Origin of the sequence: Oceanimonas pelagia (assembly GCF_030849025.1) — a bacterium.
Lineage (GTDB): Bacteria > Pseudomonadota > Gammaproteobacteria > Enterobacterales > Aeromonadaceae > Oceanimonas > Oceanimonas pelagia.
This window is the reverse complement of the sequence record NZ_CP118224.1, coordinates 3,055,001-3,162,218: the sequence shown is the minus strand read 5'-3', so window position 1 is coordinate 3,162,218 and position 107,218 is coordinate 3,055,001. Positions and strand designations below refer to the sequence as shown.

Here is a 107,218-nt window from a genome sequence, read left to right as displayed (position 1 = left end):
CCAATATGCAGGAGTCAACCATGAAGCAAACCACCTACAAACTGGCCGACATGAACGTATGGCAGGGCCGTGTTGATACCGAAGAAGGCCCCCTGGCCCGGCGCTGGCATCAGCAGGTGCAGTCGCTGGCCGGATCGTCTCCGGCCGGGGTGGCGCTGCTTGGCTTTTGCAGCGACGCCGGCGTGCGCCGCAACCAGGGCAATCCCGGCGCCGCCCAGGGCCCCAGGGCCCTGCGGGCCGCCGCCGCCAACCTGTCGTGGCACGGCGAGCAGCCGCTGTACGACGCCGGTGATGTGATTTGCCATGAAGACGAGCTGGAGCTGGCCCAGTCGCTCTATGCCGAACAGGTGGCCCGGCTGCTCGGTGCCGGCCACCGGGTAGTCGGCCTGGGCGGCGGCCATGAAATTGCCTATGGCAGCTTTACCGGTCTGATGCGGCACCTGCAGGATCAGCCGGCACTGCCCCGGGTGGGCATCATCAACTTCGACGCCCATCTGGATCTGCGCCGCTCCGCCCGGGCCAGCTCCGGCACGCCCTTTAACCAGTGCGCCCTGCTGTGCGAGCAGCTGGGCACGCCTTTTCACTACACCTGCATTGGTGTGAGCCGCTGCCACAATACGGCGGCGCTGTTTGAACGGGCCGGGCAGCTGAACACCCGCATTGTGCTGGATGAACAGCTGACCAGCTGGAACCCGGTGCCCATGTTCGACGCCCTGGACCAGGCCCTGGCCGAGGTAGACCTGATTTACCTGACCATTTGCCTGGATGTATTGCCCGCCAGCCTGGCCCCCGGCGTGAGTGCGCCGGCGGTGCGGGGCATGGACATGGGTCTGCTGGAAGCGGCGCTGGAGCGCATTCTTGCCAGCAACAAGGTGATGATGGCCGATATTGCCGAGCTCAATCCGGCCCGTGATCACCAGTCTCTCACGGCCCGCGTGGCCGCCCGTCTGTTGGCCCGGCTCACCGGCTGACAGACCCCTCAAGCTGTATCTATAGGGAAGTTTTATGAACGTGATTTCATTCGATGTGATGACCACCACCACCCTGGCGGCGCTGCTGCTGATGCTGGGCATGTATCTGCAACGGCGCATTCCGGTGCTGCACCAGCTGTGCGTGCCGGCCCCGGTGATCGGTGGCTTTGGCTTTGCCGTGTTCGCCTGGCTGGCCCGGGACTGGGCCCAGGTGGAGTTTCAGTTCGATCTGGCGCTGCAAAGCCCGCTGATGATCGCTTTTTTTGCCACCGTGGGCCTGGGCGGCAGCCTGGCGCTGCTGAAAAAGGGCGGCAAGGTGCTGGGGGTGTACCTGGTGGCCTGCTGGTTGCTGGCACTGATGCAGAATGGCATCGGCATCGGCATTGCCTCTGCGCTGGGTGAGCACCCGCTGCTGGGCCTGATGGCCGGTGCGGTGTCGCTGGAAGGTGGCTTTGGCGCCGCCGCCGCTTTTGGTCCCGAGGCCGAGGCGCTGGGGGTAACCGGTGCCACCACGGCGGCGCTGGCGGCGGCCACCTTTGGCATGGTGGCCGGCGGCCTGCTGGGTGCGCCCGTGGCCCGGCTGCTGATCAAGCGCCATGGCGTGGTCATTGAGGCCGAGCAGGTGCATGAGCTGGAAGCGCTGAAAGAGTCGGAAAAGCCGAGCCGCGAGCCGGTGACCGGCACCCTGCTGCTGAAGAGCGTGGCCCTGGTGCTGTGTACCATGGTGGTGGGCCTGTGGCTGAGCGGTAACCTGCGTGAGCAGTTCGACATTATTCTGCCGTCCTACGTGGGCGCCATGTTTGTGGCCATTCTGATCCGCAACCTGAATGAAGTGGTGCGGCTGCTGCCGCTGTCCGACAGCGCCAACAACGTGATCGGGGACTTCTGCCTGGGCATCTTCCTGACCATGGCGATGATGTCGCTGAAACTGTGGCAGCTGGCGGATCTGGGCGGCTCGCTGCTGATCATCCTGGTTATTCAGACCCTGGCGATTATCATGCTGGCCTACTTCCTGATGTTCCGGCTGATGGGTGGCAACTACGACGCCGCCGTGCTCTGTGCCGGTTTTGTGGGCCATGGTCTGGGCGCTACTCCCAATGCCGTGGCCAACATGGGGGCGGTGTGCGACCGTTACCGGGTGTTCTCCCACAAGGCTTTTATCGTGGCCCCCTTGTGCGGTGCCGTGCTGATCGACATTGTGGCCATTCCTGCCATTACCTGGTGCCTGAACGTGTTCGGTTGAGCCTGAATTTCCGCATAAAAAAGGCCGACGCTTGCGTCGGCCTTTTGCGTTTCTGTGCGCTGGCGTTTACTGCTGGCGCCGGCGCAGAAAGGCAGGAATATCGAGGCCCTCGGCGGCCGGTGCATCGCGCTCCTGCTTCAGGTCGGGCTGCGGCGGCTGCACCGGGGCTATGGTTTCCTTGGCCGGCTGAATACCGGTGGCGATCATGGTGACCTGAATGCTGTCGGTCAGCTCCGGATCCAGGGTGATGCCCGAGACCACGGTGGCGTCTTCGCCCACGCACTCGGCCACCCGGTCGCCGATTTTCTGAAAGTCGTCGAGGCCGATGTCCATGGAGGCCACCACGTTGAGCAGCACGCCCCGGGCCCGCTCCAGCTCCACCTTTTCCAGCAGCGGATTGTTCAGCGCCTGCAGGGTGGCTTCTTCCACCTTGTTGTCGCCGCTGGCCAGGCCGATGCCCATTACCGCCTTGCCCTGCTGGCTCATGATGGTGCGCACATCGGCAAAGTCGATGTTGATAAGCCCGGTCTGACCAATGATGTCGGCCAGTCCGCGCACCGCGTTCTGAATGACCTTGCTGCTTTCGGAAAAGGCCTTGAGCAGCGGCGTGCGTGCGCCCAGTACCCGCAGCAGGTAGTCGTTGGGCAGCACCAGCAGGGCGTCGGTGTGCTCGGCCAGGGTGTCGAGGCCCTGCTCGGCCATGCGGGCCCGCTTTTTGCCCTCAAAACCAAAGGGCCGGGTGACGATGGCCACCGTCATGATGTTCATCTCCCGGGCCAGGCGCGCCACCACGGGAGCCGCGCCGGTGCCGGTGCCGCCGCCCATGCCGGCGGTAATAAAGCACAGATCGGCGCCCTGCAGCCGGGCGCGAATGTCGGCCTCGCTTTCTTCGGCGGCCTTGCGGCCTACTTCCGCCTCGGCGCCGGCGCCCAGGCCACGGGTCAGCTCCCGGCCCAGTTGCAGGGTTTCTACCCGGCATTGTTGCAGGGCTTTGGCGTCGGTGTTCATGGCCATGGTACTGACGTGGGCCGGCAGTTTGTGTTCTGCCAGCAGGTTGACGGTGTTGCCGCCGCAACCGCCCACGCCCACCACACTGATGCGGATGGTGTCGCAGTCGGGCTCGGCGGGTTCAAAAAGGAACTGATCCATCCTGGTCTCCGTGGAAAAACAAAAGGGCTGAACCAGTCAGCCCTTGTCATCGGTGTTGAAGCCGTTACTTGGGGGTTTTCAGTGATTCCGGCGCCAGGATTTCTACCTTGCCGGCCATGTCGGTGAGCCAGCGACGAAATTCAGGCGAATCTTTCACGTCGGTTTCCACCATCATGCTTTGCTTGTCATAACGGGTCAATCGGGGATTGTGGCCCGGAATGGTTTCTTCCAGCAGCGGGCGTCCGGTGTTGGTCACGCGGCCGACAAAGTGGATGGTTTCCGCCTCTTCCTGATAGCCTTTTTCACGAATCAGCTTGTGCACGCTGAACTCCCGCGGCTGGGTCACCGGCCGGCTGGTGAGCTCCACGTCCTTGATGTGCTCAAAGGGAATGCCGTAGATCTTGGGATCCATGTCCGACACGGTGCACAGCAGCATGGGGCCGTCCTTGCGGGTGACGATGCCCAGCGGGTTGACCTGCTCGTAGCGCAGCCACACGGTGCGGCCCTTGATCAGCCGCTTGATCTCGGCGCTGAACTTGCGGCCCCGCCACAGGGCGTCGCGAATGGTAGTGGCGCGACGCATTTCCGGGCTGCCCGGGAACGGCCTGGGCAGCTGCACCACGTTTTCCATCCAGCGGCCGGCCAGTTCGCTCTGGCTGTCGTTAATGACCTGGGTGGCCTTGTCGATGATCGGGTTGAGTTCGGTGAGCACACTGGCCGGCAGCAGATCGGCGGCCTGGTCGTTCCAGGTTTTCAGCGCCATGGCCAGGCTCAGCGGCATAAAGTTAGCGAAGTCGTTCAAACCATTGCGTTCGAAACACCAGCCATGGGGTTTGCTGCGATCGTCCGAGGTCAGATCGAACAGGCCCATGCCCGACATTTCTTCCAGATCCCGCTGCACGGTCCGCAGGCTGACCTGAATTCCTTCTTCTTCCAGTTTCTCTTGCAGCTGGCGCGCGGTCAGCTTGTATGGACGATAGGGAACACAGCGCGCCAGGGTCAGTTGTCTCAGCAGTTTCTTACTCATGGTTATGCCCTCTTGCTTGGGATGATTGTATCCTAGGCAGGGGGTGTGACAAGTTTTGACGCAACCTTTTCGGGAGCGAGTGTCGCCATTTTTCTACAGATGGCCAGACCGGGACCATTTCTGACGCGGTGTGCGCTTGCCTGCAGCGCTGTAATACGGCTATAACTATCTGAAATAACTTACTCTTTTGGTGCCTGTCATGAGGTTGCTGGCGATACTGGCGCTGTGGTGCAGCAGCCTTGCCTGGGCTGCCGTTATTCCACCCACCCCTCTGGAAAAAGCACACTTTTTGGTGTTGCCCGACAGTCGCGACACCGGCCGTTACCTGGCGGAGCTTGATGACCGCCTGGAACAGGCCCGGCTGGTGTCGCTGGGCAATTCCGCCGGTGGCCGTTCCATTGACGCCCTGCTGGTGTCGTCATCGCCGGCCTTTCTGCGCAGCTACCGGCCCGAGCCGGACAAGGCCACCGTGCTGGTGCTGGCGGCCCAGCACGGCAATGAGCCGGCCGGCGCCGAGGCGGTGCTGCAGCTGGCGCGGGAGCTGGCTGCGGGTGAACACGCGGATCTGCTCAAGCGCCTCAACCTGGTGCTGGTGGCCCTGGCCAACCCGGACGGGCGGGATCTGTCCCGCCGGCATAATGCCAATAACGACAATACCAATATCGACTATGTGGCACTCAACGCCGGTGAAACCCGCCTGCTGGTGAACGCACTGCACAGCTTTGATCCGGATCTGGTATACGACGCCCACGAGTCCGGCATCTGGAAGCGGGTGCTTACCAAACAGCAGGGCTGGCTCACCGATGTGGAAGTGCAGTTCGAGGTGGGCAACAACCCCAATATCGATGCCCGCCTGCTGGACTACGGCGAACATTTTTTGCTGCCGGCGCTGCTGCGCCGGGTGAGCGGTGCCGGCGTGCGGGCCGAAGCCTACCGGGGTGAGGTTACGCGCCTCGGCCAGCTCGTGGCCCGGGGCGGGCTGGGCATTACTAACCTGCGCAACTACGCCGCCCTGCAGGGGCGGGTGTCGGTGCTGGTGGAAAGCCGGCTCGACAACAAGGCCGGAAGGTATGCCACGCCGCGCAACATTGCCGAGCGGGTGCGCAAACAGCATCTGGCGCTGCTCAGTCTGTTGCAGCTGGCCGCCGAAGACAGTGCCCGGCTGGTGTCGGTGTCGCGCCAGGCCCGCCACGGCTGGCGTTCAAGGGCCGGTGATGGCCGCACCCTGTGGATGGATGTGCAGTTTGGCCTGAATGCCGACCGGCCCGAGGTCTGGCTGCCCCTAGTGCGGCTGGTGGACGGACGGCGTGAATGGCACCCCTTTGCCAACCACAATACCATTCTCACCGGCGAGCCGGTGGCCCTGCCGCCGGCCTATGCGGTGACCCGGGAGCGGGAGCGCATGGCCCGCTGGCTGAGCCGGCATCATATTCGCTTTGACACGGTGCGGGCGCCGCGGATGCTGGCCGCCGAGCGGTTGCAGATTGAGACGGTGCTGCCACAACCCGCTTCACGGCCGGGGGTGCGGGAAAAATGGCGGGCCGAGGTGGCTTCACGGCCCGCTGTGGTCAGGCTGGGCCCGGGGGATTTGCTGGTGCCCACCGAGCAGCCGCTGGGGCCGCTGGCGGCGCTGATGCTGGATCCGCGCTCGAGCAACAGCCTGTATCAGGAGGCGGACTGGCGCTGGCTGGCGCCGGGGCGGTTTCCGGTATTCCCGGTGTGGCCGAGCGAGCCCGGCGCCGCAGGAGCCGCGCCGGATCGGCGGGATTAGAGTGCCAGCCAGGACAGCGGCGACTTGCTCACGGCGGCGCCGTAGATGTAGGCAAAGATGGCGATGGAGGCCAGGGCCGCGATCAGCCGTTGCCCCTGAGTCTTGCCGCGCTTGATGGCGATGGTGCCGACAATAATGTAAAGCACCAGGCCCACTACCTTGGCGGTGAGCCAGGGGCTGTTGCCAAAGGGGATCTGGTTAATGTTCACCGCCAGCCAGATGCCGCACAGCAGCAGCAGGGTATCGTTGACGTGCGGCAGAATTTTCAGCAGTTTGTTGCTGATCCGGGCGGGCGAGGGCACGGCCAGCCAGGCTCTCAGCATGAACAGCACTATGCTGATCATGGCGAACATCATGTGGGCGTGCTTGACGGCAAGATAAGACATGTTGACTCCGGACAAAGCGGTAGAATGAAAAATGAGTGACGCTAGCATAACCGTTTGGCGCCGCCCTGAATACCGGCGACGGCGGACCCGGAGCCGCCTGAACAAGAGAGGTAATTCCCAATGAAAAAGAGTTTATTGAGTCTGGCACTGCTGCTGGCGGGGCCGGTGCTGGCCGCACCGGCTCAGGTCACCGTCTATAAGTCACCCACCTGTGGTTGCTGCGAAGACTGGGTGGAGCACATGCGCGAGTCCGGCTTTGAGGTGAACAGCATCGACACCGAGCACATGGGCGCCATCAAGGTCCGGGCTGGGGTGAAACAGGGTCTGGCTTCCTGCCATACCGCCGAAGTGGGTGGCTATGTGATCGAGGGCCACGTGCCGGCGGCGGACGTGAAGCGGTTGCTGGAGCAGCGGCCCGAGGTGCGCGGCCTGACCATTCCCGGTATGCCGCAAAGTGCGCCGGGCATGGACATTCCCGGCACGCCCTATGAGGTACTGAGCTTTGACGAGCAGGGCACCACCACGGTGTTCAGTCGTTATCCAGGATAACCTCGTCCGGCTCAAAGGCGATAAAGCGCCGGCCCTTGATCACCAGGGTGCCGGTGGCATTGGGAACAAGTTGCTCGTAAAGGTGCTCACTGACCCGAAACTCCCGTTCCCGGCCGCCGCTGTGGGGCCGAAAACTGACATAGTAACTGACCCGGGGCGGGGGCAGGTCGGTTTCTTCCTGGCGGGTGCGGCCCATGAACTTGCGCACCCGCTTGCCGGTGATCACCACCCTGAGGCTGTGTTGAGGCTGAATATGGTCGTAAAACCGCCGGTACAGTTGCCGCCCGAGCACCACAAAGGCGATGATGACAATGGCCCAGAGCACAAACTTGTCCATACAGGCTCCTCCCTTGTTGCTGGCTTCAGCTTAAGACCTGTGCCAGACGACGCAAGTGGATTTTTACCATGAGCAGGCTGGTCTGCGGCCTGTTGCTGACGCTGCTCTGGCCCGGGCCGGCAGTGGCTCAGGGCTTGCCGGCCTGGCTGGAGCTGAACGCCAGCCTGGCGCGCGCTCAGGTGCCGGCCTGCCCCCGGGAGCGGGCGCAGGACTTTCGCCTGCACTGGCAAGACGGCCGGCTGACCGGCCGCCTGGCCTCCCTGAGTCTGGATCTCACCTGCTCCCGCAGCGGTAACCAGGGCGCGAAAGGTGAGGGCGATGCCCTGTCGTTGCTGCTGACCCTGCCACCGGTGGATTTTGCCATTGAACACCTCACCCTGTACCTGCCCGCCGACGCTGTGCTGAGCGGGCCGGCCCGGCTGCGCCGCGCTGACGGCGCCGTGATGATCGACTGGCACACCGACGGGGGCCTGCTCGCGCTGACCCTGACGCCCGAGCAGGACGGCTGGCGCTGGCAGGGCGAGCTGCCCGGGCGCTTGTTGGTGCCGTCGCTGCAGGGGCCGGTGCACCTGCAGGGGCACTGGTTTCCGGGGCAGGCGCTGCAACTGAATGCCAGCACTGCCCTGCCGGCGCCGCTGTCGGGCCGGCTGCGCCTGGACGGGCGGCTGAACACCACTCAGGCCGGCTGGCAATGGCGGCCCGGCACGCGCCTGACCATTGCCGAACTGGGCTGGCGGCAGTTGCGTTTGCGCGGGCTGACACTGCGCCCGGCGGGCCCGGTGCCGCTCAAGGGCACCGGCCGCTGGACGCTGGCCTGGCAGGGGGGGCGCTGGCAGCAACGGTCGCTGCCCGGGGCCGAGCTGGAACTGGTGCTGGCCGGACAGGCGCAGGGCGAGGCGCGGCTGCGGCTGAGCCCGGCAGTGCAAGTGGGCGCTCACTGGCACTGGCAACAGGGCCTGGCCCTGACCCTGCCCGAGCAGACACTACCATTGGCGGCGGTGGCCGCCTGGCTGAATGGCTGGCTGACCCTGCCCGCCCTTGAAGTAGAAGACGGCGAGCTGCGCCTGGCGGGGCGAGCCGGCAACCTGCTGAATGCCACCCAAGGGCTGACGCTGGAGCTGGCCCTGAGCGATGGCCGGCTGCGCCGGGGCGAGCTGCTTGCCCGGAAAGTGGCTGGGAAACTGGGGCTGGCCTGGCGGCAGGGGCAATTCAGCCTGGCGCCGGACAGCGGCCTGGCCATTGGTGAGCTGAATACCGGAGTGCCGATCACCAACATTCACGCCGCCCTCGACTGGCGCGGGAATGGTTTGTGGTTGTCCGGGCTCACCGGCCGGGTGCTGGAGGGCCGGCTGGCGCTGTCGCCCATGAAACTGAGTGCTCACACACAGGGCGAGCTGCACCTGCAGGACCTTTCCCTGGCGCGCCTGCTGAGCCTGGCGGCGCTGCCGGGGCTGACCGGTGACGGCCGCCTGCATGGCCGGTTGCCTTTTGTGCTGAATGGCCGCCTCAGCGTGCACAACGGCCGGTTGTGGGGGCGGGACGGTTGGGTGTCTTATCAGGCCGGTGACGCCCTGGCCGCCAGCGCCGAGGACAACCTGTCTCTGGGGCTGACCTTGGGCATGCTGGAGGATCTGCGTTACCAGAGCCTCGACGCCGCCGTGTCGATGACGCCGGACGGCGAGGCGGTGGTGCTGACCCGGCTGGAGGGCCAGGCACCGGTGATGGGAAAAATACACCCGGTGAACTTCAATTACCGGCATCAGGAAAACCTGTTACAGTTGCTGGCAAGCCTGCGCTTTGCCGGGCAGCTCGGTGACCGGCTGCCGGCGAGCCTGCAAGGGGAGAGCAATCAATGAAGCGAACAGCCGTGGTGCTGGCAGGCCTGTTGCTGGCCGCCTGCACTCCCAGAGTGGAAGTGGTGGTGCCCGACAAGCCCATTACGGTGAATCTGAACGTCAAGGTGGATCACGAGATTCGGGTGCGCGTGGACCGGGAGCTGGAAAAACTGTTTGAACAAGAGCAGGAACTGTTCTGAGGGGGAAATATGCGATGGTTGGCGATGTTTCTGGCGGCAACCCTGAGCCTGTCGGCCTGGGCGCTGGATTTGCAACAGGCCAAGCAGCAGGGGCTGGTTGGCGAACAACTCAACGGCCTGGTAGGAGCGGTGCAGGGCAATGCCCAGGTCAACGCCATTGTCAGTGACATTAACCGCAAGCGTCTCGACAGCTACCGGGATATTGCCCGGAAGACCGGTACCAGCCTGGCGGTGGTGCAAAGCCGGGCCGGTCAGCTCAATATCGAACGCACCCCGGCCGGGCAATTTGTGCAACGGGCCGATGGTCGCTGGCAACGTAAGTAATCACTTCTCTTTAAAAGGCCGCCGTGAGCGGCTTCATTTGGCATTTCTTTTCGTTTGATTCGGCATTTTTATGCTGTTTTTCTGGCTGGCGTCGTATTCTGTAGATAATATTCGTTTGTTTTTTCGACAAAGCGAAAAGGAGTGACGCGTGCGCAATAGGGTACGGCTTTGCCTGATGTTAGCATGGGTGGCGTGTGCCAAACCCTATGCCAAAGGAACCGACGTGGAAGTAAAACCGCCTGTCGCCAAGAAAATTCCCCACGTGCTGTTTAACCACGACGATTTTCGCGTGGACAACTATCACTGGATGCGCGACGACGAACGCGCGAACCCCGATGTGCTCAGTTATCTGGAGCAGGAAAACCGCTACAGCGAGCGGGTGATGACCCCCCTCGACGATCTGCAGCAGGAGCTGTTTCAGGAGATGGTGGCGCGCATTCGCCAGGACGACAACACGGTTCCCTATCTTAAGCAGGGCTGGTGGTATCGCACCCGTTATCAGCAGGGTCAGGAATACGGCATTGCCGAGCGCTATGCCGATGGTCAGCCGGAACAGGTGCAGGTGCTGCTCGACGGCAACCAGCGCGCCGAGGGTCAGTCCTATTACGAGCAGGGCCAGATGGCGGTGAGCCCGGATCAGCGTACCCTGGCGTTTTCCGAAGACTTTCTGTCCCGTCGTCAGTATCAGATCCGCTTCAAGTCGCTGGATACCGGCGAGCTCTACCCCGAGGTGCTGGAAAATACCTCCGGCAATCTGGTGTGGGCCAAAGACGGCAAGACCCTGTTTTACGTGAAACAGGACGCCGGCACCCTGCTGCCGTTCCAGGTGTATCGTCACACCCTTGGCACCGATCAGCGCGAAGACGTGCTGGTGCACGAGGAGCAGGACAGCAGTTTCTACACCAGCCTCTACAAGAGCCGCTCCGGCGACATGATTTTTATCGGCGCCTGGAACACCGATGCCAGTGAAGTCCGTATGATCCCCGCCGGTGATCCCACCGCCGAGCCTCAAGTGTTTCTGCCCCGCCGGCATGGCCATGAATATGACCTGGAGCATTTCGAGGGCCGTTTTTACGTGCGCTCCAACAAGGATGGCGCCAATTTCGGTCTCTATGTGACCGATAGCGCCGGCAACCCCGAACGGTGGCAGCCGGTGGTGCCCGCCCGGGACGAGGTGCTGCTGGAAGGTTTTGCCCTGTTCCGTGACTGGCTGGTGCTGGAGGAGCGCAGCGAGGGCCTGCTGCACCTGCGCCAGATAAACCGTCATGACGGTCGCGAACGCCAGATCCAGTTTGACGATCCCGCCTATGTGAGCTGGCTGGGCACCAACCCGGAAGCCGACACTCCCTGGCTGCGCTACGGCTATTCCTCCATGACCCGGCCGGTGACCATTTATGAAGTGAACATGGACACCCAGGAGCGGCGGGAGCTCAAGCAGCAATATGTAGGTGATAATTACAATCCCGACGATTACCGCAGCGAGCGGGTCTGGGTGACCGCCCGGGACGGCGCCCGGGTGCCGGTATCGCTGGTATACCGGGCCGACACATTCAGCCAGGATGGCGGTAACCCGCTGCTGGTCTATGCCTACGGCTCTTACGGCGCCAGCATGGATCCGGATTTCAGCAGCGCCCGGCTGAGCCTGCTCGACCGGGGCTTTGTCTATGCCATCGCCCATGTGCGCGGTGGCGAGGAGCTGGGCCGGGACTGGTATGAGCAGGGCCGGCTGATGAGCAAGCAAAACACCTTTAACGATTTTATCGATGTGACCAGACACCTGGTGCAGCAGGGCTACGGCGACAAGCACAATGTGTTTGCCTCGGGCGGCAGCGCCGGCGGCCTGCTGGTGGGGGCCGTGGTCAACATGGCGCCGGAGCTGTACAAGGGCGTGGTGGCGGCGGTGCCGTTCGTGGACGTGGTGACCACCATGCTGGACGAGTCGATTCCGCTCACCACCGGTGAATACGGCGAGTGGGGCAATCCCAACGACGCTGACTATTACCACTACATGAAGTCCTACAGCCCCTATGATCAGGTCAAGCCCCAGGCCTACCCCAACATGCTGGTTACCACCGGCCTGCACGACTCCCAGGTGCAGTACTGGGAGCCCGCCAAGTGGGTGGCCAAGCTGCGCGAGATGAAGACCGACGACAACCTGCTGCTGCTGCACTGCGACATGGACAGCGGCCACGGCGGCAAGTCAGGCCGGTTTGAGTCTTACCACGAGCTGGCCCGGGAATATGCCTTTCTGCTGGCCCTGGCCGACGAGGAGCAGGGCACCCGCCTGGCCGCCGGCCTGAGTGCCCCGGACGACGAAGTGACTCGCTAGGTTACTGGGGAAAAAGCAAAAGGGCCGCAATGCGGCCCCTGTTGTTGTCGATGTGAAAGTCGGGCTCAGCCGCCGATAGACTGAATGATTACCACCAGCACCAGCACCGGGCAGACAAAGCGCACATACCAGGGCCAGATCTTCCAGAACAGGTCCTGCTCTACCTCGGGGCAGCCGGCCTTGAGCTCGGCCAGCACCTTGTTGCGCTGCCATACCCAGCCGGCGTAAAGGGTGATGCACAGGCTGACCAGCGGCTGGGCATACTGGGTGGTGGCGGTGATCACCAGGCCAAACAGGCTGCCGAAATTGAACACGATGATCACGCTGACCAGGGTGCACAGGGCGGTCATCAGCCAGGTGGCCCTGATGCGCGACATGCCGGTGCTTTCCATGGCCAGCGACACCGGCGCCTCCAGCATGGAAATGGAAGACGTCAGCGCCGCCACTATCATCAGCACGAAAAAGGCAAAGGCGATCAGATACTGGGCCTGGCCCATGGTCTCAAACAGCGCCGGAAGCACCGAGAACACCAGGGTGTCTGAGCTCAGCAGGCTGCCGTCCTCGGCGAAAATGGCCACGCCGTTGTGCTGGGCCACGTACATGGCCGGCAAAATCAGCAGGCCGGCGAGGAAGGCCACGCTGGTGTCGAGCAGGGTGACCTGGGCCGCCAGCGCCGGAATGCTGGACTGGCGGCTGAGGTAGGAGCCATACAGCATCATTACCGCCGCGCCCAGCGACAGGGAGAAAAAGCTCTGGCCCAGGGCGCCGATCAGCACGTCCCGGTTCAGTACCCGGGAGAAGTCGGGCACCAGATAGGCCTTCAGGCCCTCGCCGGCGCCGGGCTGGGTGAGCATGTAGCCGGTGAGCACCACCAGCATCAGCAGCAGCAGCGGCATCAGCCGGCTCGACCACTTTTCAATGCCCTGTTCCAGGCCGCGGCTGACCACATACAGGCTCAGCAGGGCGAACATCAGGGTAAACACCAGGTTGCGCGAGGTGGAAAAGGCGGTCAGCCAGCCGGCCCCGGCGTTCAGCCCCAGCAATTGCGCCGCCGGCTCCAGGGCAAAGGCGATAAACCAGCCCGAGACGATGGCGTAAAAGGTGAAGATCAGACTGACGGTGACCACCGCCGCCAACCCCACCAGGCCGGCCAGGGCCCTGCCGCTGCGATTGCCGGTGAGTTTTTGCAGGGCGTGAAAGGGGCCGGCCTGGCCGTGTCGGCCAATGGTGATTTCGGCCACCAGCATGGGATAGCCCAGCAGCGCTATCATCAGCAGATACACCAGCAGAAAGGCACCACCGCCGTTGCTGGCCGCCTGCGTAGGAAAGCCCCATATGTTACCGACACCGATGGCCGAGCCGGCGGCGGCCATGACAAATCCCAGCTTGCTGCTGAACTGCGCCCTTGCATTCACGTTCGCGTGCTCCTGATGGATGTAAATTTAACTGTACAGTTTGCTTCAATAGAAAATGGCGAAGACTATGGAGTTTTGCAGAGTTTTTGTCAAAGGAAACCCGGGAGTGCAGATGGCAATAGGGATAACCGAGGACATTTAAGCGAAAGATAGGGCAAGTTCGGCGCCGATTGAGCGCCATTCAGCACAGGCATTTTCGGTTCGCTCGAGGCCGGTTCTGCGGGCAATCACAAATTGACCAATCGGGGCTGACCGGTTCGGCACAACAAGGTATGATTCGACCATTAAAGTTTTGAGCGTGGTGTGTCGTGGGCGTTCGCGCGCAACAAAAAGAAAAGACCCGGCGGTCTCTGGTGGAAGCCGCATTTCGTCAGCTCAGTGCCGAGCGCAGCTTTTCCAGTCTCAGCCTGCGCGAGGTGGCCCGGGAGGCCGGGCTGGCGCCAACGTCCTTCTACCGTCATTTCAAGGACATGGAAGAGCTGGGGCTGACCCTGGTCGATGAAGGTGGTCTGACCCTGCGCCAGCTGATGCGCCAGGCGCGCCAGCGCATTGCCGACGGCGGCAGTGTGATTCAGATTTCGGTAAAGACCTTTATGGAGTTTATCGACAGCAGTCCCGACGTGTTCCGCCTGTTGTTGCGGGAGCGGTCGGGCACCTCTGCGGCTTTTCGTCAGGCAGTGGCCCGGGAAATTCAGCATTTTACCGCCGAACTGACCGACTACCTGGAAGAGAAGCAGAAAACCAGCCGCGACTATGCCGAGGCCCAGGCCCAGGCCATGGTCACGCTGGTATTCAGTGCCGGCGCCGATGCGCTGGACATGAACGAGGAAGAGCGTGCCGTGCTGGCGGAGCGCATGATTCTGCAGCTGCGCATGATCGCCAAGGGCGCAGATGCATATAACAAGGCAAAACGGCTCTAGGCCTTAAATCAGGAAGGATCACTATGTCTGGAAACAAGAATATTCGCCGTAAACCCATTTTGCTGGCACTGCTGGTGGGTCTGTGTGGCAACGCCACCCTGGCCACCCTCAGTGTGAGCGAACTGGCGTTTTCCATTTTCCCCATTATCTCGCTGGTGCTGGCTGCCCACATGCTGTATCAGGAGTATCTGAGCTCGCCCATGGAAGGTGACACTCCGGTCTGCGCCCTGCTGAGTTTTCTGATCGGCGTATTTGGCTATTCCGCCTTTTTGCGCACCCAGTTTCCGGAAATGGGCACCAACTACCTGTCGGTGATGATTACCCTGGTGCTGGTGATCTGGCTGGCCATCAAGATGGGGGTGGCCGAACGCCCGGCGCCCAAGGCCGAAGCGCAGAAGTAAACGTCTGCCCGTGAAATGGAAAACCCGCCGACCGGCGGGTTTTTTGTTTACTGGTTCTGTTCCACCGGCAGGTGGGAAGCGCCGCCCCATTCGGCCCAGGAGCCGTCGTACACGGCAATCTGGTGATAGCCGGCCCGCTCGGCGGCCAGCGCCAGAATGGCGGCGGTGACGCCCGAGCCGCAGCTGCAAATCAGCTTTTGCTCAGGGCTGACCAGAGACGCAAAGGCGGTACTCAGTTGCTCAACGGGCAGCAGGTGGCCGTCTTTCAGCAACTCGTTAAAGGGCAGACAAACGGCGCCGGGCATATGGCCGGGGCGCACACCGGGGCGGGGGTCGGCGGTGGCCCCGCTGAAGCGCTCGCGGCTGCGGGCATCCAGCACCCGGTAATCGTTGTTCTGCAGGGCTTGCTCAACCATAGCGGCGTCGGCAATCCACCGGGGCTGACGGCGGGCGGTAAAGCGGCCGGGAACCACGGCGGCGGGCGGGCCCTGTTCCAGGGGCTGACCGGCACCCTGCCAGGCGGGCAGGCCACCGTTGAGCACGGCCACTCTGTCGTGGCCCATGGCGCGGAACATCCACCAGGCCCGGGGGGCGGCAAAGATGCCCAGGCTGTCGTAGATCACGATGTTATGGTGATTGCTGATGCCAAGGGCTGACACCTCGCGGGCAAACAGGTCTTCGTCCGGCAGCATATGGGGCAGGCTGGCGCGCTGATCCTTGATGCGGCCGTCAAAGTCAAAATAGCGGGCACTGGGAATGCGTTGCCGCTGCCATTCCTCAAAACCACTGCGACCGCTGGCGGGCATGTGCCAGCTGGCGTCCAGCACCACCAGTCCGGGATGGTTCAGGTGTTGAGCCAGCCAGTGGGATGTTACCAGTGGCGACGGTAATTCCAGTTTGTTCATAAAACCTCCCTTGATAGACAGGATTATCCTAAGTAAGCGCCGTCGGGCGCGCCAGCCTTTTTGTGGCTGTGGCGGGCCATGGCGACAACACCCTGCCCGCGTGTGCGAGATCTCTCACTTTGCCTGTGGGAAAAGGCGATTTTGGTTGCGGAATAATGGTGGGCGTTCTGTTGAATTTTCTTTATAAACAAATGGTTGTGTTTTTTGTGCGTCGGTATCCTCGGTGGTGGGCATGCGTTTTTTGCCGTTCGGTGACTTGAGGCAAAATCAAAGTCCTCTATAGTTAGTGGTGCAAGGAGCAAGGAAGTGGGTCAGGACAGACCGGCTGCCAGGTAAGGCAAAAGGAACCCCGCAGGACGCGGTAAGGGACACCTCCCAGGACGGAGACAGTCAAGCAGCTCAGGATGAACTGCGGTCAGGATGACCATAAGGACGCGCCGACGGAACGGTAAGAGGATCACCTTAAGGAAAAGGTATTGTCAGGGATTGCAGGGAGCAACTTGGTTTACGGACTAACCATACGACAACCCAAAAGGGGGTGACATGATGTCACCCCCTTTTTCTATTCGCGTGTTCGGAAGGCAGGCATGAACAACTGGATAGCGGTGTTTGAAGCAGCCAACAGCCTGGAGGCGCACACCCTCAAGGGCGCGCTGGAAAGCCGGGGCATGGCGGTGCAACTGCGAGGCGAAGCCTTGTCGGGTGCCCTGGGTGAGCTGCCCATGGATGTGGCTCAGGTGACCCTGCTGGTACAGGAAAAAGACTGGCAGCGGGCGCGGACGTTTTTACAGGGCTATCAGCGCAAGGAAAAGCGAAGCTGGCATTGCGGACAGTGCGGCGAGGAAAACGACGCCAGCTTTGAGATTTGCTGGCGGTGTGGCTCCGGACCCGCAGATCCGAAGCCATAGTTCAGCGCTTTTGCTGCTCGCTCAGCGCTTTCAGGCGGTTGCGGTGACGGTGCATGGCAAAGGAGCCGAACACCAGCACTTCCAGATAGTCCCCGACACTGGGGTTCAGCAGGCTCGCCACCTGTTTCAGCATCAGCATTTGCAGGCCGTGCATCACCAGCACCACGGCGCCCAGGATCATCGGCATGGATCCGGCTTCCTCAAAGCCGGGGCCGATCAGGGCGTAAATGATGCCGGCCCAGAATACCAGCATCACCAGCCGCATCAGCAGGTTGAGTACCTTCATGTTTTCACTTGCTCCCTTTGATAGAGTTGATAACTGACCTGGCCGGCCTGCTTGTCTTTGTGCAGAGACCAGTGGTCGGGCAGGGTGGGCAATGCCAGACCCTGTTCCCGCTCGATATAAATAAGGGCGTTCTCGGCAAGCCAGCCGTTTTGTTCCAGCCGCTCACAAACCTGGGGTAACAGTTCCTTGTGAAAGGGGGGATCGAGAAATACCACATCAAAGGGCGTGGCCGCTTGCTGTAAATATTGCACGGCGTCGGCCTGAATGACGGTACCCGGCGCCGCCGGCAGGGAAGCCAGGTTGCGCTTGAGCTGGGCGGCCACAGTGGTGTCTTTTTCCACCATTACCACCTCGGCGGCATGGCGGGACAGGGCTTCAAAGCCCAGGCTGCCGCTGCCGGCAAACAGATCCAGACAACGGCTGCCGCGAATCTCGAACATCAGCCAGTTGAACAGGGTTTCCTTGATTCTGTCGGTGGTGGGTCTGAGCCCTTCACTGTGTAATACCGGCAATTTTCGGCCACGCCACTGGCCGCCGATCAGCCGTATCTGCCCCGTGGCCGCAGTGGGTTTTTTTGCCGGTTTTGCTTTTGCCATCTCGTTTCGCCGTCTTTCAATAAAGTGCTAGTATAAGGCGGTTTTGCACCCATTAAGGGACGGATATTCTAAAGAAGCGGCCGAATGACGGCCAGTCCTAATCGTCCCGAACAACAGCGAGTAGTGGCAATAATGGCGAAAAAAGGTTTTTTCTCCTGGCTGGGCTTTGGCAAAAAGAAAGATGAGCAGCCGGAAGAGGTACAGGAACAGCAAGTCCCCCAGGATGCGGTGGAGTCGGAAGCGGAAGCCGGTCATGGTGCGGAAGTTGAAGCGCAATTAGCACAACAGGAAGCCGGGGCGCGGGCGGAAGAGGCTCGTCTGGCGGCCGAGGCGAAGGCGGCGGAAGAAGCCCGGCTGGCGGCCGAAGCGCAAGCGGCGGAAGAGGCTCGTCTGGCGGCCGAAGCGAAGGCGGTGGAAGAAGCCCGGCTGGCGGCCGAGGCGAAGGCGGCGGAAGAAGCCCGGCTGGCGGCCGAGGCGAAGGCGGCGGAAGAGGCCCGGCTGGCGGCCGAGGCGAAGGCGGTGGAAGAGGCCCGGCTGGCGGCCGAAGCGCAAGCGGCGGAAGAAGCCCGGCTGGCGGCCGAAGCGCAAGCGGCGGAAGAAGCGCGGCTGGCGGCCGAGGCCAAGGCGGCGGAAGAAGCGCGGCTGGCGGCCGAAGCGCAAGCGGCGGAAGAAGCCCGGCAGGCGGTAGAGGAAGAAGCACGACTGGCTGCGGAAGCGGAAGTCGCCGAGCAGGAACGCCTGGCCAGGGAGGCCGAAGAACAGGCGCGTCTGGCCGCTGAAGAGACCGCAAAATCTCCGAAAAAAGGCTTTTTTGCCCGGCTCAAGGCAGGTTTGCTGAAAACCCGGCAAAATCTGGGCTCGGGTTTCTTTGGTCTGTTCCGCGGCAAGAAGATTGACGACGACCTGTTCGAGGAGCTGGAAACCCAGCTGCTCACCGCCGATCTGGGGGTGGAAACCACCATGTCGATCATCGACAACCTCACCAGCCAGGCCAGCCGCAAGCAGCTCAAGGACGGCGAGGCCCTGTATGAGCTGCTGAAGGAAGAAATGGGCAGCATTCTCGCCAAGGTGGAACAGCCGCTGGTAATCGACAGCGAGCACAAGCCTTACGTCATTCTGATGGTGGGCGTCAACGGCGTGGGCAAGACCACCACCATCGGCAAGCTGGCCCGCCAGTTCCAGGCCGAGGGCAAGTCGGTGATGCTGGCCGCCGGCGATACCTTCCGCGCCGCGGCGGTGGAGCAACTGCAGGTGTGGGGCGAGCGCAACAACATTCCGGTGATCGCCCAGCACACCGGTGCCGATGCCGCCTCGGTGATTTATGACGCGGTGGAAGCCGCGAAAGCCCGTAAGGTGGATGTGCTGATCGCCGACACCGCCGGTCGCCTGCAGAACAAGGCGCACCTGATGGAAGAGCTGAAGAAAATCGTGCGGGTGATGCAGAAAATCGACCCGGCGGCGCCCCACGAAATCATGCTTACCCTGGACGCCGGTACCGGCCAGAACGCCCTCAGCCAGGCCAGGATCTTCAACGATGCCGTGCCCATTACCGGCATTACCCTGAGCAAGCTGGACGGCACCGCCAAGGGCGGAGTGATCTTCGCGGTGGCCGACAAGTTTGGCATTCCCATTCGCTATATTGGCGTGGGCGAAAAAATCGACGATCTGCGTCCCTTTAATGCCTCGGAATTTATCGAGGCGCTTTTCAGCCGGGAAGACTAAATGATCCGCTTTGAGCAGGTTAGCAAGGTATACAGCGGCGGCTTTCAGGCGCTGCAAAAAGTCAGCTTTCATTTGGAGAAGGGTGAAATGGCATACCTTACCGGCCACTCCGGGGCCGGTAAAAGCACCCTGCTCAAGCTGATCAGCGTGATGGAGCGGCCCAGCGACGGCCAGGTCTATTTCAACGGCCGCAATGTCAGCCGCATTGCCCGCAGGGACATTCCCTTTGTGCGCCGGCGTATCGGCATGATTTTTCAGGATCACCACCTGATCAACGGCCGTACCGTGTTCGACAACGTGGCGCTGCCGCTGGTGATTGAAGGCTACAGTCATCACGACATCCAGCGACGGGTGTCGGCGGCCCTCGACAAGGTGGGCCTGCACGGCAAGGATCGTTACTTTCCGCCCATGCTCTCCGGCGGCGAGCAGCAGCGGGTGGGCATCGCCCGGGCCATTGTCAACAAGCCGTTGCTGTTGCTGGCGGATGAGCCCACCGGCAACCTGGATCCCGAACTGTCGATGGACATTCTGCGGCTGTTCGAAGCCTTCAACCGGGTGGGGGTCAGCGTGCTGATCGCCACCCACGACACCGGCCTCATCAATGCCCAGCGCTACCGCACCCTGCGTCTGAACGCCGGGCGCATGCAGGAGGAAGAGCAAGCATGAGCGGAACCCACAAGCTGGCCTGGCACCAGCGTCTGGCCATGTACTGGGTGGATCACCTGCGCCAGTTGTTTGCCAGCCTGGGTGAGCTGTGGCGTACGCCGCTCAGCTCACTGATGACCATTGCCGTGCTGGGTGTGAGTCTGGCACTGCCGGCCAGTTTCTACGTGTTGCTGAAAAACGCCGAGTCGGTGAGCAGCTTCTGGCAGAGCCAGGCGCAGATCAGCCTCTATCTCAAGCAAAACAGCGGTGAAGATCAGATAAAGGCGTTGCAGACCCGGCTGGAAGGCATGAGTGAAATTGACAAGGTGACCTACATCAGCCCGGAGCAGGGGCTGGCGGACTTCAGCGGTGCCGCCGGTTTTGCCGAGGCGCTGGACCTGCTTGAGCAAAACCCGCTGCCGGCGGTGCTGATCCTGAACCTGTCGGAAAGCGGCCGTCAGCCCGACATGGCCGAGCTGCTGCTGGCCGATATGAACGCCGAGCCGCTGGTGGCCACGGCCCGTCTCGACATGGCCTGGCTGGCCCGGCTGTCGGGCATAGTGGAACTGCTGCGCCAGGCGGTGGTGGGCATGGCGGTGCTGTTGCTGGCCGGGGTGCTGCTGGTGGTAAGCAATACCCTGCGGCTGAATATTCTCAGCTGCCGTTACGAAATCGAGGTCATGAAGCTGGTGGGCGCCACCGACGGCTTTATTCACCGGCCCTTTCTCTACGTGGGGCTGTGGTACGGCATTATCGGCGGCCTGCTGGCCTGGTGGCTCACGCTGATCATGGTGTTTTGGCTCAGCCACAAGGTCAGTGCCCTAGCGGCCCTGTATCAGAGCGACTTTGAATTGCTGGGGCTGGGGCTGAACGAAAGCCTGCTGCTGGTGCTGACGGGGACCTTTTTAAGCCTGCTGGCATCCGGTTTTTCCGTGCGCCGTCACATAAGGGCCATAGAGCCGGCTTGAACCATGGCGCCGGACTGTGGTCTTATGGGTGCAGCAAAGCCCGGTGCCTGTCTTGACTTTTGGTGGTGGATCCATAAATTTTGCTCGCTGGCATGCGCCGGCCGAATCGACCCAGTCATTGCAGAGCAGGCAACCGAAGCCGTTTACACGGAGTCATGTAATGAACACGAGTTTGATGACGACAGATTTTCAGCGCCATTTTGCCCTGGTGCCTCAGGGCAGCCTGGAGGCCTATATCCAGGCGGTGAACACCATTCCCGTGCTCAGTGCGGAGGAAGAAAAGTCCCTGGCCGAACGCCTGCAGAATGAGGGCGATCTGGCCGCGGCGCGTCAGCTGGTGATGTCGCACCTGCGTTTTGTGGTGCACATTGCCAAGAGTTATGCCGGCTACGGCCTGCCCCAGGCGGATCTGATCCAGGAAGGCAACATCGGCCTGATGAAGGCGGTCAAGCGTTTCGACCCGGGCGTGGGTGTGCGGCTGGTGTCTTTTGCGGTGCACTGGATCAAGGCCGAAATTCACGAATACGTGCTGCGCAACTGGCGCGTGGTCAAGGTGGCCACCACCAAGGCCCAGCGCAAGCTGTTCTTCAACCTGCGCAAGTCCAAGAAACGCCTGGGCTGGTTTAACCAGCAGGAAGTGAACCGGGTGGCCGAGGATCTGGGCGTGTCGCCCTCGGAAGTGCTGGAGATGGAATCGCGCATGAGTGCCCAGGATCAGGCCTTTGACCTGGCCTCCGACGACGACGAGCGCGAAGGCAGCTTTGCCCCGGTGCACTACCTGGAAGACAAAAGCTCCGACGTGGCCACCCAGGTGGAAGAAGCCAACTGGGAGCAAACCGCCAACCGTCGCCTGCGCGCCGCCCTGAACGCCCTCGATGAGCGCAGCCAGCGCATTATTCAGGCGCGCTGGCTGGAGGAAGACGACAAGACCACGCTGCAGAGCCTGGCCGACGAATACGGCGTGTCCGCCGAGCGTATTCGCCAGCTGGAGAAAACCGCACTGAAAAAGCTCAAGGCCGCCATGGAGGCATAACCGCGGCGAATGTTCGCGGCATTCTTCGGTGTTTAAAAGGCCCCTCGCGGGGCCTTTTTTCCGCCTATTTTAAAAATACCGAATCACAACATGGCAGGTAGTACCATGAAAATATTGAAGCATTTGTTTGATAACAACCGGGAATGGTCCGAACGCATCAAGGCGGAAGATCCGGCGTTCTTTGAAAAGCTGTCGCTGCAGCAGGCGCCGGAATACCTGTGGATCGGCTGTTCCGACAGCCGGGTGCCCGCCAACCAGCTGACCGGCCTGCTGCCCGGCGATGTGTTCGTGCACCGCAATGTGGCCAACCTGGTGGTGCATACGGACTTCAACTGCCTGTCGGTGGTACAATATGCCGTTGAAGTGCTCAAGGTGAAGCACATCATTATCTGTGGCCACTATGGCTGTGGCGGTGTGTTGGCGGCCATGCAGAACAAGGAGCTGGGGCTCATCGACAACTGGCTGCGCAACATCAAGGACATCTGCCACAAGCACGAGGAAGCGCTGAACGCGATCGAGGATCAGCAGACGCGGGAAGATTACATGTGCGAGCTGAACGTGGTCGAACAGGTGGCCAATCTGTGCCACACCACCATAGTGCAGAATGCCTGGAAGCAGGGGCAACCCCTGTCGGTGCATGGCTGGGTATACGGCATCAAGGACGGCCGCCTGCACGATCTGGATGTATGCGTGACCGGCATGGATCAAATTCCCGACGTTTACCGCATTTTCCGCCAGCGCATTCTGGGCGAAAAATAACAAAATCAGTAGGAAACCTTTCATGAGACGTGAACTGGCCATCGAATTCTCCCGTGTGACCGAAGCCGCCGCACTGGCCGGCTACAAGTGGCTGGGCCGGGGCGACAAAAACATTGCCGACGGCGCCGCCGTGGCAGCCATGCGCCATGTGCTGAACGAAATCGAGATCAGCGGCGAAGTGGTGATCGGCGAGGGCGAGATTGACGAGGCGCCCATGCTCTACATCGGCGAAAAGGTCGGCCAGGGCGGCGATGAAGTGGACATTGCCGTGGACCCCATCGAAGGCACCCGCATGACCGCCATGGGCCAGTCCAACGCCCTGGCGGTGATGGCGGTGGGTGAAAAGGGCGCCTTTCTGCGCGCCCCCGACATGTACATGGAAAAGCTCATTGTCGGTGCCGGTGCCAAGGGTGCCATCGACCTCAACAAGTCCATCGAGCAGAACATCAAGGCGGTGGCCCGGGCGCTGAACAAGCCGCTGTCGCGTTTTACCGTGATCACCCTGGCCAAGCCGCGCCACGACAAGGCCATCAAGACCATGCAGGCCCTGGGCGTGCGGGTGTTCGCCATTCCCGACGGTGACGTGGCCGCCTCCATTCTGGCCTGTATTCCCGAGAGCGAAGTGGACATGCTCTACGGTGTGGGCGGCGCTCCCGAAGGGGTCATCTCCGCCGCCGTGGTGCGCTCCCTGGACGGCGACATGCAGGCGCGCCTGTTGCCCCGTTACGAGGTGAAGGGACCGAGCGAGGAAAACCTGGCCGCCGGCCAGGCCGAGATCGAGCGCTGCAAGCAGATGGGCATCGAGGTGGGTGCCGTGCTCAAACTGGAAGACATGGCCCGCACCGACAACGTCATCTTCTCCGCCACCGGCATTACCAAGGGGGACCTGCTGGAAGGCATCAGCAGCGACGGCAACTATGCTCATACCGAGACCCTGGTGATCCGCGGCAAGTCGCGCACCGTGCGCCGCATTCGCTCCACCCATATTCTGTCGCGCAAGGATCCCAGGCTGCAGGAAATCATTCTGTAACGCCTTGTTTTGAATGACTCTCTGCTCGAACCCGGTCTGCGTACCGGGTTCTTTTTTGTGAGGAGCAAGCCATGCGGCTGCTGTGGCTGCGCAACGATCTGCGCCTGGAGGATAATGCCGGCTGGCAGCACCTGGCGGATTACCGGGGCCAGACGGCGGCGGTGTTTATACTGCCGGCGCACTGGCGGACAACCGATGAGTACGGGCTGCACCGGCTGGGCGCGGCCAGGTCGGCCTATTTGCAGCAGGCGCTGACCGACTTGAGCGCGCGGCTGGCGCCGTTTGCGCTTACCCTGCTGCAAGGTGACCCGGCTGAGCTGCTGCTGGCCTGGCACGAACGCCAGCCCTTTGAGCTGGTGACCCACGCCGCTCAGGCGCCGGAAGAGGCCGGCTGGCTGACCCGGCTGCATGACGCCGGTGTGCTCCTGCATACCTTTGAGGCCCAGCCATTGTTTGCGCCCCAGCAGGTGGCGCCGTTATGTGAGAGGTTTCCCGCCAGCTTTACCGGCTTTCGTCAACAGGTGGAGAAAAAACCGGCCTGGCCGGTGCCGGCACCACAACCGGCCGTGGATCTCGGCCGGCTGCGCGCGGCGACCTGTCCGTTAACCTCCGGCATTGGCTGGCCGAAGTGGCCCGGTGAGCCGGTCCATCCCGCCTGGCACGGAGGCGAAACGGCGGCACAAGGCTGGCTTACGCATTACCTGTTTGAACGACGGGCCCTGAGCCATTACAAGGCCAGCCGCAACGAGCTGACTGGCCGCTATTTCTCCAGCCATCTCAGCGCCGCCCTGGCCTGGGGCTGCCTCTCACCCCGCACCGTGTGGCACCAAATTCTGGCGTACGAGCAGCACTGGGGCAGTGACGAGCACAGCTACTGGCTGCGCTTTGAGTTGCTGTGGCGGGAGTATTTTCACTGGTCGCTGCGGGTACACGACAGACAGTTGTTTGCCGCTGGCGGTCTTACCGGCCGAGCGGTGACTGGCGAGTTTAATGCCGCATACTGGCAGGCCTGGTGTAATGCCCGTACCGGCTGGCCGATGATCGACGCCGGCCTGAAGGAGCTGATGGCCACCGGGTTTTGCTCCAACCGTCTGCGGCAGAACCTGGCCAGCTGCCTCATTCACGAGTTGGGGCTGGACTGGCGGCTGGGCGCGCGTTTTTTTGAGCGGTATCTGGTGGACTTTGACGTGGCCAGCAACTGGGGCAACTGGGCCTATATCGCCGGCACCGGCCACGATCCGTGCCAGGGGCGCCGGTTCAACCCGCACCGGCAATGGCGCCAGTATGATCCCGGGCTTATCCACCTGCACCAGTGGCTGCCCGAGCTGGGCCCGGTCACCCTGGAGCAGGTAGAAAGCCACCAGCGCGGTGAGCAATTGCTGGATTACCCGGCGCCGCTGGTGCCGCTGGCCTAGCTCTGCTGGCTGCCCCGGGTCAGAGCGGCCGGGTCCAGCAGTTCGCGCAGTTCTTCTTCCGACAGCTCGGTTTCTTCCAGGGCCACCTCCAGAATGGGGCGGCATTCGGCATAGGCCTTTTTGGCGATGTCCGCCGCTTTTGCATAGCCGATCACCGGGTTCAGCGCCGTCACCAGTATGGGGTTGCGGGCCAGATTTTCATTGAGGTGCGCCTCGTTGAGGGTGAAGCCGTCGATGGCTTTGGCCAGCAAGGGAGCGCTGTTGGCCAGCAGTGTGATCATGGTGAGCAGGTTGCTGGCCACCAGCGGCAGCATGACGTTGAGCTGAAAATTGCCCGATTGCCCCGCCACCGTGTTGGCCGCATCCAGGCCGATCACCTGGGCCGCCACCATGGCCACCGCCTCGGGCACCACCGGATTAACCTTGCCGGGCATGATGGAGGAGCCTGGCTGCAACGCCGGCAGCTGAATTTCCGCCAGGCCGGTGAGCGGCCCCGAGTTCATCCAGCGCAGATCGTTGGCAATTTTCATCAGTGCCACCGCCAGGGTCCTGAGCTGGCCCGACAGCTCCACCGCCGTGTCCTGACAGCTCAGGGCGTAGAAGTAGTCGTCCGCCGGGCAGAAATCGAGCCCGGTGTGGCGGTTGAGGTAGTCACAGGCCAGTCCGGCCTGACGCGGATCGGCGTTGATGCCGGTGCCGATGGCGGTGCCACCCAGGGCCAGCTGTTGCAGCCGGCTCTGCATGCCCTGCAACCGGTCGCGGCCATACTGCACCTGAGTGGCCCAGCCGCCCAGCTCCTGATCAAGGCGCAGAGGCATGGCGTCCATCAAATGCGTGCGGCCGGTTTTTACCTTGTGCCGCAATTGCTCGCCCTTGCCGAGCAGGGTCTGCTCCAGCTGATACAGGGCCGGCAACAGCTCGCGGCTGCAGGCGAGGGCGGCGCTGACATGTATGGCCGACGGGATCACGTCGTTGGAGCTCTGTCCCATGTTGACGTCGTCGTTGGGGTGTACCGGCTGGCCCAGATGCCGGCTGGCCAGCCGCGCCAGCACCTCGTTGACGTTCATGTTGGTGCTGGTGCCCGAGCCGGTCTGAAACACGTCTACCGGAAAGGCATCGTCGTGCTCGCCGGCCATCACGCTGCGGGCGGCCTGCACAATGGCATCGGCCTTGTCCTGTCCCAGCCGGCCCAGCTCGGCATTGGCATGGGCACAGCCGGCCTTGATGGCCGCCACTGCATGAATAAAGGCCGGCGGCAGGGGTTGGCCCGAAATGGGGAAGTTGTTGATGGCGCGCTGGGTCTGGGCGCCATAGAGTGCCTGCTCCGGCACCGCGATCTCGCCCATGGAGTCCCGTTCGATACGTGTTTTCATTACCGTTCCCCCTGTTTTTAACCGTCAGGTTACAGGGAACAGCTTAGCACTCCGTCCTTCTGCTCAAAGCCGCGGGCGGTGAAAAAGGCGGCCAGTCCGGCCGCTTCGCCGGCAGGGGCCCGGGCCAGATCCAGCTCAAGCCGGGTCAGGCCCGCGGCCACGGCGTCCTCTTTCAGCCGGCGCAGCAGCTCGCTGCCCACGCCCCGGCGGCGGGTGAGGTCGCGCACCGCGAAAAAGCCGATGTGTTCTCCCTGGCGCCAGGCCAGGGCCACGGCGCGGTCGTTGAAGGTGGCCAGCAGAAAGGGCTGGCCCTCGGGCAGGAGGTGGTCCTGCAGAATGAGCTCCGCGTGGGCTCTGTGGCGCTCGGGCAGTTCAGTGAGGTGATGTACGGTGAGGCGCATGATGCCGCTCCTTAGCCATAAAAACGGCCATTCTAACACGCTCACGGTTCGACAAACGGGTCGTCCGGCGGCATTATGGCGCCGTGTTTTTCACCGTGATCACCTTCATGAGCTTTGACACCCGGGCGCAGAACCGCGCCATGACCCACTTTGACGAGCACGACAGCTTCTGGCTGTTCGGCTATGGCTCCCTTATCTGGAAGGCGGACTTTGCCTTTATTGAACGTCGTCCGGCCTGCATTCACGGCTGGGCGCGCCGTTTCTGGCAGGGCTCCCACGATCACCGCGGCACGCCGGCGGCGCCGGGCCGGGTGGCCACCCTGGTGCGTCAGCCGGGGGCCCTGTGCCACGGCATGGCCTACCGCATCGAGCCCGCCGTGCTGGCCCAGCTCGATCTGCGGGAAAAGAACGGCTATCTGCGGGCGCGGGTGGCGGTGCGGTTTGACGATGGCGGTGCCGAAGACGGACTGATTTACCTCGCCACCGAGCACAATGCCGCCTTTCTGGGGGAAGCGCCCCTGGCGGAAATGGCGGCGCAGATAGCCGGCGCCCATGGCCCCAGCGGCAGCAACCGGGAATACCTGCTCAACCTGGCCGAGGCGCTGGCGCGCCAGGGCGTGTACGACGAGCATGTGGCCGGGCTGGCGGCGCTGCTGCCGCCCGTTGAAGGAGAGTGCTGATGGATTGCCGGACGAACTGCGGTGCCTGCTGTATTGCCCCCAGCATCAGTGCGCCGCTGCCGGGCATGCCAAATGGCAAGCCGGCGGGGGTGCCCTGTGCTCATCTGCTGGAAGACATGCGTTGCGCGCTGTTCGGCCAGCCCGAGCGGCCGGCGCTGTGCGCCCGTTTCAGGCCCGCCGACGACGTGTGCGGCAGCAGCCGGGAAGAGGCGCTCTGGCTGATTGGTGAGCTGGAGGCCGCCACGGCCTGAGTGGCGCAGCCTAGCCCCGGCGCAGCCAGGGCAGGGGATCGATGGCCTGACCCCGGTAGCGGATTTCGAAATACAGGCCGGGTTTGTCCTGGCCGCCGCTTTCACCGCTGAGGGCAATGGCCTGGCCGGCTTTTACCTTGTCACCCGGGCCCAGCAGCAGAGACTGGTTGTGGCCGTACAGGCTTAAATAGCCCTTGCCGTGGTCGATGACCATCACCATGCCAAAGCCGTTGAGCCAGTCGGCGTACACCACCTGGCCGTTGGCCACGGCACTCACTTCCCGCCCGGCGGGAGCGCCAATCAGCAGACCCTTCCAGTTAAGCTGGCTGGTGCGGGCGGCACCAAACCGGTGCAGCAGGGTGCCCTTGAGCGGCCAGGGCAGGGTGCCCTTGGCCAGGCCACCAAAGTTGCCCTGAGTTTTGGCCACTACCGGCGTGTGCCCCGGCGGGCCGCCCTGGTTGCGGGCCGCGGCCAGCCGCTCCCGTTCAAGGCGTTCTCGTTCCTGACGCTCCCGTGCTTCCCGCTCGGCCCGCTCCCGGGCAATTTTGATCTGTTGCTCCAGGTGGCTGGCGGCCTGTTGCAGGTTGGCCAGCCGGCGGTTGCCCTGCTCCAGTTGCGCGTTAATTTTCCTGGCGGTCTGGTTGCGCTCGTTCTGGCGCTGCTGCAGCGACTGCTGTTGCTGTTGCTGGCCCGCCAGCAGCTCCTTCAGCCGGGCCCGGCCCTGCTCGGCCCGGCGGCGGTTGTCGGCCAGCTGGCGGCGAATATCCGCGAGTTGTTGCAGGGCATCGGCCCGGGCCTGATTGAGGTGGGCGTAATAGTGCAGCAGGCGATCGATGTCGCTGCTGTCCTGACCGTTGAGCAGCAGCTTGAGGTAGTCGTGGCGGCCGTTCTGATAGGCGGCGCGCAGCTGAGTGGCCAGCTGCTGCCGTTGTTCGTCGGCCTGGCGATTGAGGGAGTGGTGCTCCCGCTCGAGCCGGGCCAGCTCCCGCTCGTTGTCTTGCAGCCGGTTCCGGGTCTGGTTCAGCTCCCGGGCCAGGGCGGAGATGGCCTTTTCGTCCTTGGCCAGCTGTTGCTGCAGGGCCTTCAGCTCTCGCTGCTGCGCCTGAATATCCTGCTGTTGACGGTTGATCTGGCCCTTGACGTTGTTCAGATCCTTGCTGTCATCCGCCCATGCGCAAGCACCGGCCATCAGGCCGGTGCTCAGCAATATTGAAACAATCAGTCTTGGTGCGCCCATAGGGCTGTGATTATTTCAGAACCATCAGAGGCTTGCCAGTCATTTGCGGCGGGATTTCCAGCCCCATCAGGCTCAGCATGGTGGGCGCCAGATCCGACAGCCGGCCGCCTTCCACCGGGGTGGCATCGCGGCCGATGTAAATCAGCGGCACCGGCAGGTTGGTGTGGGCGGTGTGGGCCTGGCCGGTTTGCGGATTGACCATTTGTTCGGCGTTGCCGTGATCGGCGGTGATCAGCGCTTCGCCGCCCACCTTTGCCAGGGCCTCCACCACCCGGCCGATGGACTGGTCCACCGCCTCGCAGGCTTTCACCGCCGCCTCGAATACGCCGGTATGGCCCACCATGTCGCCGTTGGGGTAGTTGCAGATAATCACGTCGAACTCACCGCTCTCAATGGCTTCCACCAGCTTGTCGGTGAGCAGCCCGGCGCTCATTTCCGGCTGCAGATCGTAGGTGGCCACCTTGGGGCTGGGGATAAGCTCGCGCTGCTCGCCCTTGAAGCACGCCTCAATGCCGCCGTTAAAGAAGAAGGTGACGTGGGCGTATTTCTCGGTTTCCGAAATGCGCAGCTGGGTCTTGCCGTGATCCGCCAGCCATTCACCAAGGGTGTTTTCCAGCCGCACCGGCGGATAGGCGCAACTGGTGTGAATGTCGGCGGCGTATTCGGTGAGCATGACGAAGTCGGTCAGTGCCGGGCGCAGGCTGCGCTCAAAGCCGGCGAAGTCGTCTTCAACAAAGGCGCGGGTCAGCTCCCGGGCCCGGTCGGCACGGAAGTTCATAAAGATGACGGCGTCGCCATCCTGCATGGTGACCGGCGCGCCCACCACGGTGGCGTTGACGAACTCATCGTTCTCGCCCCGGTCGTAGGCGGCCTGCAGTGCGTCCACGCCGGAAGCGGCATGGAACCCGGCCTTGCCCCGGGTCAGCAGGTCGTAGGCAGTGTGCACCCGCTCCCAGCGGTTGTCGCGATCCATGGCGTAGTAGCGACCGATCACGCTGGCCAGCCGGCCCTTGCCCAATTTTGTAAACAAACCGTCAAAACGTTCGAGTGAACTCCGGGCAGAACGGGGCGGCACATCGCGGCCGTCGAGAAAGGCGTGCAGGTAAATTTCACCGGCACCGCGCTGGGCGGCCAGCTCCACAATGGCGGCAATGTGATCTTCGTGGCTGTGCACGCCACCCGGCGACAGCAGGCCCATGATGTGCACCGCGCGACCCTTGCTCACGGCGCCGTCCACGGCCTGGGTCAGGGCCGGGTTGGTAAAGAAGTCGCCGTCGGCAATGGCCTTGCCGATGCGGGTCAGCTCCTGATAAACGATGCGGCCGGCGCCGATATTGACATGGCCCACTTCGGAGTTGCCCATCTGGCCGTCGGGCAGGCCCACATCGTGGCCGGAGGTGGAGATCAGGGTGGAAGGGCGGGTTTTCATCAGGCCATCGAGCACCGGTGTGCGGGCGGTGTGAATGGCGTTGTGTTCGGTTTTTTCGCTGTACCCCCAGCCGTCGAGAATGAGCAGTACCAGGGGCTTTTTGGTCGAGTTCATGGTGTAACCCTATGTTGTTATTTGAAAGCTTGAAGCGAGCAACTGAAACTTGTGTGTCATATTACTACAACTGCCGAATTGGTCACCAGACAAGGGGCAGGGGTATTTGCCACAGGGTGATCCGGGCCTCCCTGCGGGCGGCCAAGGCGGCTGTTATTTGACGAGTCCCCATGTATACTCGGGCTTTTCCGTCTTTCGATACGCAAGAAGTAACATCATGCAAGAGTACCTTGATTTTGCCGCCCGGCACCCGCTGCTGACCATGGTCTGGCTGGGCCTGGCCTCGGCGGTGGTATACACCTCGATTATTTCCCGCCTGTCAAAGGTGAAGGTGGTTCCGGCCCAGGAAGCGGTCATGCTGATCAACAAGCAGAATGCGGCCGTGGTCGACATTCGCCCGGCGGAAGAATTCCGCAAGGGCCATATCGCCGGTGCCGTGAACGTGCCTCACGCTCAGCTCAAGGCCAACAACCTGAATCTGATCGAGAAGTACAAGGACAAGCCCCTGGTGCTGGTGTGCGAAAGCGGCATGACCACCGCCAGTGCCGGCCGGTTGCTGAGCAAGGCCGGTTTTGGCCAGGTGTTTACCCTGCGCGGCGGCATGGCCGACTGGCGAACCCAGAACCTGCCGGTGACCAAGCGCTAATTTTTACCACCCATTGAGCAAAAGGATAGTTTCATGGCCGAAGCAGCAAACGGCGCCGATGCCCAGGCGCAACAGCAGGTAGAATTCCAGATCCAGCGCATTTACCTGAAGGACGTGTCCTTTGAAGCCCCGGGCACGCCCCTGGTGTTCCAGAAAGAGTGGAAGCCCGAGGTGAAGCTGGATCTCGACACCAAGAGCGCCCGCCTGGGTGACAACGTGTTTGAAGTGGTGCTGACCCTGACCGTGACCTGCAACATGGGCGAAAACGAAACCGTTTACCTGTGCGAAATTCAGCAGGCCGGGGTGTTCACCATCGGCAACATGGCTGAGCCCCAGCTGGCACATTGTCTGGGCTCTTTCTGCCCCAACATTCTGTTCCCCTACGCCCGCGAAACCGTGGCCGGCCTGGTGAACAAGGGCTCCTTCCCGCAGCTGAACCTGGCGCCGGTGAACTTCGACGCCCTGTTTGCCGCCCACGTGCAGCGCGCCCAGCAGCAACAACAGGCCGACGCCTGATGACGCACGCCGCCATCAGCGTGCTGGGGGCCGGCTCCTACGGCACGGCCCTGGCCATTGCGCTGGCCCGCAATGGCCACCGCACCCTGCTGTGGAGCCACCGGCCCGAGCAGGTGGCGGCTCTGGCGGCGGACCGCTGCAACCGGGTATTTCTGCCCGATGCCCTGTTTCCCGACAGCCTCGAACTGGAAGCCGATCTGCAGCGGGCGGTGCAGGCCAGTCGCAATCTGCTGATTGTGGTGCCAAGCCATGTGTTCGCCGATGTGCTGCACCAGGTGAAGCCCTTTCTGCGCCCCGACAGCCGCATTGCCTGGGCCACCAAGGGGCTGGATCCGGCCACCGGCAACCTGCTGCAGCGGGTGGCCGAAGACGTAGTCGGCCCGGATCGCCCGCTGGCGGTGCTGTCGGGGCCGACCTTTGCCAAGGAGCTGGCCATGGGCCTGCCCACGGCCATTTCGCTGGCATCCACCGATGCGGATTTCGCTCGGGAGCTGGCGGATCTGGTGCACTGCGATCGCTCGTTCCGGGTATATCTGAACGACGACATGGTGGGCCTGCAACTGGGCGGCGCGGTGAAAAACGTGATCGCCATTGGCGCCGGCCTGGCCGACGGGCTGGGTTTTGGCGCCAATGCCCGCACCGCGCTGATCACTCGCGGTCTGGTGGAGCTGCAACGTCTGGGCGTGGCCCTGGGCGCCCAGCAGGACACCTTTATGGGCATGGCCGGCCTGGGGGATCTGGTGCTGACCTGCACCGACAACCAGTCCCGCAACCGTCGCTTTGGTCTGGCCCTGGGCCAGGGCAGCAGCGTGGACACCGCCATGGCCGAGATCGGCCAGGTGGTGGAAGGCTACCGCAACGCCGCCGAGGTGCATCAGCTGGCCGGGCGCCACGGGGTGGAGATGCCCATCTGCGAGCAGGTCTATCAGGTGCTGTATGAAGGCAAGAACGCCAGAGAGGCCGCCATCGCCCTGCTGAGCCGGGACCGCAAGGCGGAATAGCAGGGCCGGAAGGCTAAATCCGCAGCGAACACAGAAGCAAAAAAAGGAGCCTTATGGCTCCTTTTCGCGTTCGGGCCGAGCCACTCAGTAGTAGGAGTGTTCGCCGCGCTGGTGTTCGGTGGCGTCGCGTACGCCGGTGAGTTCACCCGGAAACAGCTCGAGCAACTGTTTCTCGATGCCTTCCTTCAGGGTGACGTCGACCATGGAGCACCCGTTGCAACCACCGCCGAACTGCAGAATGGCGAGGCCGTCTGCGGTGATCTCGGTGAGCACTACCTTGCCGCCGTGGCTGGCCAGGCCCGGGTTGATCTGGGACTGCAACACGTACTCCACCCGGTCGGCCAGGGGCGCGTCGTCGGGCACCTTGCTCATCTTGGCGTTGGGCGCCTTCAGGGTGAGCTGGGAGCCCATCTGATCGGTGACAAAGTCGATTTCGGCCTCTTCCAGAAAGGGCGCACTCTGGGGATCGACGATGGCTTCAAAGCCGTCAAAGGGCAGGTGGGTGTCATCGTGATCCACTGCATCGGGAGGACAGTAGGAGACTCCGCACTCGGCATTGGGGGTGCCCGGGTTAACCACAAAGACGCGAATATTGGTGCCTTCCGGCTGTTGTGACAGCAATTTGCGGAAGTGTCCCTGGGCGGTTTCGGAAATCGTAATCATTGCTATCCTCGTAAACCTGACTAAACAACTCAACTTTTATCATACTCCTGTTGCCGGGCCTTGAATAGCCGTCAGTGTTCAAGAGTGCGGCACACCGCCCACACTTCCACCCGCTCCACTCCGTGCGCCTGCAACAGCCGGGTCAGCTCGGCCATGGTGGCGCCGGTGGTGATGACGTCATCCAGCAGCGCCACATGGCGGTAGGGGCAGGAAGCGGTGGTAAAGGCACCGGTGAGGTTGCGCCGGCGCTCGGCCTTGCTCAAATGCGTTTGCGCGGCCGTGGCCCGGACCCGGCGCAGCAGGCGGTGATCGACCGTCAGGGCCGGCGGCAGTCCTCGGGCAATTTCCTCCGCCTGGTTGCCGCCCCGGCGCAGCCGCCGCCACCAGTGCAGCGGCACCGGCAGCACCGCCTCGGGCCAGGGCGGCAAGAGCCGCTCGGCCAGCAGCTGTCCCAGCAGGCGGCCGTTGAGCAGCCGGCCGTGGTACTTGAGGTCGTGCACCAGCCGGTTAAATGGGGCCTCATAGGGAGCCAGTACCTGCATGCGCTGCCAGGGCGGCGGCCGCTTCTGGCAGTGGCCGCAGCGGGCACCGGCCATGGGCAGCGGACAGGCACAGCCGGGGCAGGGATGTTCCAGCACCGGCAACTCGTTGCGACAGTGTTGGCACAGCAGCGCGGCGTCGTGGCAGTCCTGCCGGCACAACAGGCACTGGCCCCACCACAAGGAGCCGGATTGTAAGCGGGCGAGCAGGGGCCGTATCATGGCGTGGTCGTGATAAGGAAACATGCAATGAGTGTATATACAGAACAACACGGGCGAGGCCCGCATCTGGTGCTGCTGCACGGCTGGGGCATGAACGGCGCGGTCTGGCGCGGGCTGGCGGCCCGGCTGGAGACGGACTTTTGCCTGCACATCGTGGACTTGCCGGGCTTTGGGCACAGTGCTCCTTTGCCGGTTGGCAGCAGTCTGGCCGACTGGGCCGACAGCGTGCTGGCGGTGGTGCCGGAGCGGGCCGCCTGGCTGGGCTGGTCTCTTGGGGGACTGGTGGCCACTCAGGCGGCGTTGCAGGCACCCAGGCGGGTGAGTGCGCTGATCACCCTGGCCAGTTCCCCCCGGTTTGTCAGCGACGCCGGCTGGCCCGGCATCCGGCCCGAGGTGCTGAGCGGCTTTGAGCAGCAGCTGGCGGAAGATCACCAACTGGTGGTGAACCGCTTTCTGGCGCTGCAAGCCATGGGCAGCGAGCATGCCCGGGACGACATTCGCCGGCTGCGGGACAGCCTGGCCAGCAAGCCGGCCCCGGATCCGCAAGCCCTGGCGGCGGGTCTGGGCCTGCTGGGTGAAGTGGATCTGCGGGCGCAACTGGCGCAGCTGGAAATGCCATTGCTGCGGCTCTATGGCCGCCTGGACGGTCTGGTGCCGCGCAAGGCGGCGTCACTCACCGACGCCCTGGCTCCAAACAGCGCCAGCCACGTTGAGCCCAAGGCGTCCCATGCGCCCTTTATCTCCCACCCCGAGGCCACCGCCGAGCACATTCGCCGCTTTCTGCAGCATAAAGACTGAGCGCAAAGGCACGTTTGGGCGCCGGGCTGGGCTATAGTCAAAGGCACAGTCAGCAAGGCAAGCGCCTCATCAGGGAATGTTGCATGGCGATACCCGTGATCCTGCCCAACCTGCCGCCCAACCAGGCCCAGCCGGCCACCGAGGCGGCACGCGCCGATAACGTGCGTCGTCCGGCCATTCCGGTGATTCGGGCGGTGCAGCCCTATGTGGCCATTCGTCCGCGCGACCGGCAACGCCAGCGCAACCGTTGGGAAGAAGCCCTTGAGGCTTGGCTAAGCCTGCATCAGGGGGCGGTGTGCCTGATTGGCCCCAGCCCGGCCATGAGCCGCCGGCTGGCGGTGATCGACCGGCGCTACCACGCCCTCGACGGTCACGCCGATGCCATGCTGGATATCGAGGTCTGACCCAGCGGAGACACAGCCATGGCCAGTTACGACATCACCCTCAAACGCACCGAGCCGGTAGCCGACGGCACCCTGGCGCTGTTTTTCGACAAGCCCGGCGGCTTTGAGTTTACCGCCGGTCAGTGCGTGCGGCTGGTGCTCAAGGACCCGCCGGAAACCGACGGTGAGGGCAATGGCCGCATCCTGTCGCTGGCTTCGGCACCGGCGGAAAGCGAGCTGATGGTGGCTACCCGGCTGCGCGACACCGCCTTCAAGCGGGTGCTGGGCGGGCTCGCGCCCGGCGCCGTGCTTACCCTCAAGGGGCCTTACGGTAATTTTGTGCTGCCCGTCGAGGGGGATGCGCCCCTGGTGTTCATCACCGGCGGCATTGGCATTACGCCGGTGCGCAGCATGCTGTTGCAGTTGCTGGAAGAAGGCGACAACCGCGCTGTGACCCTGTTCTACGCCAACCGCCGCCTGGGGGACGCCGCCTTTCTCCATGAGCTGCAGCAGGCCTGCGCCGGGCGCAGCAATTACGAACTGGTGACCATTCTGACCCAGGATCCGAACTGGCCGGGGGAGCAGGGGCACCTGGATGAAGCCATGCTGCGCCGCCACGTGGTGGAGCTGAGCGAGCCGCTTTACTATCTGGACGGTCCCCCCGGGCTGGTGAGTGCCATGAGGTCGGTGCTGGCGGGGGCGGGCGTGTCCGACGACCGGGTGCGCACCGAGGAATTTGCCGGCTACTGAAAATAGACCTGCTTCGGCTCTGTGTGTAAAATTCGTGCTCTTTTTGTTGAACGACGAGATCACGCCATGGGCAGAGCCTATCAAAACCGCAAAGAATCCATCGCCAAGACCGCCAACGCCAAGAGCAAGGTCTACAGCAAGTACGGCCGCGAAATCTACGTGGTCGCCAAGGCGGGGGGCGCCGACCCTGATGGCAACCTGAGCCTGCGTGGCCTGATCGAACGCGCCAAAAAAGACCAGGTGCCTTCCCACGTGATTGAAAAGGCCCTGCAAAAGGCCACCAGCGGCGCCGGTGAAGACTTTTCCCCGGCCCGCTATGAAGGTTTTGGTCCCGGCAACTGCATGGTGATCGTCGACTGCCTCACCGACAACCCCAACCGCACCATTGGTGACGTGCGCCAGTGCTTCAACAAGGTTAAGGCCAAGCTGGGCAGTTCCGGCACCGTCAGCCACATGTTTGATCACTGCGCCATTCTGGTGTTTGAGGGTGACGACGAGGAAGCCGTGCTGGAGGCCCTGATGATGGCCGATGTGGATGTCACCGACATCGAGCTGGAAGACGGCAAGATCACTGTGTTTGCCCCCCAGACCGAGTATTTCAAGGCCAAGCAGGCCCTGAGCGAAGCCTTTGAAGGCATCGACTTCGAGGTGGACGCCATTCAGTTCGTGCCCCAGACCACGGTCCAGATCAGTGGCGACGACGTGGCTCAGATGGAGCGCTTCCTCGACATGCTCAACGACGTGGACGATGTGCAGAACGTTTATCACAACGCCGAATACTGATCACACTGGCTCGTATGGAATGTTAAAACCCTCCTTTTGGAGGGTTTTTTTATTGCCGTTTTCCGTGTGCTGGATCACAAAATAGATAACAATTATTTTTTCTTTTTGTGACAATGATGGCCATAAATAAGTGCTGAATGAGGCTTTTAGGCCGGTTTCTCGGCTTTTGGTTTCTTGTTTTTTGCTTATTAATCAGACTTTTGAGTTTGGTTTTCTGGCGTGAGGGGCCGAGTGTGCTTCCTGGGGAGTGACTGGCTGTGGCTAAAGGCATAATTCACAAGCGTGTTTACAGATCGTTAACGATTAGCTCATAATCAAAATCGTTAACGATTTACCCGTTTTTCTGTAAACAAGGAGTCTGTATGCGGATCAAGATTATCAACCCTAACACCACCCAGGCGTTTACCGATGCGCTGCAGCAGCTCGCCGACAGCGTGGCCCGGCCCGATACCCAGGTGCTGGCGGTGAGCCCGGCCACTGGTCCGGCCTCCATTGAAAGCTTTTACGACGAAGCCCTGGCGGTGCCCGGCGTGCTGGAAGAAGTGGCCAGGGGCGAGCGGGAAGAAAACATCGACGCCTATGTGCTGGCCTGTTTTGGCGACCCCGGCTTGTATGCCGCCCGCGAGCTCACCGACAAGCCGGTGCTGGGCATTGCCGAGGCGGCCTTTCATATGGCGAGCATGGCCGGTGCCTGTTTCAGCGTGGTGACCACCGCCCCCCGGGTGCGATTCATGACCGAGCACCTGGTCAGCCGCTACGGCTTTAACGAGCACTGCAAGCGCATTCGCACCACCCCCATGCGGGTACTGGATCTGGCCACCTCGCCGGACACCGCCATCGCCAAGGTGATTGCCGAGTGCCGGCTGGCCATGGCAGAAGACAAGGCGGAGGCCATTGTACTGGGCTGCGCCGGCATGTCGGCGCACCGGGAGTATATCGAACGCGAGATCGGTATTCCGGTTATCGACGGCACCGTGGCCGCAGTCAAGCTGTGCGAGGCCATGGTGGACATGAAACTGGGCACCAGCAAGGTGCTGACCTTTAACTGGCCACGCCCCGAGCTGGCCGCACCGGGCAAGGGACTGAAAATCGCCTGAACCCACCCGTAATCGCTCGGCCAACGACGGCCGGCGCAGGATGAGGGCGGCAACGCCCTCACGTGACGGAATACCGAGGACTAGACTATGGCTATTCAGAATGTAAACAGCGAAGCCGCCATTCCCATGACCACCGGCAAGGCCGAACCGGCACCCGCCGCTGGCCACGACAAGAAGGCCGGGGAAGAATCCCTGGCACCCCAGAAGCACCGCATTATGGGCCGGGTGTCCTACCTGCTGGCCTGGTTCGGTGGGTGCGTGTCGATCGGCACCTTTACCATGGGCTCCAGCATTGTTGGCACCCTCAACCTGGTGCAGGCGGTGGTGGCCATTGCCATCGGCTGTTTTGTGATCGGCATTGCGCTGGCCCTGAACGGTGCCGCCGGCTACAAGTACGGCATTCCCTTTATGGTGCAGGCCCGGGCCGCCTTTGGCTTTTCCGGCACCCGCTTCCCCGGCCTGGTGCGGGCCATACCCGCCATTGTCTGGTACGGCTTTCAGAGCTGGATCGGCGCCGGCGCCCTGAACGCGGTGTCGGCCACCCTGTTCGGGTTCGACAACCTGGTACTGTTCTTCGTGCTGTTCCAGTTCCTGCAGATCGGCCTGTCCATCTTTGGCTTCCAGGGCATCAAGTGGCTGGAAAACGTGGGCAGCGGCTTTATTCTGCTGGCGCTGGTGTACATGTTCTGGAGCGTGATCAACCGCTACGGTGACGAGATCACTGCCAACCTGGTGAACATGGAAGGCACCTGGGGTGTGCCCTTCTGGGGCGCGACCATGCTGTTCCTCGGCATTTACAGCACCATGATGCTGAACGTGAGCGATTACTCCCGTGAGCTGAAGGAAGGCACCAAGCCGGGTCTGCTGACCACCATCTACGCCATGTCCATTCTGCCCTGCACCCTGTTTATGGGCCTGATTGGCCTGATGGTCTCCGGTGCCACCGGTGTGTCCGACCCCATTCAGGTGTTCTCCAGCGCCGTGGACAATACCCCGCTGCTGATCATCACCCTGCTGTTCATCGCCTTTGCCCAGGTGACCACCAACGTACTGAACAACGTGGTGCCGCCCACCTACATCCTGATGGACGTGTTCAAGCTGAAGTTCCGCACCTCCACCATTATTGTGGGTCTGCTGGCCTTCTGCACCTTCCCCTGGGAGCTGGTGAAGGAAGAATCTTCCGCCGGTCTGCAACTGTTCGTACAGACCTACTCTGCCTTCCTCGGTCCCATCTTTGCGGTGATGGTGGTGGACTACTTCATCCTGCGTCGTCGCAAGCTGGATCTCGGCAAGCTGTATGACGAGAACGGCCCCTACAAAGGCGTGAACTACGCCGCCGTGGTTGCCGCCCTCACCGGTGCCGTGGTGGCTCTGACCTTCTCCTCGGTATCCTGGTATGCCAGTCTGATCCCGGCCGGTCTGACCTACTACCTGCTGATGCAGTACTGGAAGCCCTGTCAGCGCTTCCGCAACTGACCCCCAGGCCCCGCACTTATGGTGCGGGGCCACTTTCGTTTAACCAGAGGAGCCCGGTGCCATGTCCAGACTGGTTCTGATCAATCCCAACTCCAGTGTCCATACCACCGCCGCCATGGTGGCGCTGGCGCAGCGGGAGGCCGGCCGCATTCCGGTAACGGGCGTCAGCAACGCGGCGGCACCGGCGTTGCTGACCACGCCCGCGGAGATTGCTACCGCCGCTGCCGGCGTGATTGAGCTGGGGCTGGCGGCGGCCGCCGACGGGGCCTCGGCACTGGTGATCGCCGCCTTTGGCGACCCGGCGCTGGATGAACTGCGTGAGCGGGTCGGCATTCCGGTATTCGGCATTGCCGAGTCGGCCTTTCACGCAGCAGCCGGGCACGGCCGCCGTTTTGCCATTGCCACCATTACTCCGAATGCGGAGCTGCTGGCGTCGTTTGAGCAAAAGGCGGGCCGGCTTGGCTATGCTGAACAGTATGCCGGAGCCTGGGTGACCCCGGGCCATCCCGCCGAGCTGGTGCACTCAGCCGAAGCGCTGGATGCGGCCCTGGCCGAGGCGGTACGTCAGTCCGCCGAACAGGGAGGGGCCGAGGCGGTGATCATCGGTGGCGGCCCGCTGACCGGGTCGGCGCTGCGGTTGCAATCCCGTTTTGACATGCCATTGATTGTGCCGGTCGCCGCCGCTACGCGTGATGCGCTGGCTGCGCTCAACGCCGGCTGACATTGTCTTTATTTGCGTTTTCAAGGGAGATAAACGCCATGGACGACAAGCAACTCGAAATTACCCATCACGATCCTCTGCTTTACAACGAGGATCTGGCCCCCATCAAGCACAAGGATCGCAGCTGGGGCTGGTTTGAAATCTTCAACGTCTGGTCCAACGATATTCAGAGTCTGTTCGGTTATACCCTGGCCGCTTCGCTGTTTCTCAGTTACGGTCTCAACGGCTGGGCGGTGATGGCGGCCATTATACTGGCCGGCTTTATCGTAATGGTGCTGGTCAACCTGACCGGCAAGCCCAGCGTCAAATACGGTATTCCCTTTCCGGTGATGATCCGCTCCAGCATGGGGGTGCGCGGTGCCAACTTTCCGGCCATGCTGCGGGCCATTATCGGTATCTTCTGGTACGGGGTGCAGACCTATTTTGCCTCCACCGCCGTGACCCTGCTGCTGACCGCCCTGTGGGGCGCCGGTGACAGCGAATATCTCGGGCTGTCGGGCACCGCCTGGCTGTCGTTTGTGATCGTCTGGCTGTTCCAGATCCTGCTGTTCTGGCAGGGGATCGACAAGATCAAAACCTTTCTCAACTGGGCCGGGCCGCTGGTCTATGTGGTGATGCTGGTGCTGATGGCCATTGTCTGGTACCAGGCCGGCGATCAGCTGCTGCCGGCGGTGGCCACCATTTTTGATGGCGGCGGTGACTATCAGGGCAGTGACCTGGCGGCCTTTACCGCCATTGTGGGCACCATGGTGGCTTATTTCGCCGCCGTGGTGATCAACTTCGGTGACTTTACCCGCTTTGTGCGCAGCGAACGGGAAATGAAGATCGGTAATCTGGTGGGACTGCCGCTCAATGTGGCGTTCTTCTCCTTTATTGCGCTGATCATCACCGCCGGTACCCTGGTGCTGTTTGGCGAGGCGCTGACCAACCCGGCCGACATTGTTGAGCGGGTGGACTCGCTGCCGCTGACCATTATTGCGGCGCTGACCTTCTTTGCCGCCACCGTGGGCATCAATCTGGTGGCCAACTTCATTCCGCCGGCCTATGACCTGGCCAACCTGTTTCCCAAGGTAATCAGTTTCCGTATCGGTGGGCTTATTACCGCCGTGGTGGCCTTCTTTGTGGGCGCGCTGTGGGTGTCGGTGATCAGCCAGATCGGCATTCCCGGGTTTGTGAATGCCCTGGGGGCCATCGTCGCGCCCTTCTACGGCATTATCGTGGTGGATTACTACCTGGTGAAACGGCAGCAGCTGAACATGCAGCAACTGTTTTCCCGGGATCCGCAGGGAGCCTACTTCTATCAGAGTGGCTGGAACAAAAAGGCGCTCACCGCCTTTGCCATGGCGGCGGTATTTTCCGTTGCCACCGTATGGGTGCCGGCGCTCAGTGATCTCAACGGTTATGGCTGGCTGATAGGTGCGGCCCTGGGCGGCATTTTCTATTACTGGCTGATGCCCAGAGCCCGGGGCTGACCCGCTGGCGCTCCGGCATCAAGGATCAAAAAAGCCCTGCGAATGCAGGGCTTTTTACGACATGGCCGCTATCAGCAGCCTTTTTTGGGGTGGCATTTGCCGCTGCCACCGCCGCCACCATCGCCGCTGTCGTCGCCGTCGCTCTGGCCTTTGGGGCTGATATTGATGTTGAGGATGGCGGTCGCGGTATGCTGACCATCGCTGATGGTATAGCTCAGGGTATCGCCGCCGCGCTTGTTGCCGCTGCTGTACACCAGCCGGTTGTCGACCAGTGCCACCGAGCCCTTGCTGCCCTGGGTAAAGTCGCTGATGGTGAGTGCATCACCGTCGGGATCGCTGTCGTTGGCGAGCACGTCTATGGTCAGTGTGCCGCCGAGCTTGACGCTGGCGCTGTCGTCCACCGCCACCGGCGGCTGGTTGCCGTCATTCCCGGTGGTGGCAGAACGCACCGCCGACAGGGCGGTTTCGTTGCCGGACGGGTCTCTGGCCTTGACCTGAAAGCTGTAGCCGGTGCCGGGTTGCAGCCCGGTGGCGCTGTAGCCGGTGCCCTCCTGCCAGGGGCTGTTACTGCAGCCGCTGCCACCGGCGACGCACAGAAACTGGTACTGCACCAGGCCGGAATCGTCGCTGGCCGGGTGCACCGCCATGTCGATGCGGTCGGTTCCCTGCGCCGTGGGCGGCGTGGCCCACCAGCCTGCCGGATTGGGCGCCGGGGCGGTGGTGTCGCCCTGAGCCGGGGTCAGGCTGCCCGAGATGAAATACATGCCCAGGCTGCCGTAATCGCTGTAGGGGGTCACGCTGTTGCCGACCCCGGTCACCTCCAGGTAATAGCGGCCCGCCGCCAGGGTCTGCTCGATGTGCGCCATGGTGTCGTTCTGCGGGTCGGCGCTGATCACCAGCTTGCCTTCGGCGTCGTACAGGCTGGCCCGAATGTCGAGGTTGGCGCCGCGGCGGCCGTCGTTATAAAAGCTGTCCCAGGCCGGGGTGACGGTCAGGGATACGGGGCCGGCGGCAGTGTCGAAGCGGAACAGATCCCGATCTTGTGCCGTTTCGATGATGCCCTTGTTGTCCGGTGCCAGGTTGCCGGGATCGATTTCCGGTGAGGTGGAATGGATGTTGCCGGCGGCATCGGCGAGCAGCGGGGTGGCACTGGTCAGGTCGTTGCCGTGATCATCGGCACGTATGCCCAGCTTGTTGCCGATGATCTGAATATCGTTCTGGGTGTTGTTGGCGCCGGCGTATTCGCCCCGGCTCCACTGGGTGACCTGCGCATAGTAACCTACTCCCATGATCGGGCCCCAGGAAACATAGCCGGCGCCGTGGCCGCCGTAGTAACCCTGGGTGGAGGTGCCGTCGTGGCTGAGCCCCAGGTTGTGCCCCAGCTCGTGGGTCGCCGCTTCGGCCACCCAGGCCGACACATAGGGCCCCAGATTGTTGGCATACACCAGCGCCGGTGAGTAGTACTCGTAGTTGCTGCGTCCCCAGACGTCCACATAGGCAACGCCGCCGGCGCCCGCCGCCGGCATGGGCGTGCCGAATTCGTCGGTGTCTTCGGTGATCAGCACATGGCCCACGTTCGGGCCAAAGGCCGCAGGCGCCTCTGTGGTAACGTCGATGTCGAACGGCGCCATGTCTTCGGCGATTCGGTGCCAGATTTCGGCAATGCGGCTGCGCTCGGCGTCGCTGAAACTGTTCGGGCTGCCATCGGTATCGTAAGGCCTGGCGTAGAGAGGAGCGGTGCTCCAGGCGGTGTTGCTGAGCACATGGCCGTCAAAGTCGAGGAACACCACCTTGCCGGCGCCGGGCCGGCTGTGCAGAAAGAAGGTGTCTTCCGGCGCCACCGTCAGTGGCTCGGCCACCTCGTCGATGGCCGGCGCCTCGCCCTGTTCCGGCAGCACGGTGTCTTCATAGAAAATGGCGCCGTCCTGGTCGGCCCGCAGGAACTCGAAGTCCTGAGTGGGAATATTGAGCCGCTCGAGCCACTCCAGGGCCCGCTGCCGGGCGGGGAGGGGCAGCCTTTCGATCTGGGATTTCAGCCGGCCGGGAGGCAGATTGTCGGGGTTGCCGTCGAACCCGGGCGTGGCCTGGGCGGCAAACGTCACCAGCAGTGACATCAGACACCCGGCAAGGGGAGTGCTTGGTTTGAAGTTCATCCTGAGGTTCCTCGTTCGCCCGGCCTTCGCATGGCGGAGCGCGGTTATGATGCCACTGTGCCTGACGCGCCGGTCTCGGGTTGGCGCCGTATGGGGCGCTCCGGGCGGCGGTCAGGTAAAATGCTAGCGGGGTGACCCCGGCCCCGCCAGTTTCAGTCGGGCCGACGGCGGTGTGGCGGCTGGTCGTCCGCGGGTGTTTGCCCCGGTAGCCCGCGGCATTGCCCCGCCGGCCGGTGCGCCGTCGTGATCGGGCGCTCCGTGCCGGCCTTACGTCAGCGGGCGTCGCACGGGAGCCATGCCAGTCCGCTCTCAGCGGTAGCGGAGGGCGAGTTTCTTAACGAATGAGCACCTGATTGTTGACAATGTGAAGCTATGTTAATCTCGGGTTAAACGGTGGTCTTTTCACCGCGGTTTACGGGATGGCGGCGAGGCCATGACGCGCTCGCCCGGCCGAGCACACAGGACAAGCCAATGAATAATAAAAACACGGATCTGGACAAGGTTTACCAGCGTATCTGGGAGGCGATCGTTGCCCACAAGCTGCTGCCGGGTACCCGGCTGAAGGAAGAAGAGCTGTGCGACACCTTTGGCCTGAGCAGGGGCTTTGTACGCAAGCTGCTGCTGCAGCTGTCCTATCACAAGCTGGTCAACCTGGTGCCCAACAGTGGCGCCTTTGTGGCCGAGCCCTCACCGGAAGAGGCGAGGGACATTTTTCAGGCTCGCCGGCTGATTGAGGCCGAGCTGGTGCGGGAGCTGGCGAGCAAGTGCACCCTGAGGGAGAAAAAGCTGCTGCAGGAACACCTGGAAAAAGAGCACCAGGCACTGGAGCAGGGGGATCAGAGCCTGCGCATTCGTCTTTCGGGCGAGTTTCACCTGCTGATTGGCAAGCTGGCCAACAAGCCGGTGCTGACTTCCTTTCTGCACGAGATCATTCCCCGCTCGTCACTGATCGTGGCCCTGTATCAGCAAAGCGGCGTGCGCAAGGGCCATCATCATGCCGGGCCCTGCAGCGAGCACAATGAGCTGCTGGAAGCCATTGCCGGCCACCACACCGAGCGGGCGGTGCAGCTGATGATCGACCACCTTAACGAGATCGAGGCCCGGCTGCAGCTGGAACCGCCGGCAGAGGAAGACGTCAACCTCAAGCATATCTTTGCCGACTTCTGAAGCTTGACCGGCGTGCCCCTCCGGTTATGATGCCAACTTACTGATTTTACTTAAAATGACGCGGCGGCCCTGGGTCGCCGTTTTATCTGGGAGTAAAAGGGAATGGCGGATTTGGACTTCCTGAAGGCCAGCATAGCGCTGGCGAAGGACAACGTGGCCAGGGGTGGCCAGCCGTTCGGCGCCGTACTGGTAAAGGATGGTGAGGTGCTGGCGGAAGGCGTAAATCAGACCTATATCGACCACGATCCCACCGCCCACGCCGAAATTCAGGCATTGCGCAACGCCGCCCGCATTCACCAGCGGTCGCTGTTTGCCGGCAGCACCATGTATGCCAGCGGCAAGCCTTGCGCCATGTGCATGGCGGCCATGATCCAGGCCGGGGTCTCGCGACTGGTGTATTGCGCCGGCGACGACGTGGGCGAGGGCTACGGCTGGTCTACCGACTATCTCTACCGGCGCATGCAGCAGCCCTTTGGTGAACAGGGCGTTGTCACCGTGCATCTGCCGCTGGCAGAAAAAACCGCCGTGTTCGAGCTGTGGCGGGAACGCCACGGCCAGGGCGGCAACGAGCATATCAGGCGGGATTAGGTCGTGCCGGCGGCCGGCGCTATTGCCGGCAGGTGTCGTTGCAGGCGCTGATCAGCCGTTCCGCCAGCAGCTTGCTGTGGGCCGAGAGCTGGTCCTGGGCGTGCAGGGTCAGCTCCAGGTCCGGCACGTTCGGCAGACCGTCTTCCTCGGTGAGAATACGGTGTCTGGCGGTAACCAGCCGGCGGGGCAGCAGTGAGATGCCAAAGCCTTCTTCCACCGCGCAACAGACCCCCGACAGGCTGGTGCTCACGTAAGCCAGCCGCCAGCTTCGGCCCAGCCGGTCAAAGGTGTGGGCCATTTCCCCCCGGTACAGACCACCGATGGGAAAGGTGACCAGCGGCACCGGCTGACTGGCCAGGTTATTGCTCTCCAGGCCGTCTATCCAGCACAGCGGCTCGGGCCAGCTGGCCAGCCCGGGCACGCTGCCCGGGCGCTGCTTGACCAGGGCCAGATCCAGCTCGCCGCGCTGAAATTCCCGCCAGATGTCGCTGCACAGGCCACTTTTTACCTCCAGCCGAATGCCGGGGTACTGATCGGCAAATGCCGACAGCGCCGGCATGATGGCGTGGGTGGCAAAGTCTTCCGGCACGCCCAGGCGAATTTTCTGCTGTTCAATGCTCAGGCTGGTCTGGGCCAGCGCCTCGTGCATCAGCTGCAGAATGCGCCGGGCATAGTTGAGCACCCGCTCGCCTTCCAGGGTGGCGGTAATGTAGCGGCCTTTGCGGTTGAGCAGTTCGCAGCCGAGCTGGGATTCCAGCTTGCGTATCTGCTGGCTGACGGTGGACTGGGTGAGATGGGTGCTGTCGGCGGCACGGGTAAAGCTGCCGGTGTCCACCACGGCCACAAAGCTGCGCAGCAGCACGGGATCGAGCGTTGTCAGTTGAGTCATAGCAACCTGTTAGTGGTAAATGCACTGGCCTTCATTGGATTATTTAATTTATAAATTATTTGGCCATGCTCTACAATCCATGTGTTCAGCATTTAAGCAGTGCGGTACGCCTGTTTTCGCGACCGGGCTGCTTTCGTTGGCAATGTCCAACCATTCAGCATAAAGGACAAAGTAATGGCCCGTAATACCTATTATGCCCCCAAGGGCGGTCTGCCCCCGCAGACTCAACTGATCCACGATCGTGCCGTGTTTACCGAAGCCTACGCCGTGATCCCGAAAGGCGTGATGAGCGACATCGTGACCAGCTTCCTGCCGTTCTGGGACGAAACCCGCCTGTGGGTGATTGCCCGTCCGATGAGCGGTTTCTCCGAGACCTTCTCTCACTACATCATGGAAGTGTCTCCCAATGGCGGCAGTGAAAAGCCCGAGCTGGACCCCGGTGCCGAAGGCGTTATCTTCATCGTTGAAGGTGAAATGACCCTGACCCTGGAAGGCAAAGAGCACCACATGGAGCTGGGCGGCTACGCCTACCTGCCGCCGGGTGCCAAGTGGACCGTGAAGAACAACAGTGCCGCGCCGGTGCGCTTCCACTGGCTGCGCAAGGCCTACGAATACGTGGATGGCATCGACGTGCCGGAAGCCTTCGTGACCAACGAGAACGACATTGCGCCGACCTCCATGCCGGATACCAACGACGTGTGGGCCACCACCCGTTTCACCGATCCGACCGATCTGCGTCACGACATGCATGTAAACATCGTGACCTTCCAGTCCGGCGGTGTGATCCCGTTCGACGAAACCCACGTGATGGAGCACGGCCTGTACGTGCTGGAAGGCAAGGCGGTTTACCACCTGAACCAGGACTGGGTGGAAGTGGAAGCCGGCGACTACATGTGGCTGCGCGCCTTCTGCCCGCAGGCCTGTTATGCCGCCGGCCCGAGCCGTTTCCGCTACCTGCTGTACAAGGACGTGAACCGCCACATGGTGCTGAATCCGTCCCCCGCTTACCGCGGCAACCGTCGCTGAGCGACAGCGGAACAATAAAAAAGGCAGCCCTTGGGCTGCCTTTTTGTTTGCCGGCGGGGGCCTCCTTCAGCCGAAGGCAATCAGGCCTTGTCCTGCCGGAACAGGTGCACGTCCATTTGCGGAAAGGGAATACCGATGTTGTTGGCATCCAGCTCGTTCTTGATCTTTTCCAGCAGATCGAACTTCAGGTTCCAGTAATCTTCCGCCTTGACCCAGGGACGCACGATAAAGTCGACGGACGAGGCCCCCAGGTTGCTGACCGCAATGCGGTAGGCGGGCTCTTTCAGTACCCGGGGTTCGTTATCGAGAATGCGGGTCAGCACCTCCCGGGTGAGCTGGAGGTCGGCGTTGTAGGCCACGCCAATCACCAGATCGAGGCGGCGGGTGCTCTCCCTGGAATAGTTGACGATGCTGTCGTTGAGGATCTTGGAGTTGGGCACCACTATCATGCGGTTGTCCGGGGTCATCAGAATGGTGGTGAAGATCTGCACCGAGTGCACGGTGCCGGCGGTGCCGCCCGCTTCGATGTAGTCACCGGCCTTGAAGAAGCGAAAGCCAATCAAGAGCACGCCGGCGGCAAAGTTGGACAGGGAGCCCTGCAGCGCCAGACCGATGGCCAGGCCGGCGGCACCCACCACCGCCACAAAGGACGCGGTTTGTACCCCCACCCGGCTGAGCGCGGCGATGATCACAAAGGCCAGCAGGCCGTATTTGAGCAGGCTGGTCACGAAGTCGGAAATGGTGCTGTCGACCTTGCGCGCCTTGAGTACCCGGTTCAGGCCACCGGTGAGCATGCCCACGGCGATAAAGCCGATCACCAGGGTGAGCAGGGCGGCGGCCATGTTGACCGTGTAGCGAATAATCAGCTCCTGATTGTTCACAATCCAGCTTTGGGCATCCTGTAAAAAGCCCGCATTAAGGAGTTCGGTTTCCATTCTCTCGTGCCTCTGTGGTTATTGAAATGAAAGCGGCGGTCCGGTTACGCCGCCGCCAGTTGCCGGTGCAACAGTTGCCAGTGGCTGTCGAAGTTGAGGGTGGGCTTTTGCCGGAACTGGCTGCGTACATACTGGTTGATGCGGCCTTCCACATAGGCCAGCAGCAGGTTGGCCAGCACGGTTTCGCTCTCGGCGAAACCGTCCCCTTCATACAGGCGGCGCTCGCGCATGATCTGCTTGAGCTGGGTTTCCAGCCGGTCGAACAGCTGGTTGATGCGGGCCAGCAGCCGCTCGTGCTCACCCTGCAGGGCATCGCCGTTGAGCAGGCGGGTAATGCCCGGGTTGCGTTCACAAAAGCCCAGCACCAGCTGCAACACGTAACGCAGCCGCAGGCCGCTGTCCTTTTCGTCCTGCAGTATCAGGTTGATGCGGGAAAACAGGGATTCCTCAATAAAGTCGATCAACCCCTCAAACATGCGTGCCTTGCTGGGAAAGTGCCGGTAAAGGGCGGCTTCCGACACGCCCACCGCGGCGGCCAGCTTGGCGGTGGTAATGCGTTGCCCCGGGCTGGTTTCCAGCATGTGGGCCAGCGCCTGCAGGATCTGCTCCCGGCGGTTTTTCCTGTTCTGGTTCGTATTGGCCATGAAGATGTCCGCTTGGTTAATGGCGACCGGAAGAGCCGAAACCGCCTTCTCCTCGCTCGCTTTGCTCAAAGTCCTCAACCAGTGTGAACTGGGCCTGTACCACCGGCAGGATCACCAGCTGGGCAATGCGCTCGCCGGGCTGAATGGTGAAGCTGTCGTTGCTACGGTTCCAGCAGGATACCATCAGCTGACCCTGATAGTCAGAGTCGATCAGCCCCACCAGGTTGCCCAGTACGATGCCGTGCTTATGGCCCAGGCCGGAGCGGGGCAGTATGGTGGCGCACAGCCCGGGATCCTGAATGTGCATGGCCAGGCCGGTGGGCAGCAGCTGGGTGTCACCCGGCGCCAGGGTGAGGGGCTCATCCAGGCAGGCGCGCAGATCCAGGCCGGCGGAGCCGGGGGTGGCGTAGGCGGGCAGGGGAAAGTCGGTGCCGACCCGGGGGTCGAGAATTTTCAGCTCAATGGGTTTCATGGTATCGGTTCGCAATCAATGTCAGTAACTGTTCGGCCAGCTCGGTCTTGCCGGCCAGGGGTAAATGCTGCCGGCCACCGGGCCAGAACACGCTCAGGGCATTTTGGTCGCTGTTAAACCCACGATCGCTGCCGGATACGTCGTTGGCGGCGATCATGTCGAGGTTTTTGCGCTCGAGTTTGTCGAGGGCGTATTTTTCCACATCCCGCGTTTCGGCGGCAAACCCCACGGTAAAGGGCTTGCGGGGCAGGGCAGCAACCGAGGCGACGATGTCGGGGTTTTTTATCAGCTCCACCACCATATTATCGGCGCGGGTCTTCTTGATCTTGTGCGATGCCACCATTTTTGGCGCATAGTCGGCCACGGCGGCGCAGGCGATAAAGATCTGTTGTTCCTCGATGCCGGCCATCACGGCGTCATACATGTTCTGTGCGCTTTCCACGTTGACCCGCTGCACCCCGGCGGGGGTAGCGAGACTCACCGGGCCGCTCACCAGGGTGACCGCGGCACCCAGTGCCTGTGCGGCGGCGGCCAGGGCAAAGCCCATCTTGCCCGAGCTGTGGTTGGAGATGTAGCGCACCGGATCCAGGGCTTCCCGGGTGGGGCCGGCGGTGAGCATCAGCCTGAGTCCCGCCAGGGGCCGGGCTTTGGGGGCAAAATGCCGCTCCACCTCGGCCACCAGCGCCATGGCTTCCAGCATACGTCCGGGGCCCACGTCGCCACAGGCCTGTTCGCCCTGAGCCGGCCCCCAGATGTGAGTGCCACGGGTCTGCAGGATGGCCAGGTTGGCCTGGGTGGCCGGGTGGCGGTACATCTGCTGATTCATGGCCGGGGCCACCGCCAGCGGCGCCGCCGTGGCCAGCGCCACCGTGGTGAGCAGATCGTCGGCAAGGCCGTTGGCCAGCCGGGCAAGGGTATTGGCGCTGGCGGGGGCGATCAGCAGCAGCTCGGCCCATTTGGCCAGCTCGATATGGCCCATGCCGGCCTCGGCCGCCGGGTCGAGCAGGGCGTGGGATACGGGCTCGCCCGACACCGCCTGCAGGGTCAATGGGGTGATGAATTCCTGAGCGGAGGCGGTCATGATGATCCGCACCTCGGCGCCGCGCTCCTTGAGCCGGCGTACCAGCTCGGGCACCTTGTAGGCGGCAATGCCGCCGGTGATGCCGATGACAATGCGTTTTCCCGCAACGGACATGGCTTGGTTCTCCTCGAGGTCAGGCGGCAAGGTTATCACAAACCCCTGCGGCTGTGCGCTTTGGGCTAGGCTTAACCTTCCAGACTCAATTGTGCTTGGTCAAGGAGGCATTGCCATGAGCATCAAGGACTGGCCTGCGGATGAGCGACCACGGGAAAAGCTGCTGAGCCGGGGGGCGGCCAGCCTGTCGGACGCCGAGCTGCTGGCCATTTTTTTGCGCACCGGCGCCAAAGGCATGGACGCGGTCACCCTGGCCCGCACCCTGCTGGCTCGGTTTGGCTCATTGCGTGGCCTGATGCAGGCGGAGGCGCGCCAGTTTTGCGAAGGGCCCGGTCTGGGCCTGGCCAAATACGTGCAATTGAAGGCCAGCATGGAGCTGATGCGTCGGTTTCTTGATGAACGGATAAAGCGGGAGCATGCCCTCACCAGTCCGGCGCTGACCCGGGCGTTTTTGCAGTTGCGGCTCAGGGATCAGCCCCGGGAAGTGTTTGCCCTGCTGCTGCTCGATAATCAGCACCGGGTGATTGAGTTTCACGAGCTGTTTTACGGCACCCTGGATGCGGCGGCGGTGTATCCGCGGGAAATCGTCACCCTGGCGCTCAAGCAGGGTGCCGCCGCGGTCATTTTGGTGCATAATCATCCGTCCGGAGTGGCCGAGCCCAGCCGGGCGGATCGCATGATCACCGAGCGTATACAGGCCGCCCTGGGGCTGCTGGATATTCGCGTACTGGACCATCTAGTTGTAGGCGATGGCGAAACCGTATCCTTTGCCGAACGTGGCTGGCTTTGATGCCGGGCGTTTGGCGTATTTGTTGATCTCGAGCGGGATTTGCTGTATAAATTGCCGCCTTATTTTGCCCCGACTGACGGCCAACGGGGTATCATTGCTCGAGCAAAAGTAAGTTTTGGAGAAGACTGACATGTCTAAAGTATGCCAAGTAACTGGTAAGCGGCCAGCTGTTGGTAACAACCGCTCTCACGCGAACAACGCCACCAAGCGTCGCTTCCTGCCCAACCTGCAAACTCACCGTTTCTGGGTTGAGAGCGAAAAGCGTTTTGTAAAACTGCGCATCACCACCAAGGGTATGCGTATTATCGACAAGAAAGGTATCGACAGTGTCCTGGCTGACCTGCGTGCCCGTGGCGAAAAGGTCTAAGGAGATAACCCATGGCTGCTAAAGGTATTCGCGAGAAGATCCGCCTGAACTCCAGCGCCGGTACTGGTCACTTCTACACCACTACCAAGAACAAGCGCAACATGCCCGAAAAAATGGAAATCAAAAAGTTTGATCCCGTTGTTCGTCAGCATGTGATCTACAAGGAAGGCAAAATCAAGTAAGATTTTGCCCTCTACAAAAAACCCGGCCCCGGCCGGGTTTTTTTATGCTCGGCGCCCGGGCTATACTGCCGCCCGCCGTGGAGTGAAGGAGAATGCGAATGCCGGAATTGCCGGAAGTGGAAGTGAGTCGTCTGGGCATTACCCCGCACCTGCTGGGAGCGTCGGTGATGCGGGTGGTGGTGCGCAACGCCAGCCTGCGCTGGCCGGTGCCGGAAGAGATCCAGGAGCTCACCGGGCTGACCGTAACCGGCATACGCCGCCGGGCCAAATATCTGCTGCTGCAAACCGACTGGGGCACCGCCATTCTGCACCTGGGCATGTCCGGCAATTTACGGGTGCTGCCCCACGGCACCCCGGCCGGCAAGCACGACCACGTGGACATCGAATTTGCCAATGGCAAGCTGCTGCGGCTGAACGACCCGCGCCGCTTTGGCTGCCTGCTGTGGACCCGCGAGCCGGTGGAACAGCACCCCCTGCTGGCGAAGCTCGGCCCGGAGCCGCTCACCGATGACTTTGACGGCGACCACCTGTTTACCCGCAGCCGGGGCCGCAGGACCGCGGTGAAGCAGTTCATCATGGACAATCATACTGTGGTGGGGGTGGGCAACATCTACGCCAACGAGTCGCTGTTTGCGGCGGGTATTCACCCCCAGCGGGAAGCGGGCAGCATCAGCCGGGCGCGTTACCTGAAACTGGCGGAAGAAATCAAGGCCGTGCTGGCCCGGGCCATCGGTCAGGGGGGCACCACCCTCAAGGACTTTACCGGCAGTGACGGCAAGCCCGGCTATTTCGTGCAGGAGCTGCAGGTGTATGGCCGGGCCGGACAGCCCTGTGGGCAATGCGGCAGCCTGCTGAAGGAAATCCGCATGAATGGCCGCAGCACGGTGTTTTGCGGGCGCTGCCAGCGCTGAGGACGTGTGAGGAGTGAGGCGTAAAATCGTGCTGGTTCACAGCCCCCCACCCCTCACCCCTTACCCCTTACAAGATAATTATGCGAGCTTTTGAGCGATGGCCTTACGTACGGCGTCGGGCACGAACTGGCCGATATCGCCGCCGTGAATGGCCACTTCCTTCACCAGGGTGGAAGAAATAAAGGAGTTTTCCTCGGCCGGGGTGAGAAACACGCTTTCCAGCGTGGGCATCAGTCGCCGGTTCATGTTGGCCAGCTGAAATTCATACTCGAAGTCCGATACCGCCCGCAGGCCCCGCACCAGTACGGTGGCGTTATATTCCTGCGCAAAGTCCACCAGCAGGCCGGAAAAGCCCACCACGGTCACGTTGCTGAGTCGTTCGAGCTGAACCACTTCCTTCACCAGCGCCACCCGCTCTTCCAGCTCAAACATGGGGCGTTTGCTGGGGCTGAAGGCCACGCCCACGATCACCTCGTCAAACAGCTTTGACGCGCGTTCGATCAGATCCAGATGACCATTGGTGATGGGGTCGAAGGTGCCGGGGTAGATGACCCTGATGCTCATGACGGTTCCTTATAAACAAAAGACAGGCAAAGACTTTAAGGTAGAATACCGCAGCACGTGAGCAAGCGGGAGAGCGGAATGAAGCGAATACTGGTGGTACGTAACGACAAGATCGGCGACTTTATGCTGGCCTGGCCGGCCTTTGCCCTGCTGAAGGCATCCCTCGACTGCCATCTTACCGCCCTGGTGCCCGGTTACACACAGCCATTGGCCGGGCTGTGTCCCGACATTGACGCCGTGCTGGCAGATCCGGGCAAGAACGGTGATGCCGCCGCGCAAAAATCCCTGCTGAAACAGCTGAAAAACGGTAACTTCGATGCCGTTATCTGCCTGTTTTCCAATTTTCGCAATGCAAAGTTAATGTGGCAGGCGGGCATTCCCCGGCGCTGGGCGCCGGCCACCAAGCTGGCCCAGGTGTTTTATACCCACAGGGTAAAACAGCGCCGTTCCGAGTCCGCCAAACCGGAATACGAATACAACCTGGATCTGGTGCGCGCTTTTTTGGCTGAAAACGGCATCACGCCGGTCGAGCCGAGCCCCCCCTACCTGCATTTTGAGGCCGATGAGCTGGCGGCATTTCGCGTCCGGCAGGCAACTGCGCTTGGCATTGATGCCGACCGGCCCTGGCTGCTGGTGCATGCCGGCAGCGGCGGTTCCGCCAACAACCTGAGTGCGGCGCAATATGCGGAGCTTATTACCCGGTTAAAAGCGGACTGTCCCGTTGCACAAGCGGTGCTGACCGCCGGGCCGGGAGAAGAGGCGCTGGCGAAAGAAGTGGCCGGCATGGCCGGCGACGGCGCCGTGACGGCCAGCGGACTGCCGCTGCCGGACTTTTGCCGGCTGCTGGCCTGCGGCCAGCTGTTTGTGGCCGGCAGCACCGGGCCGCTGCACATTGCCGCCGCTCTGGATGTGCCTACCGTGGGATTCTTTCCCCTGCGCCGCTCGGCCACGCCGCTGCGCTGGCGGCCCCTTAACAGCGAGGGCCGCCATCTGGCGTTTCACCCGCCGGCAGGAGCGGAAGCCGAAGACATGAGCAGCGTGAACGTCGCCGCCGTGGCCGACAAAGTCAGCCCCTGGGCGGCTGCGTTTCTGTCCTGATCCAGAGGTCGGCGTATTTCACAAAGGTGGAGTGGGCGGACAGCAGGCTGAGCAGCAGCCCCTGCTTGCCGTCGAGAAAGCCGGCCCTGAGTACATACATTTTCACAAAGCAGCCGATGCCGTGCAGCAGACCCTGTGAGAGTGAGCCCTTTTTGCCGCGCCGCTGGCGCTGCTCGGCCCAGGCGGCGGCATAGCCGGCCGATTTCACCAGGTAGTGCTGCAGATCCCGGTAGGTGTAATGCAACAGATCGCCCTTGAGTGGCGCGGTCTTGATGCCGGGGCCGATCTCCACCTTTTCATGTACCAGGGCGTCGTTGTAGCCGGTGAGCGTTCTGGGATAGAGCCGCAGTACCCGGTCCGGATACCAGCCACAATGGCGAATAAAGCGGCCAAATACCCAGGACAGGCGGGGGATGGAGTAAACGGTGTTGGTGACGGGGCTGGCCAGCACGGCTTCTATGCTCTGGCGCAGCTCGGGGGTAACCCGCTCGTCGGCATCGACCCACAGCACCCAGTCGGACTGAACCTTGCTCTGGGCCAGCCGGCGTTGAGGGCCAAAGCCCGGCCACGGGTCGTTGACAAAAAAGCGGGCACCGGCGGCTTCGGCCACGGCTTGAGTGGCGTCCGTACTGCCCGAGTCCATCACCACGATTTCATCCACCCAGTCCAGGGTGGCGAGGCACTCGGCCAGGGTGTCGGCCTCGTTCTTTACAATCAGTACGGCGGCAAGGCTAGGGCGGCTCATGATGGCTCCTGTAACAGATTGAAATCCCGGCAGATGCGGTCGAATTGTGTGGTCACCTGCTCTATGGTGATGCGCTCCATGGCGTGTGGATCTTTCACTCGTGTGCGCCAGGGCAGTTCGGCCGGCGTTTTGCCGGTTTCCGCCAGCAGCGCCTCTTCATAGGCGCTGACCACGTAATCCCGGCAGTGATAGGGGCCGGTACGGGCCGGATTGTGATGAGCGTAGAGCCCCAGCACCGGGGTGCCGGTGAGGGTGGCCATGTGCGCCGGGCCGGTGTCGGGGGCCACCACCAGGCTGGCGCTTTTGATAAGCGCCATCAACTCGGGCAGGCTGGTTTTTCCTACCAGGTTTTCGCCGATGTTACCGCTTATTTGCTGAATTCTGTCGGCAAGATCACGTTCCATCTTTGCCGGGCTGCCGATCAGCATGACCTTCATGCCGTGTGTGTGGGCGTGATCGGCCAGGGCGGCATAGCCTGCGGCAGTCCAGTTCTTGTAGGCCTTGCTGGCGGCGGGGCAGATCAGCAGCAGCGGGCGCCCGTCCTTATGCCGGTCCGCCTGTGTTTGTGCTTCCGGCGGAATGGGCCAGTGCCAGCTCGGCGTGGTCTCCGTGAGTCCCAGCACCTCGCCAAAGCTCATAAAGCCGTCGGCCACGTGTTCACCGCGAGCGCTCACCTTGAGATTGGTAAACAGCCACTGGCCGTCCTTGGCGCGCTCGCGCTCAAATCCGAGGCGATATTCAGCGCGGATGCCCAGGCTGGCGATGCTGGCGCGGATGGCCGCCTGCATGTGCAGCAGGGCGTCAAAGCGACGGTCGCGCAGTTGCTGCCACAACCGGCGGTAGCCTTGCCAGCCGGCGCTTTTATCAAAGATGATGATCTCGACAGCGGGCAACTGGCTCAGCAGTTGGGCTTCGATTTTGCCGGTGACCCAGGTAATGCGGGTGCCGGGCCATTGACGCTGAATGGCCTGTACCAGCGCCACCGCGTGGCAGCAGTCGCCAATGGCGGACAGGCGCAGCAAACACAGAGACTCGGGGGCCGAGGTGAACAGTGCCATAAGGAAACTCTTGTGGAATTGGAGTCCGGCATTATGCAAAGCCTTTTCGGCCATGTAAAATTCGGCTTTTCGCTGGGGGGATGGCAATGGAACGAATTGAGCACGGCTCCGAAATTATCTGGTACGACCCGGAATGTTTTGGCGACTTTCACCGGGATTTCTTTGAAATCGACTACTGGCGCGAGCAGAACGCCATTCGCGGCAAGTCGGTGGGGCGCAATACCACCTGGTTTGTGGAAGACGAGGTGGGCCACAAGGTGCTGCGTCATTACTACCGGGGTGGCATGATCGGCCGGGTGATGGAAGACACCTTTCTGCATGTGGCCGAGTCCAAGAGCCGGGCCATGGCGGAGTTTACCGTGCTGGCCAAGCTGTATCGCAAGGGCCTGCCGGTGCCACGCCCCTGTGCCGCCCGCATGATCCGTTCCAACTTTGTTTATCGTGCCGACATTATTCTTACCCGTATTGAAGGGGCACAGGATCTGGTGGCGATGCTCAAAGAGCGCGAGCTGAACGCCGAACAGTGGCAAAGCATTGGTCAGACCATTCGCCGCTTTCATAATGCCGGCTTGTATCATGCCGATCTCAACAGCCATAACATACTGCTGGACGACAAAGGTCAAAGCTGGCTGATCGACTTTGACAAATGTCATTTCCGCCAGCCCAGCAGCTGGGCCAAGGAAAACATGGAGCGCCTGCTGCGTTCGTTCCGCAAGGAGCAAAGCCTGCACCAGGAGTTTCACTGGGAAGAGCAGGACTGGAAAGCCCTGCTGAAGGGGTATTACAAGGGAAGTTGAGTCTGCCCTTTGAAGATAATAATGACTTAACTTGCCGGGCCATGTTGATGGCCTGGCGCTTGCAGCGGGAAATATAGTGGCATTTACAACTTACCGGCCTGACATTGACGGTCTGAGGGCCATTGCCGTGTTAACGGTAATACTGTTCCATTTCAATAACCAGTGGCTACCTGGAGGATTTATTGGAGTGGATGTGTTCTTTGTGATTTCCGGATACATTATCACTCGAATCATTTATTCGGAAATGACGACTAATAACTTTTCTTTTTTACAGTTTTACGTCAAGCGAATTAAGCGGATATTGCCACTGTTTTATCTGGTGTCGATATCCAGCCTGCTGGTTGCATGGCTGATTCTTACGCCGGATGATCTGGTGCGGCTTGCCGACAGCATTCGTTATGCCAGTGTATTTATTGCCAATGTTCATTTTGAAAGAAACTCTGGCTACTTTGCACCTGCAGCAGAGAATATGCCGCTGTTGCATATGTGGTCATTGTCGGTAGAAGAGCAGTTCTATTTTGCCTGGCCATTATTGCTTTTTCTGTCAATAAAGTTTTTTTCACCTCCCACTCGTAAATGGATTTTTTTCATCGTCATGCTGGCTTTGGTTGGGATTTCTGAATATGCCGCCCGTACCAATGAGGCGTCGGCGTATTACCTGATCCAGTATCGGGGGAGCGAACTGCTGGTGGGTGCTCTGTTGAGCATGCTGGTACATGACAGGGGGAGCTCTTTCTCTTCCCGTGAGTCTGCCATCGCTTGTCTGGGAATGATGGGAGCAGTAATCCTGGCATGGTACTTCGTATGGCTCGACAAGGAGGCGATATTTCCCGGATTGAATGCCTTTATGGTATCAATAGCAAGCGCTTTGATCATTTTGAATGGTGAGCTAAGAAAAGGATTCATCTATCGTTTACTCAGCAATCGGGGGTTGGCATTGTTTGGCCGGCTTTCCTTCTCGCTTTATCTTTGGCATTGGCCGGTGCTGGTACTTTATCGTTATTATTTCAACGCAATTGAGGGGGCAGGGTATATTTTATGTGCCTTGCTGACCTTGCTGCTTTCCTTTGTTTCCTGGAAATACGTTGAAAAGCCCTGCAGATACCTGAAAATTAAAGGCCGTTGGGTGTGGCTGGGTTATTTTGTTATTCCGGTTGTTGCTCTGGTGCTGGTTGCAAAGGATATCAAGAAAAATGAAGGGTACCAGCAAAGAATGCCCGAACAGGCTTTGGCGTTGTACGAGATTTCCGTCTCAAGCTTTAATGATGTAGTGAAGGTTGTCGCAGCTGATGCGGGTTATCGGCCTTTTGAGCCGATACCTGTTGGTGATGAAACCCTCCTCCCTGCCAGGCCTGGTGCCTTGTTATGGGGGGACTCCCATGCCGGGCACTTCCGTTCCTTTATTGAGCAACTGGGAAGGGATAATGGTTTCTATGCACTTTATGGTGGTGCTGGCGGTTGTCCTCCCTTTATCGGTGTGGATCTGATCAAACATGGCCGTCCGGAGGCCGAATGTACCGACAGAAACAACGCGCTGTTTGATACAATCAAAGCGTCCGAAGCCTCCTTGGTTTTTCTGGCCGGCCGTTGGGCCATGTATACGGAAACAACCCGCTCTGAAGGAGAGAAGGGCAGTCGAGTCTTTCTTGGGGACAGCAGCGATTACACCGAATCGGTAGAAAACAGCCGGCGGGCCTTTCGAAAGGGCATGGAGGCCACCATCAAAGGCCTGATCGACAGCAACAAGCGACCGGTGTTGTTTGAGCAGGTGCCCTCCTATTCCTTTGAGCCCAGCAATTGTCTGGTGAAAAAAGCCAGGTATGTCTGGATGGGCGATATAGACTGCGACATGGACAAGGCTGAAGTCGAACTGCGGCAGGCTTATGCCAATCGGGTCATCGCGGAGATGGAGGCCAGATATCCGCAATTGCTGGTTATACGCCTAAATAACCTGGTTTGTTCAGGGGGCAAGTGTGTCAGCCAGCTGGACGGGATCCCCTTGTATTTTGATAATGACCACCTTAATGCCAGGGGCAGCGAGCTGCTGTACCGGAAGTATCGGGAGACGGATCACTATCGAATCTTGCTAGAGCGGCTGAAAAATTAGTGAATATACCGAGCGGCGGTCAGCCGCTCATGAAGTCAGAGAAAAGTTTGCAGGGGCGCCATCGTTTTGGCGATGGCGCCTTTGTTATTTTCGACTGTCAGCCTGGCATTGTGGCCGAGGGTTTGCCGGTATGCCTTGTCTGCCATCAAGGTGGCCAGGGCATGGCTGATAGAGTCTGAGTCAGTCACCGTGAGCAGGGCATTGTGGTTTTCAAGGCGCTGGTGAATATCACTGAAGTTAAAGGTTGAGGGGCCGGTCAGCACCGGCTTGCCCAGGGCTGCCGGCTCCAGCAGGTTATGACCACCGTGTTCAATAAGACTGCCCCCCACAAAGGCCACATCGGCTGCCGCCAGCATCAGCGGCAACTCGCCCATGGTATCCCCCAGATAGACCTGAAAGTCTGCATCGTGCTCCCCTCCGGTTCGGCGGTGCAGGCTGAGCCCCTGTTGCCGCACCAGAGCCGCCACCTGTTCAAAGCGCTGGGGATGGCGGGGCACGAGGATCAGCAGGGCATCAGGAAAACGCTGTAAAAGGCTTTTGTGAGCGTCCAGCAGTTGCTCGTCTTCCCCTTCATGGGTGGAGGCGGCAATCCATACCGGGCGCTTTTCTCCCAGTTGCGCACGCAGCATTTGACCCTGGTTTCGTACGTCATCGTCGTAGTCGATATCAAACTTGATGGAGCCGGTCACGCTCAGCCTGTGTTTCGGCATGCCCAGGCCGGCAAAGCGGTCGGCATCGTCTTGGTACTGGCAGGCAATATGCGTAATATTTTGGGATAACAGGCGGAAAATGCGGTGAAATTTCCGGTATCTGTCGGCAGAGCGCGCAGAGAGACGAGCGTTGAGCACCATGACCGGCAAGCTGCGTTTTCCGCAGGCGGCCAGCCAGTTGGGCCACAGTTCGGTTTCCATAATGAGTAATGCCCGGGGCCGGACCCGGCGTAAAAACAGCGCCACCGCCCAGGGAAAGTCCAGCGGCGCATAGCGATGCTCGATCAGATTTCCGAGCTTTGCGGCCTGATCGGCACCGGTACGGGTGGTGGTGGTCACCAGCACCGGCAGCTCCGGATGTTCGGACTTCAGCTGCTTGATCAGTGGGGTGGCCGCCACCATTTCACCCACACTCACCGCATGCAGCCACACCGGCCGCTGGCCGGTGGTGGGGGGGACCAGGCCCAGATGTTCCGGCCAGCGTTTGCCAAAACCGGGCTTGCCCCTTTGGGGCCGGTACAGCAGGGCCAGCAGCAGCGGACTGAACAGGTGAATAAGCAGGTTGTACGCCAGTCGATAAATCATGGTGGTCAGCTCGCCAGACGGGTCAGTGCATCAATCACGCGCTGGGGCGGCAGCTCTTTCAGACACTTCAGATGACCCAGCGGGCACTCTCGCTTGAAGCAGGGCCGGCATTCAATATCGGTATGCACCACGGCCACTTTTTCCGCCAGCGGCGGCGTGTATTGAGGCGAGGTCGAACCATACACCCCCACCAGCGGCCGTTGCAGGGCGGCGGCGATATGCATCAGTCCGGAGTCGTTGGACACCACGGCGGCGCTCAGTGCCAGCAGGTCGATGGCCTGATGCAGTGAGGTTTTACCCGCCAGCACATGGCAATATTGCTGCTGGTGAGCAGGTAAATAATGCCTGATGGCTTCTGCTACCGGCAGATCCTTGGCGGAGCCGAAAATCCACACCTGCCGGCCCTGCTCAATCTGCTGTTGCGCCACCTCGGCGTAGTACTGCTCGGGCCAGCGCTTGGCGGGGCCGAATTCGGCGCCGGGGCACAGGCTCAGCACCGGCCGGGCTGTGTTCAGACCGAATGCAGTAAGCGCGGTCTGCTGGTTTTGTCCATCTACCGTCAGGGCCGGCCAGGGCAGCTCGGGAATATTCTGGTGGCTTTGCATTTGGGATCTGGGGTAGGCGAGGGCATTATAGCGCTCCACCATCAGCGGAAAGTCCCGCCTGTTGCTGCGCAGATCGTTGAGCAGGCCGTAGCGGGATTCGCCCTTCCAGCCGGTACGCTTTTTAATACCGGCAAACAACGGGATCAGCGCCGATTTCAGCGAGTTGGGCTGAACTATGGCCCAGTCATAGCCCTCTTTTGCCAGTTGTCTGCCCAGCCTGAAACGCTCGCTGAGCCTGAATTCGCCGTGCCCAAGCGGCATCACTATGGCCCTGTCGACCTCCGGCATGCGTTCCAGCAGGGTACAGCACCAGGCCGGCGCCATCACATGCAGCTTGGCCTCGGGGTGTTGCTTTTTCAGGGTGATGTACAGGCTCTGGGACATCACCATGTCTCCGACCCAAGACGGGCCTATAACCAGAATTTTCATGGCGTTGTTACTTTGTCTTTGGTGTGGGGGGATTATACAATCGGCGTCCGGCCCACTCCATGGTAATGCGCAGTGTTTAGACGATTCATTTCCCGTTCGCAGCTATTCAGGGATCAGCTACGTCGGAATCTGGGCAGGCTTATGTTTGACAAGCCTTCATCCGGAGGTGATCTGGCTCAGGTGAAGCGGGTGTTGTTAGTTCGTTGGGATGCCAAAATTGGTGATTCCATTGTTTCGTCGTTTTTCTTTAGAGAATTACGGCGTTTTAGGCCGGATATTTGCATTGATGTGATTACTGCCCCGCATATGGCTACCCTGTATCAGGAGCACTTTGGGGTGGATAATGTTTACTGCTGTAAAAAACGGCCGAGTTATGCTGAGTTGAAAGAACTGGCCTCTGAAATTGGAGCTGTGGACTTGGTTATTCACCTCGGCAAGCATCTTAAAATGAAGGATATCTATTTTCTTCATTGCCTCAAAGCCAGTAATGTAATGGGACTAGACGATGATTTGAATATGGTGAACATTAAGCTTGGTGAGGCTACCAAGGGGCGCCATTTTTCAGAAAAATTTGCTTATGCCCTCAACTTGCTTGGGATCTCTTTGCCGGACTGTCAGTATATTCTTCCTGAAGATGGTGAGCGGCGCTTGCTTATACAGGGTGAGTGGCCAGATTCTTCTGTTATAGCGTTGAACCCGTATGGCAGTGGCAGCAGCCGGCGCCTTAATTTTGACAGTGTATCCATGCTGGTTGAGCAGATAGGAAAGTATAAGCCGGCATGGCAGGTTTGCCTGATGTCGACGCCAGATACCAAGCTGGAAGTGGAAAAATGGTGTCATGAGCTCGGAGAAGAGCGAGTATTTACAGTCGGTTGTGCTGAAACCATCCAAGATGCGATTGAGATCGTACGCTTGTCGGATGCCGTTATTTCTGTCGATACTGCCATTGTGCATATAGCCAGTGGGCTTAATAAGCCATTGCTTGGGATTTATAATGAGGACGAAGGCAACTTCTCTGAGTGGAGTCCCAGGTCGAGCCTCGCTGTTGTTGTTTTTGCCCGAAAGGATAGTGGTGGAATTCAGAATGTTAATAATATTGAGTCTGCAGATTTTGAACAGGCTTTGAAATCATATTTTGGAAAAATGATTGGATAGAGTTTTGATGAAGCTGGCATTAAAATGTCAGCTTCTCATTCCATGATATATTTTCTTTTATTTTTCTGGCCGGTACACCTGCGGCAATGATGTTTTTATCGTGCTTTCCGGTAACGACCGAATTGGCACCGATCACACTGTCCTGCCTATCTCGGATCCTTTAAGAACCATGACATTTTCTGCAAGCCATACGTGGTCACCTATGACAATGTTACCAGCATGATTGATATGATGGCCATTTTCATAAATTTCATGTCCGTCACTGGTAAATATCATCACGTTGTGAGCAAAAAGACGGTTTCTGCCAATGGCCAGTTTTGTGCCTCGCTCTCTACAGGAGAGTTTGCAGTTGCCGGTGTTGGCTGTTCCCGCACCAATATGAATAGTGCAGTCATCTCCCAGTATTTCAATTTTCATATTCTTGATGTTGCAACTTTCTTCAATGAATAGAGAGTTGTTTTTTCTTTCATAAAAATCTCACACCCTCTGAATCTGGTGGGAGGATGGATTTGTAAACGGTTTCCAGATTGAACTTTGATTTTGTTTCTGAGCTAGATTTTTATGTTCAACATCTTTCCTTTATAACATACAGAGTGTCTTTAAATATTATTTTAAGCTTTCCTGAACACATAATTCCCTTTAATCTTCCGCCACAATCCGAATGCATCGGTGCGGGGGAAGATGGCGATGCGGCGGATCTGCCAGGGGTCCTCGTGCATGGCCAAGGGGCCGCTGTTGGTGGCCACGGCAAAGGGGTAACCCAACTCTTTGGCCAGTTGCTTGCTGTCGTTGTTATGAATGCCGTAGGGATAGGCAAACGAATGGAGTGAATGCCCCAATAGTTGCTCCAGTTGTGCCTTGTTGCCGGCGATTTCGGCGTGTTGCTGCTCCCGGTCGAGCCGATCCAGTTTGGGGTGGGTCAGGGTATGGCCGCCAAACTCCACCAGGCCCGAGGCGGCCATTTCCTTTATCTGGTCCGGGGTCATCAGCTCCACGGTTTTTTCCGGGTTGTCGGGGTTTTCCACGTCCCAGCGGTTAAAGCTTTCTCCGGTAACGGCGTAGATCACCGCCTTGAAGCCGTACTTTTTCAGCAGCGGAAACAGCAGATCAAAGTTGTCCTTGTAGCCGTCATCCACCGTGATGATGATGTACTTCTTGCCGGCTTCCAGCCGGCTGGCCAGACCGTTGTCGGCGAGATCGGCAAAGGTGAGGGTTTCATAACCCAGCCGTTTCAGCAATTTGAAGTGCTTTTCCAGCATGTTCACATGCAGATAGGTGCCATGCACACCTTTTTCGCTGTCATCCTTTATGAAGCGGTGATACATGATGATGGGTACTTCCCGCCGCAGCCGATGCACGATCACGCTCTGGTAGTGAGCTTCCAGCTCACTGGTCACGGCTTGCAGGTCATAGGCGGCTTTTACGCTATCGGCCAGGGCGACGCTGTCAAAGCGGGTGTCCAGAGCTGCGGTAATTTGAGTGGGCAGGGTAGTAAAGTCGATATCCAGATCGTTCGGGCCAATATCGCCGAAGTTACTTGCCATGGCGGCCTGAATGTTGTCGGGAGTCACCAGCCCCACGGCCTCGGCTTCACCCACGGCAAACACCGGCCGTTGCATCAGTATGGCTTCCATGGCCACCCGGCCGGCGCCGATGACCAGATCGGATTGGGCCATGAGTCCGGGCACGTCCTGCACGTAGCCGAGAAATTCAACCTTATTCTGAAAGCGATGGAAACGTTCGGGCACTCGTGAACCAGACGCGATTTGCACTTGATAGCGGTCCAGGTCCAGGCACTGGTCCAACAGCTGGTAGCACAGCTCGCCTTTGGGGCCAGTGAGCCGGCCAATAATGCTGATCACCGGTTTGTCGTTGGCGGGTGGTGGCACCGGCTGGTAGCGCTGGGTGTCGATGCCGTTGCGGCCGATGGCAATGAGCTCGGGCGCAACGCCCAGCCCGGTAATCAGCTGATCCCGCACCGCTTCGCACACCGCCAGGGCACGGTCGCCCAGGGCGTGAAACTTCTTGCGTGAAGCATGCACCGGCTGGCGACCATGCACTGTGGTGATCATGGGAGTGCCGGTCAGCTTGCAGGCCACGTAGCAGCTCCAGCTGGAGGCGCGGCTGTGGGCATGCACCAGCTGAATGCGATGCCTTCTGATGAGGTAAATCAGGTAGCCCACGTGCCAGAAACGACGGGGAATACTGCGTTTGTTAAAGCGCAGTCTGAAGAATTCCCCCTGATGTGGCTTGGTCAGGGTGTCGGAGACATAAAACACCCGGTGGCCGCGTGCGCCAAGCGCATCGCCCACCGTGGTGGCATATACCTCCGCGCCGGTCACCTCGAGCTGAGATAACGCCATCAGAATGTTCATGGAATGCCTTATTTATTCAGCCAGCTCATATACTCAGCCACACCTTCGGCCACGGTTTTGAACTCGTGGGGGTAACCGGCGGCGCGCAGTTTGGTGAGGTCGGCCTGGGTAAAGCTCTGGTAACGACCCTTGAGGTGGTCGGGGAAGGGGATGTATTCCACCTCGCCCTTGCCGTGATACTTGATCACCGCCTCGGCCACGTGCTGGAAGGGCTCGGCGCGGCCGGTGCCGCAGTTGAAGATGCCGGATACGGTCGGGTTCTGCCAGAACCAGAGGTTGACCTTGCACACGTCGCCCACATAGATGAAGTCGCGCATCTGGCCGCCGTTGCCATAGCCGTCGCAGCCTTCAAACAGCTTGGGGTTTTCGCCCTGGTGCAGCTGAGTGTTGAGGTGAAAAGCCACGCTCGACATGCTGCCCTTGTGCTGCTCGCGGGGGCCGTACACGTTGAAGTACTTGAGGCCGACCACCTGGGAACTGATCTCCGGCATCAGGCGGCGCACATACTGGTCGAACAGCTGCTTGGAGTAGCCGTAGACGTTGAGCGGTTGTTCGTATTGCGGCTCTTCAATGAAGTTGTCGTTGCGACCGCCGTAGGTGGCGGCGGAAGAGGCGTAGATAAACGGAATTTCCCGCTCCAGGCAGTAGTGCAGCAGATCCTTGGAGTACTCGTAGTTGTTCTCCATCATGAACTTGCCGTTCCACTCGGTGGTGGCGGAGCAGGCGCCTTCGTGGAAGATCACCTCGATGCCGCCCCATTCCTCGAACTCGTCGCCGGACACGATACGGTGCAGGAACTCGTCCTTGTCCAGGTAGTCGGCGATGGTCAGGTCGACCAGGTTGACGAACTTGGTGCCGTCGGTCAGATCGTCGATCACCACCACATCGGTGCGGCCTTGCTCGTTCAGGGTTTTTACCAGGTTGCTGCCAATAAAGCCGGCACCGCCAGTTACAATGATCATCTCTGTCTGCCTCTTGCTGACCGAACCGCATGTTCGGCTGTTCGAACAAAAATTGGCGCCAGTTTACCACGCCTGCGCCGCGAAAAACTAACCCCAAGGGCGGTTGCCGGCGGGCCCGGGCGCACAATGCCTTCTATTATTCGATGAAGCACCGCGACGTTGTCCGGAGAAGCCGGTCCTGTGGAGCTGTGTTTCGTGCCGTCCGTTTGCTTCGAATAAAAGGACTCGTTTTGCGCCACCTTCCGGCACATTATCGGGCATTGGCGGCCGAGCCCGGTGATCCCTTTCACAAATAGCGGGTATGCGCGGAATAAGTTATGAGTATCGCATAATGAGGTAGTAAAATGGTCTGAGTTAAACCCAGATAGCCACATGGAAAACGGGAGTTTGTTATGTCGTCGGCATTTTATGCTTATTTAAGCGAGCAGCTGGAAAACACCAAAGCGGAAGGTCTCTACAAGAAGGAGCGGGTGATCAGTTCCCCCCAGAGTGCCGCCATTCGCGTGGGCGAGCAGGAGGTGATCAACTTCTGCGCCAACAACTATCTGGGACTGGCCAATCATCCGGCCCTGGTCGAGGCGGCGCAGCAGGGCCTGGGCAGCCACGGTTTCGGCATGGCCTCGGTGCGCTTTATCTGCGGTACCCAGGATCTGCACAAGCAGCTGGAAGCCGAGCTGTCGTCCTTCCTGGGTATGGAAGACACCATTCTTTACACTTCCTGCTTCGACGCCAATGCCGGCCTGTTCGAAACCCTGCTGGGTCCGGAAGACGCCATCATTTCCGATGCGCTCAATCATGCCTCCATCATCGACGGGGTGCGTTTGTGCAAGGCCAAACGCTACCGCTACGCCAACAACGACATGACCGAGCTGGAAGCCTGCCTGCAACAGGCCGAGGCCGACGGTGCCCGTTTCAAGCTGATTGCCACCGATGGCGTGTTCTCCATGGACGGCGTCATCGCCAACCTCAAGGCCATCTGCGATCTGGCCGACAAGTACAATGCCCTGGTGATGGTGGACGACTCCCACGCCGTGGGTTTTGTCGGCGAACAGGGCCGGGGCACCCATGAATACTGCCAGGTGATGGAGCGGGTCGACATCATCACCGGCACCCTTGGCAAGGCCCTGGGCGGCGCCTCCGGCGGTTACACCTCGGGCAAGAAGGAAGTGATCGACTGGCTGCGCCAGCGCTCCCGGCCTTACCTGTTCTCCAACTCGGTGGCGCCGGCCATTGTAGCCGCTTCCATCAAGGTACTGGAGATGCTGAAAAACGGTGACGATCTGCGGCAAAGAGTGCGGGAAAACAGCGACTATTTCAGAGAAAAAATGACCGCCGCCGGCTTTACCCTGGCCGGCAAGGATCACGCCATCATTCCGGTGATGCTGGGCGATGCCGCCCTGGCGGCGAAAATGGCCGACAGGCTGCTGGAGAAGGGCATTTACGTTATCGGCTTTTCCTTCCCGGTGGTGCCCAAGGGCCAGGCCCGTATTCGCACCCAGATGTCGGCGGCCCACAGCCGCGAGCAGCTGGATCGGGCCATTGCGGCCTTTACCGAAGTGGGCCGTGAACTGGGCGTGATCTGAGGAGAAAAACCATGAAAGCACTGGCAAAACTGAAAGCCGAACCCGGCATCTGGATGACAGACGTACCCGCGCCCGAGCTGGGGCACAACGATCTGCTGATTAAAATCCGCAAGACCGCCATCTGCGGCACCGACATTCACATCTACAACTGGGACGACTGGTCGCAAAAGACCATTCCGGTGCCCATGGTGGTGGGCCACGAATACGTGGGCGAGGTGGTGGCCATCGGCCAGGAAGTGCGCGGCTTTGAAATCGGCGACCGGGTCTCCGGTGAAGGCCATATCACCTGCGGCCACTGCCGCAACTGCCGGGCCGGCCGTACTCACCTGTGCCGCAATACCGTGGGCGTGGGCGTCAACCGGGAAGGGGCCTTTGCCGAATACCTGGTGATCCCGGCCTTTAACGCCTTCAAGCTGCCCGATGAAATCTCCGACGATCTGGCCGCCATTTTCGATCCGTTCGGCAACGCCGTGCACACCGCGCTGTCGTTTGATCTGGTGGGTGAAGACGTGCTGATCACCGGTGCCGGCCCCATCGGCATCATGGCTGCCGCCGTGGCCCGCCATGTGGGCGCGCGCCATGTGGTGATCACTGACGTCAATGATTACCGCCTCGAGCTGGCGCGCAAAATGGGTGTGACCCGTGCGGTGAACGTGGCCAGTGAAAACCTGAATGATGTGATGGCCGAGCTGGGCATGACCGAGGGTTTTGATGTAGGTCTGGAGATGTCCGGTGTGCCGGCGGCCTTCCAGGACATGCTGGCCAAGATGAACCACGGCGGCAAGGTGGCCATGCTGGGCATTCCGCCTTCCGACATGGCCATTGACTGGAACCAGGTGATCTTCAAGGGGCTGGTGCTCAAGGGCATTTACGGCCGGGAGATGTTTGAAACCTGGTACAAGATGGCCAGCCTGATCCAGTCGGGCCTGGATCTGAGCCCCATCATCACCCACCACTTCAAGGTGGATGACTTCCAGCAGGGCTTCGACACCATGCGCTCCGGCCAGTCCGGCAAGGTGATCCTCGACTGGCAGTAAGCCGGTTATCGCAAGGGCCTGTAAGTGCAGGCCCTTGTTACCGAGGCGACTCTCTTACCATATTGCCAGTCCCCAGTCCCCAGTCCCCAGTCCCCAGTCCCCAGTCCCCAGTCCCCAGTCCCCAGTCCCATTCGAAGCATTTTCCTCTTGTGCTAATTTCGTACAAGGGTTAGAACAGAGAAGACGGCCGGAGCCGTTCCGGCTACCCGATTTCGAATAGAGGATGTTCGTATGGTGACAAGGAATAAAAAGGCGGTGGCACTGGCGGTGTTTGCGGCCCTGGGGTATGGCGCAGCGTTCTCTGCACAGGCCGAGATCATCAAGATTGCCATTGCCGGCCCCATTACCGGTCCGGTGGCCCAGTACGGCGACATGCAGTTCACCGGCGGCCGCATGGCGGTGGAGCTGATCAACAAGTCCGGCAAGCTGGGCGAGCATACCCTGGAAGCGGTGGAGTACGACGACGCCTGTGATCCCAAGCAGGCAGTGGCGGTGGCCAACCGCATCGTCAACGACGGCATTCAGTTCGTGGCCGGCCACCTGTGCTCCGACAGCACCCTGCCGGCGTCGGACGTCTACGACGATGAAGGCATTCTGATGGTCACTCCGGCGGCCACCAGCCCGGCCATTACCGAGCGGGGTCTGGAATTCGTGATGCGCACCATCGGCCTCGACAGCGATCAGGGCCCCACCGCGGCGCACTATATTGTGGAGCAGGTCAAACCCGAGCGCATCGCCATTATTCACGACAAGAAGCAATACGGTGAAGGGCTGGCGTCCAGTGTGCGCGATGCACTCAAGGAGGCCGGTGCCAATGTGGTGGCCTATGAGGGGATCACCTCCGGCGACAAGGATTTCTCGGCGCTGATCGCCAAACTGCAGCGGGAGCAGGTGGACTTCGTCTATTACGGCGGCTACCACCCGGAGCTGGGGCTGATTTTGCGCCAGTCCGCCGAAAAGGGGTTCAAGGCCCGCTTTATGGGACCGGAAGGCGTGGGCCATAAAGACATCACCTCCATCGCCGGCGACGCCTCCGAAGGCCTGCTGGTGACCCTGCCCAAGAAATATGACCTCGACCCGGCCAACGCCGACATAGTGGCGGCCATTCAGGCCAGGGGCGAAGATCCCACCGGCCCCTTTGTGTGGACCACCTATGCGGCGGTGGAGGCTATTGCCGAGGGCATTAAACGCGCCGGTGCCGATCCGGAAGCGGTGGCCACCGCGCTGCGGGCCGAGCCGGTCGACACCGTGATGGGCCCGCTGTCCTGGGATGAAAAAGGCGACCTCAAGGGTTTTGAGTTCGGTGTGTTCGCCTGGCACAAGGACGGCACCTCCACCCAACTGTAACTCCGGTCATTTTATCGTCAACAGGCGGAGCCTGCTCCGCCTGATCTGACGGCGCTCATTGTGCAACGACAAGGAAAGGTTGTATGTCCGAGCCCCTTCTTTATTTTATTCAGCAATTGCTTAACGGCCTGACCATTGGCAGCACCTATGCGCTGATCGCCATCGGTTACACCATGGTGTACGGCATTATCGGCATGATCAACTTCGCCCACGGCGAGGTATACATGATCGGCGCCTACGCCGCCTTTATGGTGATGACCGCCCTGACCATGCTGGGTATTGACAGCACCGCGCTGCTGCTGTGCGCTGCCTTTCTGGTGAGCATTATCCTGACCAGTGTCTACGGTTATTCTATCGAGCGGGTGGCCTACCGGCCGCTGCGCAGCAGCAAGCGGCTGATTGCGCTGATCTCCGCCATCGGCATGTCCATCTTTCTGCAGAACATGATGCGCCTGGCCCAGGGCTCCCGGGATATCGCCATTCCTTCCCTGCTGCCCGGCGGCTGGAGTTTTGGCAACGAGGGCTTTCAGGCCACCTTGTCCTACATGCAGCTCATTATCTTTGTGGTGACCTTTATCACCATGACCCTGCTGTCGCTGTTTATTTCCCGCTCGCGCATGGGTCGGGCCTGCCGTGCTTGCGCCGAAGATCTGAAAATGGCCAACCTGCTCGGCATCAACAGCAACAGCATTATCGCCCTGACCTTTGTTATCGGCGCGGCGCTGGCGGCGGTGGCCGGGGTGCTGCTTGGCTCCTACTACGGCGTGATCAACCCCTACATCGGCTTTATTGCCGGGCTCAAGGCCTTTACCGCCGCCGTGCTCGGCGGCATTGGCAGCATTCCCGGCGCCGTGCTCGGCGGACTGCTGCTGGGTGTGACCGAGGCCATGACCGGCGCCTATTTCAGCACCGAATACAAGGACGTGGTGTCCTTTGGCCTGCTGATCTTCGTGCTGCTGTTCATGCCCACTGGCATTCTGGGCAAACCGGAGGTGGAAAAGGTATGAGCCGACTCAAATCCTCACTCATTGCCGCCGGCCTGTTCTTGCTGCTGGCGGGCTGGCTGCTCGGATTCCGGCTGGAGACCGCGGGCACCCGGCTGGTGGTGTCCAACCGGCTGGACGCCAGCTGGCAGTGGCTGGCACTGGGGGCGGGGCTGGTATTTCTGGCCCAGCTGTTTGCCGATCAGTGGCGCAAACCCTTTCGTTACCTTTCGGATCGCAAGGGCAGTTTTGCCCTGCCGGCCCCCGAAGAACAGCCCTGGTTGTATCGCATCGTCACCGTGCTGGTGCTGGCTACCCTGCTGGTATGGCCCTTTATGGGCTCGCGCGGCGCCGTGGATCTGGCCACGCTCACCCTGATTTACGTCATGCTGGGGCTGGGCCTCAATGTGGTGGTGGGCCTGGCTGGCCTGCTCGATCTGGGCTACGTGGCCTTTTATGCGGTGGGCGCCTACAGCTACGCCCTGCTTAACGCTTATTTCGGGCTGGATTTCTGGACCTGCCTGCTGCTGGGCGGCGCCCTGGCGGCAACCTTTGGCTTTCTGCTGGGTTTTCCGGTGCTGCGGCTGCGGGGGGACTACCTGGCCATCGTGACCCTGGGGTTCGGCGAGATCATTCGTATATTGCTCAACAATATGACCGAGCTGACCGGCGGCCCCAACGGCATTGCCGGCATTCCCAAGCCCACCCTGTTCGGGCTGGAGTTCGAGCGCCGGGGCGACAATCCCTTTCACGAGTTTTTCGGCATCGCCTACAACTCGGGGCACAAGGTGATCTTCCTCTACCTGCTGGCACTGGTGCTGGTGGTGCTGACCATCTTTATCATCAACCGCCTGCTGCGCATGCCCCTGGGGCGGGCTTGGGAGGCGCTGCGCGAGGATGAAATCGCCTGCCGCTCCCTCGGGCTTAACCCCACCCTGATCAAGCTCAGCGCCTTTACCATAGGGGCGGCCTTTGCGGGGTTTGCCGGCTGCTTCTTTGCCGCCCGGCAGGGCTTTATCAGCCCCGAGTCCTTTGTGTTTATCGAGTCGGCCATCATTCTGGCCATCGTGGTGCTGGGGGGCATGGGCTCGCAGATTGGTGTGGTGCTGGCGGCCATCATCATGACCATACTGCCGGAGCTGACCCGGGAATTTAACGAGTACCGCATGCTGCTGTTTGGCCTGCTGATGGTGCTGATGATGATCTGGCGGCCTCAAGGGCTGCTGCCGATGCATCGCCCCCACATGGAGCTGAAATCATGAGTGAACTGCTGAAGGTATCCGGCCTCACCATGCGCTTTGGCGGCCTGGTGGCGGTGGACGGGGTGGCGCTTACCATGAACGAACGGCAAATCGTGTCCATCATCGGCCCCAACGGCGCCGGTAAAACGACCGTGTTCAACTGCCTGTCGGGCTTTTACCGGCCCAGTGGCGGCAATGTCAACTTTCGTGGCCAGGCCATCGCCGGTCTGCCCGGCCACAAGATTGCCCGGTTAGGGATGGTGCGCACTTTTCAGCATGTGCGCCTGTTCAAGGAGATGACGGTGCTGGAAAACCTGCTGGTGGCTCAGCATGCCCACCTCAACACCCACTTTCTCGCCGGCCTGCTGAAAACTCCGGGCTTTCGCCGGGCCGAACGGGAAGGGCTGGAGCGGGCCCATTACTGGCTGGAAAAGGTCAATCTCACCGAATTTGCCAACCGCGCCGCCGGCAACCTGGCCTATGGTCAGCAGCGCCGGCTGGAGATCGCCCGCTGCATGGCGGCACGACCGGCCCTGCTGATGCTGGACGAGCCTGCGGCGGGGCTGAATCCGAACGAGACTCAGGAGCTGAACCGGCTGATCCAGGATCTGCGCGATAACGAAGGGGTCAGCGTGCTGCTGATCGAGCACGACATGAAGCTGGTGATGGACATTTCCGATCATATTTACGTGGTCAACCAGGGCCGGCCCCTGGCGGACGGCAGCCCCGAGGCGGTGCGCAGCCATCCCGATGTGATCAACGCCTACCTGGGAGAAGCCTGATGCTGCATGTCGACAATATCTGTGCCCATTACGGCAAGATCCAGGCGCTGGAAGACGTGACCGTGCATATTGAGCAGGGGGAGATCGTCACCCTGATCGGCGCCAACGGCGCCGGCAAGACCACATTAATGATGAGCATCTGCGGCGATCCCCGGCCGTCCCGGGGCCGGGTGGTGTTTGAGGGCCAGGACCTGTCCGAACTGGATACCGCCGCCATCATGCGCCGGGACATCGCCATTGTGCCGGAAGGACGGCGCATCTTCGCCCGGCTTACGGTGGAAGAAAACCTGCACATGGGCGCCTTTTTCGTGGACAGGCGCGAGCACACCGGCCTGATGGCCGAGGTGTTTGCCATGTTTCCCCGGCTCAAGGAGCGGCGTCATCAGCGCGCCGGCACCATGTCCGGCGGCGAGCAGCAGATGCTGGCCATCGGCCGGGCGCTGATGAGCAAACCCCGGCTGCTGCTGCTGGACGAACCCTCTCTGGGGCTGGCGCCCATTATCATCAATCAGATTTTCGACACCATCGCCCGGCTGCGCAAGGAAAAGGGCATGACCATCTTTCTGGTGGAGCAGAACGCCAACCAGGCGCTCAAGCTGGCCGACCGGGGCTATGTGCTGGAAAACGGCCGGGTGGTGCTGGCCGATACCGGTGCCGCCCTGCTGGTGAACGAGCGGGTGCGTAACGCCTATCTGGGCGGCTGAAGCCGAATTGGGTACACTGGCGCCACATTAATGAGGAGGAATTCATGGATCAGTTTGCCCATATTTCGGTGGACGACGCCCACATCATGCTGAGCGAGGGCCGGGCCCGGCTGGTGGATATTCGCGACCCCCAGTCCTTTGCCCTGGCGCACGCCGAAGGCGCCTTTCACCTGACCAACGACAGCCTGGTGGCCTTTACCAATGAGGTGGATTACGACGTGCCGGTGATCGTGATGTGTTATCACGGCATCAGCAGTCAGGGCGCGGCCCAGTATCTGGTGAATCAGGGCTTTGAGGAAGTCTACAGCCTGGACGGCGGCTTCGAGGCCTGGCGGCGCAGCCAGCCGGTGGTCGGCCAGTCGTGAAGGCGCTGCTGGTGCTCGACGAGCCGCGCCGGGCCCAGGCCTTTGTGGACTATCTGAGTGAGCTTGGCCTGCACTGCGAGCTGACTCAGGACGACGACGGTAACGTGCATATCTGGCTGGTGGACGAATCCCGTTTCGAGCAGGCCCAGCGGGAGGTCAAGCGTTTTCTGGCCGAGCCGTTTCATCCCCGCTACCAGGAAGCGTCCTGGAAGCGGGGCGACAGCCACGCCCGCTTTACCGACGGGGCCCGGCAAACCGGCTGGATCAGCGACCTGCTGCGCCAGACCGGGCCGGTGAATCTGCTGGTGCTGCTGGCCTGCCTGCTGGTTTACGGCCTGAGCTGGCTGGGCCTGCCCATGTTTGGGGTGCTGTCGTTTCCGCCCCGGGCCGAATGGCTGCTGGGCACCGAATTCTGGCGCGCCTTTACCCCGGCGCTGATGCACTTTTCCCTGATGCACCTGGTATTCAACCTGTTCTGGTGGTGGTACCTGGGCGGCATGGTGGAGCGGCGGCTGGGCAGCGGCAAGCTGCTGGTGCTGCTGCTGGTGGCGGCGGTGCTGCCCAACCTGCTGCAGTTCTGGGCCAGCGGCCCGCGCTTTGGCGGCCTGTCGGGAGTGGTGTATGCGCTGCTGGCCTATGTCTGGTTCAGCGGCCGGCTCAACCCGGCTCGGGGCATGGGCCTGCCCGACGGCATGGCGGTGTTTATGCTGGTGTGGCTGGTGCTGGGCTTTGCCGACCTGCTGGGCACGCCGGTGGCTAACATGGCGCACCTGGGCGGCGCGCTCATCGGCTTGTTGCAGGCCTGGCTGGACAATCGCCGGCGGGTTACTGATAAAGGAAGGTGGTAAACAGCAGGCGGCGTACCGGCGTTTGCCCGGTTTCCTGCAACAGCAGCTCGTTGAGCCGCTCCCGGCCCTCATCGGCCAGCCCGGCCCGGGCCGGCAGGGAGCGGATTTCCTGCCGGCTTTTTTCCGCCAGCAAGTCGTTGAGCGCATCCCGCAGCAGCGGCATATTCTCTTCCACTACCGTCAGTTGCTCCGGGCGCTCCAGCATCAGCTCCACCGCCACCCGCACATAGCCCAGGTTTTGCCCGGAGTTCTGGTAGTTGGTAATAATGTCCGGTGTCATGGTGTAGTATATGGGCCCGGCGGGTGCCGCCGTTTCCTCCTGAGCGCTGAGCGTGCCCGGGGCCGCCAGCAGCAGGCAGAGGGCAAGTAACCGAAACATATGAGTCTCCGAGCAATGAGAGAGCGGGCATTGTTTAAATATTTGCCGGTGCGGTCAAGTCCGTCGACGGTTTTCTGTATCATGGCCCGAAAATGCGGTGGTGATGTTACCGCCAAAGCAGGACCCAAGTCATTTTTATGTCTTTGCCACTTCAGCAAACAACCATGACGCCCAGTGTCGACAGTGACTGGCGCTGGGGCCGTTCAGCACCGGCGTCATCCGCCCTGGGCGACTGGCTGCACGAGCCGGGCTCGCTGACCCGGCGGCTGCGTCGTCACTGCCGGCACTTCCGGGTACAGGTATTGTCCGATTCGGTGTTGCGTCCGCTCACGCCGGCTCAGGTGGAGCGCCTTCAGGCCGGGCAGGCCTATTGCCGGGAAGTGTTGCTGTTGTGCGATGAGGTGCCCTGGGTGTACGCCAGCTCGCTCTATTCCTCCGCCACGCAAGCGGCATTGCCGGCACTGGCCGGGCTGGGCAGCAAGGCGCTGGGAGAGTTGATGTTTGAAGCGACGGATCTGCAACGGACTCCCTTTGATCTTGCCGAGCTCTCCGCGGTGGAGTATCGGCGGTTGCAGACCCGTGCCGGGTTCAATGCCGCCTTGAGCGATACCTTGCCCTGGGCCCGGCGCTCCACTCTCAGCACCGGTGCCGCCCGGGTGCTGGTGACCGAACTCTTTCTGCCGGCTTCGGCACCCTACCGGAATATAGTGTAATGACCACCCTGACTTCTTTTTCACGGCCGCGTTGGCGCGCCTACCTGGCTCTGGCCCGGCTCGACAAGCCCATCGGCACCCTGCTGCTGTTGTGGCCTACCCTGTGGGCGCTGTGGATTGCCGCCGAGGGCCTGCCATCCCCCTGGTTGCTGCTGGTGTTTGTGGCCGGGGTGTTTTCCATGCGTTCCGCCGGCTGTGTGATCAACGACTACGCCGATCGCCATATCGACGGCCACGTCAAGCGTACCCATGCCCGGCCGCTGCCCGCCGGTGAACTCACCGAGCGCCAGGCACTGGGCTTTTTCGCCCTGCTGGTGGGCATTTCCTTTGTGCTGGTGCTGACCACCAATGCCCTCACCATTGGTCTGGCCTTTGCCGGCCTGTTCTGGGCGGCGCTCTATCCCTTTATGAAGCGGGTGACTCATCTGCCCCAGCTGTTTCTCGGCATTGCCTTTTCCTGGGCCATTCCCATGGCCTTTGCCGCTCAGAGCAACAGCCTGCCCCCCGGGCTCTGGCTGCTGTTTGCCGCCAACCTCACCTGGACCGTGGCCTACGACACCATGTATGCCATGGTGGACCGGGACGACGACCTCAAAATCGGGGTCAAGTCCACCGCTATTCTGTTTGGCCGCCGCGACAAGTTGATCGTGGGTCTGCTGCAGCTGGCCACCCTGTTGCTGCTGGTGGCGGCGGGTGGGGTGTTTGAGCTGGCCGCGTCCTTTTACTGGGGGCTGCTGGCGGCTGCCGGACTGTTTGTGTATCAGCAGCGGCTGATCCGCGACCGGGAACGCATGCCCTGCTTTCGCGCCTTTCTTAACAACAACCACGTCGGCATGGCCATCTTTGCCGGTCTGGTGCTGGCGCTGTGGTAAGTGAAAGGCTTTGGGACTTGCTCTGGACTCATTACTGGATATACTGACAGTTAACTGTATAAACAGACAGGTTTCACCATGAAAGCCCTTACTCCCCGCCAGTCGCAGGTGCTGGACATTATCAAGGAACACATTCAGCAAACCGGCATGCCGCCCACCCGGGTGGAAATTGCCCGGGTGCTGGGGTTCAAGTCCGCCAATGCGGCGGAAGAGCACCTCAAGGCGCTGGCCAAAAAGGGCGTGATTGAAATCATGCCCGGTACTTCCCGGGGCATTCGCCTGGCCGGGGAAGAGGCGGAAGAAGAACAGGGCCTGCCGCTGGTGGGCCGGGTGGCCGCCGGTGAACCCATACTGGCGCAACAGCACATCGAGAGTCATTACCGGCTCGATCCCGCCCTGTTCCATCCCTCGGCGGACTTTTTGCTGCGGGTTCGGGGCACGAGCATGAAGAATATCGGCATCATGGACGGTGATCTGCTGGCGGTGCACAAGACCCGGGAGGCCCGCAATGGCCAGGTGGTGGTGGCCCGGCTCGACGACGAAGTCACGGTGAAGCGCTTTCAGCGCAAGGGCAGCAAGGTCAGCCTGGTGCCCGAAAACGAGGAGCTGTCGCCCATTGAGGTGGACTTGCGTACCCAGGAGCTGATTATCGAAGGTCTGGCGGTGGGGGTGATCCGCAACGGCGACTTCTGACAAACCCGCTTGACCCGGCAGGCCGCAAACTTATGGTGGCCTGCCAATCCCCAATCCCCAATCCCCAATCCCCAATCCCCAATCCCCAATCCCCAATCCCCAATCCCCAATCCCCAATCCCCAATCCCCAATCCCCAATCCCCAATCCCCAATCCCCAATCCCCAATCCCCAATCCCCAATCCCCAATCTCCCATTTCTTTATATTTTACATTTCCTTAACTGCTGCTTTACTTAGAGTCAGCCGAATGGAAGGGATGCGGTCGTTCGGCGGCCACCAATGCCGAATTCAAGTGCTCCGGTGTTACAGGATGAAACGATGGGGGTGCGCGTGAAGCCGATTTTGCTGCTGTTGTCCTTGCTGGCAACCCTGCCCGCCGAGGCCCAGGTCCGCCTCAACATGACCGAAGGGGTCACCGAAATCAGCCAGAAAGTGTATGGCCTGCACATGACCATTCTCACCATCTGCGCGGTCATCGGTCTGCTGGTGTTCGGGGCCATGTTCTGGGCCATTATTCACCATCGCAAGTCCAGAGGCGCCCGGGCAGCCCAGTTTCACGAAAGCACCAGGGTCGAGATCCTCTGGACCATCATTCCCTTTCTCATTCTGGTGGCCATGGCCATTCCCGCCACCAAAACCCTGGTGGCGATGGAAGACGCTTCAAAGCCGGATCTCACCGTGCAGATCACCGGCTCTCAGTGGAAGTGGCATTACCGTTACTTTGACGAAGACGTGGAGTTTTACAGCCTGCTGGCTACCCTGCCGCAACAGATCAGCGGTGAGGTGCGCAAGCGGGAGCACTACCTGCTGGAGGTGGATCATCCCCTGGTGCTGCCCACGGAGCGCAAGGTGCGCTTTCTGATCACCTCCGACGATGTGATCCACTCCTGGTGGGTGCCGGCTTTCGCGGTGAAAAAGGATGCCATTCCCGGTTTTATCAACGAGGCCTGGACCCGCATCGAGCAGCCGGGCCTGTATCGTGGCCAGTGCGCCGAGCTGTGCGGCAAGGATCACGGCTTTATGCCCATCGTCGTGGATGCCCGCTCTCCCGAGGAATTTGATGGCTGGCTGGCCCGGCGCAAAACCGAGCAGGCCGAGGCCAGGGCCGCCGAGCAGGAACTGCTGGCCATGAACATGAGCAGGGACGAGCTGATGACGCTGGGTGAGCAGGTCTATCAGAAGGCCTGTGCCGCCTGTCATCAGGCCAATGGCGAAGGCATTCCCGGCGCCTTTCCGGCGCTCAGGAGCAGCGAGCTGGTGCTGAACGACCGGGCCGCTCACATCAACATAGTGCTGTATGGCAAGGCGGGTACCGCCATGCAGAGCTTTGACAAGCAACTGGCGCTGAAGGAGCTGGCGGCGGTGATCACCTACGAGCGCAATGCCTGGGGCAACGACACCGGCGACCTGGTGCAGCCAAAAGATATTCACCAGGCCAGACAGGAACAATAGGGGGCTGTGATGGCGCAGATGGATCGCACGGAAACCGCGAATATTCACCTGGTGGATGAGCATCACCACGGTCCCGCCAAGGGCATCAGCCGCTGGCTGTTCACCACCAACCACAAGGATATCGGCAGTCTCTACCTGCTGTTCAGCCTCACCATGTTTCTGGTGGGCGGGGGCATGGCCATGGTGATCCGGGCCGAGTTGTTTCAGCCCGGGCTGCAGCTGGTAGAGCCCAACTTCTTTAACCAGATGACCACCATGCACGGCCTGATCATGGTGTTCGGTGCCGTGATGCCGGCCTTTGTCGGCCTGGCCAACTGGATGATTCCCATGATGATCGGCGCGCCCGACATGGCGCTGCCGCGCATGAACAACTGGAGCTTCTGGATCCTGCCCTTCGCCTTTGTGCTGATGCTGAGCTCGCTGTTTGTGCCCGGTGGCGGCCCCAATTTCGGCTGGACCTTTTATGCGCCCCTGTCCACCACCTATGGCCCCGACAGCACCGCCCTGTTTGTGTTTGCCATTCATATCATGGGCATCAGCTCCATCATGGGGGCGATCAACGTGATTGTTACCATCTGGAACCTGCGTGCACCGGGCATGACCTGGATGAAACTGCCGCTGTTCTGCTGGACCTGGCTGATCACCGCCTTTCTGCTGATTGCGGTCATGCCGGTGCTGGCCGGCGCCGTGACCATGGTGCTGACCGACAAGTATTTCGGTACCAGCTTTTTCGAAGCTGCCGGAGGCGGGGATCCGGTCATGTTCCAGCATATCTTCTGGTTCTTCGGCCATCCCGAGGTGTACATCATGATATTGCCGAGTTTCGGTATTATCTCGGCCATCGTGCCTGCCTTCAGCCGCAAGCGGCTGTTCGGCTACGCCTCCATGGTGTATGCCACTGCGTCCATTGCCGGGCTCAGCTTCCTGGTGTGGGCGCACCACATGTTTACCGTGGGCATGCCGGTGGCGGCGGAGCTGTTCTTCATGTATTGCACCATGCTGATTTCGGTGCCCACCGGGGTCAAGGTGTTCAACTGGGTAGCCACCATGTGGCGTGGCTCCCTCAGCTTTGAAGTGCCCATGCTGTTCGCCCTGGCCTTTATCGTGCTGTTCACCATCGGCGGCTTCAGTGGCCTGATGCTGGCCATTACCCCGGCGGACTTTCAGTATCACGACACCTATTTCGTGGTGGCGCATTTTCATTACGTGCTGGTGTCGGGAGCCATTTTCTCGATCATGGCGGCGGCCTACTACTGGTTGCCCAAGTGGACCGGCCACATGTTTGACGAGCGCCTGGCCAAATGGCATTTCTGGTGCTCTGTGGTGTCGGTGAACATTCTGTTCTTCCCCATGCATTTTCTCGGCCTGGGCGGCATGCCCCGGCGTATTCCCGATTATTCGCTGCAATTTGCCGACATCAATGCCCTGGTCAGCATCGGCGGTTTCGCCTTCGGCCTGTCCCAGCTCCTGTTTGTGGCGGTGCTGGTAAAGTGCATTCGCGGCGGCGAGCGGGCCCAGGCCAAACCCTGGGAGGGCGCCGAAGGCCTGGAATGGACGGTGCCGTCGCCGGCGCCCTACCACACCTTTGACACCCCGCCGAAGGTGGACGGATGAATACGGTCAAAAAGGCCCGGCGGCTGGGCCTGGTGGCGCTGGCCATGTTCGGTTTTGGCTTTGCCCTGGTGCCCCTGTATGACGTGTTTTGCGACATCACCGGACTGAACGGCAAAACCGCCAGCACGGCGGCGATGACCGCTCAGGGCGTGGACGAGGCGCGGCTGGTGACGGTGGAGTTTGTGACCTATCAGCACACCGGCCTGGGCGGCGAATTTTCCCCTTCGGTACGCCGGCTGGCCGTGCATCCGGGGGAAATGCACCGGGTCGACTTTACCGTGACCAATCCGGGCGTGGACAGCCGGGTGCTGCGGGCCATTCCCTCGGTGTCGCCGGGGCGAGCGGCGGGCTACCTGCGCAAGACCGAGTGCTTCTGTTTTGAGGAGCAACCTCTCGATGGCCGGGCGCGAGCGGTGATGCCCATGAGCTTTTACGTGGATGAGGCGCTGCCCGCCGACATTGAGGTGTTTACCCTGTCCTACACCCTTTACGACATCAGCGAGCAGGCGGCCGGGCAAGGCTGACAAGGAGGCAAGCATGGCGGTCAAAACGGAAAAATACTACGTGCCGGCGCAAAGCCCCTGGCCGGTGGTGGGGGCGCTGGGGTTGTTTCTGCTGGCCGCAGGAGCGGGCATGTGGGCCGCCGGCATCGCCGGCATTGCCGGGCCCCTGGTGTTTGCCGCCGGCACCCTGGTGATGACCGTCATGCTGTTTGGCTGGTTCTCCAATGTGATCAGTGAGTCCCATCAGGGGCTGTACAGCGAGCAGATGGACCGCTCCTTTCGCCAGGGCATGAGCTGGTTCATTTTCTCGGAAGTGATGTTCTTTGGCGCCTTCTTCGGTGCCCTGTTTTATGCCCGGGTGCTGGCGGTGCCCTGGCTGGGTGGCGCCGGCAACAATGCCATGACCCACGAGGTGCTGTGGCCCGAATTCAATGCGGTCTGGCCCCTGCTTAGCACCCCCGGCGGTATTGAAACCACCGCCATGGGCTGGCTCGGGCTGCCGCTGGTCAACACCATCATTCTGCTGAGCTCGTCGGTCACGGTGCATGCCGCCCATCTGGCGCTGTTGCAGGAACAGCGTGGCCGGCTGAAGCAATGGCTGGGAGTTACCGTGCTGCTGGGCGCCCTGTTCCTGGCATTGCAGATATGGGAGTACGTGCACGCCTATCAGGAGCTGGGGCTGCGACTCGACTCCGGCATTTACGGCAACACCTTCTTTTTGCTCACCGGCTTTCACGGCGCCCACGTCACCCTGGGCACTCTGATGCTGTTCATCATGTGGCTCAGGGTCAACAAGGGGCACTTCACTCCGGCTCAGCACTTCGGCTTTCAGGCCAGCAGCTGGTACTGGCACTTTGTGGACGTGGTCTGGCTGTGCCTGTTTGTGTTTGTCTATATTTTGTAAGGGTTCGTTTGGTGCTCAGTAAGGTATGGGATTGGGGATCAGCAGACCGCTGGCCAGAGCGAGGATCAGCAGGGCCAGAATGATGGCGGCCAGCCAGAGGCGGCGGCCGATATAACGGGCCATCAGTGCCGGATCCCGCCGCTGGAGCATGGCGCGCAGGCCCAGCATCAGGTTACCAATCATCAGCAGCAGCAAAAGTAAAACCAGCAGTTTCAATAACATGGATGAGACCCGGGACAAAGGACGACGCCTTGAGTATAGGAAAACGCGGGGGATTACTGGTACTGACGGCCGTCCTGACCGGTCTGATGGTGTTCATGGGCGTGTGGCAGCTGTCCAGGGCCGATGAAAAACGCCGGCTGCTGCAGGAGTGGGAGCAGCGCAGCCAGGTGGAGCTGGAGCTGAAAGAGGCCCTGGCCATGCAGAGCCCCTTTGGGTACCGGCTGCGGACGGGGGGAGTCTTTCTGGCCGGCGGCGAGCTGTTTCTCGATAACCAGATTGAGCAGGGCCGGGCCGGTTACCGGCTGATCCGGCCGTTGCAAACACCACTGGGGCTTTTGGCGGTGGACCGGGGCTGGTGGCCGGCGCACGGTGATCGCAGTCGGTTGCCGCCGGTGGAGGATCTTGACGACGGTGCCGTGATCGTGGCCGGTGTGCTGGTGCGGCCCTGGCAACCGCCGTTGTCACTGGGCGACACCGACCGTGACGCTCTGTCCCGGCGCGTCGCCAGCCTGGATCCCGATGAGCTGGCAGGTCGCTGGGGTCAGCCGGTGCTGCCCATGGTACTGAAAACCGATATGGATGCCGGCAGCTGGCAGCCGGTGTCGATGGGGCCGGAAAAGCACCTCGGCTATGCGGTGCAATGGTTTGCCATGACCTTCGCCATCTGGCTGGCGGCCTGGTGGTGGCATGGGAGGCGACATGACGCATAAACCGGTACTGGCGTTATTGGGTGTTTTTCTGCTGCCGCTGGCACTGGCCTGGCTGGTACTGGAGCAGGGCTGGTTCAACGCCGGCACCCGGGGCCATGGCGAATGGGTACAGGGCCATATTGGCCCGGCCAGGCAGTGGCGGCTGGTGCTGAGCCGCCCGCAAGATTGTGACTATTGCGAGTCTGCCAGCCGAATGCTCACCAACCTGAACCTGGCCCTGGGGCGGGACGGAGAGCGGGTGACCGTGGTGCAACGGCCCGCCGGAGACGTGCTGGAAGCCGGTTTTGTGTATATCGCCGATCCGCCGGGCCTGCTGATCATGCGCTATCCCCTGGTGGGGGACGAGCAGCAAAACATCAGCACCGGGCGGCGGCTGTTGCAGGATCTGCGCCGTTTGCTCAAGTATTCCCGGGCGGGATAGGAGGCACCATGCACAAGCTCTGCGCCTTTGCCTTTGTGCTGACTCTGGTTGTGGTGGTGCTGGGAGCCTGGACCCGGCTCACCGATGCCGGTCTGGGTTGCCCCGACTGGCCCGGCTGTTACGGCTTTCATTATGTGCCGGCCACCGCCGGGGAGCATGCCCTGGCCGCCGCGCGCTTTCCCGATGCGCCGCTGGAAGTGGCCAAGGCCCGCAATGAAATGATCCACCGTTATGCCGCCGGCACCCTGGGGCTGACCATACTGCTGATGGCATTGTGCTCCCTGAAACACAGCAACCGCCGTTACCGGCTGCCGGCCTTTGTGCTGCTGGCACTGGTAATCGGCCAGGCCACGCTCGGCATGCTCACCGTTACCCTCAATCTGTTGCCCTTTGTGGTCATGGGCCACCTGCTGGGTGGCTTTACCATATTGTCGCTGCTGTTCTGGCTGTGGTGCCGGCATGGAACACACGCTGGCACCCGGCATGATGGGCGTGATCTGAGCGGTTTGTTCCGGCTGGCGCTGGCGGCACTGGTGCTGCAGATTGCACTGGGAGGCTGGACCGCCGCCAACTATGCGGCCATGGCCTGCACCGAGCTGCCGGTGTGCCAGGGTGACTGGCTGGGCCAGTGGCAATGGAGCGCCTTTCATCCTCACGGCATGCCGGCGGAGAACTACCAGTACGGGGTGCTCAGTCAGGCGGAGCGGGCCACCATACACGCCGCTCACCGGCTGTGGGCCATGGTAACGGCACTGCTGTTGCTGGCCCTGGCCTGGCGGCTCGTTCGCCGGCCCGGTCTGCGCGGCTGGGGGCTGGCACTGGCAAGCATGGTGCTGGTGCAGCTGGCGCTGGGCCTGGCCAATGTGGTGCTGCACCTGCCGCTGTGGGTGGCGGTGGCGCACAATGGCGGCGCCGCCGTCTTGCTGCTTATTTTAACGGGAACGGGAGAGCGCCTGGGGCGCCACAGGGAGGCAATATGGCACGAAGCCTGGCATTATCCGCCACGGGAGTACGAGTCTGGCGGGACTATTTCGCGCTGACCAAACCCAGGGTGGTGGCGCTGATCCTGCTTACCGCCGTGGTCGGCATGTTTTTGACCGACAGCCTGCCGTCACCGCTGACGGTGCTGGCGGCCACCCTGGGGATTGGTCTGATGGCGGGAGGGGCGGCGGCCATCAACCATGTGCTGGATCGGCGCATCGACATCAAAATGGCGCGCACTCACCACAGGCCCGTGGCTCAGGGCCGGGTGGCCACGGCACCGGCGTTGGCCTTTGCCCTGGCGTTGTCGGCCAGCGGGCTGGCGGTGCTGTTGCTGCTGGTCAATGCCCTGACCGCCTGGCTGACCCTGGCGTCCCTGCTGGGCTATGCGGTGGTCTATACCGTCTGGCTGAAGCGGGCCACGCCGCAGAATATCGTGATCGGTGGCCTGGCCGGCGCCATGCCGCCCCTGCTGGGCTGGACCGCGGTCAGCGGTGAATTTCACGGCCATGCCCTGCTGCTGGTGATGATCATCTTTACCTGGACGCCCCCCCATTTCTGGGCGCTGGCCATTCACCGGCGGGACGATTACGCCAGGGCGGAAATTCCCATGCTGCCGGTGACCCACGGCATTGCGTTCACCAAAACCTGCGTGCTGCTTTATACCCTGCTGCTCTCCCTGGTGTGCCTGCTGCCCTGGGTGGTGGGCATGTCGGGGCCGGTCTATTTGCTGGGTTCGCTGCTGCTTAACCTGCGCTTTGTGCAGTGGGCCTGGCGGCTCAAGTTTAGACCCGGGCCGCAAACCGCATTACAATGTTTCCGCTTTTCAATCAGTCACCTGATGTGGCTGTTTGTTCTTATTCTGGCGGATCACTGGATAGACTATGGCTAACACGAGCAAGCTGATTTGGTTACTGGTGCTGACCCTGCTGGTGGCGGGCACCCTGAGCGGGGTTGCCTGGTACAACAAGCGGGCCGGCACCCTGACCGAGGCCGTGGTGGTCTATCCCGAGCCCCGGCCACTGAAGCCGATGGCGCTGACCGATGCCAATGGTCAGCCCTTTACCGAGCAGCGCCTGCGGGAGCACTGGAGCCTGGTCTTTGTGGGCTATACCTATTGCCCGGATATCTGCCCCACCACCCTGTCGGACCTGGCCCGCATCTATCCTGAACTCAAACAATTGAGCGACAAGACTCAGGTGGTATTTATCTCCGCCGATCCCGGCCGGGATACCCCCGAACGGCTCAAGGCCTACACCGCTCATTTTAACCCCGAGTTTATCGCCGCCACCGCCGGCCATGCGCAACTGATGCCGGCGGTGCAGCAACTGGGGCTGATCTACGGCGTACACGAGCGCGGCGACCAGGACTATCTGGTGGATCACTCCGCCTCCATCGCCCTGGTGAACCCGAATGGCGAGTTGCACGCCTCGTTCCGCCCGGTGTTTGACGAAGGCAGCGGCATGCCCCTGGTGGACGGTCAGTTGCTGCTGCAGGACCTGGAACGCATTATCGCCCGCTGGCGCGGCTGATGCTTCTTTTGTAGTTACGAGCCTTTCTTGAAGACGTCCTTTTTTAATGCCGACCGGCATCGCCGGGTGTTTGCCCTGGCGCTGCCCATGGTGTTGTCCAACATTACCGTGCCCCTGCTGGGGCTGGTCGACACCATGGTGATTGGCCACCTGGAGCAGGCCTGGTACCTGGGCGGGGTGGCGGTGGGCGCCACCATTATCAGCCTGCTGTTTTTTCTGCTGGGCTTTTTGCGCATGTCCACCACCGGCCTCACCGCCCAGGCCTTTGGTGCCCGCAACGAGCCGGAGCTGCTGGGGGTGCTGGCCCGGGCATTGCTGCTGGCCTGGGGACTGGCGCTGTGCTTGCTGTTGCTACAAGCGCCCATTATCGAACTGGCGTTCAGTCTGGCCGGGGCCAGTGCCGAGGTGGAACAGTATGGTCGTCAGTATGTGAGTGTGCGTATCTGGAGCGCACCGGCGGCGCTCACCAACCTGGTGCTGCTGGGCTGGCTGTTGGGCAACCAGAACGCCAGGGCGCCCATGTGGCTGCTGATCCTCGGCAATGGTGCCAACATAGTGCTGGATATCTGGTTTGTGGTGGGACTGGGCTGGCAGGTGAAGGGGGCCGCGGGCGCTTCGGTGCTGGCCGACTATGCCGCCACCGGGCTGGGAGCCTGGCTGGTGTGGCGCACCCTGGAGCGGCGCGGACTGCGGCCGGCGGCCGGCTGCTGGCGCGACGCCCTGAACGGCGCGGCCTTTCGCCGCCTGCTCGGGCTGAACCGGGACATTTTCATTCGGGCGCTGTGCCTGCAATTGACCTTTGTGTTCATGACCTTTCAGGGCGCCCGGCTGGGAGACGCCGTCGTGGCCGCCAATGCCGTGCTGATGAACTTTCTGATGTTTATCTCCTACGGCATGGACGGCTTTGCCTATGCCGCCGAAGCCATGGTGGGCAAGGCCATTGGCCGGGGCAGCCGGAGGCATTTCCGGCTGGCCTGCGCCCTTAACCTGTTCTGGGGCGCCCTGGTGGCAGTGCTGTTTACCCTGGTGTTTGCATTTGCCGGCAAGGCGCTGGTGCACCAGATCACAACCATCACAGAAGTGCGCGAGCAGGCCGGCGATTTTCTGCCCTGGCTGGTGGCCATGCCGCTGGTGTCGTGCTGGTGCTTTGTGCTGGACGGCATCTTTATCGGTGCCACCCAGGGGCGGGCCATGCGCAACATGATGCTGGTGTCCACTCTGGGGGTGTTCTTTCCGGTATGGTGGCTTGCTCGGGGGCTGGACAATCACGCTCTCTGGCTGGCGATGCTGTGTTTTATGGCGGCCCGTGGCCTGACCCTGGGCTGGGCCTGGTGGCGGCTGGATGGCCGCCGTGCCTTTGTTCCCGACGCCTTGCCCGCGGAGAAATAACCCTATGTTTGATATTGCCCTGTACGAGCCGGAAATTGCCCCCAACACCGGCAACATTATGCGCCTGGTGCGCAACAACGGCTGCCGGCTGCATTTGATCGAGCCCCTCGGCTTCAGCCTGGACGAAAAACGCCTGCGCCGGGCCGGGCTGGACTATGCCGATTACGGTCGCATTACCGTGCACCCACACTACGCCGCCTTTGTGCAGGCCATGGCCGGCCGGCGCATGTTCGCCTGCACCACCAAGGGCAGCCGGCACCATCACGAGGCGAGCTACCGGCCTGGCGACGTGTTGCTGTTTGGCCCCGAAACCCGGGGGCTGCCCGATGAGGTGCTGGCCGGCATTGAGCCCGGTTTTCGCATTCGCATTCCCATGCAGCCCGACAGCCGCAGCCTCAACCTGTCCAACGCGGTGGCGGTGATCAGCTACGAGGCCTGGCGTCAGCAGGGCTTTGCCGGGGCCCTCCCGGTGCAGAACTAAGCCGGACGCATATTCATTGAATGTGATTGTTTATTGACCAATCTGGCCTACACTTGGTGGCTGAAGTCGGCAACCAAGGAGAGCACGGCCATGTTGATCAGACGATGCAGCTACACACTGATGGACGCCCATCCGGTAAAGGCCCATATGGTGTTGCACCCCACCGGCAGCCTGGAAGTGGAGGTAGCTGAACGACAGCAGCATTTTACTGTCGACTTCGATCGCGTGCAGTTTCGCCGGGGAGAGCGGGGCATGGTGCTGATTTGCGAAGACGTGGCCGGTGCCCCCGTGTGCCTGTCGCTTAACAGCCGCGACGCCTTTGAGCTCTACCACCTGATGGAGAACAGCCGTGAAGAGCTGGAAGAGCTGATGTGCGATCTGGCCTGAGCGTTGGCCCCTGCCGGAAAACACTGACGGCGGCCGGCTTGGGGGTATAATGACCCAAATGTTTCCACCGGCCGCCCCATGACCCAACACTATTCGCGCCTGGTGACCGGGGCGGCCACGGCGGCCACCCTGGTTGCCGGGTTGCTGATCATCGCCAAACTCTTCGCCTGGTTCTATACCGGTTCCGCCAGCATGCTGGCCTCGCTTACCGACTCCCTGCTGGATATCAGCGCCTCGCTGATTAACCTGATGGCCATTCGCTATGCCCTGGTGCCTGCCGATGAAGAGCACCGCTTTGGCCATGGCAAGGCGGAATCCCTTGCCGGTCTGGCCCAGTCGGCCTTTATCAGCGGGTCGGCGGTGTTTCTGGTGATCAACGGCATTTCCCGGCTGTTGCATGCGGAGCAGGTCAGCCGGCCGGAAGCCGGCATCTGGGTGATGGTGTTTTCGCTGGTGCTCACCGGTGCCCTGATCGCCTTTCAGCAATACGTGATTCACCGCACCCAGTCGCTGGCCATCAAGGCCGATCAGTTGCACTACCGGGGCGACATTCTGCTCAACCTGGCGGTGCTGCTGGCCATCGTGCTGTCCTGGTATGGCTGGCACTGGGCCGATGGCCTGTTTGCGGTGCTGATCGGCGGCCACATTCTGTACGGGGCCCTGAAAATCGGCTATGACTCCGCCCAAATGTTGCTCGACAGACGGTTGCCCGATGAAGAGCAAAAGCGCATTATGGAACGCTGTCTGGCGGTGAAAGGGGTGCAGGGGCTGCACGATCTGCGCACCCGGCGGTCGGGCCGGACCCGCTTTATTCAGCTGCACCTGGAGCTGGATGATCACCTGCCTCTGGTTTGCGCCCACGGCATAGCCGAGCGGGCCGAACGGGAGCTGCGCCAGCTGTTTCCCGACGCCGATATCATCATCCATATGGATCCTGTGTCGGTAGTAACTTTCGAGGCCCGGCTCGAAAGCGAGTGACATACATTTCAAAAACAAGGTTTTACCCATGGAAGACGGCATTCAATCCAGAACCTGGCTGAGTATTCGCGAAGAAGCCCAGCGCATGATTGCGGAAGAGCCCATGCTGGGCAGTTTTTTTTACTCGACCATTCTCAATCACGACACTCTCAAGTGTGCCCTGAGCTTTATTCTTTCCAACAAGCTGGAAAGTGCGGTGATGCCGGCCATCAGCCTGCGGGAGATTATTGAAGGCGCCCTGGATGAAGAGCCCGTTATTCTGGACATGGTGGCCACCGACATTTGCGCGGTGCAGGAGCGGGATCCGGCGGTGGAACTGTTTTCCACCCCGTTGTTGTATCTCAAGGGGTTTCATGCCCTGCAGGGCTACCGCATCGCCAACTGGCTGTGGCGGCACGGCCGTCGCGCCCTGGCTACCTATCTGCAGAACCAGATTTCCGTGGTGTTCGGCGTGGATGTACATCCGGCGGCGCGCATTGGCAAGGGCATCATGTTTGACCATGCCACCGGCATAGTGGTGGGGGAGACCGCCGTGATCGAGGACGATGTTTCCATTTTGCAGGGGGTGACCCTGGGAGGCACCGGCAAGGAATGCGGCGATCGCCATCCCAAGATTCGGGAAGGCGTGATGATCGGCGCCGGCGCCAAGATACTCGGTAATATCGAGGTGGGCACGGGGGCCAAGATTGGCGCCGGCAGCGTGGTGCTGGAGCCGGTGCCGGCCCACACCACGGTGGCCGGGGTGCCGGCCCGGGTGGTGGGCCGGCCGGGCTCCGACAAGCCCTCTCTCGACATGAGTCAGAACATCTGACGCAGGATTTGACGGTGCCGGCATAATTTTGCGGCAAACGGCGTTCCGCCCGGACCCGCATCTTGTTGTCCGTGCAGGCCCAAGGTATGCTCGGGGCTGAGGGGCCGGTCGGCCGTCAACATGAATTACAGGGGTTAGCACATGTCTTTTGATGTACTGGAAAAGCTGGAAGCCAAAATCCAGACCGCGGTGGACACCATTTCTCTGCTGCAGATGGAAGTGGACGAGCTCAAGGAGCAGAACGGCAAGCTGGATGATGAAAACCAGCAACTGCGTCAGCAGCACCAGGCCTGGCAGGAGCGCCTGCAGGCACTGCTGGGCAAGATTGACCAGGTAGAAGAAAACGTCTGATCCAGCGCCCTTGCGGTCCGGACCGATATAAAAACGCCGGCCAGTGGCCGGCGTTTTTATTGGCTGACGACAGCGGCATTACTCGATGTCGAGGGCTTCCGGCGACAGAATAATGCCGGTGGTGTCGGCATACAGGTGATCTTCCGGCAGAAAGGTCACGCCGCCGAAGTTGACCGGTACATCCATTTCGCCGGTGTCGCTGTCGTCGGCACCCACCGGAATGGAGGCCAGCGCCTGAATACCGATATCGGTGTCTTCCAGGGCGTCGACTTCGCGCACGCAGCCATAGCAGACAATGCCTTCCCAGCCGTTTTCCGCCGCGGTTTCGGCGATCTCGGCATCGACCAGCGCCCGGCGCAGTGAGCCGCCGCCGTCGATCAGCAATACCCGACCCACGCCGTTTTGCTTTACCGCCTCAAGGATCAGTCCGTTGGACTCAAAGCATTTGACGGTGGTGACCACGCCGCCAAAAGAGCTGCGTCCGCCAAAAGTGGAAAACATGGGTTCGACGACGTCGACCATGTCAATGTAGGTATCGCACAGTTCAGAAGTATTGTATTCCATGGGATCAGCCACGCCTGAAGACAAGGTAACTTCAGTATAAAGAGGCGGGAGCGGTTTTCAATCACAATGATGTGACCGCTCCCGGAATCATATGAATCAAAGAATAAAGCGGCTCAGATCCTCGTCTTCCACCAGGTTCTTGAGGTAACGATCCACATAGTCGGCGTCCACGGTAATGGTTTCACCGGACTTGTCGGACGCCTCGAACGACAGCTCGTCGAGCAACCGCTCCATCACGGTGTGCAGACGACGGGCACCGATATTCTCGGTGGTTTCGTTCACTCGCCAGGCGGCCTCGGCCAGGCGGCGAATGCCTTCCTTGGTGAATTCCACGTTCACGTTTTCGGTGGCCAGCAGTGCCTTGTACTGCTCGGTGAGCGAGGCGCTGGGCTCGGTGAGAATGCGCTCGAAGTCTTCGGTGTTGAGCGAATTCAGCTCCACCCGAATGGGCAGGCGGCCCTGCAACTCGGGGATCAGATCGGAAGGCCGCGCCACCTGAAAGGCCCCTGAAGCGATAAACAGCATGTGGTCGGTGCGCACCATGCCGTGCTTGGTGTTGACGGTGCTGCCTTCAATCAGTGGCAGCAGATCCCGCTGTACGCCCTCGCGGGATACATCGGGGCCGGAACTTTCGCCGCGCTTGCAGATCTTGTCGAACTCGTCGATAAACACGATGCCGTGGTTTTCCACCGCGTGAATGGCCTGTTCCTTCAGCTCTTCCGGGTTCACCAGTTTGGCGGCCTCTTCTTCCACCAGCAGTTTGAAGGCTTCCTTGATCTTCATTTTGCGCTGCTTGCTGGTATTGCCGGCCAGGTTCTGGAACATGCCCTGCAGCTGGTTGGTCATTTCCTCCATGCCGGGAGGGGCCATGATCTCCACGCCCATTTGCGGCGCGGCCACGTTGATCTCGATTTCCTTGTCGTCGAGCTGGCCTTCTCGCAGCTTCTTGCGAAAGATCTGGCGGCTGCCGCTGTTGTCGGCCTTTTCTTCCTCACCCCAGCCGTTGCGGGGGTTGGGCAGCAGGGCGTCGAGCACCCGCTCCTCGGCGGCTTCCTCGGCGCGGTGACGGTATTTTTCCATCTGCTGCTCGCGCACCATCTTCATGGCAATGTCGGTAAGATCGCGAATGATGGAGTCTACTTCCTTGCCCACATAGCCCACTTCGGTGAACTTGGTTGCTTCCACCTTGATAAAGGGGGCGTTGGCCAGCTTGGCCAGGCGGCGGGCGATTTCGGTCTTGCCCACGCCGGTGGGACCTATCATCAGAATGTTCTTGGGAGTCACTTCCTGGCGCAGTTCGGGCTCGAGCTGCATGCGCCGCCAGCGGTTGCGCAGGGCAATGGCCACGGCGCGCTTGGCCTCGCTTTGGCCAACGATATGACGGTCCAGCTCGTGGACGATTTCTCTCGGGGTCATCTCAGACATAATGTAATCCTGTTGCAGCGGCAGCCTCAGCGGCCGTAGTCGAGTTCTTCAATGGTCTGGTTGCCGTTGGTGTAAACACAGATGTCGCCGGCGATGGTCAGCGCCTTTTCCACTATGTCGCGGGCGTTCATGTCGGTGTTTTCCAGCAGGGCGCGGGCGGCGGACTGGGCAAAGGCGCCGCCGGAGCCGATGGCGATCAGATCCTGCTCGGGCTGCACCACGTCGCCGTTGCCGGTAATGATAAAGGAATGCTTTTCGTCGGCCACCGCCAGCAGGGCTTCAAGCCGGCGCAGGGCGCGGTCGGTCCGCCAGTCCTTGGCCAGCGCCACGGCGGCACGTTCCAGGTTGCCCTGGTGGGCCTGAAGCTTGGCCTCAAAGCGTTCCAGCAGGGTAAAGGCATCGGCGGTGCCGCCGGCAAAACCGGCCAGCACCTTGCCGTTGTACAGGCGGTGTACCTTGCGGGCGTTGCCTTTCATCACGGTATTGCCCAGGGAAACCTGGCCATCGCCACCGATAACCACCTTGCCGTTACGGCGTACTGAAACGATTGTTGTCACTGTGAACCTCACTTGACGGTGTTGCCGGCCGGGCCGGCGAGAATGTCATGTTCACGGAGATGGGGGCGAGCAAGAAAAACTTCAACCCCGGGGTGATACCACTGTGCCGGCAGTGTGGTGATCGAAAAGAGGTGAAGGCGGTACCGGGCCCGAATTCAGCCCTGCAGTACAATGCAGCCGGTGTTGATGCGGCTCATCTTGTGCTTTTCCTGGTCGGCCTGGCGCTTGCTGTCGTAGGGGCCCATCACCACCCGGTACCAGACGCCGTTGCTGCCTTCGCTGCGTTTGACCTCCGAGGCCAGGCCCTGAAAGGCGATGCGCGCCTTCAGCTGCTCTGCCTGGGCCGAAGAGCGAAAGGAGCCGCACTGCATGTAGTAGGTCACGCTGGGGGTGGCGTCGGGCTTTTTACGCTCGTTGGCGGGGGTGGGCACGCTCACCACCACTTCCTTGTTTTCCAGCTGCTCGATGTAACGCCATTTTTCCACCGGCTTTTGATCGATGGGATTGACCTTGTTCGCCGGCGCCGGCTGTTGCGCCGGGGCGGGCTCGGCGGGGCGGTGATCACCTGCCGAGCCCTTGACCAGATGAATGAGGTAGCCCATGCCGCCCAGCAGCGCCAGGGCGAACAGCATGGCCAGCCAGGGAACACGCCGCTCGGGTGCCCGGCCTCGGCCGCCGGCACGCTGCTGGCCGCCTCCCTTTCTTTTGGGCGGACTGCGGCGAACGTAATCCCTGGCCATGGCTTACATGCGCTCCAGAGTGTCGATGCCGAGCAGGGACAGGCCCTGCTGCAGCACCTTGGCGGTGGCGGCGCACAGCCGCAGGCGGCTGGCCCGGGCCTCGCCGGTGACGCCGTCCTTGTTGATGGGACAGGCTTCGTAGAAGCTCATAAAGGCACCGGACAGCTCGTACAGGTAGAGGCACAGCAGGTGGGGCATGCCCTTGTCGGCCACCGATCTGACGGTATCGTTGAACTGCACCAGCTTCTGGGCCAGGGCTTCTTCCGCCGGGGCCTCGATCACCACCTTGCCACTCAGGGCCTCGGCGCTGACGCCGGCCTTGCGGAAGATGGACTGCACCCGGGTATAGGCATACTGCAGGTAGGGGGCGGTGTTGCCCTCGAACGACAGCATGTTGTCCCAGTCGAAGATGTAGTCGGTGGTGCGGCTCTTGGACAGATCGGCGTATTTCACCGCCGCCATGGCCACCCGCCGCACTACCTGGGCCTTTTCTTCGGCGCTGAGATCGGTCTGTTTCTGCTCCAGCAGGGCAGCTGCGCGCTCCTCGGCCTCGTTGAGCAGATCCACCAGCTTGATGGTGCCGCCGGAGCGGGTCTTGAACGGGCGGCCGTCCTTGCCCAGCATCATGCCAAAGGCGTGGTGCTCCAGGCTCATGGTGTCGGGCACATAACCGGCCTTGCGCACTATGGTCCATGCCTGCATCAGGTGCTGGTGCTGGCGGGAGTCGATAAAATACAGCGCCCGGTCGGCACCCAGCTGCTCGTAACGGTATTTGGCGCAGGCGATGTCGGTGGTGGTGTAGAGGAAGCCGCCGTCCTTCTTGCGCACGATCACCCCCATGGGGTCGCCGTCCTTGTTCTTGTATTCGTCGAGGTACACTACCAGGGCGCCCTCGTCTTCCACCGCCAGTCCCTGTTGCTGCAGATCGGCGACGATGTCGTTGAGCATGGGGTTGTACATGCTTTCGCCCATGACGTTGTCCGGGGTCAGCGACACGCCCAGGCGGTCATACACTTCCTGGTTGTGCTTCAGGGTCACGTCCACCAGCTTTTGCCACATGTTCAGGCAGTAGGCGTCGCCGCCCTGCAGCTTCACCACATAGTTGCGGGCGCGCTCGGCGAAGTCGGGGTCGGCGTCGTACTGCTGCTTGGACTCCCGGTAGAACTGCTCCAGATCCGACAGACCGGAAGACAGCACGTCCGGGTTTTCCTGCTCCAGCTTTTCCAGATAGGCGATCAGCATGCCGAACTGGGTGCCCCAGTCGCCGATGTGATTGGCGCGAATCACCTTGTGACCCAGGAATTCCAGGGTGCGTACCACGGCGTCGCCGATGATGGTGGAGCGCAGGTGGCCCACATGCATTTCCTTGGCCACGTTGGGCGCGGAGTAGTCCACCACCACGGTTTGTGGCTGCTCGGCCAGCGGCACATTGGCGCGTTCATCGGTCACCATGGCGTCGATCTGGCGGGCCAGCCAGCCGCTGTCGAGAAAAAAGTTGATAAATCCGGGTCCGGCCAGCTCGGTTTTGGCCACCAGCTCGGACGCGGGCAGGTTATCCACCAGCAATTGGGCCAGGGCGCGGGGATTCTGGCCGGCGGGCTTGGCCAGCAGCAGCGCCAGGTTGGTGGCCAGATCGCCGTGAGCCTTGTCTTTGGTGCGGTCTACCTGGATGCGGGGCTCCAGCTCGGCAGGCAGCTTGCCCTGTTGCTTGAGAGTAGAGACCGTCTGCTCAAGCAGCGCTTGAATATGTTCTTTCATTGTCAGTTCACCAAAGTTTGAGACAAGGTCGAAGAAAACCCGAGGGGCCCAAATTCTACTCATAACGGGCGTCAAAAACTACCGTTCAAGGCCGCCGGCAACCCGCCACTGAAAGTGGCGTTACCGTAAACGGGTCTTTTGAATGTAACGGCACGACTGGCCAGTGGCTTCAAAACGGCATGCTGGCAAAGTCTGTCCTACTCGTTCATGCTGAAGAAAGCAACGAAGGAGCCGCCCATGAGACTGGCACTGTTACCGCTCACCCTGCATCTGCTGCCGGAAGGTCGGGTGCCGCTGCGCATTTTTGAACCCAAATATGTGCGCATGGTGGCCGAGGCCGGCAGGGACGAGCGCGGCTTTGGCATCGGCATGCTGGAAGAACCCGACGACCGCGGCAAGGGCGATCTTTACATGCTGGGCGCCCGGGTGAAGATTGTGGACTTCTATACCCTGGATGACGGCCTGCTCGGCATTACCGTGGAAGCTACCGAGCGCTTTCGCATTCGCGCACTGGAGCGGGAAGCCGATGGCCTGCTGCAGGCCGAGGTGGAGTTGCTCGACAACTGGCGTTCCTGCTCACTGTCACCGGTGCAGCAGATCCTGTCCGACAAGCTGCAGGAAGTATTCAGCGAATATCCGGAGCTGGCAGACCTGCACCCCAGGCCCCGCTGGCAGGACGCCGCCTGGGTAACCCAGCGCTGGCTGGAAGTGCTGCCCATCAAGAACGACTATACCCAGCTGCTGATGAGCGAGCCCAGCTGCCACCGGGCACTGACCTTTCTGTTATCGATGATCACCCCCGAGCCCCGTCCCGGTCAGCGGCACTGAGGGCCTTACCACAATTCCTGTGGATCCACATCCAGCGACCATCTTACTCGGCGTGCCGCCGGCAAGGTGTCGGCAATGGCCAGCGCCCGCCGGCAGGCCGAGGCCAGATCCCGCCGGCTGTTTGCCTGCAGCAGCATCTGATAGCGGTACTGCCCGGCCTTGCGCTCCATGCGGGCGCTGAACGGGCCCAGGCACAGCACGGTGGCGGGCAGGGCGGGGGTCAGTTGTTGCGCCAGGGGCACCAGAAATTCCCGGCAGGCTTCCCCCTGCGTGGCCTGGCAGCGAAACAGCGCCTGATGGCTGTAGGGCGGCAGCCCGGCCCGGCGGCGTTCTTCCAGCGCGGTGTGGGCAAAGTGGCGATAGCCCTGGTTGGCCAGATCCTGCAACAGAGCATGATCCGGGTGGTGGGTCTGCAACACCACCCGGCCCGGCTTGCTGGCGCGGCCGGCGCGGCCGGCCACCTGAATATAGAGCTGGGCCAGGCGCTCGGCGGCCCGAAAGTCGCCGGCAAACAGGGCGCCGTCCACGTCCAGCATGGCCACCAGGGTGACGTCGGGAAAATGATGGCCCTTGGCCAGCATCTGGGTGCCGATCAGGATCTGGTACTTGCCGGCGCGAATGCCTTCCAGATGCTGCTCAAAGCTGCCCTTACGCCGAGTGTTGTCCCGGTCGATACGAATGGTGCTGTACTGGGGAAACAATACTGCCAGCGCCTGCTCCACCTGCTCGGTACCCAGGCCGGTGCCCACCAGCCTGACACTGCCGCACTGAGGACAGTGGGGCGGTTTGGCTCGCTGGTGATCGCAGTGGTGGCAGTGCAGCCGGTTGCCACTCTTGTGCCAGGTGTAGTGCGCATCGCAGCGCTCGCAGTCGGCCAGCCAGCCGCAGTCGTGGCACAGCAGCACCGGGGCATAACCCCGGCGGTTGAGAAACAGCATCACCTGATTGCCCTGCTCCAGCTCACCGGCCATCAGCTGCTGCAACTGGGGCGACAGTCCGGCCTCCAGCTGCACGTGGCGGCTGTCGAGCAGCAGGTGCTCGGCCACGGTGGCGCTGCCCGGGCGCTGACTCAGGGTCAGCCGTTGGTACTTGCCATTGGCGGTGTTGTGCAGGCTTTCAAAGCTGGGGGTGGCCGAGCCCAGTACGATGGGAATGTTCAGCTGCCGGGCGCGCAGCAGCGCCAGATCCCGGGCATGGTAGCGAAAGCCATCCTGCTGTTTGAATGAAGCGTCGTGCTCCTCGTCGATGATGATCAGCCCCAGCCGGGCAAAGGGGGTGAGCAGTGCCGAGCGGGTGCCAATCACGATGGCGGCGCTGCCGTCCTTGCAGGCCAGCCAGGCGTCGAGCCGTTCCCGCTCGTTCATGGCCGAGTGCAGGGTGCACACCGGCAGCGGAAAGCGGCGCTGAAAGCGGGCAATGGTCTGGGGCGTGAGGCCGATTTCCGGCACCATGACCAGCACCTGTTTGCCGGCCTTGAGCACCGGCTCCATGGCCTGCAGATACACTTCGGTCTTGCCCGAGCCGGTAATGCCCTCCAGCAGAAACGGGCTGAAGCCCTCGGCTTGCTGCAACAGGCTCACCGCCAGCGCCTGCTCCGTGGTCAGGCGCGGCTTGCCGTCCTCATTGATGGTCACTTCACCGTGCCAGTCGGTGGGGGTGGGCAGGGTTTGCCGCTTTTCCGCCAGGCCTTTTCTGGCCAGGGCGTTGAGGGTGGCGGAGGTCACGCCCCGGGCCGCCAGTTCCCCCGGGGGCATGGGCCCCTGAGTCAGCAGCTCGAAGGCCTGCCGTTGTTTGACCGCCCTGCTCAGGGTGGTGCTATCGCCGCTCAGTGCGTGCCAGGCCTCCACCGGTTTGTAGCCGGCATCCTCGCCCTTGCGCAACAGGGTGGGCAGGGCCTGGAAGTACACCTCGCCCGGCGGGTGCAGATAGTATTGTGCCGCCCAGGCCAGCAGTTTGCGCTCGGCTTTCCCGAGCACGGGACAGGTATCAATCACGGCGGTCACCGGCTTGATGCGGGCGAGGTCGACCTCGGTGTGTTCGGGATGGGACAGCACCAGCCCCACCAGAGACCGGTTGCCGAAAGGTACCCTCACCCGGCAACCGGGTAAGGGCAGGGGCAGGGGGCAAAGATAATCGAATTCCCGGCGCAGCGGAACGGGCAGCACCACGCGCAGCAGGCCGGCCTGACCGGGAGGGGGCGTTGCTGGTTTTTTCATCCGCATTTTCCTTGCCTGAAAAAGGGCGATCCTATATTATTCGCACCCTTCACAAAACGTGTAACACTCGTGTGGTGTCTGGCTCAGGATCAGATAGCGACACGGCCTATTGACAGAGGTTGTCCATGAAACAAGGTATCCACCCGGAATACAAAGAAATTGTTGCCAAATGTTCTTGCGGTAACGAGATCAAGACCCGCTCCACCCTGGGCCATGATCTGAACCTGGACGTTTGCTCCGCCTGCCACCCCTTCTTCACCGGCAAGCAGAAGATCGTTGATACCGGCGGCCGTGTTGATCGCTTCAACAAGCGTTTCGGCATGCTGGGCAGCAAGAAGTAAGCTGTTTCGGTTTCGAAAAAAGCGCCTGCGGGCGCTTTTTTGTTGCCTGCCATTTGCGCAACCCCCCTTGTTCCTGCATGGTTAATCAGGTCAGCCCGATACCGGTGTGCCATCATGTTGGTTCGAATCTGTCTTTTTCTGCTTGTTTTATTTCCCCTTGAGGCGGCGTCCGCCTGCCCGCAGTACCACCAGTACGAAACCGTAAATGTCAAAAAGGTAATAGACGGAGATACTGTCCATCTTGAAGATGGCAGACGCATTCGCTTTGTAGGAATAAATTCGCCAGAGCTATACAAAAACGGTCGTTTCGCTCCCGAGCCCGGTGCTGTGGCGGCGAGGCGGTGGCTGCGCAATAAATTGCCTGATGAGAGTCAAATGAAACTGGTTTTTGCCAGAAAAAGGCGTGATGATTATGGACGCCTTTTGGCTCACCCTCTGACCAACGATGGCCGCTTGCTGGTAGCAGGCATGCTGGCGGCAGGCTTGGGGGAGCTGATGCTGATCCCGCCCAATCACGGTCACTGGCGTTGCCTGTTGCAGGCCGAGCAGCGCGCTCGCCGCCGGCAACTGGGTATCTGGTCGCACGGGGTGCCCAATGTGCCCGTGCAACCGGGCTGGCAGCCCCTGTTGATCCGGGTGCATGAAGTACGTGCGCACCGCGGCCGCGTGACGCTGCTGGGTGCAGGCGGACTGGAGCTGCGTGCCGGCCGGCAATTGCCCGCCGAGTCACGCCGGGCACTGGGCCGGCTGCGGACCGGCGAACACTTGTTTGTTCGTGGCCGGGTGCACAGAACCGACGCCGGATGGCTGCTGTGGCTTAACCACCCCTGGCAGTTCTACCGGGAAAAATAACGGGATCAGGCTGGGCAAGGTGAAAAAAGTTGATTAGTATCACATTGTATAAACATTGTGATAAACTTGTTCACAGTGTAATCGAACAAATGTCTACAATCGCATCAGGGTACTTGCAAAATGACCGACTTCCGTCAAAAAGCGCTCGACTATCATGCTTTCCCCAAGCCGGGCAAAATCTCCGTTGAAATCAGCAAGCCGGCAGAGACCGCCAAGGATCTGGCTCTGGCCTACAGCCCGGGCGTAGCCGAGCCGGTGCGCGAAATCGCCGCCGATCCGGAAAATGCCTACAAGTACACCGCCAAAGGCAACCTGGTTGCGGTTATCTCCAACGGTACCGCCATTCTGGGTCTGGGTAACCTGGGACCGCTGGCATCCAAGCCGGTCATGGAAGGCAAGGCGCTGCTGTTCAAGCGTTTCGCCGGCCTTGACTCCGTAGACATCGAAGTCAAGCACCGCACCACCGAAGAGTTCATTCAGACCGTTGAAGCCATCGCCGACACTTTTGGCGGCATCAACCTGGAAGACATCAAGGCGCCCGAGTGCTTTGAGATCGAGCGTGAACTCATCGAGCGCTGCAACGTGCCCGTGTTCCACGACGACCAGCACGGCACTGCCATCGTAACCGCAGCGGGTCTGATCAACTCTCTGGAAGTGCAGGGCAAGGACATCGCCGAAGCCCGCATCGTGTGCATGGGCGCCGGTGCCGCCGCAGTAGCCTGTATGGAGCTGCTGATCAAGTGTGGCGCCCAGCGTGAGAACATCTACATGCTGGACCGCAACGGCGTTATTCATACTCGCCGTGACGATCTGAACGAATACAAGGCGCTGTTTGCCAACAACACCGACAAGCGTACCCTGGAAGATGTGATCACCGACGCCGACGTGTTCGTGGGTGTATCCGGCCCCGACGTGCTGCCGGCCGAGGCCGTCAAGCTGATGGCGCCGAACCCGGTTATCTTCGCCTGCTCCAACCCGGATCCGGAGATCAAGCCCGAGCTGGCTCACGCTACCCGTGATGATCTGGTGATGGGTACCGGTCGTTCCGACTACCCCAACCAGGTGAACAACGTGCTGTGCTTCCCCTTCATCTTCCGCGGTGCTCTGGACGTGCGTGCCACCCAGATCAACGACGAGATGAAAGTGGCTGCCGTTGACGCCATTCGTGCCCTGGCCAAGGAACCGGTACCCCAGGAAGTGCTGGTTGCTTCCGGTTACGACTCGCTGACGTTCGGCAAGGACTACGTGATTCCGAAGCCGATGGACCCGCGCCTGCTGCCCCGCGTGGCCCGCGCCGTGGCCGTGGCCGCCGTGGAATCCGGTGTGGCCCGCATCGCCCTGCCGGAAAACTACATGCTGGACTGAGTTTCGGCCCAGTATGAAAAAGGGGAGCTTCGGCTCCCCTTTTTGTTATTTTGAATGTGAGACGTGAGGGGGAGGGTGAATCTCCTCACCCGTCACTCCTTACTTACGGGTCAGGTATACTCCGGCTTCCATATGGTGGGTGTAGGGGAACTGGTCAAACAGCGCAAAGCGGCCGATATGGTGGGTCTGACCCAGGGTGTTCAGGTTTTGGAGCAGGGTGTCCGGGTTGCAGGAGATATAAACGATGTTGTCGTAGTCCTGCACCAGCTTCACGGTGTCTTCGTCCAGTCCGGCCCGGGGCGGATCCACCAGTATGGTGTTGCACTCGTAGCTTTGCAGGTCCACGCCTTTTAACCGGCGAAACTCGCGTACGCCACGCATGGCCTGGGTGAACTCTTCCGCCGACATGCGCAGTATGGTGACGTTGTCGATGGCATTTTCGGCAATGTTGTACTGGGCCGACTTCACCGACGAGCTGGAAATCTCCGTGGCCAGCACCCGGCGAAAGTTTCGCGCCAGGGCCAGGGAGAAGTTGCCGTTACCGCAATACAGCTCCAGCAGATCACCACTGGCTCCTTGTGTCACGTCCAGCGCCCAGCCCAGCATGTGCTCGTTCATGCGGCCGTTGGGTTGGGTAAAGCTGTTTTCTACCTGCTGATAAATCAGCTCTTTGCCGGCCACGTTCAGCCGCTCCACTACATAATCGCAGTCGTGCACCAGCTTCTGCTTTTTGGCGCGGCCGATAATATGGGCGCTGATGCCTTGTTCTTTCAGCCGGGCGCGTAAATGCTGCACCTCGGCCTGCCAGTCTTCACCCAGCTGGCGGTGATACAGCAGGCTGATCACCAGCTCGTTGCTCAAAGACGACAGAAAGTCTACCTGAAACAGCTTGCGGCGCAGTACCGGGTTGGGCCTGAGCGCTTCCAGCAGCAGCGGCATGGCGGTGTTGATCAGTGCTGAGGCGGCCGGAAACCGCTCAACCCGGTATTTTTCCCGGGTGGCCTGGTCGAACATGATGTAGTAGAGGTCGTCGCCTTCGTGCCACACCCGGAATTCGGCCCGCATGCGGTAGTGCTCGGGTTCGGACGCAAAGATTTCCAGCGCGGGTGGATTGAAGGGAGCAAAGGTCTGCTCCAGCCGGGCGGCCTTTTCGTCCAGTTGGGTCTGGTAGCTGTGCGGGGTGACCTGGGTGCTCATGACGTGCCTCACTTTAAAACGGAGCGCAAATTCTACGGGTTGTAGTGAATTTGTCCAGTTGGCCGCCCCGAAGCTGGTGGCAGTGAGGACTTTTTGCCAGACTTGGGGCAGCATTCAGACTTCAGGAGCCAGCCCATGCGGCGACCCAGGCCGGACGACTTGCGGGAGTGGTGTTACCCCTTCATCTATGAAACCCGCCTCACCTGCGATTATGAAATTCTCACCGACGAGCTCTGCTGCCACCTTGGCGTGGTGCTGGCGGCACTGCCCGCAGGCTGCGACGACATCCAGGTTGATCTCGAGCAGCTACAGCCACTGATTTATCACCTGAACGGGTCGGTACGGGGCAAGAACGGCATTTTTGAGCCGCATATCGAGTGGCTGAAAGAGCGTTACAGCCATTATCAGCAGCAAACCCAGGGCAGGGTAACGGGATTCGTGTTGCCCCGCGGGCCGGCACCGGTGCCGCAGCTGCACCTGTGCCGTTGTACCGCCAAGAAAATTGTGCGCATGCTGGTGCGGCTGGAGGAAGAAGGCAGGCGTTTCGACGAAACCCTGCCCCGCTTTGCCAATGTGCTGGCCAACTTCTTCTGTGTGCTCACCGTGGCCATCAAGGCCCGGCTGAACGTGGAAGAAGTGCCCTACATCAGCGTGAATTACTGAGATTCGGTCGATGGCCGGTAGGGATTTTCCGGCAGCTGATCCATCCTCAGTGGTGGCCGGCGGGCGCCGGTCTTGGGCCCATAGGCGGTGCTCAGATAGCTGAGAATGGTGTCTTCGGTCTGGGCATCAAAGGCCCACAATCCCTGCTTCTCCTGCATCCAGCGGATCAGTGACAGCCAGTGCTCCCGGCTGCCGCTGTTCTGGGTAACCAGTTTGGCGGAATGGCAGGCGGTGCAGTTGTTGCGCACCGTCTCCCAGCCGGGGGCGATGATAAAGCCGGTTTGCGGGTCCAGTTCGGCGGCAGCGGCCGGTATGGCGGCCAGGCCCAGCAGCAGGCCCAGTGCAGCAGTGCGTATCATGGGTGCCTCCTAGACGATTTGCACCGCAATGCGATGGCAGGCGTTGTTGAGGTAGCCTCTGGGGTTCCAGCCCGGCACCACCATGGGTTGCGCCTTGCCATTGGTGTCTACCGCCTTGGCCCAGATCTCGTAATAGCCCTTTTCCGGAAAGCTCAGCTCGCTGTGCCAGTGCTGCCAGGCCAGCCGGTTGACCGGAGCGCGCAATTCGGCCTTGTGCCAGGTGGCGCCAAAGTCGATGGACAGGTGCACTTCGTTCACCGCCAGGTCTCCGGCCCAGGCGTGTCCACGCACCGCCAGTGGCTGGCCCAGCGCGTGGCTGATGCCGGTTTTGGGAAAGGTGATCAGCGATTTGACCGGCATGGATTCAATAATTTCCATATCTTCGTTCGGCACCTGGGTGCCCGGCGCCACCGGGTATTTGGGCACCATATAGGAGGGGGCGGCCATCTTGTTGCCGTCGTGCACCTGGTTGCGGATCACGATTTTCTTCAGCCATTTGCCCGAGGTGGAGGCGGGCCAGCCGCCGCACACCAGCCGCAGCGGATGACCGTTCAGTACCGGCATGTCTTCATCGTTCATGGCCCAGGCGATCAGGGTTTCGTCTTCCAGCGCCTTGGACATGGGCACGCCCCGGGAAATGGCTTCCTTGCTCGGGTCGCCGCTGGGGTGCAGATCGCCGCCGTAGTAGCCGATGTACACCGCGTCCTTTTTGATGCCGCAGGCTTCCAGTACATCCCGCAGTCGCACCCCGGTAAATTTGGGGCAGGCCACCGCTCCCGTCGTCCACTGGTTGCCGCTGGCCGCCGGTACGTATTCACTGCGGCCGTTGCCGCCGCATTCCACCGTCAGCTGATAGCTGTAATGCTTGAAGCGGGACTTGAGCTCGGCAAGGGTAAAGGTGGTGGGGGTCTCGCAGGATTCGCCACCTATCTCCAGGGTCCAGTTGTCCGGGTTCAGAGTGTCAATATTGGGCACCAGGCCGTTGTTGCGCACAAACATGTGCCGGGCCGGCGTGACTTCGTCATCCAGCAGGTGCGGCGGCGTTTCGGCATTGATGGGCCTGTCGTTGAGCACCACCAGTCCTTCCTTGCCCGGCAGGGTAAAGGGTTCGTCCGACTGGGCAAAGGCCGCCGGGATCAGGCCGGCCGGCATGTTTTTGGCAAAGGGAATGCTGGCCCCCAGTGCCGTGGCCATGGCCAGCAGGCCGCTGCGTTTTAAAAAGCCGCGGCGGCTGCCGGGATCGGTTTCCCGGCCCCAGAGTTGCTCATCGGCCTTGATGGGGTCTTCCCGGTAAAGCTCGTGCAGTCCCCGCTGCTGCGGCGGTTGCTTGTTGTCGGAGTCGCTGGCCATGATGTTCTCTCCTTGTGCGTGGTTGGCGATGGGGCTCATATGGTTAACATTCAGGCTATCAAACAGTTCGAAGTTAAATATATGTAAATATTCTGTAATTGCGAGCTCGCTCATATTTGCCGTTTGCAGGAGGTGTGCTTTTTCTGTCGCTAAATATGCATATACAGTCAGATCACCAATGCCTATAATGCCCGCGCTTTGGTGCCGACAGGCGTAAACGGGAATCCGGTGCAAATCCGGAGCTGGCGCGCAGCGGTAAAAAGGAACGAAAGCGACACGGGGAAACTCAGGCACTGCCGCAAGGTGGGAAGCCGTCGCCGTAGGTGGGCCACAGCCCGAGCCTTCAAGCCCGAATACCTGCCAAAGAGGAAATCACAAGGCCTGCTGGCCTCACTACGCGTACTAGGGAAGAACATGTCCAGAAAGTTGTTGGCAGCCGCCTTGCTGCCATGGGCCGCCTTTGCCCAGAATTCATCCGACCCCACCTCCATCACCATCTACAACCGGGTTGAGCAGCCGCTCACCAGTGCTCTGGCCCCGGTGGAAGTGATCACCAAGGCCGAAATTGAACGCCGCCAGCCCCGATCTCTCGTCGACTTGCTTGAAACCCTGCCGGGAATGCAGTTCGGTACCCAGAACGGTGGTATTGGCCAAAACTCCAGCCTCTTTATCCGTGGTACCAATTCTGATCACGTACTGGTGTTGCTGAATGGCAAGCCCATGGCCAGGTCAGTCTCTGGCGATGTGAACTTCAGTCAGCTGCCGGTGAATAATGTGGAGCGCGTTGAGTATATTCGTGGTCCTCGCGCCGCCATTTATGGCTCCAAGGCCATCGGTGGCGTGGTCAATATTATTACCACTTCCAAGGTTAACTCTGCTCAGGTAGGAGTTACCACTGGTAGTCACGACTACTATGCCGCCGATGTCTCCATCAACCAGTGGGTGACCGACGCGACTCGGCTGCAGCTGGCCACCGGTTACCGGGAAACCCGTGGTTACGATGTGGTGGCAGATAATAATGAATCGGATCGCGACGGCTTTGAAAGCAAAAATCTGACTTTGGGTGTGGAGCATCAGCTGGATCCGCGCTGGACGTTGGATGCCAATTTGAACAGCTGGCAGGATGAGGTGGCCTATGACGTCAACCGTGACTTCATCAACCCCTGGGATGGTGATTACTCCCAGACCACCGCCTATCAGGCCGATGCCGGCATTCGTTATCGGGATGAGCAGTTGAATAGCCAGCTGAGCGTAAGCTACGGCGAAACCGAGCTGCTTTCCTGGAATGAAGGCGAAGGCAAAGGCAGCCAGTACCAGACCAACCTCAGCACGGCCGTTACTCAGGTGGCGGGGCTGACCCAGTATCATTACGCCGACGCCGGCTATGTGCTGGCGGGGATGGACTGGCAGCGGGAGCGCTTGTTGTCTAGTTCCAGAGCGCAGGACTGGAACACCTTCCCGCCGGGGCTGATCAGCTTTTCCGCCCCCGACAGGGATAACACCGGCGTTTACGCGTCTGTGTTCCATACCTGGGCGCCCGTGTCCATCGAGCTGACCGGGCGAATCGATGACAATGAGCAGTTCGGTACTTATGACACCTGGCAAACCGCTGTGTCGGTGGAACTGCCGGCGCAGCACAAGGCTACCCTTAGCTATGGTACTGCCTTCAAGGCGCCCAGCTTTACCCAGCTCTACTGGCCTTCCTATGAAAAGCCAAATCTGGAACCCGAAGAATCGGAAAGCTGGGAGTTGATGTTGTCTGGTGATTACTCCTTGCTTGACTGGCAGTTGAATCTGTACCGCAACAATATTCAAAATCTGATTAGTCGACAGGGTGAGAGAAGGTTCGGTAATACCGATGTGGTGATCAAGGGGCTGGAACTGAGCGTCAAGGCGGACACAGGCCTGCTGCATCACACCGTCAGTTTTGAACATACCGATATTGACGATCTGAACAATAATGGTCGTCAGCTGATCCGTCGTGCCAAGCGCAAGGCCAGTTGGACCGGTGATATTGATGTGGCCGATGTCAACCTGTTTGCTCAGGTGTTGTATGTGGGTGAACGGAGCGATAACGATTTCAGTACTTGGCCGGCAAGAGAGCTGGTATTGCCTTCCTACACTATCTGGAACGTCGGTGCCCGCTATCCGCTCACCAGCAACCTGACCCTGAATGGCAAGGTGAACAACCTGTTCGACAAGGACTATCAGGTTACTTATGGCTACGATGCCCCCGATATGGAGTTCTACGTCGGCGCTGACTACCGCTTCTGATCGTCCAGACATTTCCGCCCCAGGCCGGCCCTCGCGCCGGCTTTTTTCTTTTTTGGCCGTTGGCGTTATCATGGCGCCCTTGCACAGCGAGGGCAGTCAGTGGCAAACATTCTTATCTTCGACTCCGGCATGGGGGGGCTTTCCGTCTACCGGGAAGTGCACCGGGCGCTGCCGGCACACCAGTACTTCTACCTGTTCGACAACGCCTGCTTTCCCTATGGCGAGCTGGGCGAGGTCCATCTGGTGGAGCGGGTGCTGGAAC

Annotated in this window: 115 protein-coding genes and 1 riboswitch (1 of these 116 only partly in view); of the genes, 77 read left to right on the top strand and 38 right to left on the bottom strand. The window is 61.2% G+C overall.

What is annotated here, in order from left to right:
• Positions 1–20 precede the first annotated feature (20 nt).
• Together hutG and gltS are read left to right on the top strand one after the other, a co-directional pair.
• Positions 21–971 carry a formimidoylglutamase gene (hutG, locus tag PU634_RS15155; protein ID WP_306761598.1) on the top strand — a complete coding sequence of 317 codons (951 nt, stop codon included), beginning with the start codon at positions 21–23 and terminating at the stop codon, positions 969–971.
• A 34-nt stretch (positions 972–1,005) separates the two neighbouring features.
• On the top strand, positions 1,006–2,214 hold the full coding sequence (gene gltS, locus PU634_RS15150) for a sodium/glutamate symporter (RefSeq protein ID WP_306761597.1): 1,209 nt from the start codon (positions 1,006–1,008) through the stop codon (positions 2,212–2,214).
• Between the two features lie 66 nt (positions 2,215–2,280).
• Here the strand turns inward: gltS and ftsZ are convergent, their stop codons facing one another.
• Both ftsZ and PU634_RS15140 read right to left on the bottom strand, forming a co-directional pair.
• Positions 2,281–3,363 carry a cell division protein FtsZ gene (gene ftsZ, locus PU634_RS15145; RefSeq protein WP_306761596.1) on the bottom strand — a complete coding sequence of 361 codons (1,083 nt, stop codon included), beginning with the start codon at positions 3,361–3,363 and terminating at the stop codon, positions 2,281–2,283.
• 64 nt (positions 3,364–3,427) lie between these two features.
• On the bottom strand, positions 3,428–4,390 hold the full coding sequence (locus PU634_RS15140) for a helix-turn-helix transcriptional regulator (RefSeq protein WP_306761595.1): 963 nt from the start codon (positions 4,388–4,390) through the stop codon (positions 3,428–3,430).
• 199 nt (positions 4,391–4,589) lie between these two features.
• Here PU634_RS15140 and PU634_RS15135 point away from each other — a divergent pair, with 199 nt between their 5' ends.
• Entirely contained in the window at positions 4,590–6,161 is a 1,572-nt protein-coding gene (locus tag PU634_RS15135) for a M14 family zinc carboxypeptidase (RefSeq protein ID WP_306761594.1), read from the top strand.
• On the opposite strand, the gene PU634_RS15130 is transcribed toward PU634_RS15135, so the two are convergent.
• Positions 6,158–6,547, bottom strand: a complete 390-nt coding sequence (locus PU634_RS15130; RefSeq protein WP_306761593.1) for a SirB2 family protein — start codon at positions 6,545–6,547, stop codon at positions 6,158–6,160. The genes PU634_RS15135 and PU634_RS15130 overlap by 4 nt on opposite strands.
• Before the next feature lie 120 nt (positions 6,548–6,667).
• Here PU634_RS15130 and PU634_RS15125 point away from each other — a divergent pair, with 120 nt between their 5' ends.
• Positions 6,668–7,096, top strand: a complete 429-nt coding sequence (locus tag PU634_RS15125) for a DUF411 domain-containing protein (protein ID WP_306761592.1) — start codon at positions 6,668–6,670, stop codon at positions 7,094–7,096.
• On the opposite strand, the gene PU634_RS15120 is transcribed toward PU634_RS15125, so the two are convergent.
• A complete protein-coding gene (locus tag PU634_RS15120; RefSeq protein ID WP_306761591.1) occupies positions 7,077–7,433 on the bottom strand; it encodes a DUF2500 domain-containing protein in 357 nt (118 codons plus the stop codon). The genes PU634_RS15125 and PU634_RS15120 overlap by 20 nt on opposite strands.
• 68 nt (positions 7,434–7,501) lie before the next feature.
• On the opposite strand from PU634_RS15120, the gene PU634_RS15115 reads away from it, so the two are divergent.
• The 4 genes from PU634_RS15115 (at position 7,502) to PU634_RS15100 (ending at position 12,121) form a co-directional block, all read left to right on the top strand.
• Positions 7,502–9,289: an intermembrane phospholipid transport protein YdbH family protein gene (locus tag PU634_RS15115; RefSeq protein ID WP_306761590.1), complete on the top strand. Its 1,788-nt coding sequence runs from the start codon at positions 7,502–7,504 to the stop codon at positions 9,287–9,289.
• Complete coding sequence (locus PU634_RS15110; RefSeq protein WP_306761589.1) at positions 9,286–9,468, top strand: YnbE family lipoprotein; 183 nt, start codon at positions 9,286–9,288, stop codon at positions 9,466–9,468. The genes PU634_RS15115 and PU634_RS15110 overlap by 4 nt, the downstream gene beginning before the upstream one ends.
• Positions 9,469–9,477: 9 nt before the next feature.
• Positions 9,478–9,792 (top strand): YdbL family probable chaperone protein, encoded by a 315-nt coding sequence (locus PU634_RS15105; protein WP_306761588.1) that lies wholly within the window; start codon positions 9,478–9,480, stop codon positions 9,790–9,792.
• A 175-nt stretch (positions 9,793–9,967) separates the two neighbouring features.
• Complete coding sequence (locus PU634_RS15100) at positions 9,968–12,121, top strand: S9 family peptidase (RefSeq protein ID WP_306761587.1); 2,154 nt, start codon at positions 9,968–9,970, stop codon at positions 12,119–12,121.
• A gap of 65 nt (positions 12,122–12,186) precedes the next feature.
• Here the strand turns inward: PU634_RS15100 and PU634_RS15095 are convergent, their stop codons facing one another.
• Complete coding sequence (locus tag PU634_RS15095) at positions 12,187–13,536, bottom strand: sodium-dependent transporter (RefSeq protein ID WP_306761586.1); 1,350 nt, start codon at positions 13,534–13,536, stop codon at positions 12,187–12,189.
• Positions 13,537–13,844: 308 nt separating this feature from the next.
• Here PU634_RS15095 and fabR point away from each other — a divergent pair, with 308 nt between their 5' ends.
• Positions 13,845–14,456: an HTH-type transcriptional repressor FabR gene (gene fabR / locus PU634_RS15090; RefSeq protein ID WP_306761585.1), complete on the top strand. Its 612-nt coding sequence runs from the start codon at positions 13,845–13,847 to the stop codon at positions 14,454–14,456.
• Between the two features lie 23 nt (positions 14,457–14,479).
• Entirely contained in the window at positions 14,480–14,857 is a 378-nt protein-coding gene (locus PU634_RS15085) for a YijD family membrane protein (RefSeq protein ID WP_306761584.1), read from the top strand.
• Positions 14,858–14,904: 47 nt separating this feature from the next.
• Here the strand turns inward: PU634_RS15085 and PU634_RS15080 are convergent, their stop codons facing one another.
• A complete protein-coding gene (locus PU634_RS15080) occupies positions 14,905–15,762 on the bottom strand; it encodes a sulfurtransferase (protein ID WP_306761583.1) in 858 nt (285 codons plus the stop codon).
• 587 nt (positions 15,763–16,349) lie between these two features.
• Between PU634_RS15080 and PU634_RS15075 the strand changes: the two genes are divergently transcribed.
• Positions 16,350–16,670 (top strand): putative signal transducing protein, encoded by a 321-nt coding sequence (locus tag PU634_RS15075; protein ID WP_306761582.1) that lies wholly within the window; start codon positions 16,350–16,352, stop codon positions 16,668–16,670.
• Between the two features lies 1 nt (position 16,671).
• Here PU634_RS15075 and PU634_RS15070 read toward each other — a convergent pair whose 3' ends face one another.
• Both PU634_RS15070 and rsmD read right to left on the bottom strand, forming a co-directional pair.
• Complete coding sequence (locus tag PU634_RS15070) at positions 16,672–16,956, bottom strand: DUF1145 domain-containing protein (RefSeq protein ID WP_306761581.1); 285 nt, start codon at positions 16,954–16,956, stop codon at positions 16,672–16,674.
• On the bottom strand, positions 16,953–17,552 hold the full coding sequence (gene rsmD, locus PU634_RS15065; RefSeq protein ID WP_306761580.1) for a 16S rRNA (guanine(966)-N(2))-methyltransferase RsmD: 600 nt from the start codon (positions 17,550–17,552) through the stop codon (positions 16,953–16,955). Before rsmD ends, PU634_RS15070 begins: the two co-directional genes overlap by 4 nt.
• A gap of 132 nt (positions 17,553–17,684) precedes the next feature.
• On the opposite strand from rsmD, the gene ftsY reads away from it, so the two are divergent.
• The 7 genes from ftsY (at position 17,685) to PU634_RS15030 (ending at position 25,124) form a co-directional block, all read left to right on the top strand.
• Positions 17,685–19,274, top strand: coding sequence for a signal recognition particle-docking protein FtsY (ftsY, locus tag PU634_RS15060; protein ID WP_306761579.1), 1,590 nt, complete (start codon positions 17,685–17,687; stop codon positions 19,272–19,274).
• On the top strand, positions 19,275–19,940 hold the full coding sequence (ftsE, locus tag PU634_RS15055) for a cell division ATP-binding protein FtsE (RefSeq protein ID WP_306761578.1): 666 nt from the start codon (positions 19,275–19,277) through the stop codon (positions 19,938–19,940).
• The gene (gene ftsX, locus PU634_RS15050; RefSeq protein WP_306761577.1) at positions 19,937–20,887 is read left to right on the top strand and encodes a permease-like cell division protein FtsX; all 951 of its coding nucleotides are present in this window, start codon (positions 19,937–19,939) and stop codon (positions 20,885–20,887) included. The genes ftsE and ftsX overlap by 4 nt, the downstream gene beginning before the upstream one ends.
• A gap of 175 nt (positions 20,888–21,062) precedes the next feature.
• Positions 21,063–21,920 (top strand): RNA polymerase sigma factor RpoH, encoded by an 858-nt coding sequence (gene rpoH, locus PU634_RS15045; protein WP_306763707.1) that lies wholly within the window; start codon positions 21,063–21,065, stop codon positions 21,918–21,920.
• Between the two features lie 105 nt (positions 21,921–22,025).
• Positions 22,026–22,679, top strand: coding sequence for a carbonate dehydratase (gene can, locus PU634_RS15040; RefSeq protein ID WP_306761576.1), 654 nt, complete (start codon positions 22,026–22,028; stop codon positions 22,677–22,679).
• Between the two features lie 22 nt (positions 22,680–22,701).
• On the top strand, positions 22,702–23,709 hold the full coding sequence (gene glpX / locus PU634_RS15035; protein WP_306761575.1) for a class II fructose-bisphosphatase: 1,008 nt from the start codon (positions 22,702–22,704) through the stop codon (positions 23,707–23,709).
• 71 nt (positions 23,710–23,780) lie between these two features.
• On the top strand, positions 23,781–25,124 hold the full coding sequence (locus PU634_RS15030) for a DASH family cryptochrome (RefSeq protein ID WP_306761574.1): 1,344 nt from the start codon (positions 23,781–23,783) through the stop codon (positions 25,122–25,124).
• On the opposite strand, the gene PU634_RS15025 is transcribed toward PU634_RS15030, so the two are convergent.
• The gene (locus PU634_RS15025) at positions 25,121–26,497 is read right to left on the bottom strand and encodes a class II fumarate hydratase (protein ID WP_306761573.1); all 1,377 of its coding nucleotides are present in this window, start codon (positions 26,495–26,497) and stop codon (positions 25,121–25,123) included. The two genes, PU634_RS15030 and PU634_RS15025, sit on opposite strands and share 4 nt — an antisense overlap.
• A gap of 29 nt (positions 26,498–26,526) precedes the next feature.
• On the bottom strand, positions 26,527–26,898 hold the full coding sequence (locus PU634_RS15020; RefSeq protein ID WP_306761572.1) for a GNAT family N-acetyltransferase: 372 nt from the start codon (positions 26,896–26,898) through the stop codon (positions 26,527–26,529).
• Between the two features lie 107 nt (positions 26,899–27,005).
• Between PU634_RS15020 and PU634_RS15015 the strand changes: the two genes are divergently transcribed.
• Complete coding sequence (locus tag PU634_RS15015; RefSeq protein WP_306761571.1) at positions 27,006–27,578, top strand: gamma-glutamylcyclotransferase; 573 nt, start codon at positions 27,006–27,008, stop codon at positions 27,576–27,578.
• Positions 27,578–27,829 carry a YkgJ family cysteine cluster protein gene (locus PU634_RS15010; protein WP_306761570.1) on the top strand — a complete coding sequence of 84 codons (252 nt, stop codon included), beginning with the start codon at positions 27,578–27,580 and terminating at the stop codon, positions 27,827–27,829. The genes PU634_RS15015 and PU634_RS15010 overlap by 1 nt, the downstream gene beginning before the upstream one ends.
• A gap of 10 nt (positions 27,830–27,839) precedes the next feature.
• Here PU634_RS15010 and envC read toward each other — a convergent pair whose 3' ends face one another.
• Positions 27,840–29,066, bottom strand: a complete 1,227-nt coding sequence (gene envC, locus PU634_RS15005; RefSeq protein WP_306761569.1) for a murein hydrolase activator EnvC — start codon at positions 29,064–29,066, stop codon at positions 27,840–27,842.
• A 10-nt stretch (positions 29,067–29,076) separates the two neighbouring features.
• The gene (gene gpmM, locus PU634_RS15000; RefSeq protein ID WP_306761568.1) at positions 29,077–30,609 is read right to left on the bottom strand and encodes a 2,3-bisphosphoglycerate-independent phosphoglycerate mutase; all 1,533 of its coding nucleotides are present in this window, start codon (positions 30,607–30,609) and stop codon (positions 29,077–29,079) included.
• A gap of 217 nt (positions 30,610–30,826) precedes the next feature.
• Here gpmM and PU634_RS14995 point away from each other — a divergent pair, with 217 nt between their 5' ends.
• Genes PU634_RS14995 through gpsA form a run of 3 tightly spaced genes read left to right on the top strand, consistent with a single transcriptional unit; the run spans position 30,827 to position 32,772 of the window.
• Positions 30,827–31,255, top strand: a complete 429-nt coding sequence (locus PU634_RS14995) for a rhodanese-like domain-containing protein (RefSeq protein WP_306761567.1) — start codon at positions 30,827–30,829, stop codon at positions 31,253–31,255.
• Between the two features lie 33 nt (positions 31,256–31,288).
• Entirely contained in the window at positions 31,289–31,771 is a 483-nt protein-coding gene (secB, locus tag PU634_RS14990) for a protein-export chaperone SecB (RefSeq protein WP_306761566.1), read from the top strand.
• Positions 31,771–32,772, top strand: a complete 1,002-nt coding sequence (gpsA, locus tag PU634_RS14985; RefSeq protein WP_306761565.1) for an NAD(P)H-dependent glycerol-3-phosphate dehydrogenase — start codon at positions 31,771–31,773, stop codon at positions 32,770–32,772. The genes secB and gpsA overlap by 1 nt, the downstream gene beginning before the upstream one ends.
• 84 nt (positions 32,773–32,856) lie before the next feature.
• On the opposite strand, the gene nfuA is transcribed toward gpsA, so the two are convergent.
• Both nfuA and PU634_RS14975 read right to left on the bottom strand, forming a co-directional pair.
• The gene (gene nfuA, locus PU634_RS14980; RefSeq protein WP_306761564.1) at positions 32,857–33,435 is read right to left on the bottom strand and encodes a Fe-S biogenesis protein NfuA; all 579 of its coding nucleotides are present in this window, start codon (positions 33,433–33,435) and stop codon (positions 32,857–32,859) included.
• A 71-nt stretch (positions 33,436–33,506) separates the two neighbouring features.
• Positions 33,507–34,196 carry a ComF family protein gene (locus tag PU634_RS14975; RefSeq protein ID WP_306761563.1) on the bottom strand — a complete coding sequence of 230 codons (690 nt, stop codon included), beginning with the start codon at positions 34,194–34,196 and terminating at the stop codon, positions 33,507–33,509.
• Positions 34,197–34,223: 27 nt separating this feature from the next.
• Here PU634_RS14975 and bioH point away from each other — a divergent pair, with 27 nt between their 5' ends.
• From bioH to PU634_RS14935, 8 genes are all read left to right on the top strand, one after another.
• Entirely contained in the window at positions 34,224–34,994 is a 771-nt protein-coding gene (bioH, locus tag PU634_RS14970) for a pimeloyl-ACP methyl ester esterase BioH (protein ID WP_306761562.1), read from the top strand.
• Between the two features lie 83 nt (positions 34,995–35,077).
• A complete protein-coding gene (locus PU634_RS14965; protein WP_306761561.1) occupies positions 35,078–35,398 on the top strand; it encodes a hypothetical protein in 321 nt (106 codons plus the stop codon).
• Positions 35,399–35,416: 18 nt separating this feature from the next.
• Positions 35,417–36,127, top strand: a complete 711-nt coding sequence (locus PU634_RS14960) for a ferredoxin--NADP reductase (protein ID WP_306761560.1) — start codon at positions 35,417–35,419, stop codon at positions 36,125–36,127.
• A 66-nt stretch (positions 36,128–36,193) separates the two neighbouring features.
• Positions 36,194–36,910, top strand: a complete 717-nt coding sequence (locus PU634_RS14955) for a YebC/PmpR family DNA-binding transcriptional regulator (protein WP_306761559.1) — start codon at positions 36,194–36,196, stop codon at positions 36,908–36,910.
• Between the two features lie 362 nt (positions 36,911–37,272).
• Positions 37,273–38,007, top strand: a complete 735-nt coding sequence (locus tag PU634_RS14950; protein WP_306761558.1) for an aspartate/glutamate racemase family protein — start codon at positions 37,273–37,275, stop codon at positions 38,005–38,007.
• Between the two features lie 87 nt (positions 38,008–38,094).
• Positions 38,095–39,483, top strand: a complete 1,389-nt coding sequence (locus tag PU634_RS14945) for an NCS1 family transporter (protein WP_306761557.1) — start codon at positions 38,095–38,097, stop codon at positions 39,481–39,483.
• A gap of 61 nt (positions 39,484–39,544) precedes the next feature.
• Positions 39,545–40,204, top strand: coding sequence for an aspartate/glutamate racemase family protein (locus PU634_RS14940; protein ID WP_306761556.1), 660 nt, complete (start codon positions 39,545–39,547; stop codon positions 40,202–40,204).
• A gap of 38 nt (positions 40,205–40,242) precedes the next feature.
• A complete protein-coding gene (locus tag PU634_RS14935) occupies positions 40,243–41,676 on the top strand; it encodes an NCS1 family nucleobase:cation symporter-1 (protein WP_306761555.1) in 1,434 nt (477 codons plus the stop codon).
• 71 nt (positions 41,677–41,747) lie between these two features.
• Here PU634_RS14935 and PU634_RS14930 read toward each other — a convergent pair whose 3' ends face one another.
• Positions 41,748–43,829 (bottom strand): Ig-like domain-containing protein, encoded by a 2,082-nt coding sequence (locus PU634_RS14930; protein ID WP_306761554.1) that lies wholly within the window; start codon positions 43,827–43,829, stop codon positions 41,748–41,750.
• A gap of 471 nt (positions 43,830–44,300) precedes the next feature.
• On the opposite strand from PU634_RS14930, the gene PU634_RS14925 reads away from it, so the two are divergent.
• Both PU634_RS14925 and PU634_RS14920 read left to right on the top strand, forming a co-directional pair.
• Positions 44,301–44,996, top strand: a complete 696-nt coding sequence (locus PU634_RS14925) for a GntR family transcriptional regulator (RefSeq protein ID WP_306761553.1) — start codon at positions 44,301–44,303, stop codon at positions 44,994–44,996.
• Between the two features lie 102 nt (positions 44,997–45,098).
• Positions 45,099–45,584 (top strand): nucleoside deaminase, encoded by a 486-nt coding sequence (locus PU634_RS14920; RefSeq protein WP_306761552.1) that lies wholly within the window; start codon positions 45,099–45,101, stop codon positions 45,582–45,584.
• A gap of 19 nt (positions 45,585–45,603) precedes the next feature.
• Here PU634_RS14920 and PU634_RS14915 read toward each other — a convergent pair whose 3' ends face one another.
• Positions 45,604–46,473: a LysR substrate-binding domain-containing protein gene (locus tag PU634_RS14915; RefSeq protein WP_306761551.1), complete on the bottom strand. Its 870-nt coding sequence runs from the start codon at positions 46,471–46,473 to the stop codon at positions 45,604–45,606.
• A 174-nt stretch (positions 46,474–46,647) separates the two neighbouring features.
• On the opposite strand from PU634_RS14915, the gene PU634_RS14910 reads away from it, so the two are divergent.
• Positions 46,648–47,499 carry a bifunctional allantoicase/(S)-ureidoglycine aminohydrolase gene (locus PU634_RS14910; protein ID WP_306761550.1) on the top strand — a complete coding sequence of 284 codons (852 nt, stop codon included), beginning with the start codon at positions 46,648–46,650 and terminating at the stop codon, positions 47,497–47,499.
• 80 nt (positions 47,500–47,579) lie between these two features.
• Here PU634_RS14910 and mscS read toward each other — a convergent pair whose 3' ends face one another.
• The 4 genes from mscS to coaBC are packed head-to-tail and all read right to left on the bottom strand — an operon-like array spanning position 47,580 to position 50,745.
• A complete protein-coding gene (gene mscS / locus PU634_RS14905; RefSeq protein WP_306761549.1) occupies positions 47,580–48,434 on the bottom strand; it encodes a small-conductance mechanosensitive channel MscS in 855 nt (284 codons plus the stop codon).
• Between the two features lie 44 nt (positions 48,435–48,478).
• A complete protein-coding gene (gene slmA, locus PU634_RS14900) occupies positions 48,479–49,078 on the bottom strand; it encodes a nucleoid occlusion factor SlmA (RefSeq protein ID WP_306761548.1) in 600 nt (199 codons plus the stop codon).
• 16 nt (positions 49,079–49,094) lie between these two features.
• Positions 49,095–49,550, bottom strand: coding sequence for a dUTP diphosphatase (gene dut, locus PU634_RS14895; protein WP_306761547.1), 456 nt, complete (start codon positions 49,548–49,550; stop codon positions 49,095–49,097).
• Positions 49,537–50,745, bottom strand: coding sequence for a bifunctional phosphopantothenoylcysteine decarboxylase/phosphopantothenate--cysteine ligase CoaBC (coaBC, locus tag PU634_RS14890; RefSeq protein ID WP_306761546.1), 1,209 nt, complete (start codon positions 50,743–50,745; stop codon positions 49,537–49,539). Before coaBC ends, dut begins: the two co-directional genes overlap by 14 nt.
• 115 nt (positions 50,746–50,860) lie before the next feature.
• On the opposite strand from coaBC, the gene radC reads away from it, so the two are divergent.
• The 4 genes from radC (at position 50,861) to mutM (ending at position 52,995) form a co-directional block, all read left to right on the top strand.
• The gene (gene radC / locus PU634_RS14885) at positions 50,861–51,535 is read left to right on the top strand and encodes a RadC family protein (protein ID WP_306761545.1); all 675 of its coding nucleotides are present in this window, start codon (positions 50,861–50,863) and stop codon (positions 51,533–51,535) included.
• Between the two features lie 130 nt (positions 51,536–51,665).
• Positions 51,666–51,902, top strand: a complete 237-nt coding sequence (gene rpmB, locus PU634_RS14880; RefSeq protein ID WP_014291125.1) for a 50S ribosomal protein L28 — start codon at positions 51,666–51,668, stop codon at positions 51,900–51,902.
• A gap of 11 nt (positions 51,903–51,913) precedes the next feature.
• Positions 51,914–52,084: a 50S ribosomal protein L33 gene (gene rpmG, locus PU634_RS14875; RefSeq protein ID WP_019934506.1), complete on the top strand. Its 171-nt coding sequence runs from the start codon at positions 51,914–51,916 to the stop codon at positions 52,082–52,084.
• Positions 52,085–52,182: 98 nt separating this feature from the next.
• Positions 52,183–52,995 carry a bifunctional DNA-formamidopyrimidine glycosylase/DNA-(apurinic or apyrimidinic site) lyase gene (gene mutM, locus PU634_RS14870; RefSeq protein ID WP_306761544.1) on the top strand — a complete coding sequence of 271 codons (813 nt, stop codon included), beginning with the start codon at positions 52,183–52,185 and terminating at the stop codon, positions 52,993–52,995.
• A gap of 78 nt (positions 52,996–53,073) precedes the next feature.
• Here the strand turns inward: mutM and coaD are convergent, their stop codons facing one another.
• Complete coding sequence (gene coaD, locus PU634_RS14865) at positions 53,074–53,559, bottom strand: pantetheine-phosphate adenylyltransferase (RefSeq protein ID WP_306761543.1); 486 nt, start codon at positions 53,557–53,559, stop codon at positions 53,074–53,076.
• A 78-nt stretch (positions 53,560–53,637) separates the two neighbouring features.
• Here coaD and PU634_RS14860 point away from each other — a divergent pair, with 78 nt between their 5' ends.
• Complete coding sequence (locus tag PU634_RS14860) at positions 53,638–54,657, top strand: glycosyltransferase family 9 protein (RefSeq protein WP_306761542.1); 1,020 nt, start codon at positions 53,638–53,640, stop codon at positions 54,655–54,657.
• Here PU634_RS14860 and PU634_RS14855 read toward each other — a convergent pair.
• Together PU634_RS14855 and PU634_RS14850 are read right to left on the bottom strand one after the other, a co-directional pair.
• Entirely contained in the window at positions 54,626–55,402 is a 777-nt protein-coding gene (locus PU634_RS14855) for a glycosyltransferase family 2 protein (RefSeq protein WP_306761541.1), read from the bottom strand. The genes PU634_RS14860 and PU634_RS14855 overlap by 32 nt on opposite strands.
• The gene (locus tag PU634_RS14850) at positions 55,399–56,460 is read right to left on the bottom strand and encodes a glycosyltransferase family 9 protein (protein WP_306761540.1); all 1,062 of its coding nucleotides are present in this window, start codon (positions 56,458–56,460) and stop codon (positions 55,399–55,401) included. The genes PU634_RS14855 and PU634_RS14850 overlap by 4 nt, the downstream gene beginning before the upstream one ends.
• A gap of 86 nt (positions 56,461–56,546) precedes the next feature.
• Between PU634_RS14850 and PU634_RS14845 the strand changes: the two genes are divergently transcribed.
• Positions 56,547–57,257, top strand: a complete 711-nt coding sequence (locus PU634_RS14845) for a 3-deoxy-D-manno-octulosonic acid kinase (RefSeq protein WP_306761539.1) — start codon at positions 56,547–56,549, stop codon at positions 57,255–57,257.
• Positions 57,258–57,333: 76 nt separating this feature from the next.
• Entirely contained in the window at positions 57,334–59,364 is a 2,031-nt protein-coding gene (locus PU634_RS14840; protein ID WP_306761538.1) for an acyltransferase family protein, read from the top strand.
• Between the two features lie 35 nt (positions 59,365–59,399).
• On the opposite strand, the gene waaA is transcribed toward PU634_RS14840, so the two are convergent.
• Both waaA and waaF read right to left on the bottom strand, forming a co-directional pair.
• Positions 59,400–60,659, bottom strand: a complete 1,260-nt coding sequence (gene waaA / locus PU634_RS14835) for a lipid IV(A) 3-deoxy-D-manno-octulosonic acid transferase (RefSeq protein WP_306761537.1) — start codon at positions 60,657–60,659, stop codon at positions 59,400–59,402.
• 5 nt (positions 60,660–60,664) lie between these two features.
• A complete protein-coding gene (gene waaF, locus PU634_RS14830) occupies positions 60,665–61,693 on the bottom strand; it encodes a lipopolysaccharide heptosyltransferase II (protein WP_306761536.1) in 1,029 nt (342 codons plus the stop codon).
• 141 nt (positions 61,694–61,834) lie between these two features.
• Between waaF and PU634_RS14825 the strand changes: the two genes are divergently transcribed.
• Together PU634_RS14825 and PU634_RS14820 are read left to right on the top strand one after the other, a co-directional pair.
• Positions 61,835–62,848: a glycosyltransferase family 9 protein gene (locus PU634_RS14825; protein ID WP_306761535.1), complete on the top strand. Its 1,014-nt coding sequence runs from the start codon at positions 61,835–61,837 to the stop codon at positions 62,846–62,848.
• Positions 62,849–63,067: 219 nt separating this feature from the next.
• Positions 63,068–63,298, top strand: a complete 231-nt coding sequence (locus PU634_RS14820) for a hypothetical protein (protein ID WP_306761534.1) — start codon at positions 63,068–63,070, stop codon at positions 63,296–63,298.
• Positions 63,299–63,459: 161 nt separating this feature from the next.
• Here PU634_RS14820 and PU634_RS14815 read toward each other — a convergent pair whose 3' ends face one another.
• Both PU634_RS14815 and rfaD read right to left on the bottom strand, forming a co-directional pair.
• Complete coding sequence (locus PU634_RS14815; protein ID WP_306761533.1) at positions 63,460–65,223, bottom strand: bifunctional glycosyltransferase family 4 protein/polysaccharide deacetylase; 1,764 nt, start codon at positions 65,221–65,223, stop codon at positions 63,460–63,462.
• 8 nt (positions 65,224–65,231) lie between these two features.
• Entirely contained in the window at positions 65,232–66,185 is a 954-nt protein-coding gene (rfaD, locus tag PU634_RS14810) for an ADP-glyceromanno-heptose 6-epimerase (RefSeq protein ID WP_306761532.1), read from the bottom strand.
• 392 nt (positions 66,186–66,577) lie between these two features.
• On the opposite strand from rfaD, the gene PU634_RS14805 reads away from it, so the two are divergent.
• The 9 genes from PU634_RS14805 to glpG all read left to right on the top strand — a co-directional run bounded on the left by PU634_RS14805 (position 66,578) and on the right by glpG (position 75,075).
• On the top strand, positions 66,578–67,768 hold the full coding sequence (locus tag PU634_RS14805) for a glycine C-acetyltransferase (protein ID WP_306761531.1): 1,191 nt from the start codon (positions 66,578–66,580) through the stop codon (positions 67,766–67,768).
• 11 nt (positions 67,769–67,779) lie between these two features.
• Positions 67,780–68,805, top strand: a complete 1,026-nt coding sequence (gene tdh, locus PU634_RS14800; RefSeq protein WP_306761530.1) for an L-threonine 3-dehydrogenase — start codon at positions 67,780–67,782, stop codon at positions 68,803–68,805.
• Positions 68,806–69,036: 231 nt separating this feature from the next.
• The gene (locus PU634_RS14795; RefSeq protein WP_306761529.1) at positions 69,037–70,152 is read left to right on the top strand and encodes a branched-chain amino acid ABC transporter substrate-binding protein; all 1,116 of its coding nucleotides are present in this window, start codon (positions 69,037–69,039) and stop codon (positions 70,150–70,152) included.
• A gap of 83 nt (positions 70,153–70,235) precedes the next feature.
• Positions 70,236–71,159 (top strand): high-affinity branched-chain amino acid ABC transporter permease LivH, encoded by a 924-nt coding sequence (livH, locus tag PU634_RS14790; protein ID WP_306761528.1) that lies wholly within the window; start codon positions 70,236–70,238, stop codon positions 71,157–71,159.
• A complete protein-coding gene (locus PU634_RS14785; RefSeq protein WP_306761527.1) occupies positions 71,156–72,397 on the top strand; it encodes a high-affinity branched-chain amino acid ABC transporter permease LivM in 1,242 nt (413 codons plus the stop codon). The genes livH and PU634_RS14785 overlap by 4 nt, the downstream gene beginning before the upstream one ends.
• Positions 72,394–73,158, top strand: a complete 765-nt coding sequence (gene livG, locus PU634_RS14780; RefSeq protein ID WP_371319609.1) for a high-affinity branched-chain amino acid ABC transporter ATP-binding protein LivG — start codon at positions 72,394–72,396, stop codon at positions 73,156–73,158. Before PU634_RS14785 ends, livG begins: the two co-directional genes overlap by 4 nt.
• The gene (locus PU634_RS14775; protein ID WP_306761526.1) at positions 73,158–73,862 is read left to right on the top strand and encodes an ATP-binding cassette domain-containing protein; all 705 of its coding nucleotides are present in this window, start codon (positions 73,158–73,160) and stop codon (positions 73,860–73,862) included. Before livG ends, PU634_RS14775 begins: the two co-directional genes overlap by 1 nt.
• A 44-nt stretch (positions 73,863–73,906) precedes the next feature.
• Positions 73,907–74,227 (top strand): thiosulfate sulfurtransferase GlpE, encoded by a 321-nt coding sequence (gene glpE / locus PU634_RS14770; protein WP_306761525.1) that lies wholly within the window; start codon positions 73,907–73,909, stop codon positions 74,225–74,227.
• Positions 74,224–75,075, top strand: a complete 852-nt coding sequence (gene glpG, locus PU634_RS14765; protein WP_306761524.1) for a rhomboid family intramembrane serine protease GlpG — start codon at positions 74,224–74,226, stop codon at positions 75,073–75,075. Before glpE ends, glpG begins: the two co-directional genes overlap by 4 nt.
• Here the strand turns inward: glpG and PU634_RS14760 are convergent.
• Positions 75,053–75,454, bottom strand: coding sequence for a flagellar basal body-associated FliL family protein (locus tag PU634_RS14760; RefSeq protein WP_306761523.1), 402 nt, complete (start codon positions 75,452–75,454; stop codon positions 75,053–75,055). The two genes, glpG and PU634_RS14760, sit on opposite strands and share 23 nt — an antisense overlap.
• 164 nt (positions 75,455–75,618) lie before the next feature.
• On the opposite strand from PU634_RS14760, the gene PU634_RS14755 reads away from it, so the two are divergent.
• The 7 genes from PU634_RS14755 to PU634_RS14725 all read left to right on the top strand — a co-directional run bounded on the left by PU634_RS14755 (position 75,619) and on the right by PU634_RS14725 (position 82,204).
• Positions 75,619–76,167 carry a chorismate--pyruvate lyase family protein gene (locus tag PU634_RS14755; protein WP_306761522.1) on the top strand — a complete coding sequence of 183 codons (549 nt, stop codon included), beginning with the start codon at positions 75,619–75,621 and terminating at the stop codon, positions 76,165–76,167.
• Entirely contained in the window at positions 76,167–77,039 is an 873-nt protein-coding gene (ubiA, locus tag PU634_RS14750; protein ID WP_371319608.1) for a 4-hydroxybenzoate octaprenyltransferase, read from the top strand. The genes PU634_RS14755 and ubiA overlap by 1 nt, the downstream gene beginning before the upstream one ends.
• 78 nt (positions 77,040–77,117) lie before the next feature.
• Positions 77,118–77,732, top strand: a complete 615-nt coding sequence (gene lexA / locus PU634_RS14745; protein ID WP_306761521.1) for a transcriptional repressor LexA — start codon at positions 77,118–77,120, stop codon at positions 77,730–77,732.
• A gap of 329 nt (positions 77,733–78,061) precedes the next feature.
• Complete coding sequence (coxB, locus tag PU634_RS14740; protein ID WP_306761520.1) at positions 78,062–79,183, top strand: cytochrome c oxidase subunit II; 1,122 nt, start codon at positions 78,062–78,064, stop codon at positions 79,181–79,183.
• An 18-nt stretch (positions 79,184–79,201) separates the two neighbouring features.
• Positions 79,202–80,797, top strand: a complete 1,596-nt coding sequence (gene ctaD, locus PU634_RS14735) for a cytochrome c oxidase subunit I (RefSeq protein WP_306763704.1) — start codon at positions 79,202–79,204, stop codon at positions 80,795–80,797.
• Positions 80,794–81,321, top strand: a complete 528-nt coding sequence (locus tag PU634_RS14730; RefSeq protein WP_306761519.1) for a cytochrome c oxidase assembly protein — start codon at positions 80,794–80,796, stop codon at positions 81,319–81,321. The genes ctaD and PU634_RS14730 overlap by 4 nt, the downstream gene beginning before the upstream one ends.
• Before the next feature lie 13 nt (positions 81,322–81,334).
• Positions 81,335–82,204, top strand: a complete 870-nt coding sequence (locus PU634_RS14725) for a cytochrome c oxidase subunit 3 (protein ID WP_306761518.1) — start codon at positions 81,335–81,337, stop codon at positions 82,202–82,204.
• 15 nt (positions 82,205–82,219) lie between these two features.
• Here PU634_RS14725 and PU634_RS14720 read toward each other — a convergent pair whose 3' ends face one another.
• Positions 82,220–82,426 (bottom strand): DUF2909 family protein, encoded by a 207-nt coding sequence (locus PU634_RS14720; protein ID WP_306761517.1) that lies wholly within the window; start codon positions 82,424–82,426, stop codon positions 82,220–82,222.
• A 29-nt stretch (positions 82,427–82,455) separates the two neighbouring features.
• Here PU634_RS14720 and PU634_RS14715 point away from each other — a divergent pair, with 29 nt between their 5' ends.
• The 11 genes from PU634_RS14715 (at position 82,456) to PU634_RS14665 (ending at position 90,467) form a co-directional block, all read left to right on the top strand.
• Positions 82,456–83,136, top strand: a complete 681-nt coding sequence (locus tag PU634_RS14715) for an SURF1 family protein (protein ID WP_306761516.1) — start codon at positions 82,456–82,458, stop codon at positions 83,134–83,136.
• Positions 83,126–83,557, top strand: a complete 432-nt coding sequence (locus tag PU634_RS14710) for a hypothetical protein (RefSeq protein WP_306761515.1) — start codon at positions 83,126–83,128, stop codon at positions 83,555–83,557. The genes PU634_RS14715 and PU634_RS14710 overlap by 11 nt, the downstream gene beginning before the upstream one ends.
• A gap of 8 nt (positions 83,558–83,565) precedes the next feature.
• Positions 83,566–84,597, top strand: a complete 1,032-nt coding sequence (locus PU634_RS14705; RefSeq protein WP_306761514.1) for a COX15/CtaA family protein — start codon at positions 83,566–83,568, stop codon at positions 84,595–84,597.
• Complete coding sequence (gene cyoE / locus PU634_RS14700) at positions 84,534–85,430, top strand: heme o synthase (RefSeq protein ID WP_306761513.1); 897 nt, start codon at positions 84,534–84,536, stop codon at positions 85,428–85,430. Before PU634_RS14705 ends, cyoE begins: the two co-directional genes overlap by 64 nt.
• Positions 85,423–86,070, top strand: coding sequence for an SCO family protein (locus tag PU634_RS14695; protein ID WP_306761512.1), 648 nt, complete (start codon positions 85,423–85,425; stop codon positions 86,068–86,070). Before cyoE ends, PU634_RS14695 begins: the two co-directional genes overlap by 8 nt.
• A 27-nt stretch (positions 86,071–86,097) precedes the next feature.
• Positions 86,098–87,459: an MATE family efflux transporter DinF gene (gene dinF / locus PU634_RS14690; RefSeq protein WP_306761511.1), complete on the top strand. Its 1,362-nt coding sequence runs from the start codon at positions 86,098–86,100 to the stop codon at positions 87,457–87,459.
• 4 nt (positions 87,460–87,463) lie between these two features.
• Positions 87,464–87,940, top strand: coding sequence for a tRNA (cytidine(34)-2'-O)-methyltransferase (locus PU634_RS14685; RefSeq protein ID WP_306761510.1), 477 nt, complete (start codon positions 87,464–87,466; stop codon positions 87,938–87,940).
• 90 nt (positions 87,941–88,030) lie between these two features.
• Positions 88,031–88,327 (top strand): hypothetical protein, encoded by a 297-nt coding sequence (locus PU634_RS14680; protein ID WP_306761509.1) that lies wholly within the window; start codon positions 88,031–88,033, stop codon positions 88,325–88,327.
• Between the two features lie 78 nt (positions 88,328–88,405).
• Positions 88,406–89,305, top strand: coding sequence for a cation efflux pump FieF (fieF, locus tag PU634_RS14675; protein WP_306761508.1), 900 nt, complete (start codon positions 88,406–88,408; stop codon positions 89,303–89,305).
• Between the two features lie 28 nt (positions 89,306–89,333).
• On the top strand, positions 89,334–90,116 hold the full coding sequence (gene cysE, locus PU634_RS14670) for a serine O-acetyltransferase (protein WP_306761507.1): 783 nt from the start codon (positions 89,334–89,336) through the stop codon (positions 90,114–90,116).
• A 141-nt stretch (positions 90,117–90,257) separates the two neighbouring features.
• Positions 90,258–90,467 carry a cell division protein ZapB gene (locus PU634_RS14665; RefSeq protein ID WP_306761506.1) on the top strand — a complete coding sequence of 70 codons (210 nt, stop codon included), beginning with the start codon at positions 90,258–90,260 and terminating at the stop codon, positions 90,465–90,467.
• A gap of 78 nt (positions 90,468–90,545) precedes the next feature.
• On the opposite strand, the gene rraA is transcribed toward PU634_RS14665, so the two are convergent.
• From rraA to argS, 5 genes are all read right to left on the bottom strand, one after another.
• Complete coding sequence (rraA, locus tag PU634_RS14660) at positions 90,546–91,031, bottom strand: ribonuclease E activity regulator RraA (RefSeq protein ID WP_306761505.1); 486 nt, start codon at positions 91,029–91,031, stop codon at positions 90,546–90,548.
• A gap of 96 nt (positions 91,032–91,127) precedes the next feature.
• Positions 91,128–92,456 (bottom strand): ATP-dependent protease ATPase subunit HslU, encoded by a 1,329-nt coding sequence (gene hslU / locus PU634_RS14655; RefSeq protein ID WP_306761504.1) that lies wholly within the window; start codon positions 92,454–92,456, stop codon positions 91,128–91,130.
• A gap of 26 nt (positions 92,457–92,482) precedes the next feature.
• The gene (hslV, locus tag PU634_RS14650; RefSeq protein WP_306761503.1) at positions 92,483–93,013 is read right to left on the bottom strand and encodes an ATP-dependent protease subunit HslV; all 531 of its coding nucleotides are present in this window, start codon (positions 93,011–93,013) and stop codon (positions 92,483–92,485) included.
• 155 nt (positions 93,014–93,168) lie between these two features.
• A complete protein-coding gene (locus tag PU634_RS14645; RefSeq protein WP_306761502.1) occupies positions 93,169–93,753 on the bottom strand; it encodes an SPOR domain-containing protein in 585 nt (194 codons plus the stop codon).
• Positions 93,754–93,756: 3 nt separating this feature from the next.
• Positions 93,757–95,511 carry an arginine--tRNA ligase gene (gene argS, locus PU634_RS14640; protein ID WP_306761501.1) on the bottom strand — a complete coding sequence of 585 codons (1,755 nt, stop codon included), beginning with the start codon at positions 95,509–95,511 and terminating at the stop codon, positions 93,757–93,759.
• A 237-nt stretch (positions 95,512–95,748) separates the two neighbouring features.
• Here argS and PU634_RS14635 point away from each other — a divergent pair, with 237 nt between their 5' ends.
• Positions 95,749–96,339 (top strand): LON peptidase substrate-binding domain-containing protein, encoded by a 591-nt coding sequence (locus tag PU634_RS14635; protein WP_306761500.1) that lies wholly within the window; start codon positions 95,749–95,751, stop codon positions 96,337–96,339.
• A 5-nt stretch (positions 96,340–96,344) separates the two neighbouring features.
• On the opposite strand, the gene priA is transcribed toward PU634_RS14635, so the two are convergent.
• Positions 96,345–98,555 (bottom strand): primosomal protein N', encoded by a 2,211-nt coding sequence (gene priA, locus PU634_RS14630; RefSeq protein WP_306761499.1) that lies wholly within the window; start codon positions 98,553–98,555, stop codon positions 96,345–96,347.
• 125 nt (positions 98,556–98,680) lie between these two features.
• Between priA and rpmE the strand changes: the two genes are divergently transcribed.
• From rpmE to PU634_RS14615, 3 genes are all read left to right on the top strand, one after another.
• A complete protein-coding gene (gene rpmE, locus PU634_RS14625; RefSeq protein WP_094200854.1) occupies positions 98,681–98,896 on the top strand; it encodes a 50S ribosomal protein L31 in 216 nt (71 codons plus the stop codon).
• Positions 98,897–99,010: 114 nt separating this feature from the next.
• Complete coding sequence (locus PU634_RS14620) at positions 99,011–99,748, top strand: thermonuclease family protein (RefSeq protein ID WP_306763703.1); 738 nt, start codon at positions 99,011–99,013, stop codon at positions 99,746–99,748.
• Positions 99,749–99,868: 120 nt separating this feature from the next.
• Positions 99,869–101,113: a malic enzyme-like NAD(P)-binding protein gene (locus PU634_RS14615; RefSeq protein ID WP_306761498.1), complete on the top strand. Its 1,245-nt coding sequence runs from the start codon at positions 99,869–99,871 to the stop codon at positions 101,111–101,113.
• A 99-nt stretch (positions 101,114–101,212) separates the two neighbouring features.
• Here the strand turns inward: PU634_RS14615 and trmA are convergent, their stop codons facing one another.
• Positions 101,213–102,310, bottom strand: coding sequence for a tRNA (uridine(54)-C5)-methyltransferase TrmA (trmA, locus tag PU634_RS14610; protein ID WP_306761497.1), 1,098 nt, complete (start codon positions 102,308–102,310; stop codon positions 101,213–101,215).
• A 135-nt stretch (positions 102,311–102,445) separates the two neighbouring features.
• On the opposite strand from trmA, the gene PU634_RS14605 reads away from it, so the two are divergent.
• Positions 102,446–102,973: a cobalamin adenosyltransferase family protein gene (locus PU634_RS14605; protein ID WP_306761496.1), complete on the top strand. Its 528-nt coding sequence runs from the start codon at positions 102,446–102,448 to the stop codon at positions 102,971–102,973.
• Here the strand turns inward: PU634_RS14605 and PU634_RS14600 are convergent.
• Positions 102,967–103,332, bottom strand: a complete 366-nt coding sequence (locus tag PU634_RS14600; protein WP_306761495.1) for a hypothetical protein — start codon at positions 103,330–103,332, stop codon at positions 102,967–102,969. The two genes, PU634_RS14605 and PU634_RS14600, sit on opposite strands and share 7 nt — an antisense overlap.
• Before the next feature lie 9 nt (positions 103,333–103,341).
• Positions 103,342–104,682, bottom strand: a complete 1,341-nt coding sequence (locus PU634_RS14595; RefSeq protein WP_306761494.1) for a sulfite oxidase — start codon at positions 104,680–104,682, stop codon at positions 103,342–103,344.
• Positions 104,683–104,864: 182 nt separating this feature from the next.
• A riboswitch (cobalamin riboswitch) is annotated at positions 104,865–105,061 on the top strand.
• A gap of 35 nt (positions 105,062–105,096) precedes the next feature.
• On the opposite strand from PU634_RS14595, the gene PU634_RS14590 reads away from it, so the two are divergent.
• Together PU634_RS14590 and murI are read left to right on the top strand one after the other, a co-directional pair.
• Positions 105,097–106,956 carry a TonB-dependent receptor domain-containing protein gene (locus PU634_RS14590; protein WP_306761493.1) on the top strand — a complete coding sequence of 620 codons (1,860 nt, stop codon included), beginning with the start codon at positions 105,097–105,099 and terminating at the stop codon, positions 106,954–106,956.
• A gap of 99 nt (positions 106,957–107,055) precedes the next feature.
• Positions 107,056–107,218, top strand: partial view of a glutamate racemase gene (gene murI, locus PU634_RS14585; RefSeq protein ID WP_306761492.1) — the 5' portion only. Its footprint extends 638 nt past the window's final position; the window shows 163 of its 801 coding nt (coding positions 1–163); its start codon is at positions 107,056–107,058; its stop codon lies beyond the right edge, outside the window.

What these genes read in the sequence shown, in the direction of transcription:
- PU634_RS14620 (WP_306763703.1), top strand. Translation starts at nt 99,011, where the DNA reads ATGTTGGTTCGAATCTGTCTTTTTCTGCTTGTTTTATTTCCCCTTGAG.
- PU634_RS14710 (WP_306761515.1), top strand. Translation starts at nt 83,126, where the DNA reads ATGACGCATAAACCGGTACTGGCGTTATTGGGTGTTTTTCTGCTGCCG.
- PU634_RS15015 (WP_306761571.1), top strand. Translation starts at nt 27,006, where the DNA reads ATGAGCTTTGACACCCGGGCGCAGAACCGCGCCATGACCCACTTTGAC.
- trmA (WP_306761497.1), bottom strand. Translation starts at nt 102,310, where the DNA reads ATGAGCACCCAGGTCACCCCGCACAGCTACCAGACCCAACTGGACGAA.
- PU634_RS14730 (WP_306761519.1), top strand. Translation starts at nt 80,794, where the DNA reads ATGAATACGGTCAAAAAGGCCCGGCGGCTGGGCCTGGTGGCGCTGGCC.
- PU634_RS15080 (WP_306761583.1), bottom strand. Translation starts at nt 15,762, where the DNA reads ATGAACAAACTGGAATTACCGTCGCCACTGGTAACATCCCACTGGCTG.
- coaBC (WP_306761546.1), bottom strand. Translation starts at nt 50,745, where the DNA reads ATGTCCGTTGCGGGAAAACGCATTGTCATCGGCATCACCGGCGGCATT.
- PU634_RS15020 (WP_306761572.1), bottom strand. Translation starts at nt 26,898, where the DNA reads ATGCGCCTCACCGTACATCACCTCACTGAACTGCCCGAGCGCCACAGA.
- lexA (WP_306761521.1), top strand. Translation starts at nt 77,118, where the DNA reads ATGAAAGCCCTTACTCCCCGCCAGTCGCAGGTGCTGGACATTATCAAG.
- rsmD (WP_306761580.1), bottom strand. Translation starts at nt 17,552, where the DNA reads ATGGCAAAAGCAAAACCGGCAAAAAAACCCACTGCGGCCACGGGGCAG.
- rpmG (WP_019934506.1), top strand. Translation starts at nt 51,914, where the DNA reads ATGGCTGCTAAAGGTATTCGCGAGAAGATCCGCCTGAACTCCAGCGCC.
- PU634_RS14775 (WP_306761526.1), top strand. Translation starts at nt 73,158, where the DNA reads ATGCTGCATGTCGACAATATCTGTGCCCATTACGGCAAGATCCAGGCG.
- can (WP_306761576.1), top strand. Translation starts at nt 22,026, where the DNA reads ATGAAAATATTGAAGCATTTGTTTGATAACAACCGGGAATGGTCCGAA.
- PU634_RS14930 (WP_306761554.1), bottom strand. Translation starts at nt 43,829, where the DNA reads ATGAACTTCAAACCAAGCACTCCCCTTGCCGGGTGTCTGATGTCACTG.
- fieF (WP_306761508.1), top strand. Translation starts at nt 88,406, where the DNA reads ATGACCCAACACTATTCGCGCCTGGTGACCGGGGCGGCCACGGCGGCC.
- ftsY (WP_306761579.1), top strand. Translation starts at nt 17,685, where the DNA reads ATGGCGAAAAAAGGTTTTTTCTCCTGGCTGGGCTTTGGCAAAAAGAAA.
- livG (WP_371319609.1), top strand. Translation starts at nt 72,394, where the DNA reads ATGAGTGAACTGCTGAAGGTATCCGGCCTCACCATGCGCTTTGGCGGC.
- PU634_RS14760 (WP_306761523.1), bottom strand. Translation starts at nt 75,454, where the DNA reads ATGTTTCGGTTACTTGCCCTCTGCCTGCTGCTGGCGGCCCCGGGCACG.
- PU634_RS14665 (WP_306761506.1), top strand. Translation starts at nt 90,258, where the DNA reads ATGTCTTTTGATGTACTGGAAAAGCTGGAAGCCAAAATCCAGACCGCG.
- PU634_RS15025 (WP_306761573.1), bottom strand. Translation starts at nt 26,497, where the DNA reads ATGAAAACACGTATCGAACGGGACTCCATGGGCGAGATCGCGGTGCCG.
- PU634_RS15140 (WP_306761595.1), bottom strand. Translation starts at nt 4,390, where the DNA reads ATGAGTAAGAAACTGCTGAGACAACTGACCCTGGCGCGCTGTGTTCCC.
- gpsA (WP_306761565.1), top strand. Translation starts at nt 31,771, where the DNA reads ATGACGCACGCCGCCATCAGCGTGCTGGGGGCCGGCTCCTACGGCACG.
- ubiA (WP_371319608.1), top strand. Translation starts at nt 76,167, where the DNA reads ATGACCACCCTGACTTCTTTTTCACGGCCGCGTTGGCGCGCCTACCTG.
- PU634_RS14965 (WP_306761561.1), top strand. Translation starts at nt 35,078, where the DNA reads ATGGCGATACCCGTGATCCTGCCCAACCTGCCGCCCAACCAGGCCCAG.
- PU634_RS14600 (WP_306761495.1), bottom strand. Translation starts at nt 103,332, where the DNA reads ATGATACGCACTGCTGCACTGGGCCTGCTGCTGGGCCTGGCCGCCATA.
- PU634_RS14615 (WP_306761498.1), top strand. Translation starts at nt 99,869, where the DNA reads ATGACCGACTTCCGTCAAAAAGCGCTCGACTATCATGCTTTCCCCAAG.
- cyoE (WP_306761513.1), top strand. Translation starts at nt 84,534, where the DNA reads ATGGCACGAAGCCTGGCATTATCCGCCACGGGAGTACGAGTCTGGCGG.
- PU634_RS14860 (WP_306761542.1), top strand. Translation starts at nt 53,638, where the DNA reads ATGAAGCGAATACTGGTGGTACGTAACGACAAGATCGGCGACTTTATG.
- PU634_RS14820 (WP_306761534.1), top strand. Translation starts at nt 63,068, where the DNA reads ATGATTGATATGATGGCCATTTTCATAAATTTCATGTCCGTCACTGGT.
- PU634_RS14915 (WP_306761551.1), bottom strand. Translation starts at nt 46,473, where the DNA reads ATGACTCAACTGACAACGCTCGATCCCGTGCTGCTGCGCAGCTTTGTG.
- hutG (WP_306761598.1), top strand. Translation starts at nt 21, where the DNA reads ATGAAGCAAACCACCTACAAACTGGCCGACATGAACGTATGGCAGGGC.
- PU634_RS14910 (WP_306761550.1), top strand. Translation starts at nt 46,648, where the DNA reads ATGGCCCGTAATACCTATTATGCCCCCAAGGGCGGTCTGCCCCCGCAG.
- PU634_RS15105 (WP_306761588.1), top strand. Translation starts at nt 9,478, where the DNA reads ATGCGATGGTTGGCGATGTTTCTGGCGGCAACCCTGAGCCTGTCGGCC.
- rpoH (WP_306763707.1), top strand. Translation starts at nt 21,063, where the DNA reads ATGACGACAGATTTTCAGCGCCATTTTGCCCTGGTGCCTCAGGGCAGC.
- PU634_RS14920 (WP_306761552.1), top strand. Translation starts at nt 45,099, where the DNA reads ATGGCGGATTTGGACTTCCTGAAGGCCAGCATAGCGCTGGCGAAGGAC.
- PU634_RS15115 (WP_306761590.1), top strand. Translation starts at nt 7,502, where the DNA reads ATGAGCAGGCTGGTCTGCGGCCTGTTGCTGACGCTGCTCTGGCCCGGG.
- bioH (WP_306761562.1), top strand. Translation starts at nt 34,224, where the DNA reads ATGAGTGTATATACAGAACAACACGGGCGAGGCCCGCATCTGGTGCTG.
- PU634_RS15130 (WP_306761593.1), bottom strand. Translation starts at nt 6,547, where the DNA reads ATGTCTTATCTTGCCGTCAAGCACGCCCACATGATGTTCGCCATGATC.
- ftsZ (WP_306761596.1), bottom strand. Translation starts at nt 3,363, where the DNA reads ATGGATCAGTTCCTTTTTGAACCCGCCGAGCCCGACTGCGACACCATC.
- PU634_RS14825 (WP_306761535.1), top strand. Translation starts at nt 61,835, where the DNA reads ATGTTTGACAAGCCTTCATCCGGAGGTGATCTGGCTCAGGTGAAGCGG.
- gltS (WP_306761597.1), top strand. Translation starts at nt 1,006, where the DNA reads ATGAACGTGATTTCATTCGATGTGATGACCACCACCACCCTGGCGGCG.
- PU634_RS15010 (WP_306761570.1), top strand. Translation starts at nt 27,578, where the DNA reads ATGGATTGCCGGACGAACTGCGGTGCCTGCTGTATTGCCCCCAGCATC.
- waaA (WP_306761537.1), bottom strand. Translation starts at nt 60,659, where the DNA reads ATGATTTATCGACTGGCGTACAACCTGCTTATTCACCTGTTCAGTCCG.
- PU634_RS14720 (WP_306761517.1), bottom strand. Translation starts at nt 82,426, where the DNA reads ATGTTATTGAAACTGCTGGTTTTACTTTTGCTGCTGCTGATGATTGGT.
- PU634_RS14680 (WP_306761509.1), top strand. Translation starts at nt 88,031, where the DNA reads ATGTTGATCAGACGATGCAGCTACACACTGATGGACGCCCATCCGGTA.
- PU634_RS14815 (WP_306761533.1), bottom strand. Translation starts at nt 65,223, where the DNA reads ATGAACATTCTGATGGCGTTATCTCAGCTCGAGGTGACCGGCGCGGAG.
- PU634_RS14685 (WP_306761510.1), top strand. Translation starts at nt 87,464, where the DNA reads ATGTTTGATATTGCCCTGTACGAGCCGGAAATTGCCCCCAACACCGGC.
- mutM (WP_306761544.1), top strand. Translation starts at nt 52,183, where the DNA reads ATGCCGGAATTGCCGGAAGTGGAAGTGAGTCGTCTGGGCATTACCCCG.
- rpmB (WP_014291125.1), top strand. Translation starts at nt 51,666, where the DNA reads ATGTCTAAAGTATGCCAAGTAACTGGTAAGCGGCCAGCTGTTGGTAAC.
- PU634_RS14855 (WP_306761541.1), bottom strand. Translation starts at nt 55,402, where the DNA reads ATGAGCCGCCCTAGCCTTGCCGCCGTACTGATTGTAAAGAACGAGGCC.
- mscS (WP_306761549.1), bottom strand. Translation starts at nt 48,434, where the DNA reads ATGGAAACCGAACTCCTTAATGCGGGCTTTTTACAGGATGCCCAAAGC.
- PU634_RS14795 (WP_306761529.1), top strand. Translation starts at nt 69,037, where the DNA reads ATGGTGACAAGGAATAAAAAGGCGGTGGCACTGGCGGTGTTTGCGGCC.
- radC (WP_306761545.1), top strand. Translation starts at nt 50,861, where the DNA reads ATGAGCATCAAGGACTGGCCTGCGGATGAGCGACCACGGGAAAAGCTG.
- PU634_RS14635 (WP_306761500.1), top strand. Translation starts at nt 95,749, where the DNA reads ATGAGACTGGCACTGTTACCGCTCACCCTGCATCTGCTGCCGGAAGGT.
- gpmM (WP_306761568.1), bottom strand. Translation starts at nt 30,609, where the DNA reads ATGAACTCGACCAAAAAGCCCCTGGTACTGCTCATTCTCGACGGCTGG.
- PU634_RS14725 (WP_306761518.1), top strand. Translation starts at nt 81,335, where the DNA reads ATGGCGGTCAAAACGGAAAAATACTACGTGCCGGCGCAAAGCCCCTGG.
- coaD (WP_306761543.1), bottom strand. Translation starts at nt 53,559, where the DNA reads ATGAGCATCAGGGTCATCTACCCCGGCACCTTCGACCCCATCACCAAT.
- tdh (WP_306761530.1), top strand. Translation starts at nt 67,780, where the DNA reads ATGAAAGCACTGGCAAAACTGAAAGCCGAACCCGGCATCTGGATGACA.
- ctaD (WP_306763704.1), top strand. Translation starts at nt 79,202, where the DNA reads ATGGATCGCACGGAAACCGCGAATATTCACCTGGTGGATGAGCATCAC.
- PU634_RS14995 (WP_306761567.1), top strand. Translation starts at nt 30,827, where the DNA reads ATGCAAGAGTACCTTGATTTTGCCGCCCGGCACCCGCTGCTGACCATG.
- PU634_RS15125 (WP_306761592.1), top strand. Translation starts at nt 6,668, where the DNA reads ATGAAAAAGAGTTTATTGAGTCTGGCACTGCTGCTGGCGGGGCCGGTG.
- PU634_RS14940 (WP_306761556.1), top strand. Translation starts at nt 39,545, where the DNA reads ATGTCCAGACTGGTTCTGATCAATCCCAACTCCAGTGTCCATACCACC.
- secB (WP_306761566.1), top strand. Translation starts at nt 31,289, where the DNA reads ATGGCCGAAGCAGCAAACGGCGCCGATGCCCAGGCGCAACAGCAGGTA.
- argS (WP_306761501.1), bottom strand. Translation starts at nt 95,511, where the DNA reads ATGAAAGAACATATTCAAGCGCTGCTTGAGCAGACGGTCTCTACTCTC.
- rfaD (WP_306761532.1), bottom strand. Translation starts at nt 66,185, where the DNA reads ATGATCATTGTAACTGGCGGTGCCGGCTTTATTGGCAGCAACCTGGTA.
- PU634_RS14590 (WP_306761493.1), top strand. Translation starts at nt 105,097, where the DNA reads ATGTCCAGAAAGTTGTTGGCAGCCGCCTTGCTGCCATGGGCCGCCTTT.
- PU634_RS14945 (WP_306761557.1), top strand. Translation starts at nt 38,095, where the DNA reads ATGGCTATTCAGAATGTAAACAGCGAAGCCGCCATTCCCATGACCACC.
- nfuA (WP_306761564.1), bottom strand. Translation starts at nt 33,435, where the DNA reads ATGATTACGATTTCCGAAACCGCCCAGGGACACTTCCGCAAATTGCTG.
- hslU (WP_306761504.1), bottom strand. Translation starts at nt 92,456, where the DNA reads ATGTCTGAGATGACCCCGAGAGAAATCGTCCACGAGCTGGACCGTCAT.
- cysE (WP_306761507.1), top strand. Translation starts at nt 89,334, where the DNA reads ATGGAAGACGGCATTCAATCCAGAACCTGGCTGAGTATTCGCGAAGAA.
- PU634_RS14850 (WP_306761540.1), bottom strand. Translation starts at nt 56,460, where the DNA reads ATGGCACTGTTCACCTCGGCCCCCGAGTCTCTGTGTTTGCTGCGCCTG.
- PU634_RS15030 (WP_306761574.1), top strand. Translation starts at nt 23,781, where the DNA reads ATGCGGCTGCTGTGGCTGCGCAACGATCTGCGCCTGGAGGATAATGCC.
- waaF (WP_306761536.1), bottom strand. Translation starts at nt 61,693, where the DNA reads ATGAAAATTCTGGTTATAGGCCCGTCTTGGGTCGGAGACATGGTGATG.
- PU634_RS15085 (WP_306761584.1), top strand. Translation starts at nt 14,480, where the DNA reads ATGTCTGGAAACAAGAATATTCGCCGTAAACCCATTTTGCTGGCACTG.
- rraA (WP_306761505.1), bottom strand. Translation starts at nt 91,031, where the DNA reads ATGGAATACAATACTTCTGAACTGTGCGATACCTACATTGACATGGTC.
- PU634_RS14785 (WP_306761527.1), top strand. Translation starts at nt 71,156, where the DNA reads ATGAGCCGACTCAAATCCTCACTCATTGCCGCCGGCCTGTTCTTGCTG.
- dut (WP_306761547.1), bottom strand. Translation starts at nt 49,550, where the DNA reads ATGAAACCCATTGAGCTGAAAATTCTCGACCCCCGGGTCGGCACCGAC.
- livH (WP_306761528.1), top strand. Translation starts at nt 70,236, where the DNA reads ATGTCCGAGCCCCTTCTTTATTTTATTCAGCAATTGCTTAACGGCCTG.
- PU634_RS14975 (WP_306761563.1), bottom strand. Translation starts at nt 34,196, where the DNA reads ATGATACGGCCCCTGCTCGCCCGCTTACAATCCGGCTCCTTGTGGTGG.
- PU634_RS15110 (WP_306761589.1), top strand. Translation starts at nt 9,286, where the DNA reads ATGAAGCGAACAGCCGTGGTGCTGGCAGGCCTGTTGCTGGCCGCCTGC.
- PU634_RS14645 (WP_306761502.1), bottom strand. Translation starts at nt 93,753, where the DNA reads ATGGCCAGGGATTACGTTCGCCGCAGTCCGCCCAAAAGAAAGGGAGGC.
- PU634_RS14935 (WP_306761555.1), top strand. Translation starts at nt 40,243, where the DNA reads ATGGACGACAAGCAACTCGAAATTACCCATCACGATCCTCTGCTTTAC.
- PU634_RS15100 (WP_306761587.1), top strand. Translation starts at nt 9,968, where the DNA reads ATGTTAGCATGGGTGGCGTGTGCCAAACCCTATGCCAAAGGAACCGAC.
- PU634_RS14955 (WP_306761559.1), top strand. Translation starts at nt 36,194, where the DNA reads ATGGGCAGAGCCTATCAAAACCGCAAAGAATCCATCGCCAAGACCGCC.
- PU634_RS15075 (WP_306761582.1), top strand. Translation starts at nt 16,350, where the DNA reads ATGAACAACTGGATAGCGGTGTTTGAAGCAGCCAACAGCCTGGAGGCG.
- ftsE (WP_306761578.1), top strand. Translation starts at nt 19,275, where the DNA reads ATGATCCGCTTTGAGCAGGTTAGCAAGGTATACAGCGGCGGCTTTCAG.
- rpmE (WP_094200854.1), top strand. Translation starts at nt 98,681, where the DNA reads ATGAAACAAGGTATCCACCCGGAATACAAAGAAATTGTTGCCAAATGT.
- PU634_RS14755 (WP_306761522.1), top strand. Translation starts at nt 75,619, where the DNA reads ATGACGCCCAGTGTCGACAGTGACTGGCGCTGGGGCCGTTCAGCACCG.
- slmA (WP_306761548.1), bottom strand. Translation starts at nt 49,078, where the DNA reads ATGGCCAATACGAACCAGAACAGGAAAAACCGCCGGGAGCAGATCCTG.
- PU634_RS14595 (WP_306761494.1), bottom strand. Translation starts at nt 104,682, where the DNA reads ATGGCCAGCGACTCCGACAACAAGCAACCGCCGCAGCAGCGGGGACTG.
- PU634_RS14845 (WP_306761539.1), top strand. Translation starts at nt 56,547, where the DNA reads ATGGAACGAATTGAGCACGGCTCCGAAATTATCTGGTACGACCCGGAA.
- PU634_RS14960 (WP_306761560.1), top strand. Translation starts at nt 35,417, where the DNA reads ATGGCCAGTTACGACATCACCCTCAAACGCACCGAGCCGGTAGCCGAC.
- PU634_RS14950 (WP_306761558.1), top strand. Translation starts at nt 37,273, where the DNA reads ATGCGGATCAAGATTATCAACCCTAACACCACCCAGGCGTTTACCGAT.
- priA (WP_306761499.1), bottom strand. Translation starts at nt 98,555, where the DNA reads ATGAAAAAACCAGCAACGCCCCCTCCCGGTCAGGCCGGCCTGCTGCGC.
- PU634_RS14925 (WP_306761553.1), top strand. Translation starts at nt 44,301, where the DNA reads ATGAATAATAAAAACACGGATCTGGACAAGGTTTACCAGCGTATCTGG.
- ftsX (WP_306761577.1), top strand. Translation starts at nt 19,937, where the DNA reads ATGAGCGGAACCCACAAGCTGGCCTGGCACCAGCGTCTGGCCATGTAC.
- PU634_RS15070 (WP_306761581.1), bottom strand. Translation starts at nt 16,956, where the DNA reads ATGAAGGTACTCAACCTGCTGATGCGGCTGGTGATGCTGGTATTCTGG.
- PU634_RS15135 (WP_306761594.1), top strand. Translation starts at nt 4,590, where the DNA reads ATGAGGTTGCTGGCGATACTGGCGCTGTGGTGCAGCAGCCTTGCCTGG.
- PU634_RS14605 (WP_306761496.1), top strand. Translation starts at nt 102,446, where the DNA reads ATGCGGCGACCCAGGCCGGACGACTTGCGGGAGTGGTGTTACCCCTTC.
- PU634_RS14695 (WP_306761512.1), top strand. Translation starts at nt 85,423, where the DNA reads ATGGCTAACACGAGCAAGCTGATTTGGTTACTGGTGCTGACCCTGCTG.
- glpE (WP_306761525.1), top strand. Translation starts at nt 73,907, where the DNA reads ATGGATCAGTTTGCCCATATTTCGGTGGACGACGCCCACATCATGCTG.
- glpX (WP_306761575.1), top strand. Translation starts at nt 22,702, where the DNA reads ATGAGACGTGAACTGGCCATCGAATTCTCCCGTGTGACCGAAGCCGCC.
- envC (WP_306761569.1), bottom strand. Translation starts at nt 29,066, where the DNA reads ATGGGCGCACCAAGACTGATTGTTTCAATATTGCTGAGCACCGGCCTG.
- PU634_RS14805 (WP_306761531.1), top strand. Translation starts at nt 66,578, where the DNA reads ATGTCGTCGGCATTTTATGCTTATTTAAGCGAGCAGCTGGAAAACACC.
- PU634_RS15120 (WP_306761591.1), bottom strand. Translation starts at nt 7,433, where the DNA reads ATGGACAAGTTTGTGCTCTGGGCCATTGTCATCATCGCCTTTGTGGTG.
- PU634_RS14705 (WP_306761514.1), top strand. Translation starts at nt 83,566, where the DNA reads ATGCACAAGCTCTGCGCCTTTGCCTTTGTGCTGACTCTGGTTGTGGTG.